Here is a 112445-nt window from a genome sequence, read left to right as displayed (position 1 = left end):
CTGACCGTGCTGATCGGCCTGTACGTCCAGGACATCATGGGTTACAGCGCGCTGCGGGCCGGTATCGGCTTCATCCCATTCGCCATCGCGATGGGCATCGGCATGGGTGCGTCGTCACAGGCGGTGTCGTATTTCCCGCCGCGCGTGGTGGTCATCGCCGGTGGAACGCTGGTGGTGGGGGCCATGCTCTACGGCTCGACGCTCAACGGCGGCATCCCCTATTTCCCGAACCTGGTCGTGCCGATCGTGGTGGGCGGCATCGGCATCGGGATGATCATCGTGCCGCTGGCGCTGTGCGCCATCGCCGGTGTCGGATTCGACCGGATCGGGCCCACGTCGGCGATCACGCTGATGCTGCAGAACTTGGGCGGGCCGGTGGTGCTGGCCGTCATCCAGGCCGTGATCACGTCGCGCACGCTGTACCTGGGCGGCACGAGTGGTCCGGTCAAATACATGAACAAGGCCCAATTGCACGCACTGGACCACGGCTACACCTATGGCCTGCTGTGGGTGGCCGGGGTCGCACTTCTCGTCGGCGCTATTGCGCTGTTCATCGGCTACACCGCCGCGCAGGTGGCCAAGGCCCAGGAAGTCCAGCACGCATTCGAGACCGGCGAACTGTAAATCGGGCCGCTGGCCTCATTTGCGCCGAGATCGACGTCAGCGCGGAAAAGCTCGAGTGGGTAGCACGCTAGCGTCGACCTCGGCGACGTGACCGTTAGGCTTGCGCGCTGTGATCACCCGGATGTCTGAGCTGTTCTTGCGTACCCTGCGCGACGATCCCGCCGACGCCGAGGTCCCCAGCCACAAGCTGCTCATCCGCGCCGGCTACATCCGGCCGGTCGGCCCCGGGCTCTACAGCTGGCTGCCCCTCGGGCTTCGCGTGCTGCGCAAGATCGAGCGCGTGGTCCGCGAAGAGATGAATGCCATTGGCGGACAGGAGATCCTGTTTCCCGCGCTGCTGCCGCGCGGGCCGTATGAGGCGACCAACCGTTGGACCGAGTACGGCGACGCGCTGTTCCGGCTTCAGGACCGTCGTCGAAACGACTACCTGCTCGCCCCCACCCATGAAGAGATGTTCACCCTCACGGTCAAGGGGGAGTACAGCTCCTACAAGGACTTTCCGCTGGTGCTCTACCAGATCCAGAACAAATACCGCGACGAGCCACGGCCCCGTGCCGGCATCCTGCGGGTGCGCGAGTTCTTGATGAAGGACTCCTACTCGTTCGACACCGACGACGCCGGGCTCGAGGCCGCCTACCACAAGCACCGTGAGGCCTACCAGCGCATGTTCGATCGGCTGCAGGTCCGCTATGTCATCGTCTCAGCGGTGTCCGGGGCGATGGGCGGCTCTGCCTCCGAGGAATTCCTGGCCGAAAGCCCCAACGGCGAGGACACCTTCGTCAGGTGCCTAGAGTCCGGATACGCCGCCAACGTCGAAGCGGTCGTCACCGCGCGCCCGGAGAGCCGGCCCATCGACGGGCTGCCCGAGCCAGTCGTCTACGACACCGGCGACACCCCGACGATCGCGACCCTGGTCCAGTGGGCCAACAGCGCCGACCTGGGCCGCACCGTCACCGCCGCCGACACCCTCAAGAACGTCATGCTCAAGGTCCGCGTGCCCGGCGGCGATTGGGAGCTGCTCGGCATCGGGGTGCCGGGTGACCGCGAAATCGACGACAAACGGCTGGGCGCCGCGCTCGAGCCGGCCGCCTACGAGCTGCTCGACGACGACGATTTCGCCAAGTACCCATTTTTGGTAAAGGGGTACATTGGCCCGAAAGCATTACGGGACAACGGTATTCGATATCTCGTCGATCCGCGGGTGGTGGACGGCACCAGTTGGATCACCGGCGCCGACGAAGTCGGTAAACACGTCGTCGGCCTGGTCGCCGGCCGAGACTTCACCGCCGACGGCACCATCGAGGCCGCCGAGGTCCGCGACGGCGACCCCTCACCGGACGGCGCCGGCCCGCTGGTGTCGGCGCGCGGCATCGAGATCGCCCACATCTTTCAGCTCGGGCGCAAATACACCGACGCGTTCAGCGTCGACGTGCTCGGCGAGGACGGCAAACCGGTACGGCTGACCATGGGCTCCTACGGCGTCGGGGTGTCACGGTTGGTCGCGGTGATCGCCGAACAACACCACGACGAGCTGGGCCTGCGCTGGCCCGCCAGCGTGTCGCCGTTCGACGTACACCTGGTGATCGCCAACAAGGACGCCGAAGCGCGCAACGGGGCGACCACCCTGGCGCGCGACCTGGACCGGTTGGGCATCGAGGTGCTGCTCGATGACCGCCAGGCATCGCCGGGGGTGAAGTTCAAGGACGCCGAACTGCTCGGGGTGCCGTGGATTGTCGTGGTGGGACGCGGCTGGGCCGACGGCGTGGTGGAGCTGCGCAACCGGTTCAGCGGTCAGACGCGCGAGCTGGCCGTCGGCGCCGGGCTGGCCACTGAGATCACCACGGCCATACGCTAGTCGCTGCCGGGGAACGCCGTGGTGATCGGCCACGTCCCGATCACCCGGCTCCATCGCGCCGCCAGCACCGAGCTCTCGGTCAGCGCCGTCACGCCGAATTCCCGGTCCTGTGGATCCGGGCCCTGCTCGATCACCGCGCGCCAGGCCACTTGGGTGTCCTTTTCCATCCGGACGGCCAGCCGGCCGGCGTCGGTTTCGTTGTTCACCGCCATGGGCAGCTGGTAACCCGCGGCCGCCACCGGCGCGCTGACCTTGCGTGCGGCCAGCATGTCGATGGTCTGATCGCGCCGGCGGCGGTGCTCGTTGAGCGCCGAGCTCACCAACGGGTTCACCTCCGGCGAGCATCGGGCCGACACGATGCCGTAGCCGTAGATGACGGCGTGCTCGGTGGCGAGCGCCGCACACAACGCGTCGTCGTAGGGATCCTGGTGACCCTCAGAAGGACCCGAAGGCTCGGCGGAGGTCACGGTGCGTTGTCTCCTAACATCAGCCCGACGGTGTAGGCCGCGGTACAGCTGGCGGCGATCGAGCCCAACAGCCCGGCCCGGTATCCCGACAGCGTCGACGCCTGCCGACGTGCGCTGGTAGCAGAGGCGCGCAAGGACTTCACGACATCGGGCAGGGCGGGCGGGGGACCGGGAGCGCGGGTCGCTTGCGGAGTGCCGCCGGGTGTTGCGGTCGCGGAGCTCGACGTGCTGGTGGCCGTCCCGGCGACCCGGTCGATCTCGATGGCCAGTGCCTTCGCGTGTTCCGCGCGTTCGGCGGCGACCTGCTTCAAGGCAGCGGCGACCGCCGGCGGCTCGGCGCTGGCCGCGGCGGCGGCCAGTTCGCTGTCGTGCTGTGCCAGCGTCAGCTCTTCGAGCAGCGGATCGGGTTGGGGCTGCTGTCCGGGCCGGGTACCGCACGCGGCGGCGGTGATCCCCAGCCCGGCCAACGCTGCACCGCCGGCCAGCACGCGGCGTCGGCTGACAACCGGTCCTGTCCCTGGCACAGCAACATCCTGCCATCGCGCGCATCACGGCTGACACCGGATTCTGGCGTATCGTTGATTGCTGATTCGCCGGAACTTCAATGACCGGACAACTCAAGATGAGGAGCTCGCCGTGGCCACCGGGCTACCTTCGCAGACGCAGGTGATCGAGCTACTCGATGGAGAGTTCGCGCGTGCAGGCTACGAGGTCGAGGATGTCATCATCGACACCCGCGCACGGCCCCCGCGGATCACGGTGGTTGCCGACGGCGACACCGCACCCGATCTGGACACCATCGCCACGTTGTCGCGCCGCGCATCGACCCTGCTGGACCGTGTGCGCAGCATCCGCGGTCAATACGTGCTGGAAGTGACGTCGCGCGGCGTCGATCGCCCGCTGACCAGCGAGAAGCACTTCCGTCGCGCGCGTGGCCGCAAAATCGAACTCACGCTGACCGACGGGTCGCGGCTGACCGGCCGCGTCGGTGAGACGTCGCACAACACGCTGAACCTGGTGGTGCGCCACGATCGAGATCGCGATTGGACTCTACGCTCGATCCCGCTCGACGAGATCGCAGAAGCCGTTGTGCAGGTTGAGTTTTCGTCGCCCGCCAAGCGGGAGCTCGAGTTGGCGACGCAGGCGGTCGGGGCCGCGCGAACGGAGGCCGAAACATGAATATCGACATGGCCGCACTGCACGCGATCGAAGCAGACAAAGGCATTTCGGTGGACGTCGTGGTCGAAACCATCAAGTCGGCACTGCTCACCGCATATCGGCACACCGAGGGGCATCAAGAAGACGCCTATATCGACATCGACCGCAAAACCGGCGCGGTCCGGGTGATCGCGCGCGAGGTCGACGAGGACGGCAATGTGCTCTCCGAATGGGACGACACTCCTGAGGGTTTCGGCCGGATCGCGGCCACCACCGCGCGCCAGGTGATCCTGCAGCGGCTTCGTGACGCCGAGAACGAGCGCAACTACGGTGAGTTCTCCACCAGAGAGGGCGAGATCGTCGCCGGCGTCATCCAGCGCGACAGCCGCGCCAATGCTCGCGGCCTGGTGGTTGTGCGGATGGGCAGTGAAACCAAGGGATCCGAAGGGGTGATCCCGGTCGCCGAGCAGGTCCCCGGTGAGACCTACGAGCACGGCAACCGGCTGCGCTGCTATGTGGTGGGGGTGACCCGCGGTGCCCGCGAGCCACTGATCACGTTGTCGCGCACCCATCCCAACCTGGTGCGCAAACTGTTCTCCCTGGAAGTCCCCGAGATCGCCGACGGATCGGTGGAGATCGTCGCCGTCGCCCGGGAGGCCGGCCACCGTTCCAAGATCGCGGTGAAGTCGAATGTCCCCGGTCTGAACGCCAAGGGCGCCTGCATCGGCCCGATGGGCCAGCGGGTGCGCAACGTCATGAGCGAGCTGTCCGGCGAGAAGATCGACATCATCGACTACGACGAGGATCCGGCCCGCTTCGTGGCCAACGCGCTCTCGCCGGCAAAGGTGGTTTCGGTGACCGTGATCGACCAGTCGGCGCGCGCCGCACGGGTCATCGTTCCCGACTTCCAACTGTCGCTGGCGATCGGCAAGGAAGGCCAGAATGCGCGGCTGGCGGCGCGGCTGACCGGTTGGCGTATCGACATCCGCGGTGATTCGCCCGAACACCCGGCTGGCCAGGCAGATCATGGCGCCACCCACGGGATGGCACACGAGCACTGACCCGCCCGCGGGTGTGGGTAGACTAAGCCGTGATCCAGCGCGAGACTTCGGCTGCTGACACGCGAGCGCATCGACGCCCTGATGGACCGGTGCGAACGTGTGTCGGTTGCCGAAAGCGAGAGTTGGCCGTCGAACTGCTTCGAGTGGTGGCTGTATCGACCGGGAATGGCAAATACGCCGTGATCGTTGATACAGCCGGTAATCTGCCGGGGCGGGGTGCCTGGCTGCATCCCCACCCGCAGTGTGCGAAACAGGCGATCCGGCGGCGAGCTTTCACCCGAGCGCTGCGCATCGCCGGTCCACCGGACACATCCGCGGTGGTCGAGCACTTGGAGTCGTCAAGGGCGCACGATCATCCCGGCAACAGAACAGGTAGCAAAGAATATGAGCACACCGTGAAGTCCCGATGACCATGCGTCATAGCTAACCCGAGGCGCGGCCCCACCACCGCCGTCGCCTCATGGACAGGAGATGTAGTGGCAGGCAAGGCCCGCGTACACGAGTTGGCCAAGGAACTCGGTGTTACCAGCAAGGAAGTTCTCGCCCGGCTGAGCGAACAGGGCGAATTCGTCAAATCAGCATCCTCGACGGTCGAGGCCCCCGTCGCACGGCGACTGCGGGAATCGTTCGGCGGCGGCAAACCCGCCCCGGAAAAGACCACCGACAAGGCCGCGAAGGCCGAAAAGGCAACGAAAGCCGCGGCGAAGGCGGCCGGCAACGGTGCCGCGACGAAGGCCGCGGCAAAGACCGACGCCGCCGCCGACAAGGTTGACGGCCGAGCGCCGGCACAGGCCCCCGAGGCACCCGCAGGGGGCCCGCAGGCCGCGCAGCCACCGACGGCCCCGCCGGCAAAGCGTCCGGGACCCACCCCCGGACCGCGGCCCAGCCCAACCCCCAAGCCGGCCGCACGTACCCCCCGTGTCGGCAACAACCCGTTCTCGTCGGCGCAGCCCGTCGATCGACCCATTCCCCGTCCGCCGGCACCCCGACCCGGGGCCGCGCGTCCAGGCGCGCCGCGTCCGGGCATGTCGCCCGGCAGCATGCCGCCCCGTCCCGGCGGCGCCGCCGGCCAGGGTCGTCCGCCGCGTCCCGGCGCGCCGCGCCCCGGCCCGGGCGGGCGGCCGGGCGCCCCTACCGGTGGTCGCTCCGGTGGCGGGGGCGGGGGCCCCTACCGCGGCGGCGGTGGGGTCGGAGCCCCGCCCGGCGGTGGCTACCGCGGCCGTCCCGGCGGCGGGCGTCCCGGGCAGCGCGGTGGCGCGGCCGGTGCGTTCGGCCGGCCCGGCGGTGCGCCCCGACGTGGCCGCAAGTCAAAGCGAGCCAAGCGCGCCGAATACGAAAACATGCAGGCCCCGGTCATTGGCGGTGTGCGGCTACCGCACGGCAACGGCGAAACCATCCGGTTAGCCCGCGGCGCGTCGCTGTCCGACTTCGCCGAAAAGATCGACGCCAACCCGGCCGCGCTGGTGCAGGCGTTGTTCAACCTCGGTGAGATGGTGACCGCGACCCAGTCGGTGGGCGACGAGACGCTCGAGCTGCTGGGCAGCGAGATGAACTACAACGTGCAGGTCGTCAGCCCCGAGGACGAGGACCGCGAGCTGCTGGAGTCGTTCGACCTGTCCTATGGAGAAGACACCGGGGACGATGCCGATTTGCAGACCCGTCCGCCGGTGGTGACCGTGATGGGTCACGTCGACCACGGGAAGACCCGACTGCTCGACACCATCCGTAAGGCCAACGTCCGCGAGGCCGAAGCCGGCGGCATCACCCAGCACATCGGTGCCTACCAGGTCGCGGTTGACCTCGACGGCACGGAGCGGCTGATCACCTTCATCGACACCCCAGGTCACGAGGCGTTCACCGCCATGCGTGCCCGCGGCGCGAAGGCCACCGACATCGCCATTCTGGTGGTCGCCGCCGACGACGGCGTCATGCCGCAGACGGTGGAGGCCATCAACCACGCCCAAGCCGCCGACGTGCCGATCGTAGTGGCCGTCAACAAGATCGACAAAGAAGGTGCCGACCCGCAGAAGATTCGCGGCCAGCTCACCGAATACGGTTTGGTGCCAGAGGAATTCGGCGGTGACACGATGTTCGTCGACATCTCCGCCAAGCAGGGCACCAACATCGACGCGCTGCTCGAGGCGGTGTTGCTGACCGCCGACGCCGCCCTGGATCTACGGGCCAACCCCGACATGGACGCTCAGGGCGTGGCGATCGAGGCGCACTTGGACCGCGGTCGCGGCCCGGTAGCCACCGTGTTGGTGCAGCGCGGCACGCTGCGGGTGGGCGACTCGGTGGTCGCCGGCGACGCCTACGGCCGGGTCCGCCGCATGGTCGACGAAAACGGGGAGGACGTCGAAGAGGCGTTGCCGTCGCGTCCGGTGCAGGTCATCGGCTTCACATCGGTGCCCGGGGCCGGCGACAACTTCCTGGTCGTCGACGAGGACCGGATCGCCCGCCAGATCGCCGACCGGCGCAGCGCGCGCAAACGCAACGCGATGGCCGCCCGCTCGCGCAAGCGGATCAGCCTGGAGGATCTCGACTCGGCGCTGAAGGAAACCAGCCAGCTGAATCTGATCCTCAAGGGCGACAACGCCGGCACCGTCGAGGCGCTGGAAGAGGCGCTGATGGGAATCAAGGTCGACGACGAAGTGGCGCTGCGCGTGATCGACCGCGGTGTCGGCGGTATCACCGAGACCAACGTCAACCTTGCGTCGGCATCGGACGCGGTGATCATCGGGTTCAACGTGCGCGCCGAGGGCAAGGCCACCGAGCTGGCCAACCGCGAAGGCGTCGAAATCCGCTACTACACGGTGATCTACCAGGCTATCGACGACATCGAGAAGGCGTTGCGCGGCATGCTCAAGCCCGTCTACGAGGAGGTGTCGCTGGGCCGGGCCGAAATCCGGGCGATCTTCCGCTCGTCCAAGGTCGGCAACATCGCCGGATGTTTGGTCACCTCAGGTGTGGTGCGCCGCAACGCCAAAGCACGGCTGCTCCGCGACAACATCGTGGTCGCCGAAAACCTGACCGTGCAATCGCTGCGGCGCGAGAAGGACGACGTCAACGAGGTCCGAGACGGCTACGAATGTGGTCTGACCCTGAGCTACAACGACATCAAGGAGGGTGACGTCATCGAGACCTACGAGCTGGTTGAGAAGGCGCGCGCCTGATGGCCGATCCGGCCCGTGCACGCCGGTTGGCCAAGCGGATCTCGGCGATCGTCGCGTCGGCGATCGAATACGAGATCAAAGACCCGCGGCTGGCCGGTGTCACCATCACCGACGCCAAGGTGACCGCGGACCTGCACGACGCGACCCTGTACTACACCGTGCTGGGGCGCACGCTCGATGACGAACCCGATTACGCCGGCGCGGCTGCGGCGCTGGAAAGTGCCAAAGGTGTGTTGCGCAGCAAAGTCGGGGCCGGCACCGGGGTGCGGTTCACACCCACACTGACGTTCTGCAGAGACACGGTGCCAGACGCCGCCCACCGGATGGAGGAGTTGCTGGCCCGCGCCCGCGCCGCCGATGCCGATCTGGCCCGAGTCCGTTCGGGAGCCAAGCCGGCAGGAGAGGCCGATCCGTACCGGACCACTAGCGCGGCGGGAGACGATGGTGACGACGACCAATCCGGCGACTGAGCCCGCCACCAGCGGCCGTCGTGTCGATGCCGTCGGCGCCGCCGAGTTGCTCGCCGACGCCGCCACGATCGGGGTGGTTTGTCACGTCTTTCCCGACGCCGACACCATCGGTGCCGGGTTAGCGCTGGCTCTGGTGCTCGACCAGAGCGGTAAATCCGTTCAGGTCAGCTTCGCGGCGCCGGCCACGCTTCCGGAGTCGTTGCAGTCCCTGCCCGGCGGCCGGTTGCTGGTCAATCCCGAGGCGATGCGCCGGGATGTCGATTTGGCTGTGACGGTGGACATTCCGAGCGTCAACCGACTCGGCGATCTGGGCGACATGGCGCGTCCGGGCCAGGAGCTGCTGGTGATCGATCACCACGCGTCCAATCAGTTGTTCGGCAGCGCCAATCTCGTCGACCCGTCGGCGGACTCCACCACGATGCTGGTCGCCGAGGTGCTCGACGCGTGGGGTAAGCCGATCGACACCGAGGTTGCGCACTGCATTTACGCGGGGCTGACGACCGATACCGGGTCGTTCCGCTGGGCCAGCGCCCGCGCCCACCGGTTGGCGGCTCGGCTCGTCGAGCTCGGTGTGGACAACGCCGCGATCAGCCGCAGGTTGCTGGACACCCATCCGTTCGCATGGCTGACCATGCTGTCGCGGGTGCTCGGTTCGGCGCAGCTGTTGTCGGACGCCGTGGGTGGCCGGGGTTTGGTCTACGCGGTCGTCGACCATCGGGATTGGCTCAGCGCCCGCCCGGAGGACGTCGAGAGCATCGTCGACATCGTGCGCACCACCGACCAGGCGGCGGTCGCAGCGGTGTTCAAAGAGGTTGAGCCGCAGGCGTGGTCGGTGTCGATGCGGGCGAAGGCGGATGTGGATCTGGCGGCGGTCGCGTCGACTTTCGGCGGCGGCGGGCACAAGCTGGCCGCCGGGTATTCGGCCACCGGCTCGATCGACGATGTGGTCACCAGGCTGGTCGCCGCGCTCGGCTGATCCCTGACATGGCCGACATGCCCGCCGCAAGTTCACGGCAGATCGTCGGGTTGGCGTTGCCCGCGCTGGGCGTGCTTGCGGCCGAGCCGCTGTATTTGTTGTTCGACACCGCCGTCGTGGGCCGCCTGGGTGCGCTGAGCCTGGCCGGGCTGGCCATCGGCGCGCTGATCCTCGGGCTGGTCGCTTCCGACCTGACATTCCTCTCCTATGGCACGACGGCGCGCGCGGCGCGCCACTTCGGCGCCGGCGACCGGGCTTCGGCGGTGGCCGAAGGCGTGCAGGCGACCTGGCTGGCGTTGGGCCTCGGCGCGCTGATCGTGCTGGTGGTGCAGGTCGCCGCGCTTCCGGTGGTGTCGGTGATCGCCTCCGGTGAAGCTATCGCCGCGGCGGCATTGCCGTGGTTACGCATCGCCATCTTGGGCGCCCCCGCGATCCTGGTGTCGATGGCGGGCAACGGCTGGCTGCGCGGGGTGCAGGACACCGTGCGGCCGCTGCGCTATGTAGTCGCCGGTTTCGGGCTATCGGCGCTGCTGTGTCCGCTGCTGGTCTACGGCTGGCTCGGACTGCCGCGACTAGAGCTCGCCGGCTCGGCGGTGGCCAATCTGGTCGGCCAGTGGCTGGCCGCGCTGCTGTTCGGACGCGCGTTGCTGGCCGAACGAGTGTCGCTGCGGCTCAACCGCGCAGCGCTGCGTGCTCAGCTGGTGATGGGCCGCGACCTGATGCTGCGGACACTGGCGTTCCAGGCCTGCTTCGTTTCGGCGGCAGCGGTGGCGGCGCGGTTCGGCGCCGCGGCGCTGGGCGCCCACCAGGTGGTGCTGCAGTTGTGGACTTTCCTTGCGCTGGTTCTCGATTCGCTGGCCATTGCCGCGCAGGCACTGGTCGGCGCCGCGCTCGGCGCCGGCCGCGTCGAGCACGCCAAGTCGGTGGCGCGGCAGGTGACGGTGTTCTCGACGATCGCCGCCGGAGCGCTGGCTGCGCTGTTCGCGAGCGGTGCCGCCGTGTTGCCCAAGCTGTTCACCGACGACCGTTCGGTGCTGGCGGTAATCGCCGTGCCGTGGTGGTTTCTGGTTGCCCAATTACCGCTCGCCGGAATTGTTTTCGCTCTCGACGGCGTATTGCTGGGCGCGGGCGACGCCGCTTTCATGCGCACCGCGACCATCGTCAGCGCGCTGGCCGGCTTTTTGCCACTGACTTGGCTGTCACTGGTTTTCGGTTGGGGGTTAGCCGGAATCTGGTCGGGGCTCACCACTTTCATCTTGCTGCGGCTGGCCTTCGTCGGGATACGAACGATCTCAGGCCGCTGGGCGGTGACCGGAACCTGAGGACACATCATGACTAGTCAGCGCGACCGCATGCTCAGCGGGGAGCCGTATCGGGCCAACGACTTTGACCTCGTCGCGAGCCGGCGGGCCTGTCAACGACTACTCGCCGAGTTCAACGCGGCGGGCGCAGATGATGACGACGCCCGCGAGCGGGTGCTGCACGCGCTGCTCGGATCGTTGGGCGAAGGTACGGTGGTGCTGCCGCGCTTCCTGTGCGACTACGGAACCTATATCAGCATCGGCGCGCGTAGCTTCGTCAACTACGACGCGATATTTCTGGACTGCGCACCGATCACGATCGGCGATGACGTCTCGATCGGCCCTCGCGTGCAACTGCTGACGGCTCACCATCCGATTGACGACCACGATGCCCGGCGTCAGGGCTGGGAACTGGCTTCTCCCATAACGATTGGCAACAACGTATGGATGGGCGCCGGAGTCATCGTGTGCCCCGGAGTGAGCATTGGCGACGACACCGTGGTCGGCGCCGGTGCAGTCGTCACCAAAGATGTGCCGACTCACGTGGTTGCAGCCGGTAACCCCTGCAGAGTGATCAGGGCAATACGGTGACGTCGCTAGCGCCGGGACTGGATGGCGCGGGTGATCCGCGCAGAGAGTTCGCGATCGTTCAGCAGTTGGTCGACGAGCGCGGACAGCACCTCTTGTCCGGTCACACGGGCCACCCCGAGCCGATCAGCCGCATCGCGCTGCCAGATGTCCAAACCGCGGTGCTGGGCGGGGGTGAGGTCGACCGTTCGCCGAGTCTTCCGGCCACTCGACTGTCCGACGGCGGAAAGCCGTTCGGTCGGCGCCGCCGCGTCGACGTTGCGATGGGGCGCGTTTGGCCGGCCGCCGATGTTGGGTCGGTCGATAGGGGGACTCACCACGTAGATTCCTCTCACCAGCAGTTGGTCAGCAAGTCAGGACATCAGTATGTCCGTACTGTAGCGGCTTCGCAAGCGTCCGCCTCGAATTGCCGCTCCGAAATTGTTTTCTGCAATTAGCTGACCCATTGATACAGGCAATTTATGCGCCTCGTTGACTGGCAATACGATTGCAACTCGATGCCACCTGGGTCGCAACCTGCTCAGGAGATACGTTATAGCGCGACTACGGAGATCAGGAGATCAGTATTATGGTCTTGAACATGTAATTTACTAGTCACCCTAACACCGACAATCTCCGTAGGTCATTAGCAGATGAGATCCGTATTTTGTGATTTATGTGACGGAATTACGGCCCGTTTAGAGCCAAACTGTGAGAATGCTGCAAGATACCAGAAAAATATTGCTGACGGCTAGCAATCGGATTAGTGTCAGCTTTGTTCGAAAACAAACAATTTCGGTGAAGGAGCAATCATGTGGACTTCGGTGAGTTCAGCTCGCCGGGTCGGGGCTGGTGTCATCGGTGCCGGTCTCGTCACCGGTAGCCTGCTGTTCGGCGCCGCCGGGACGGCGCAAGCGGCGCCCGCACCAGTAGCGGTGTCTGGGCCTATGTCAACGGGGGGCCCGGCCTTTGTGAACAATGAGCCGGCCGTGATCCCGGGTGTCACGACGGGCGTCGGGAGTGCGCCCATGCCGGAGTGGTTTTTCCACCACCACCATCACCACTTCCTGCATCACCATCACCACTTCTTCCGGCATCACCACCACCACTTCTGGCACCCGCGGTTCCACTGGTGGCACCCGCATCTGTTCCACCCGTGGTGGTTCTGGTGAGTTAGTGGCCGCTCGCGCTGATCCTTGGTGGGCGGATCAGCCAGCGGGTCCGCGTTGAGATCGCGGGTGAAGTATCCGCCAGGGCGCCCGGCCGCACGTCAGGCCGGGCGTTCGCGGTGGATCAAGACCGGCCAACCCAACTTTGATCGCAATCAGCATTGTGAAAGGTACTGCGATGAATACGCCACAGCGACAACAGTTCTCAGCTGCCCTGGCTGCAGCCTGTCCACGACGGCCACAACGCACAACCCGGCGAGTCGTTTCGATGCTGGCAGTGGCCGGCCTGGGTAGTGTCGCTCTGGCCGCATGCGTCGAAGCGCCCGAACACACGGCGGCTCACTCGGCGCAGCCTCCTGCCCCGAGCAGTGCGCAGCCAGCACCGCCGCCGCCGAAGTACGACATCTCACGCGTTGACAACCTCAAAGACAGCTTTCCGCCCGGCTTCAAAACAGACCCGCACCCGGCGAAAACCCTTGAGCAGCAAGATATCGACAACTCCGGCATCATGCCGTTCACCCAGGCGCAGTTCGATCCACCGCAATGCCGGGCGCTGGTCATTCCACCCTATGTCGACGCCACTGTCGGCACGCAAGCAGCCGGCGTCCGTGGACAGGCAGATCAAGGCGAAATCTATATCGTCGCAATGCGGTTGACGAAGCCGACGCCGGCCGGCCCGCCCCCCGCGGGCTGTGAACAGGTGTCGATGTCTGGTGCTTCCCAGGCAACTGGAACCGCCGAAGCGATCCCGGCTCCCAACATCGAGGGGGCCACGACAACCGGGGTCAAGCTCAGTCCCGCTGACACAGACGAGGACCCCGATTATGAGTTCACGGTGGCTCTCGACGATCAAACGTCCATCGTGGTCATGGGAAGTACCGCCGAGCAGCTCAACCCGCAGCAGGTGATGTCAGATCTGCTGGTCAAGGCGGCGTCCGCGGTACGCGGCCAGTAAGGATCGGCTAGGTCGACTTTGTTTCTCCCTCTTGCCGTTCCCAAGTTCCTGGAACCATCGGCAGCTTGGGGTCGTCGCCGAATTCGTCACCAGACAGCGTTGTCAATCCCGCGGCGGCAGCGTCTTTGGCCCCGGCGAACCCCAACGGTCCTGCACCGTGAACGGACATCGCCGGGGCCGCGCTGTCGTACCCGGGCTCGTCAGCGGCGTCCAAACCGGCGTCCATGTATTCGTAGCCGCGTCCCAGATCCCGCACCTTCGCGCGACGACACCGGCGGGCCCGGGCCTGGTCGCGTGTCGCGGCCGCGACAGCCGGCGCGGTCTCCGAAGTCGGGCTCTTGGCCCGGGCGCTGGCACTGGTGCTCATCGGCGAGCCGAACCCGACGTCGGGGCCACCGCTGACCAGATAGGGAAACCCGATGGCCCCCACACCCGCGGGTGGCGGGGAAGCCGGGGGAGTTGGGGCCGGCCCCGGGGCGGGTGTAGTCGGTGCCGGGGCAGTCGTCGGCGCTGAGGCCAGCACAGGGGTGACTCCGACGGCCGGCGACGGTTGGAACCCGGTTTCGACGGGGACTGGTGCGGCGGTTGACGGGGCCGGCTGAACCAGACCTGCCAGGCCCGCTAACCCGGAAAAGCCAGCCACCGCAGCAGTATTCGCCGTCACGATCGGCACCACGGCACTGAGTAGCTGGGGAAAGTTGTAAATGAGTTGGACCAGGTCGAAGATGCGGTGGGTGACGAGTTGGACACCGGCGAGCGCGATGACCGCCATCAACTGAACCGGATTGTGGGCAAACGTCAGCGTCTGTGGGCTATAGACGAACAACCCGTCGTAGAAGCTTTGCCAGACATTCGCCAGCGCACCACCGAAGTCTGTCCCGGGCGGGTAAGCCGTGAAGGGGTTCCCGGGCCAGATGAGTTCCAGCAGACTGTTGCCTCCCTCGAACTGTTGCAGTTGGTGTAACAGGGCAGACAGCCCGAATGGATCGCTGGGGTCAGATGTCGGATCCGCTGCCGCGGATTTCACAATGCGTGGTGCCGGTATGGCCGGCGGCGTCGTGGATACCGCCGTCGCGGACACGGCCTGATACACGCTCATCGTGGTGGCCGCCTGAACCCACATCCGCGCGTAGTCGGCCTCATTCAGCGCGATCGGGATGGTGTTGATGCCGAAGAAGTTTGTCGCCACCAACACGGCGTGGATGGCGTGGTTGGCCGCGAGTTCGGCCAACGTCGGCATCGCGGCCAACGCTGCGGTGTAGGCCGCCGCTGCAATCTCCAGTTGCGTTGCCGCCGTTGCGCTGTCGTCGCTGGCTTGCAGCAACCACGTCAGATGGGGGATATGCGCAGCCGCATACTGCTCGGCAGTGGGGCCTTCCCATACTTCGGCCTGCACCGCACCCAACAAGCCGCTGAGTTCGTCGGCGGCAGCGGCGTATTCGGTGCTCAGCGAACTCCACGCCGATGCGGCAGCGACCAGCGCCGCGGGTCCCGGCCCACTGCTCAGCAGCGTCGAATGCACCTCCGGTGGTGCTGCCATCCAGATCGGCGCCGTCATGACCACCCCTGCCCGGCAGGCGGCTCACTGAGTTCGGCCCTCGCCGCCGACACCTGGCCCCCGTCTCGGGGCGGTGGCTCAAGCGTCGGGACGCGCGGCTAACACGACGGTAGCCCCGGCCGGGCCGTCATGCATGAGCTTTGCAAGAACCCTGCGACTATTTCGCAGGTGCTCAGCGCACCTGGGCGCGGCCGCGTTGCAGCACGGCCTCGCGGTTGGCGGCAATATCTTCGGTGCTGGTCCGGTATTGCCTTGCGGCCGTCGCCTCCAGCCATAGCCCCGTGCTGGTCTGCGAGTCGTCGATGCGGTGGTAGGACGCCAGCAGCGCCCGCACCGCGTTCTGGTTGTTGCTGACGATCGAGCCGGCGAGCTCGCGAGCAGCGGGCAACAGCCGCTCGTGGGGCACCACCTCGGTGACCAATCCCGCCCTGAGCGCCTCCTGCGCGGACAGGTAGTCGCCGGTGAGGCTCATGCGCCGGGCCAGGCCCACGCCGACCTTCTGCGGCAGCCGCACACTGAGCCCCCACGTCGGCAACAACCCGACTCGCGCATGGGTATCGGCGAACCGGGCGTGCTCGGAGGCGATGAGGATGTCGCAATACAGCGCCAACTCCAGCCCACCGGTTACGGCCGCGCCATTGATCGCGCCGATCACCGGCTTGCTCATCGCCGGCCAGCGCGGCGAGATGTCCGGCAGCTCGGTCTGCCGACTCAGCTCTTTGAGGTCCAGTCCCGCGCAGAACACCGGGTCGGCGCCGGTGAGGATCACCACGTCTACGGCGTCGTCAGTCTCCGCTTGCGTCAAAGCGGCGAAGAACCGGTCGCGCAGTTCCGCAGACAGCGCATTCCGCGACTCGGGGCGGTTCAGGGTCAGGGTGCGCACGCGCTCATGGGTGTCGATCAGCAGGACGTTATCGGTCATGACTAGCACCGTAGCGAGGCGCCCTTATCGTGGAGTCATGTGCCGGAACATCACCGAGCTGCGCGGACTCGAGCCGCCCGCTACCGCTGCCGAAATCGAGGCAGCCGCCCGCCAGTACGTGCGCAAGGTCAGCGGGATCACCCATCCCTCGGCAAACAATGTCGATGCCTTCGAGGCTGCCGTCGCGCAAGTAACCGAAGCGACGGCGCGGCTGCTCGAGGAGCTGCCCGCGCGGCGGCAACCGCCCAAGCACCTTCCGCCATTGCGCCGGCCCGGATCGCGGCGCGATGAGCGCCACCGCGCTCAAGGAGTGGAGCGCGGTCGTACACGCGTTGTTGGATGGCCGCCAGACCGTGTTGTTGCGCAAAGGCGGGATTCACGAGAAGCGGTTCCATGTCGCAGCCCGCGAGTTTGTGTTGTTCCCGACAGTCGCCCACAGCCACGCCGAGCGGGTGCGGCCCAGCCACCGAGATCTAGTGGCGGCCGCGGCCGCGGACAGTACCGAGGATCAGGTGACCCTCCGGGCAGCCGCGAAAGTCGTTGCGGCGCTGGAAGTCAACCGTCCGGACAACCTCGAGCAGATTGAAGACCTGCACATCTGGACCACCGATTCGGTCCGCAAAGACCGGCTGGACTTTCGGCCGAAGCATCGGCTGGCGGTACTCGTCGTGCAGGCCGCGCCGCTGGTCGAGCCAGTCCAGATTGCCCGCACGCCCGACTATGCGGGCTGCGCCAGCTGGGTGCAGCTGCCGGTGACACCGACGCTGGGCGTGCCCGTGTACGACGAGGCGGCGTTACGTCGAGTCGCCACCCGGGTGCGCAGCGCCGTCGGCTGACGTCTGATCGGCCAGCACCGCGCCGTCGGGCTGGTCACCCAGTGTCTGAAGCCCAATCGCCTCACCGCTGACGGTGAGTCGAATGATCTGCGCCAGTTGCGGCGCGGCATCACATTGCACATAGTGGTCGGCGCTCGGCACAATCCAGTACCGGTTGACTCCGGGCTTGTCCTTGAGCACGGACTGCCACACGTAGTTGGCGACCCGGACAGGGGCCACGTTGTCGTGCAGGCCCCACACCAGACTCGTATCGACGGCGTTGCGGGAAAGCGCTGCCAGCCAATTCATCTCGTCGGCAGCACGCTCGTGGAGGTACTGAATCGTGTCCGGCAGCACCGAGGTTCCGTCGTTGTGCGCGAAACATTTTGCCAGCGCAGCGATCTCGGGATCAGCGAGTATGCGCCGCGGCATGAAGGTCGTCGCGCCCATCCCGGCAGCCAACATGTCCGGTGTGGTTGCCCTCGCCGTGTCGCGTGCGGTGGCGGGATCCAGCAGTGCCTTCTGAAAGGCGGTGAGGTTGGACAGCGGGAGATAGACATTGCCGTTGGTCAAGACCAGCTGAGCCGGCGCGGCCGCTTGCGCGAGCAGGTCCAGTGCGATCATGCCGATGCTGCTGCCCCGGTCATGGGTGAGCATGGTGTACCGCTCGAGACTCCACACGTTCGTGATCGCGTGGATCAGCAGCCGCGCGTCGTCGTACAGCGAATACCTGTACGGCGCCGGTGGCTTGTCGGAGAGCCCATACCCGGGAAAGTCCAACATGAAGATGTCGAACTCGTCGGCGAGTTCGCGGGTCAGCGCGAAATAGTCGATGCTGGATGTCGGGAAGCCGTGCACGCAGACCAGCCCGGGCGCCCCGGGTGTGCCGCATCGCCGGGTGAAAACCGCGACTTCGGCCCCATTGTTGGCTTCAGTCGTTGAGCGCCAACGGATTTCGGTCCCGCCGGCCCGCCACTCGTCGAAGATGTCCACGGGCTAGTCCGCCTGGACCGGAAGCAGCAGCCGCGAGGTTCCGAAGTGCACGGTGTGGGTGGCCGGCTTCAGCTGCGTGCCGCTCACCGGCGGCTCGTCGGTGCCCAGGTTGCGCGCGTAGCGCGGATGCCAGCCGCCGGCGATGAAAACTCGGATGCGCGACCCGGCGCGGAACCGGTGCGCGATGGCGTCGAGTTCGATGCTGATGTTCTGCGGCGCATGCCGCAGCCGCCGGTAGCCTTCGCTGACGTTGACCGAGCGTCCCCGCGCATCAACCTGGCTCACCCGGACGAACACGTCGACGTACGGATTGTCCGACGTGTGCGCCAACTCGATCACCGGGTTGCCGTGCACGCACAGATCCTCGGTGAGCACGTCGCCGGTGAAGGTCAGCACGTCGTCGCGCCGGGCCAGCCGGCTGTCGTTGCGGTAACCGCTGTCCGGCGACAACAGCGGCCCGCCGATCGTCGGTGTCGGGTTTGCGGGATCGAACCGGAAGCTCGCCGGCGCGGCGGCCGATGGCGGGGTGTGGGCCAGCCCGCCGCCGGGCTGCAGGTACAGCACGTGGGCGTGCGTGGGCGGTGGCCAGTCGGGCAGCTCGCGCCAACCGTCGCCGTTGATGAAGATCCGTGCGCCGGGGTCGCGTCGGATTCCCGACGCGCCGCCCAGGTGGGCATCAAGCCAGGCCAGCGATTCCTGGGTGACGGTGCTCAACCCCTTGGTGAGCATTTGGGTGTGCGTCCACGGGCCGATGGTCAGCGCTACGTCGACGGCCCGGTCACGAAGATGGCGGTATTGCTCGAGCGTCTGCCGCAGGAACAGGTCCTGCCAGCCCCCGATGAGCAGCACCGGGACCTGCACCCGGTCCAGCGCGTCGCGGCATCGCAGCCGCTCCCAGAACGGGTCGGCGCGGTCCGGGTGCTCGAGCCAGGACTCATACCACGGCGCGCCGTCGCCCAGCAGCGCGCGGCCCGCGGCGCCCAGGGGCAACTCGCCGGCCGCCCGGATCACGTTTCGTTGGGCGCGCAATTGACGCAGTCCGGCCCGGATCCGCCCGGGTTCCTCCTGGCGGGCGACCAGATAACTCCAGCCCAAAAAGTCGTTGAGGGTGAACGAGCCGGTGCCCCACGACGACGCGCTCAGATCGTGCGGCCCGACGGTGATCACGGCCGCGGCCAACTCCGGCGGTGGGTCCTGCAGGATCGCCCACTGGGTGAACCCGAGGTAGGACAGCCCGATCATGGCGAACCGGCCGGTGAACCAGGGCTGCCGACGCAGCCACGCGACGGTGTCCGCGCCGTCGTCGACCTCATGAACCATCGGCACGAACGTGCCGGCAGACCCGAACGTCCCGCGGACACTTTGGACGACGACGTGGTAGCCGCGCGCGGCGTAGAGCGCGCCGAATATCAGCGAGAACGGAAAGCCGCGGCCGTAGGGGCCGCGAACCAGCAATGTCCCGACAGGTTCGGTGTCCGGGGCGTAGTGGTCGGCCAGCAGCTCGACGCCGTCGCGCATCGGGATGTGGACCCGGCTCACGGTGTAAGTGGCCGTGGGCGCCGGCAGACGCAGCACTCGGTCGAGGACACGGCTGCTCAAATGCCGGGTGAGACTGCGCAACGACGACCGCACAGGCCGGGCAGATGTGGTTGTCACTGTAGAGGACTAAAAGACGTAGTACGGCGAAAGTTCGTTCGCGCGTTGCAGGTTGGTGGCTGGGCAGTCGACATCGGGATTGGAATAGACCGTCGAGTAGAACAGCGCCTGTTGGATCAGCCCGTAGCTTGTCTTGAAGGCCACCATGCAGGAAACCCACCAGTGGCTGTTGTGGTAGGTCGGCTTCAACACCCAGTACTGCGCGGCGCGGTGTCCGTTGATCGTCGTCTCGAGCGCGTCGGCGGGCAACGTCTTTTCGTAGGTACGCCAGACGATGGGTTCGATCGCCAGCTGGTAGTTGCCCGCGTCGTATTGGCAGCGCAGCCCCTCCTGGGGCTGGGGTGGGCTGAACGCCAGGCCCAACCGCTGCACGACGTCGAACGGGATGTCGTTGCACGGGTCGAACGGGCTCGGGTCGGTGGTCGCGATGATCGGGCTCTTCATGGTGCTGGGCGTCTCCAGCGGCACGCCGGTGGACCGCAACTGCACGGCTGTGCCGCCGGTGCCGGTCGGCGGCGCGGTCAGCAGCACCACCACCACCGCCGTCGCCAGCGCGCCCAGCGCGGCGGTCAGTCGCATCTTCGCGACCCACTTTCCGGCCATGGCGGGGAGTCTAACGAGAACCTGTTCCAATTCACACCGGGTTGGCTCGTGGCCCATGCGTGGCGACCCGCGGCGCCCGGCTCCGCCGCGCTGGCGATCGCCACTACGCTGGTGAGTCGTGGCAACTCGGGAAGGTGCAGGACAGCCGACGCTGTGGGCGGTTTCTGACCTGCACACCGGCCATCTCGGCAACAAGCCGGTCACCGAATCACTGCATCCGTCCTCACCGGACGACTGGCTGATCGTCGCCGGCGACATCGCCGAACGCACAGATGAGATCCGCTGGGCGCTGGATCTGCTGCGACGACGGTTCGCCAAGGTGATCTGGGTGCCGGGCAATCACGAGCTGTGGACGACCAACAAGGACCCGATGCAAATCTTCGGCCGTGCCCGCTACGACTACCTGGTCAACATGTGCGACGAGATGGGCATCGTCACCCCTGAGCATCCGTTCCCGGTGTGGACCGAACGGGGCGGCCCGGCCACGATCGTGCCGATGTTTGTGCTCTACGACTACACATTCCTGCCGGAGGGGGCGACCACCAAGGCCGAGGGGCTGGCCATCGCGCGGGAACGCAACGTGGTGGCCACCGACGAGTTCCTGCTGTCGGCCGAGCCGTACGGCACTCGGGACGCATGGTGCCGCGACCGGCTTGCCGCCACCCGCAAACGGCTGGAAGACCTGGACTGGATGACGCCCACCGTGCTGGTCAACCACTTCCCGCTGGTCCGCGATCCGTGCGAATCGCTGTTCTACCCGGAATTCTCACTGTGGTGCGGAACCACCGAGACCGCCGACTGGCACACCCGCTACAACGCTGTCTGCTCGGTGTACGGCCATCTGCACATTCCTCGCACGACGTGGTATGACGGCGTGCGCTTCGAAGAGGTGTCGGTGGGCTACCCGCGGGAATGGCGGCGCCGCAAGCCCTACAGCTGGCTGCGTCAGGTACTGCCCGATCCGGAGTATGCGCCCGGCTACCTCAATGATTTCGGTGGTCATTTCGTGATCACGCCCGAGATGCGCCAGCAGGCAGAGCAATTCCGGGAACGGTTGCGGCAGCTCCGATGACGGGCGGGTTGCTCATCTCGTCGGTGCTGCCCGACAAGCCGGACAATCTGGCATCCGCCGAGGTGTACTCCGACCCACCCGGTCTGAGGGCGCTGCCCGAAGAAGAGCCGTTGATCGCCCGCTCGGTGGCCAAGCGGCGCCAGGAATTCATCACCGTTCGGCACTGTGCTCGCCTGGCGCTCGGCGAACTCGGATTTCCGGCGGTACCGATCCTCAAGGGCGAAAAGGGCGAGCCGTGTTGGCCCGACGGTGTGGTGGGTAGCCTCACGCACTGCGCGGGCTATCGCGGCGCCGTGGTGGGCCGCGGTACCGCGTTGCGATCCGTCGGCGTCGATGCCGAACCGCACGACGTGCTGCCGCACGGTGTGCTCGATGCGGTCAGCCTGCCGGAGGAACGCCGAGAACTCGAGTTGCTCCCGGAGGGTATCCACTGGGATCGAATCTTGTTCTGCGCCAAGGAAGCGACGTACAAGGCGTGGTTTCCGCTGACCCGTCGCTGGCTGGGCTTCGAGGACGCCCACATCGTGTTCGACGTCGGTGGCTTGGGCAACGAGGGCGAGTTTGTCTCCAAGATCCTGGTCGACGGCGCAACGCTGTCCGGACCACCGCTGACTGCGCTGCGGGGACGGTGGTCGGTGCGAAACGACCTGGTGCTCACGGCGATCGTCCTATGACCGCAGGCCTTGTCGTCGCCGACAAGCCGGCCGGGATGACCAGCCACGACGTGGTCGCCCGTTGCCGACGGATCTTCGCCACCCGCAGGGTCGGGCACGCCGGGACATTGGACCCGATGGCGACCGGGGTGCTGGTGGTCGGGATCGACCGCGCCACCAAGATCCTCGGTCTGCTGACGGGTGCCGCGAAGTCATACGCCGCAACAATCCGGCTGGGACAATCCACCTCCACCGATGACGCCGAAGGCGAAGTGCTGCAACATGTTCCCGCAGCCCATCTGACCGATGACGCGATCGCCACCGCCATCGCCGCGTTCCGCGGCGACATCATGCAGGTGCCGCCGCCGGTCAGCTCCGTCAAGGTCGGCGGCCGCCGGGCGTACCGGCTCGCCCGCGAGGGCCACAGCGTCGAGCTGGCCGCCCGGCCGGTGCGAATCGACCGATTCGAGATGCTGGCCGTCCGCCGTCACAGGGACCTGGTCGACGTCGATGCGGAAATCGACTGTTCGTCGGGCACCTATATCCGCGCGTTGGCCCGTGATCTCGGCAATTCGCTCGGCGTCGGCGGGCACCTCATCGCGCTGCGGCGCACGAGGGTAGGGCCGTTCGGGCTCGAGCAGGCGCGCCCGCTCGAGGAAATCGCCGAGAATCCGAAGCTGAGCCTGGATCTCGACCAAGCGTGCCTGTTGCTCTTCCCGCGCCGGGACTTAACGCCCGAGGAGGCCGACGCGGCCGCCAACGGTCGGCCGCTGGCCCCGGCCGGTATCGACGGCGTCTACGCCGCCGCCACATCTGACGACCGGGTGATCGCGCTGCTGCGCGACGACGGCGCGCGGACGAAATCAGTGGTTGTGATCCGGCCGGCCACGTTGTAGCACCGGCTGCCGCATGATTACGTGATGACAACCACCGTCATCGCGAAGATCGAGACCGTACCGCTGCGCATCCCCTTCCGTGCAGGCAGCACGCCGGGCGCGGCTCTTTGGGGCGACAAGCTATCTGCCGCGGACTCACTGCTCGTCAAGGTGACTACCAGCGACGGAGTCGAAGGCTGGGGTGAAGCCTTCGGTTACGGCGCAGTCGATTCGGCCAGGCTCGCCGTCGACGAACTGATCGCGCCGGTGTGCGTCGGCCAGGACGCCACCTGCATCGGCCCGCTGATGCTCAAGGTGCAGAAGAAGCTGCATGTCTTAGGCCGTGGAGGGCCGGTGACCTACGGGCTGTCGGCGGTGGACATCGCGCTGTGGGATATCGCCGGAAAGCTTGCCAACGCGCCGCTGTGTCAGCTTCTTGGCGGCGGAGCGCCCGAGTTGCCTTGCTACGCGAGCTTGGCCTGCTACTCCGAGCCAACCCTGGTCCGCGCTGTGGTCCGACAAACCCTGGATGCCGGCTTTCAAGCGATCAAGTTGCACGAGGCGGACTTGGCGGCGATCCGGGCAGCGCGCGCGGAAGCCGGTCCCGACGTCGAGCTGATCGCCGACGTCGGCTGTCCCTGGACGTTGGCGCAAGCGCTTGCCGCCGCCGACGAGCTCAAGGCCGTCGGGCTGAAATTCCTCGAAGAACCACTCTGGCCGCCCGAGAATTTCAATGGGTTGGCCGAGCTACGAAGAATGACCGGTATTCCGATCGCCTCCGGCGAAAACGTTTCTACCTTAATCGAATTCGAGCGCATGCTCACCGTCCAAGCCGTGGACTACGTACAGCCGAGCCCGGCCAAGATGGGTGGCGTTACCGAATTGAGCAAGGTTTTTCCGCTGGCAGCCACACACAACATTCCGGTCATGACGCACTCCTTCTACGACGGCCCGGGCTTGCTGGCGGCGGTTCATACCACCGCGGCGCTGGGTGGCCCTGACGCCATGATCGAGCGGCGCTGGTTCGATCTGGAAGCGTCCATTTACGGCGCTGCCCTCACCTCGAACAGTGGCTGGATTTCGGTCCCTCGGGGGCCGGGCTTGGGGATCGACCCCGATCCGGACGTCTTGAGTGCGTATCGGAGAGAAATTTAGATACAATCACGGCTGCATTTAAGTCGCGCTTTCCGGGTATCGTTGGCTCGATTCTCGGCACGGGCGAAAGGGGACCACGATGACCACCGGCGTCGACCCACAAAAGGCTCGACGCACCCAGGCCGAGCGCAGCGCCGCGATGCGAGCGCGGTTGCTCGACGCCACGATCGACTGCCTGGTCACCTACGGTTACGCCGGAACCACGACACCGCGGGTTGCGGAGCGGGCCGGCGTCACCCGCGGCGCCCAAATCCACCATTTCCGGTCCAAAGAAGACCTGGTCGTCGCCGCCATCGAGCACCTGGCCCAACAACGCGCCCAGGCCGCCGTCCGTGAGCTCGGCCGCGTCCAAGCCAGCCCGGATCCGGTGGCCACCGTGCTGGAATTTCTGTGGGAGGCCCACCAAGGGCCACTGTTTGTGGCGTCCGTGGAACTGTGGGTCGCGGCTCGCACCGACCCGGTCCTCGCGCGCGAAATCGAACGGGTGGAACCGGTGGTCAACTCGACACTGGTGGCCGCGATCGCGCAGTTGATCCCGGAGCAGGCGGCGCAAAAGGAGATCCGCAACAGCATCTACACCGCGATGGACGCCCTGCGGGGGATCCTGGTGGCGAGCTTCGTCGACCAGGATTCGGCGCGGGCCCGGCGCCGATGGGACCGTGCCTGCGAGCATCTGCGCGACATCATGACCGGCGTGGTGCCGGCCCTGTCGCACGACTGATTCCGCCCACAACGGCGACCCGCCGACGGCCGCTTCAGCGCCATTGCAAAGATACAGTCTGGTGTGTATGTTTTTGCCCAGTGGGAAGGAGTGCGATGTCGAACAAGGTTTACGTCGTCGGTGTCGGAATGACGAAATTCGAGAAACCCGGCCGCCGGGAAGGTTGGGATTACCCCGACATGGCGCGAGAGTCCGGCACCAAAGCCCTCGAGGACGCCGGCATCGACTACACCGAGGTCGAACAAGGCTATGTCGGCTACGTCTACGGCGAGTCGACGTCGGGGCAGCGCGCTCTGTACGAACTGGGTCTGACCGGCATTCCGATTGTCAACGTCAACAACAACTGCGCTACCGGGTCGACCGCGCTTTTCCTCGCCGCCCAAGCGATTCGCGGCGGAATGGCTGACTGCACCATCGCGCTGGGGTTCGAGAAGATGAAGCCCGGCTCGCTGGGGACCATGTATGACGACCGCACCCAGCCGATGGACAAACACGTCATGGCGATGGCCGAGATCTCCGAGGTGCGGTTCCCGGCGGCGCCGTGGATGTTCGGCGCGGCCGGTCGCGAACACATGAAGCAGCACGGCACCACCGCTGAGCACTTCGCCAAGATCGGCTACAAAAACCACAAGCATTCGGTCAACAACCCGTATGCGCAGTTCCAGGAGTCCTACACCCTCGAGGACATCCTCGAGTCGAAGATGATCTACGAGCCACTGACGAAGTTGCAGTGCTCGCCGACCTCCGACGGGTCAGGGGCGGCGATCTTGGCCAGTGAGAAGTTCGTCGACAAACACGGACTGGGCGGCCAGGCGGTCGAGATCGTCGGGCAGGCGATGACGACCGACTTCGCGTCGACGTTCGACGGAACCTGCAAATCGCTGATCGGATACGACATGAACGTGCAAGCGGCACAACGTGTCTACCAGCAATCCGGTCTCGGCCCGTCGGACTTCCAGGTGATCGAGCTGCACGACTGCTTCTCGGCCAACGAACTGCTGCTCTACGAGGCGCTGGGTCTGTGCGGCGAGGGTGAGGCCGCCAAGCTTATCGACAACGGCGACACCACCTACGGTGGGCGCTGGGTGGTGAACCCGTCCGGTGGTCTGATCTCCAAGGGGCATCCGTTGGGTGCGACCGGCCTGGCGCAGTGCGCCGAACTCAATTGGCAGTTGCGGGGTCTCGCGGACAAGCGCCAAGTCGACGGCGTCAGTGCCGCATTGCAGCACAACATCGGTCTGGGCGGCGCCGCCGTGGTGACGGCTTACCAGCGAGCTGAGCGCTGAACATGGGACACATCGAAGCCACTCGGGAACTGAACGCCAGCCCCGAGGCGCTGTGGAAGACCGTCAGCGACCTGGCCAACTGGGACACGTGGTTTACCGTCCACGAGAAGTGGCTGGAGGAACCACCCACCACGCTCACTGCGGGCTCCAAGCTGACCGCCAAGATCGTAATGCTGGGGATGGCCAACAAGATCGAGTGGACGGTCGAATCAGTCGATGCGCCAACCCATCTGGTACTCAGCGGCACCGGAATGGCCGGCGTCAAGGCCCAGTTCACATTCAGCATCGAGCCCGCCGGCGAGGGTTCCAAGTTCACCGTGTCCGGTGATTTCGAAGGTGCGTTGATCAAAGGTGCGCTGGGCAAGGCGGTGGAAAAGGACGGCGCCAAACAGCTCGACAAGACGCTGGACCAGCTCGACACGCTGGCTACCACCTCATGACCGAAACACTCGAGTTCGACGACACCGGCCTGAACCGCTGGACTGACGACGAGCGTTTCGAGGTAACCCGCGAGCGGCTGGCCGAGTATGCGGCGGCCACCAACGATCCGATCGAGGCGCATCGCGACGGGAGCATCGCGCCGCCGGTGTTCGCGATCGTGCCGGTCTTCGAGGCGCTGCTCACTCCGGCCGTCGACGTGATGCCGGTCGAGGCAATCCCACGAATCGTGCACGGTGAGCAGGATTTCCACTTCCGCCGGCCGATCTACCCCGGAGACAAACTGGTCTCGCGCGCCAAGATGATCGGATATCAAGGTCTGGAAAAAGGCACCCGTGCAGCGATTCTGTTGGAATGCCGCACCGAGGACGGCGAACTGGTCAACGAACAGTACGTCACCGCGTTCGTCCGCGGCCTGAACGTCGGCAAGACGGTCGGCGAACTGAGTCCCGACCACAAATTCGACGAGCGGCTACACGATAAGGCATTAGCTGCCAAGGTGGTGCAGCACATCGACACCGACCAGACATTCCGATATGCCCCGGCGGCCGGTGACCCGATGCCGATCCACCTGGACGAGGACGTCGCCAAGGACGCCGGACTGCCCGGGATCATCGCCCACGGCTTGTGCACTATGGCGTTCACCTCGTGGGCGGTGCTCACCGAGCTGGCCGACTCGGATGTAAACCGGCTCAAGCGATTTGCGGTGCGCTTCTCCAAGCCGGTACTGCCGGGCGACGATTTGGAGACCCGGGTCTGGGAGAAGGACGGCCGGAACGGAATCACCAGCTACGCATTCGAGACGATCCGCGGTGACGACTTCGTGATCACCGATGGTCTCGCCGAGATCGCTGACGAATAGGAAAGACGGATGGGTGTTTTGGAGGGGCGGGTCGCCGTAATCACCGGCGCCGGCCGCGGAATCGGGCGCGAGCACGCATTGCTGTTCGCCAAGGAGGGAGCCAAGGTCGTCGTCAATGATCTCGGCGGCGACAACAACGGCGAGGGAGCCGACAGTGCCCCGGCTCATGAAGTGGTTGACGAAATCACCGCTGCCGGTGGCACCGCCGTCGCCAACACCGAGAATATCGCCAGCTGGAGCGCTGCGGAAAGCGTTGTGCAGCAGGCGATCGACGAGTTCGGCAGGCTCGATGTGCTGGTCAACAACGCCGGTATCCTGAGGGATTCGTTCATCGCCGGGATGGACGAATCGCAGTGGGACGCGGTGCTCGCCGTGCACCTCAAGGGCCACTTCGCGATGCTGCGCCACGCCGCCGCCTATTGGAAGGCACAGTCGAAGGCGGGGGATCAGCCCAACGCCGCGGTGATCAACACCGCATCGGGGTCCGGGGTGACGCTGCCGAATCCCGGGCAAGCCAATTACGGATCCGCCAAGGCGGGTATCGCCGCACTGACCCTGATCGCCGCCGAGGAACTTCAGCGGTACGGCGTGCGGGTGAACGCGATCGCACCGATCGCGCGCACCAGGCTCACGCTGGCCACTCCGGGTATGGGGTCGCTGATGAGCGAACCCGAGGAGGGGGAGCTGGACCTGTTCAGCCCGGCCAACATCTCGCCGCTGGTCGCTTATCTGGCGACCGACAAGTGCCCCATCACCGGCAAGGTATTTGCCGTTCAGGGCGGGGCGATCTCCGAGCTCGCCGGCTGGCACGACGTGAAAACCATTGAGACCGATGGCCGGTGGGAGATCGATGACATCGCGGCGAGGTTGTCCTAGCCACCGCCGCGCGGCCCTGTGGGGACGCAGTGACGAGGAGACCGAGTAATGATCGAGTGGTCCGACACCGACCTGATCATGCGGGATACCGTGCGCGACTTCATCGCCAAAGAAATCCGGCCGCATCTGGACGCGCTGGAAAGCGGTGAGATTTCGCCGTACCCGATCGCGCGCAAGCTGTTCAGCCAATTCGGTCTCGACGTGCTGGCGGCCGAAGCCGTCAAGTCGATGTTAGAGCGCGCCAACGAAGGTGGCGACCGAGGCTCGGCCGGCCTGGGATCCATCCCTGCGCAGGCGTCGATGGCGGCGGTACTGGTGTCCGAGCTTGCCGGTGTCAGCATCGGATTGCTCAGCACCATCGGGGTCAGTCTCGGTTTGGGTGCGGCGACGATCATGAGCCGCGGCACACTCGCTCAAAAGGAACGTTGGCTGCCCGATCTGGTGACGCTGGAAAAGATTGCGGCATGGGCCATCACCGAACCCGACTCCGGGTCGGATGCGTTCGGCGGGATGAAGACCAGTGTCAAACGCGACGGTGACAACTACATCCTCAACGGCCAGAAGACATTCATCACCAATGGTCCCTACGCCGACCTCCTGATCGTCTACGCCAAACTCGACGACGGCTCTGTCGACCGACGCAACCGACCGGTGCTGCCTTTTGTGCTTGATTCCGGAATGCCGGGGCTGACGCAGGGTAAGCCGTTCAAGAAGATGGGCATGATGTCCTCACCGACCGGCGAATTGTTTTTCGACAACGTGCGGTTGACTCCCGATCGGCTGCTCGGTGAGACCGAACAGCACAGCTTGGGCGACGGGCGGGAAAGTGCCCGCGCCAATTTCACGGCCGAACGGTTGGGTGTCGCGCTGATGGCACTCGGCATCATCAACGAATGCCACCGGCTGTGCGTCGATTACGCCAAAACCCGCACGCTGTGGGGGCAGAACATCGGGCAGTTCCAGCTCATCCAGCTCAAGCTGGCCAAGATGGAGATAGCCCGAATCAACGTGCAGAACATGGTCTTTTCGATGCTGGAAAAGTTGCAGGCCGGCAAGCTCCCGACGCTCGCTGAGGCCTCGGCGATCAAACTGTACTCGTCGGAGGCGGCCACCGACGTCGCGATGGAGGCTGTGCAGCTCTTCGGCGGTAACGGCTACATGGCCGAATACCGCGTCGAGCAGCTGGCCCGCGACGCGAAATCGCTGATGATCTACGCCGGCAGCAACGAAGTGCAGGTGACCCATATCGCCAAGGGCCTGCTTGCCGGATGATGCGCGATCGGCTGGCCGCCGGAAACTAGCGGTCCACTACCCAGATCGCGCGGGCGGCAGGACTGCCCAAATCCACGGTGGTCGGCTCGCCGTCGCCGGACTCGACCGATACCGAGATCATCCCGGCGAATTCCCGGCGGGTCAGCACCCGCAGCCGGGAATCGAGACTGATACCGATGCTGTCGAAGTAGCGCAGCATCTCCGGATCGGCATCCGAGATCCGCGCCACGGTGCCCGCGTCGCCGTCGCGGCAGGCCCACAGCTGATGCGCCGGTGGGGTGGGCACCTGACCGTCGGACGCCGGAATCGGGTCGCCGTGCGGGTCGCGCTGCGGAAATCCCAGCTTGGCCTCGATACGGGCGATCAGCCGATCAGACACCGCGTGCTCGAGGACCTCGGCCTCGTCGTGCACCTCATCCCAGCTGTAACCGAGCTCGCTGACCAGAAAGGTTTCCAGAAGCCGGTGCCGGCGCACCATTGCCAGCGCCGCGCGGCGCCCCGACTCGGTCAGCGTGACCGCGCCGTACTTCTCGTGGTCGACCAGACCCTGGTCGGCGAGTTTGCGAATGGACTCCGAGGCGGTGCTGGCCGACACCCCGAGCTTCTCGGCCAACATCTTGGTGCTGACTTTGTCCAGCGACCACTCCTGGGCATTCCAGATGACCTTCAAATAGTCCTGGGCCACCGGGGTGAGCACACCGGGCTCGTCGTCAGAGCGCACACGCGAAGTTTAAGCCTCCCCGCCGTAAGCTTGCGCTTGTGCAGCGGTGGCGGGGGCAGGCCGACATACCCACGGACTGGGGTCGATGCGTGCTCACAATCGGGGTGTTCGACGGTGTGCATCGTGGCCATGCGGAGCTGATCTCGCACGCGGTGAAATCGGCCCGGTCACGCGGGGTGCCGGCAGTGCTGATGACCTTCGACCCGCATCCGATGGAGGTGGTCCGTCCCGGCAGCCACCCGGCTCAGCTGACGACCCTGACCCGTCGCGCCGAGCTGGTCGAGGAACTCGGTATCGACGTCTTCCTGGTGATACCGTTCACCACCGATTTCATGAAACTCACCCCGGACCGCTACATCCACGAACTGCTGGTGGAAACCCTGCACGTGGTGGAGGTCGTCGTCGGGGAAAACTTCACCTTCGGCAAGAAGGCGGTCGGCACGGTCGACACCTTGCGCCGGGCCGGTGAGCGGTTCGGGTTCGCGGTCGAATCGATGTCGCTGGTGTCCGAACACCACGACAGCGAGATCGTGACGTTCTCTTCGACATACATCCGGTCCTGTGTGGATGCCGGTGACGTGACGGCCGCCGCCGAGGCGCTGGGCCGTCCACACCGTGTCGAGGGCGTGGTCGTCCGCGGCGACGGGCGCGGCAAGGCGCTGGGCTTTCCCACCGCCAACGTGGCCCCGCCGATGTATTCGGCCATCCCGGCCGACGGCGTGTACGCCGCCTGGTTCACCGTGCTGGGCCATGGACCGGCGACGGGAAATATCGTCCCCGGTCAGCGTTACCAGGCCGCAGTGTCGGTGGGCACCAACCCGACGTTTTCCGGGCGCACCCGCACCGTCGAGGCCTTCGTGCTCGACACCACCGCCGACCTGTACGGACAGCACGTGGCCGTCGACTTCGTCGCCCGCATTCGCGGGCAGCAGAAATTCGACTCGGTGGACGCTCTGATCGCGGAGATGGGCTGCGACACCGATCGGGCACGCGCTCTGCTGTCCTGAGCTGCTGCGCGGGCGGTATCGTCGCCGGGCGCTGCTAGAATTCCCGACGACCGGGCGCGCGCTGCAGTTCGCGGTGGCAGTCCCCGATATAGCCAAGATCGCGGACCAATTGATGGAGATGTCTCGTGGCGCTTACTGCCGAGCAGAAAAAAGAAATCCTGAACTCTTACGGCCTGCATGAAACCGACACCGGCTCGCCGGAGGCCCAGGTCGCCTTACTGACCCGGCGGATCGCTGACCTGACCGAGCACCTCAAGGTGCACAAGCACGACCACCACTCGCGGCGCGGGCTGTTGCTGCTGGTGGGACGTCGTCGCCGGTTGCTCAAATATGTGGCCCAGATCGATGTGGAGCGCTACCGCTCGCTCATCGAGCGGCTGGGTCTGCGCCGCTGACCAGGCGCTGATGCGCGCGTTGCTGGCGACCGCGACCACGGCACTCGTCATCATCGTGTCGGCCGGAGTAGCGGGCTGCTCGCCGTCGGCGGCCAACGCCGCCGACCTGAAGGTGGGCGATTGCCTCAAGCTCGGCGGCACCGCCGACCGGCCGGAGGCGACCAAGGTCGCGTGCGGGAGCCGACTGTCGAACTTCAAGGTCGCGGCCAGGGTCGCCGAGCGGAGCCAATGCCCGCGTGATGTGGACTCGTCCTACTCGATGCGCAACGCGTTCAGCGATTCGAGCAACACCGCCTGCCTGGACATCGACTGGGTGGTCGGCGGGTGCATGAGTGTGGATCCGGCGAACAACAGCGACCCGGTACGCGTCGACTGCAATGACAAATCGGTGCCGCATCGTCAGCGCGCCACGCAGATCCTGCACAATCTCACAGATCCGGTCGGCGTCGATCAATGTGCCAGCGGGGTGGGGTATGCCTATTCCGAGCGCCGATTCGCTGTCTGCGTGGAGGACATGGTCTAAAGCGCCAGGTAGGCGTGTAGAGTGGGAGCGTTCTGGGCCAGATCGGCCCAAGCAGGTGCGGTCCGCGCAAACCGCGCGCACCGTTCCAGCGTGTCATGACAGGAGCGCCAATCTGCATCGGGCGGTCTTCGGTAGTGGCTGCCGGGCTCCCCACCTCGGGGCGGGTCGGCCGCTTCGATCGACGGCCGTAGCCGTATTCAGATCAAGTCCCTCCGGGTTATGCGTGACCACGCGAAACAGCTGAATAAACCGCCCGGCGACGATGCAGAACGCGCAGCGCGATGAGGAGGAGCCGGGCCATAAACCCAGAGAGGCCATACGGGCACCAATGTCTGTAGCTGAAATTGAACCAGGCGTGTTCGAGTCGACCGCCATCATTGACAACGGGAGCTTCGGCACCCGCACCGTCCGCTTCGAAACCGGCCGATTGGCTCTGCAGGCCGCCGGCTCCGTCGTCGCGTATCTCGACGAAGAGAACATGCTGCTGTCGGCCACCACCGCCAGCAAAGCCCCCAAAGAGCACTTCGACTTCTTCCCGCTGACGGTCGACGTCGAGGAGCGCATGTACGCCGCCGGACGCATCCCGGGGTCGTTCTTCCGGCGCGAAGGCCGGCCGTCTACCGACGCCATCTTGACCTGCCGTCTCATCGACCGCCCGCTGCGCCCGTCGTTCGTCGAGGGCCTGCGCAACGAGATTCAGATCGTGGTGACGATCCTGAGCCTGGACCCCAACGAGCTCTACGACGTGCTGGCGATCAACGCCGCTTCGGCGTCTACCCAGCTGGGCGGGCTGCCGTTCTCCGGCCCGGTCGGAGGGGTTCGCGTCGCGCTCATCGACGACACTTGGGTGGCGTTCCCGACGGTCGAGCAGACCGAGCGTGCCGTGTTCGACATGGTGGTCGCCGGTCGGGTGGTCGACGGCGATGTCGCGATCATGATGGTCGAGGCCGAAGCCACCGAGAACGTCGTCGAACTCATCGAGGGCGGTGCTCAGGCTCCGACGGAAACTGTTGTGGCACAAGGCCTGGAAGCCGCCAAACCGTTTATCGCCGCACTGTGTACCGCTCAGCAGGAGCTCGCCGACGCGGCCGCCAAACCCACCGATGAATACCCGCTGTTCCCCGACTACGGCGAGGACGTGTACTACTCGGTGGCCTCGGTGGCCACCGACGAGCTGTCCAAGGCGCTGACCATCGCCAGCAAGACCGAGCGCAACGACCGCACCGACGAAATCAAGGCAGAGGTGCTCGAACGGCTCGCCGACACCTATGCCGGCCGTGAGAAGGAAATCTCGGCCGCGTTTCGTGCGCTGACCAAAAAACTGGTGCGCCAACGCATTTTGACTGACCACTTCCGCATCGACGGGCGCGGCATCACCGACATCCGTGCACTGAGCGCCGAGGTGTCCGTGGTGCCGCGAGCACACGGCAGCGCGTTGTTCGAGCGCGGTGAAACGCAAATCCTCGGTGTGACCACGCTCGACATGATCAAGATGGCCCAGCAGATCGACTCGCTGGGGCCGGAGACCACCAAGCGCTACATGCATCACTACAACTTCCCGCCGTTCTCCACCGGAGAGACCGGCCGGGTCGGCTCGCCCAAGCGACGCGAGATCGGCCACGGCGCTCTGGCCGAGCGGGCGCTTGTGCCGGTGCTGCCCAGCGTCGAGGAGTTCCCCTACGCGATCCGTCAGGTCTCAGAAGCGTTGGGCTCCAACGGTTCCACTTCGATGGGTTCGGTGTGCGCGTCGACGCTGGCGCTGCTCAATGCCGGGGTGCCACTGAAGGCGCCGGTCGCCGGTATCGCGATGGGCCTGGTATCCGACGACGTCGAGGTCGAGGGTGGTGGCACCGAGCGGCGGTTTGTCACACTGACCGACATCCTCGGTGCCGAAGACGCGTTCGGTGACATGGACTTCAAGGTCGCCGGAACCAAAGACTTCGTGACCGCACTGCAGCTGGACACCAAGCTCGACGGGATCCCGTCTCAGGTGCTGGCCGGCGCGCTGTCGCAGGCTCGCGACGCGCGGCTGACCATCTTGGAGGTGATGGCCGAGGCCATCGACCGACCCGACGAGATGAGCCCGTACGCGCCGCGGGTCACCACGATCAAGGTGCCGGTGGACAAGATCGGTGAGGTGATCGGTCCCAAGGGCAAGATCATCAACGCGATCACCGAGGAGACCGGCGCGCAGATCTCCATCGAGGACGACGGCACCGTGTTCGTCGGGGCCACCGACGGCCCGTCGGCGCAGGCCGCGATCGACCGGATCAATGCGATCGCCAACCCGCAACTGCCCAAGGTCGGCGAGCGGTTCCTTGGCACCGTCGTCAAGACCACCGAATTCGGCGCGTTTGTGTCGCTGCTGCCCGGGCGCGACGGGTTGGTGCACATCTCCAAGCTCGGCAAGGGCAAACGCATCGCCAAGGTCGAGGACGTCGTTACGGTTGGGGCCAAGCTGCGGGTCGAGATCACCGACATCGACAAGCGCGGCAAGATCTCCTTGGTGCCGCTCGACGACGAACTTTCCGACACCGCCGACGTGGTTACTGCCGACTCGGGGGCCGCGCCATCCGATGCCGCGACGGCCAGTAGCTAAGGCGGGCGGCCTGCGGCGTGGCCCGCGCAACACCGACACTGACGCGCAGCAAAAGACCGCGTTCCGTCGCACCACCTTGCCCGGTGGCCTGCGCGTCGTCACCGAACACCTGCCGGGGGTCCGCTCCGCGTCGGTCGGTGTCTGGGTAGCCGTCGGCTCGCGCGATGAGGGTGCCACCGTCGCCGGTGCCGCGCACTTTTTGGAGCACCTGCTGTTCAAGTCCACGTCGAGCCGCACGGCGGTGCAGATCGCGCAGGCGGTGGACGCGGTCGGCGGGGAGCTGAACGCCTTCACCGCCAAGGAACACACCTGCTACTACGCGCACGTGCTCGACAGCGATCTGGATCTTGCCGTCGACCTGGTTGCCGACGTGGTGCTCAACGGGCGGTGCGCCGCCGAGGACGTCGAGCTGGAACGCGACGTCGTCCTCGAGGAGATTGCGATGCGCGACGGCGATCCCGAGGATGCGCTGGGGGACCTGTTTATGGCAGCCCTGTTCGGCGACCATCCACTCGGACGCCCGGTGATCGGAAGCGCCGCCTCGGTCTCGGCAATGACCCGTGCGCAGCTGCGTTCCTTCCATGTGCGCCGCTACACGCCCGAGCGGATGGTCGTCGCGGCCGCGGGCAACGTCGACCACGACGAGGTGGTAGCGCTGGTGCGACAGTACTTCGGACCGCGGTTGGTCCGCGGGCGGCGGCCGGTGCCGCCGCGCAAGGGCGCCGGGCGCGCGACCGCCCGACCGCAGCTGAAGGTGATAGGCCGCGACGCCGAACAAACCCATATGTCCTTGGGGGTGCGGACGCCGGGACGGCACTGGGAGCATCGCTGGGCGCTCTCGGTGCTGCAGACCGCGCTCGGCGGCGGCCTGAGTTCCCGTCTGTTCCAACAGGTTCGCGAGTCGCGTGGGTTGGCGTATTCGGTCTACTCGTCGCTGGACATGTTCGCCGACAGCGGCGCGTTGTCGGTGTATGCCGCTTGCCTGCCCGAACGTTTCGCCGATGTGGTGCAAGTGACCACCGACGTGCTCGAATCGGTGGCTCGCGACGGCATCACCGAAGCAGAGTGCCGCATCGCCAAGGGGTCATTGCGCGGCGGGCTGGTGCTCGGGCTGGAGGACCCCGGCGCCCGGATGAACCGGATCGGGCGCAGCGAACTGAATTACGGCGAACACCGCAGCATCGAGCACACCCTGCGACAGCTTGACCAGGTCGGCCTCGATGAGGTCAACGCGGTGGCCCGTCGAGTGCTCCGTAAGCCCTATGCAGTGGCGGTCCTCGGCCCGAACCACTCCAAACGATCACTGCCGCAACGACTTCGCGCGATAGTAGGCTAACGCCATGGTGTTGGGCTTCTGGGATCTCGGGGTTCCGGTAGTGGGCGCACCGATGGCCGGCGGCCCCGGAACGCCGGAGCTGGCGGCCGCGGTCAGCAACGCCGGCGGCATGGGTTTCATCGCGGGCGGCTACGTCAGCCCTGAGCAGTTCGCCGACGACATCGCGGCCGCACGTGCAAAGACCACGGGCCCGATCGGGGCCAACCTGTTCGTACCGCAGCCCAGCGTTGCCGATTACGTGCAGCTGAACCGCTACGCGGAGCAACTCGATGAGCTTGCCGAGGCCTACGACGTCGAAGTGGGTGAGCCCCGATTCGGTGACGACGACAATTGGCAGCGCAAGCTCGAGGTGATCGCCGACGTACGCCCCGAGGTGGTCTCGTTCACGTTCGGTGCCCCGTCTCCAGATGTCCTGCGGTGGTTCGGGGCGCTGGGAATGGTGCTGTTGGTCACCGTGACGTCGCCGTATGAGGCCGGTGTGGCCGTCGCCGCCGGCGCCGACGGGCTGGTGGTGCAGGGTCCAGGCGCCGGTGGGCACCGCGGCACCTTTGCGCCGGACATGGAGCCGAACACGCAGTCGCTGCCCGAACTGTTGGACCAGATCGGCGCCACCCACGAGGTTCCGCTGATCGCCGCCGGCGGACTGGGCACCGCCGAGGACGTCGACGTCGTCCTGCGCAGGGGAGCGGTTGCGGCTCAGGTCGGCACCGCATTGCTTTTGGCCGACGAAGCCGGCACCCTGCCCGCGCACCGCACCGCGCTGCACAATCCCGAGTTCGCGACGACGTTGGTCACTCGCGCGTTCTCCGGGCGCTACGCGCGCGGCTTGGCGAACCAATTCACCCGCCTGCTCGACGGGGTGGCACCGCTGGGATACCCGGAGGTCAACCACATGACCTCGCCGATCCGGAAAGCAGCCGCGGCAGCCGACGATCCGCAGGCATTGAACCTCTGGGCCGGAACCGCATTCGCCGCGACCAAGGCCGGCCCGGCCGCGGATATCATCGCGTCGCTAGCTCCCGGCTAAATCAGCCCACCCCCGGGTGTGTGCTTGAATGGTGAAGAAAGTTCGGATACAGCGGGAACACTGCGAGGATAATTCTGTATCGTCGAGTTATGCCCGTACAGACCACGGATGGCCCGGCCGGCGAGGGCGGTCCGCCGAAGAACGTCCGACAACCCGGCCTCGACGACCTGGATCGCAAAATACTGAGCCTGTTGCACGCCGACGCCCGGATCACCAACAGCGCGTTGGCTGAGAAGATCGGCACCGCGGCGTCTACCTGCCACGGCCGGCTGCGGCGGCTGGTGGACCTCGGTGTCATCCGGGGCTTTTACACCGACGTCGACCCCGCCGCGGTCGGATTGCCCTTGCAGGCAATGATTTCGGTGAGCCTGCAGGCCAGCGCCCGCGGCAAGATCCGCGGCTTCATCCAGAAGATCCGCTGCAAGCCGCAGGTCGTGGATGTTTATTTCCTCGCCGGTCCCGACGATTTCCTGCTGCACGTGGCAGCACGCGACACCGAGGATCTGCGCGCGTTCGTCGTGGAGAACCTCAACGCCGACGCCGACGTGGCGGGCACCCAAACATCGTTGATCTTCGAGCATCTGCGCGGAGCCGCACCGATCTGAGGCGCCGATGAAGTCCTACGACGCCGGCCCGACCGACGTCCCGATCCTGGAAGAGACGATCGGGCACAACCTCGAGCGCATGGTCGCGGTCAATCCGGACGCTGAAGCGCTCGTCGACGTGCCGGGCTCGCGCCGCTGGACCTATCGCGAGTTCGACGACGAAATCAACCTGATCGCAAGAGGACTGATGGGACTCGGTATCGACAAGGGCGATCGGGTCGGGATCTGGGCGCCGAACTGCGCGGAGTGGACCATCGTGCAGTACGCGAGCGCAAAAATCGGTGCCATCCTCGTCAACATCAATCCTGCTTACCGCACCCACGAATTGACATACGCGCTCAATCAATCTGGTGTTCGGACGCTGATCTCGGCCACCGCGTACAAGACGTCCGACTATGCATCGATGATCGATGAAGTGCGCTTTGCGTGCCGCGCGCTGAAGGACGTCGTCTTTCTGGACACCGGCTGGGACGAGTTGCGCGACCGTGCTTCGCAGCTGACGATCGACGAGTTACGCAGCCGCAGCGCGACTTTGGACAACCGAGATCCGATCAATATTCAATACACGTCCGGAACGACGGGGTACCCGAAGGGCGCGACGCTGTCGCACCGAAACATCCTCAACAACGGCTTCTTCACCACCGAGCTGATCGGGTTGGGTCCGCGGGACCGGCTCTGCATACCGGTGCCCTTCTACCACTGCTTCGGCATGGTTATGGCCAATCTGGGATGCACCACGCACGGTGCGACCATGGTTATTCCCGGCCCCGGGTTCGACGCCGGCGCTACCCTCGCCGCGATCGAGGCCGAGCGGTGCACCGCCGTGTACGGCGTGCCGACCATGTTCATCGCGATGCTGGGCCATCCCGACTTCGCCGAGTTTGAGCTGTCCTCGTTGCGCACCGGGATCATGGCCGGATCGGTGTGCCCCGTCGAGGTGATGAAACGTTGTGTGGCCGAGATGAACATGACCGAGGTGGCCATCGCCTACGGCATGACCGAGACCTCGCCGGTTTCGTGCCAAACGCGGATCGACGACGATCTCGAGCGGCGTACCTCGACCATCGGCCGGGCGCACCCGCACGTGGAGATCAGCATTGTCGACCCCGATACCGGCGACGTCGTCGAGCGTGGGCAGCCCGGCGAGTTCTGCACCCGCGGCTATTCGGTGATGGCGGGCTACTGGAACGACGAGGCGCAGACCCGCGAGGTCATCGACGCCGAGGGCTGGATGCACAGCGGCGACCTCGCGGTGATGGCCGACGACGGATACTGCAACATCATTGGGCGGCTGAAAGACATGGTGATCCGCGGCGGTGAGAACGTCTATCCACGCGAGATCGAGGAATTCCTGCTCACCCATCCCGACATCGACGATGTCCAGGTCGTCGGCGTGCCGGACGCCACCTACGGCGAGGAGATCTGCGCGTGTATTCGGATGAAGCCGGGCCGTCGCCGGCTCGACGCCAAGGCGGTGCGCGCGTTCGCCACCGGCAAGCTGGCCCATTACAAGGTCCCGCGCTACGTGCTGGTCGTCGACGAGTTCCCGATGACCGTTACGGGCAAGGTCCGCAAAGTCGACATGCGTGCCGAGAGCATCGAACCGCTGCATCTAGGCGGTTAGCATCTGGTCCATGCTGGAACGGCTGCTGGACTACCGGCTGAGCGTCGTCGAGCTCGCCTGCATCGCTGCGTTTCTGGGCATTCCGTACGCCGCGATCGGCATCGTCTGGGCTAGCAGCCACAGCGCCCCTTTCGAACAGTTGCAAGGGGTGCGCCTGACGGCGTCACTGCTCGGGTCGGTTCTGTTGTGGTCGGTGGTCGCACTATCGGGGTGTGCCTAGATGCTCACCGGCGTGCGCCGGCTGGTGAATTACACGATCAGTATCGGAACGCTGCTCGAGATCGCGTTGGTGTCCGCCATCCCGTATCTGATCATCGGGGCGATCGTCTCCGTCTCGCACGGGCAGGGATTGCAGCAGATGCAAGTCGAGCGGGGAGGTGACGCGTTGGTGGCGTGGGTGGCATCGGTCATCGCGTGGCCGGCGTTGTTGTTCTCGCATTCCTGCGGCTCACCGGTGGGTGGCTAGCACTCATGTTCGATGGCTGTTCGATGGCGAGCGGGCGCAAACTGCCGGCTTCAGCGGCGTGTCGCCGTACAAACACGCCCGCTCGCGGTCGGGGCGGGCCCGACTAGGGTGATGGCCATGCGGGTAGGCGTGTTGGGGGCGAAAGGCAAAGTCGGCGCGACGATGGTGCAAGCGGTACAGGCCGCCGACGATCTGACCTTGTCCGCCGAAGTCGACGTCGATGATCCGCTAAGCCTGCTCACCGACAACCGGACCGAAGTCGTCATCGATTTCACTCACCCTGACGTCGTGATGGACAATCTGAAGTTCCTGATCGACAACGGAATTCACGCGGTCGTCGGGACCACCGGGTTCACCGAGGAGCGGCTTGCACAAGTGCGGTCCTGGTTGGCCGCCAAACCGGGGACGGCCGTGCTCATCGCGCCGAACTTCGCCATCGGTGCCGTGCTGTCCATGCATTTCGCCAAGCAGGCGGCGCCGTTTTACGACTCGGTGGAAGTCATCGAGCTGCATCACCCGCACAAGGCCGATGCGCCGTCGGGCACCGCGACGCGAACCGCCGAACTGATCGCCGAGGCGCGAAAAGACCTGCCCGCCAACCCCGATGCCACCAGCACCAGCATGCCCGGTGCCCGGGGGGCTGATGTCGGCGGGGTGCCCGTGCATTCGGTGCGCCTCGCCGGGTTGGTGGCCCATCAGGAAGTGCTGTTCGGCACCGCCGGCGAAACATTGACGATCCGGCACGACAGCATCGACCGCACTTCGTTCGTGCCGGGCGTGCTGTTGGCGGTCCGCCGCGTCACCGAACGCCCGGGCCTCACCGTAGGTATTGAATCGCTGCTCAACTTGCAATGACCCACACGGTACGTATCCAGCTGCTGATCGCATTCATGTGCGTGGCGCTGCTGGTCTATCTGGGGCTGCTCGCCCGGACCGCGGTGCTGATGATCGGCTCCGGCCAAGGCGCGATTATCGGCCTCGGGGTGGCGCTGCTGGTCCTGCCGGTGATCGGGTTGTGGGCGATGATCGCCACCCTGCGCGCCGGCTTTGCACATCAGAAGTTGGCCCGGTTGATCGCCGAGGACGGGCTGGAACTTGACGTCAGCGCGCTGCCGCGCCGACCTTCCGGCCGCATCGAGCGACAAGCCGCTGACGCGCTGTTCGACACCGTCCGCGACGAACTCGACCGTGATCCGCACAACTGGCGCCGCTGGTACCGGCTGGCCCGCGCCTACGACTATGCCGGGGACCGCGGCCGCGCGCGGGACGCGATGAAGAAAGCCGTCGAACTTCAGGCACGCGAATGACCAAGACACTGTTGGTGGTTCACCACACCCCGTCACCGGCTACCCGCGAGCTGCTGGAGGCCGTACTCGCCGGGGCTAACGACCCCGACATCGACAACGTCGACGTCATCGTGCGACCGGCGCTGGCAGGCACGGTCCCGGACATGCTCGAAGCGGACGGCTATCTGTTCGGGACGCCGGCCAATCTCGGGTATATGTCGGGGGCGCTCAAGCACTTCTTCGACACGGTCTACTACCCGAGCCTGGATCATGTGGCGGGCCGGCCATACGGTTTATGGGTGCACGGCAACAACGACACGGTGGGCGCCGCGAACGCAGTCGACAAAGTGGCCACCGGTCTGTCGTTGGCCAAGGCCGCCGACGTGCTCGAGGTCGTCGGCGGGATTGACGCCGGGGTGCGTGAGCGCGCCTACGAGCTGGGTGGGACGCTGGCTGCGACGCTGATGGAATAAGCAATGCCCCGCGCCGGGCGACGCGCAGAGGGAAGCGATGAGGAGGAGCGGTGACTCCGGTTATCGAAATTCCAAGGGACCACAACCCGTTTCCGCAGACCGGCGTGTCTCGGGACCGCAACGGCGTACCGCATTACGACCGGTTGCCGGCCACGCTGCTGGACATGCTGGCTGAGCATGTGGACAAAAGGCCCGACAGCGAAGCCGTCATCGAACTCGGCGGCAAACGCCTGACCTACCGACAGCTCTGGGATGCGGCCGCGCGGGTGGCCGGCGGACTGCGGGCAAGTGGTCTGCAACCGGGTGAGCGCGTCGCGATCAGATATCCGGCCGGCGTTGACTGGGCGCTGGCATTCTGGGGCACCGTCATGGCCGGCGGCATCGCGGTCCCGGTGAACACCCGGTCGGCCGAACCGGAAGTCGAGTTCATCCGCTCCGACGCCGGCGCAAAATTTGACCTGGTTGGCACACCGCTGCCGGACGGCGAACCGTATGTCGCACAGGGACTGGCAGCCAGCGACGTCGCCGCGTTGTTCTACACCTCCGGCACCACCGGACTCCCCAAGGGCGTTCCCACCACCCACGAGGCGTTTCTCACCAACACCGAAAACATGCTGCGCTGTGTTGGTCTGGATCGCGACAGCGGAGAGCAGTTCCGGACCCTCATCTCGGTGCCGCTGTTTCACGTGACCGGCTGTAATTCACAGCTGCTGGCAGCCTCCTACGTCGGTGGCGCGGCGGTGATCATGCCCGCACTCGACCTCGGCCAACTAATTGCGGCGCTTTCCGACGAACGGATCTCATCCATGGTGACCGTCCCCGCAATCTATTCATTGCTGTTGCGGCACAACGACTTCAAAAATGCCGACCTATCCGCGGTGCAATGGGTCGGGTATGGCGGCGCCCCAATTGCGCCGTCGCTCGTCAAGGCGGTCAAAGACGCGTTTCCTCAGGCCGCGGTGTTCAACGGGTACGGAATGACCGAAACCGCCTCGCTGATGACGGTATTGCCCGACGGCGACGCCGTCGAGCACGCTGACTCTGTCGGGTACGCGGTGCCATCGGTCGATCTCGGCATCGTTCCGTACCCCGACGACGACGGCGTCGGTGAGTTGGTCACCCGTGGAGCCAACGTAACCGCCGGCTACTGGAACCGGCCGGAGGCGACCGCCGGCACCATCGTCGACGGCTGGTTACACACCGGCGACGTGGTGCGTGTCGACGACGCGGGCCGGGTGCACATCGTCGATCGGCTCAAGGACATCATCAATCGCGGTGGCGAAAACATCTCCAGCGTGGAGGTCGAAGCGGTGCTGCTGTCGGCTCCCGGTGTTGCCGACGCCTGCGTGTTGGCGGTTCCCGACGAGGTGATGGGTGAGAAGGTAGGAGCCGTGCTGTTCGGCGAGCAAATAGATGTGCCGACGGTCCTGGACTACTGCCGCGGGCAACTGGCCGACTTCAAGATCCCGCAATACGTCACCGTCGTCAACGAAGCACTGCCCCGCAACGCCGGCGGCAAGCTGCTCAAGGGACAGCTCCGCCAGCAGGTGCAGTGGGGCCCGGCGTTGCGATGACTCTGCTAGTCGCCAACCGCGGCGAGATCGCACTCCGGGTTATCCGAACCGCAACCGAATTGGGAATCCCCACCGTCGCGGTCTATGCGGAGGATGATGCCGACAGTCCGCATGTCCATGCGGCTGACGAAGCGATCGGTCTTTCCGGTACCGGTCCGGTGGCGTACCTGGACCAGGCCGCGCTGCTGGCGGCGGCCAAGCAGTCTGGAGCGGATCTCGTTCATCCGGGTTACGGATTTCTGTCCGAAAATCCGGACTTCGCCCGCGCTTGCACCGATGCCGGGCACACGTTCGTCGGGCCGAGCGCCGACCTGTTGACGCTGTTCGGCGATAAATCCGCGGCGCGTCGTGCGGCCGCCGCGGCGGGGATCCCGGTGCTCGCTGCCACCGACGGGGCGAGCAGCGTCGAGGACATCCGGGAATTCTTCGACACAGCGCCGCACGGGATCGTGATCAAGGCACTGGCCGGTGGCGGCGGACGTGGAATGCGAATCGTCGAAGACGCCGACCAGATCGACGACGCGTACCGGCAGTGTGTCGGCGAGGCGCAATTGGGGTTCGGTGACCCCGCTGTCCTCGCCGAGGAGTTACTCGACGAAGCACGACACATCGAAGTGCAGATCGTGGCCGCGCCGGCCGGTCAGGCGACGCGTGCGCTCGCGCTGGGCGACCGCGATTGCAGCATTCAGCGGCGCTACCAGAAGCTGGTCGAAATCGCGCCCGCACAACGCATTTCCACTGCGATGCGACGGGACTTGCACCGCGCGGCGGCGGTGTTGTGCGCACAGACAGGCTACTTCGGGCTCGCTACGGTCGAATTCCTGGTTACGGGTGAGCAATTCGTATTCCTCGAGGTCAACCCGCGGATCCAGGTGGAACATACGGTGACCGAGGAGGTCACCGGCGTCGACTTGGTTGCACTGCAACTACGCATCGCACAAGGAGCATCGTTCCGCGAGCTCAGATTGCCGGCCGGAATCGTCGCCGACGACTCGGGGGTCGCCGGTGCGCCGGCTGCGACTCGCGGTATTGCCATCCAGACCCGGGTCAACACAGAGACTTTCGCACCCGACGGGTCGGTGTTGCCGGCAACCGGCACCTTGACCGCCTTCTCGCCGCCGGCCGGCCCGGGTGTGCGAGTCGACACCTTCGGGCGCCCTGGGCTGACGCCCAGCCCGCGATACGACTCGCTGCTGGCCAAGGTGATTACGCATGTGCGGGGGCCGTCGTTTCCCGCCGCGGTGCGTAAGGCGCAGACCGCGCTGGCCGAGTTCAGCGTCGAAGGCATCCGCACCAACATCCCCTTCTTGCGAGAATTGCTGTCGGACAGCAAAGTCCAGGAAAGCGTGGTGACCACCAGGTGGCTTGACGGCCGGCTTCCGGAGCTGGCCACCGCCGCGATGTCCACACCGCAGGAGAGCCGGGTCGCGCCGCTGGAGCTGTATCCGGGTGAAGAAGTCCTGCGTGCGCAACTGGCCGGCACCGTGATCGAGGTGGCCGCCGACGGTGTCGAACTTGCCGCAGGCGGCCAGGTGGTTGTCCTCGAGGCGATGAAAATGCAGCACGTGTTGACCGCGCCGGATGCGTTGCGCACAGTGCGCAGTCTGGTAACGCCCGGACAGGTCGTCGGAACCGGCGAGCCGTTGGTGGTCTTCGTCCGCACCGGGACCGCCGCGTCGGGCCAGACGGCCGCCGAACTCGATCTGGACCGGTCGCGCGCCGACCTCGACGAAGTTCGCCGCCGGCACCTGCTGGCTCTGGACGAGGGCCGTCCGACCGCGGTGGCCAAGCGGCACAAGCAGAATCGTCGGACCGCCCGGGAAAACATCGCCGACCTGGTGGATCCCGGAAGCTTCGTCGAATACGGCGCGCTGGCGGTGGCCGCGCAGCGCAGCCGGCGCTCCGAGGAGGATCTGATTGCCAACACGCCGGCCGACGGTCTAATCGCCGGGCTGGCGACCATCAACGGGTCCGAGGCAGTGGTGCTGTCCTACGACTACACGGTGCTGGCCGGCACACAGGGCATGCGCAACCACGCGAAGACAGACCGCGTCTTCGACCTTGCCGCGCGCAAGCGAATTCCGGTGGTGCTTTTCGCCGAAGGCGGTGGCGGTCGGCCCGGTGACACCGATGTCGCCGGGCACGCCGGCTTGGACGTGCCGACATTTCGTACGCTCGGCGCGCTGAGCGGTCGGGTGCCGTTGGTGTCGATCGTGTCCGGCCGCTGCTTCGCCGGAAACGCGGCGCTTGCCGGAACCTGCGACGTGATCATCGCGACGCCGGACGCCAACATCGGCATGGGTGGCCCGGCGATGATCGAGGGCGGCGGTCTGGGCGTTTACCGGCCGGAAGACATCGGGCCGATCGACGTGCAGCGCCGCAACGGAGTGGTCGGGCTGGTTGCCCGCGACGAGGCGCACGCGGTGGCGTTGGCCAAGCAATACCTTTCTTACTTCCAGGGCAGCGTCGACGACTGGGAGGCGCCGGATCCGCGACTGGCCCGGCATGTGGTGCCGGAGAACCGGTTACGGGCATATGACGTGCACCGTGCTATCGAATCGATTGTCGATGTGGGTTCCGTGCTGGAATTGCGGCCGGACTACGGGGTCGGGGTGGTTACCGCATTGGTGCGCGTCGAAGGCGCGCCTTTTGGGTTGCTGGCCAACAGCAGCCATCATCTCGGCGGCGCCATCGACGCGGAGGCGGCCGACAAGATCGCCGACTTCTTGATCCTGTGTGAATCGGCCGGCCTGCCTATGGTCTCGCTTTGTGACACGCCCGGGTTCATGGTCGGGCCCGAAACGGAAACCGAGGCCGCAGTCCGGCGATTCAGCCGGCTATTCATCCACGGCGCACGGTTGACCGTGCCGTTCGGGATGATCATCGTACGCAAGGGTTACGGGCTTGGCGCGATGGCCATGGCCGGGGGATCCTTCCACGCACCGGAATTCACCGTCGCCTGGCCGACCGGCGAAATCGGTGGGATGGGTCTAGAAGGGGCGGTGCGGCTCGGCTACAGCAAGGAGCTGGCCGCGGTCCCGGATCCGGTCGAGCGGGAGAAGCTGTTCGACAAGCTCGTTGAAGCCGCATACCAGCACGGCAAGGCGCTCACGTCGGCCACCACCTTCGAGCTGGACGACGTGATCGACCCTGCGGATTCACGCGCATGGATTACCGGATTGCTGCGCAGCTGATGAAAGGATCTGGCTTGTGAAGGTGGACCAGAAGGTCGCCATCGTGACCGGCGGTGGGGGCGGTATCGGCGGCGCGCTGGCGGTGAAGCTGACCCAACACGGAGCCCGGGTCGTCGTCGCCGACCTGGACGCCGACGCAGCACAGGCAGTCACCGACGAAATCAACAACACCCAGCCGCATGCTGCGGTCAGTGTGGGTGCGGATGCCTCCGACACGACACAGATCCGAGGGCTGATCGAGCTGGCCGAAACTGAATTCGGGCCGGTCGACCTGTATTTCGCGAATGCCGGCATCACTGGGCCTCCGGGCCTGGATGTCAGCGAGGCCGACTGGGACCGGTCCATCGACGTGAATCTGCGAGCGCACATCCGTGCCGCCCAACTGCTGGTGCCCGGCTGGATCGAGCGCGGTGCGGGTTATTTCGTCAGCACCGCATCGGCGGCCGGGCTGCTCACTCTTCTCGGCTCGGCGGCGTACTCGGTCACCAAACATGCGGCGGTCGGGTTCGCCGAATGGCTGAACATCACTTACGGCGATCAGGGAGTTCGGGTCAGCTGCCTGTGTCCGATGGGGGTGAACACCAAGCTGCTGTACGCCGGGGAACAGTTTGGTGGGCCGCTGGGCGACCTTGCGACGCGTGCTGTCACCGCAGGCGGAGACGTGCTGGAGCCGGCCGTGGTCGCCGACGCCGTGCTGGCGGCCATCGACGAAGAGCGCTTCTTGATCCTTCCGCACCCGGAAGTTCTGGAGATGTACCGACACAAGGGAACCGATTACGACCGCTGGCTGCACGGCATGCGCCGCTACCAGCGCGGCCTACTGGGAGAACCGCGATGACTGACCTCAGCGGACGGACCGCGATCATCACCGGGGCATCCCGCGGGATCGGTCTGGCCGTCGCGCAGCGGCTGGCCGCTGCCGGCGCGAACGTTGTGCTCACTTCCCGCAAGCAGGAAAGCGCCGACCAGGCGGCCGCGCAGGTCGAGGGCAATGCCCTAGGGGTTGCGGCCCACGCGGTCGACGAGGACGCCGCGCGTGGCTGTGTCGAGCTCACACTCGAGCGCTTCGGCAGCATCGACATCCTGGTCAACAACGCCGGAACCAATCCCGCCTATGGCCCGCTGATCGACCAGGACCACGGCCGCTTCGCCAAAATCTTCGACGTCAACCTGTGGGCGCCACTGTTGTGGACGTCGCTCGTCGTCAAGGCGTGGATGGGCGAGCACCGAGGCGCGGTGGTGAACACCGCCTCGATCGGCGGTCTGCATCATGCGCCGAACATGGGCATGTACAACACGACCAAGGCCGCGCTGATCCACGTCACCAAGCAACTGGCGCTGGAGCTCTCGCCGCGGATCCGGGTCAATGCGGTCTGCCCCGGCGTGGTCCGCACCCGCCTCGCCGAGCTGCTGTGGAAGGACCAGGAGGAGGCCCTGTCGGCGTCCGTCCCGCTGGGACGCGTTGGCGAACCGGTCGACGTCGCGGGCGCGGTCGCTTTCCTGGTGTCAGACGAGGCGAGCTGGATCACCGGCGAGATCATGGTGATCGACGGCGGCACGCTGCTTGGCGACGCGTCGGCGCTCCGTGGCTGAGGTGTTGGGGATCGACCCGGCGGCGATCGCAAACTGGTTGCCGCAACTGGGGATTGCGTTCAGCCCGCCGCTGAGCTTCGAGAGGGTCGGGCTCGGGCAGTCGAACCTGACCTACCGGGTGAGCGACGCCGAGCACCGCAGCTGGGTGCTGCGGCGCCCGCCGCTGGGAACTCTGCTGGCGTCGGCGCACGACGTCGCCCGTGAGGCCCGCATCCTGTCCGCGCTGCAGGACACCGCGGTACCCACGCCGCGGGTGTACGGGCTCACCCGAGACGCGGATGACGTGCCGCTGTTGTTGATGGAGTTCGTCGACGGCCTGGTGCTCGACCGGATGGCGAAAGCCGAATCGCTGACGCCGCAGCGGCGCAGGGAAATCGGACTGTCAATGCCCAAGACGCTGGCCAAGATCCACGCCGTCGACATCACCGCGGTCGGCCTCGACGACCTGGCCAGCCACAAGCCGTACGCGCAGCGCCAGCTCAAACGCTGGGCAGGCCAGTGGGAGCTCTCCAAGACCCGCGATTTGCCCGCCCTTGACGACTTGACCAAACGGCTGACCGCCGCCGCACCCGAGCAACAGGAACTGACCTTGGTGCACGGCGACTTTCACCTGCGCAATGTCATCACCTCGCACGAGACAGGCGAAGTGATCGCCGTGCTGGATTGGGAGCTGTCCACCTTGGGCGAACCTTTGGCCGACATGGGCAGCCTGCTGGCGTATTGGCCGGAATCGGGGGAGGAGGATCCCACCGGCGCGTTCGCCGCCGCCGCGCTCGACGGGTTTCCGGACCGCGGCGAGATGGCGCGGGTGTACCTGGCTGAAAGCGGGCGTGACGCAACGACACTGAAGTACTGGCACGCGCTGGGTTTGTGGAAGGTTGCCGTCATCGCCGAGGGCGTTATGCGCCGTGCCATGGACGAGCCGCGCAACAGAGCCACCTCGGGCACCCCGACCCCCGATCGCATCGACGCCCTGGTCCGCAGGGCGTGCGAGGTGGCCGACGATGCCGGGATCTGAAAGGAGCGCGAACATCAAAAACCGCACACTCGGCAGCAACCTGGAGGTTTCGGCGCTCGGGCTGGGCTGCATGGGTATCAGCCGCGGCTTCGGCCCTTCGGGGCCCAAGGACGAGATGATCGCGCTGATCCGCGCCGCCGTCGAGCGTGGTGTCAGTTTCTTCGATACCGCAGAGGCATACGGCGACAACGAGGAATTGGTCGGAGAAGCCCTGGCGCCGTTCGCCGGGCAGGTGGTCATCGCGACGAAATTCGGCTTCGCCTTCGACGACACCGGCAACATCGCGGGTCTCAACAGTCGGCCCGACAACATCAGGCGGGTGACCGACACGTCGTCGCGACGATTGCGTGTGCCGGCAATCGACCTGCTCTATCAGCACCGGGTTGACCCGCAGGTACCGATCGAGGATGTCGCCGGAACGGTGCAGGAGCTGATCGATGCCGGCAAGGTCAAGCATTTCGGCATGTCGGAAGCGTCCGCGGAAACCATCCGCCGCGCCCACGCCGTCCAGCCCGTCACCGCCGTGCAGAGCGAGTATTCGATCTGGTGGCGCGCCCCCGAGACCCCAGAAACAGGGGTGCTGTCCACCTGCAGCGACCTCGGTATCGGCTTTGTGCCGTACAGCCCGCTGGGCAAGGGCTTCCTCACCGGAACCATCAGCGCACAAACACAGTTCGACCGCACCGACATCCGCAACGCGATCCCGCGTTTTGCCGCCGATGCCCGTGCGGCCAACCGTGCCGTCGTCGAGGTACTGGAACCGATCGCGGCGCGCAGAAACGCGACACCCGGTCAGGTCGCGCTGGCCTGGTTGCTCGCGCAGCAGCCGTGGATCGTCCCCATACCCGGCACCCGTCGGCTTAGTCGCCTCGAGGAGAACATCGCCGCGGCAGACGTCGAGTTGACCGCCGACGACTTGCGCGAGATCGACAACGCCGCCGGCATCGACGTGCAGGGGGAGCGCTATCCCGCCTTCATGCAGCGGTTGATTGGCGGCTGACGCGGCGGGCGACTTCGCCATACCGCTCGATGCGCTCGGGATCGGTCAAGGCGTTGTACAGCACGAGCCGCGTTGCGATGTCGCCGTATTTGGCCGTCAACGCGTCGGCCAAGCCGTCCCACGTCGACTCGGTGGCGAAGACCGCAACATGCTCGTCGGTGACCTGGGCCGCCATGCCGGCGAAGTCGCCGGCCTTCTGCTTCTCCCGGATCCTGGCGGTCGTGCCCTCGAACCCGGCCTCGTCCCAGATGAAGGCGTAGTTGGGGGTGCTTCCGTAGAACGCCAGACTGGCTCGCACCCGCTCCCGCTCGCGGTCACGCTCGTCGTCGCTGTCGCCGACGATCGTCATCGCCGGCACGATCACCGCGATGTCCGCTGGGTTGCGCCCCGCTTTCGCCGCGCCCTCGGCGACACCGGGCAGCGCATGCCGGTTGATATAACCGGGCTCGGCGATCGGATGGATATGCACCCCGTCGGCCACCTCGCCCGCCATGCGCAGCATCCACGGGTTGACCGCCGCGATGTCCACCTTGGGGTCGGGCGCGTCGATGGGCCCGGCGCTCCACTGCGGTGTGATGAAGTCGAGGTTGTAGAACTCGCCGTGGTAGTCGAGTGTGTTGGTGCGAAACGCCGAGAAGCACGCCTTGACGGCACGCACGTAATCGCGCAGTCGCGGCCCGGGAGGCTCGAAGGCCACCCCGTAGCGCCGCACGATGTGGGTGCGGACCTGCGTGCCCAGCCCGAGACGGAACCTGCCGCCGGTGGCCTCGGCGAGCTCCCAGGCTGCGGCCGCGGTGACGAACGGACTCCGCGGAAAGGCCACTGCGACACCGGTGGACAGCTCGAGCCCCGGTGCGGCCTGCGAGGCCACCGCCGCGTTGAGATACGCGGTGCGCCCGGTCTCGGTGAACAGTAGACCGGAGAACCCGGCCGATTGGGTGCGTCGGGCGAGGTCGCCGATCTGGCCGAGCGGGATCGGGGTCGCCATCGCGTCGACGTGCATTTAGTTGGCCAGCTTCGCGCCGAAGAAGTCCCGCATCGCGGTCCAATGCCGTTCGGCGGCGTCGGCGTCGTACGGCGGATTGTCCGGGACCGCGAAACCATGCTCGGCGGGATAGGTCTCGATGGTGTGCTCGACGCCGGCCGCCGTCAGTGCCTTGTCAAACTGCTCGGCGTGCTCTGCCGTGAACGAGGCGTCGTTCTCGGCGCCGGCAACGTAAATCGCCGCCTGGATCTGATCGGCCAGTAGGTGTGGGCTGTCCGGGCTGTCGGTGACCAGCCCACCACCGTGGAACGAGGCGGCCGCCGCGACCCGGTCCGGCACCCGACCGGCCACCACCATCGAGATGCGCCCACCCATGCAGTACCCGGTGGTGCCGAACTTCTCCCCGCTGACTTCCGTCCGGCCGGCCAAGTAGTCGAAGAACGCTTCCGCGTCGATTGCCATCTTCATCGGGGTGATGGTGCCGATCATCGAGAAGAGCCGTTGACGCTCTTGCGGATCGCTGAACGCGGTGGACATGTCGAACGGCGCCCAGTCGCCGGACCGGTAGTACACGTCGGGCAACAGCACCGCATAACCGAAGCCGGCCAGTTTGGCCGCCATCTCGTAGAAGGTATCCCGTACTCCGCCGGCGTCGGGATACATGACCACACCCGGCCACGGGCCGTCTCCGTCGGGCGTGTACAGGTGCACCTTGCAGGTTCCGTCTTGGGTGGTGACGGTGTCAGTGATGTTCGGCATGGCTACCGTTTTACTCGCCGGGATCGCGGCTAAGCTCAGGGGCGTGCCGATCGCGACCCCGTACGAGGATCTGCTGCGGCTGGTGCTCGAGCGGGGCACACCCAAAGCCGATCGCACCGGCACCGGCACCCGCAGCCTGTTCGGCCACCAGATGCGCTACGACCTGTCGGCCGGCTTCCCGTTGATCACCACCAAAAAGGTGCACGTGAAATCGGTGGTTTACGAGCTGCTGTGGTTTTTGCGCGGCGACTCCAACATCGGCTGGCTGCGCGAGCACGGGGTCACGATTTGGGACGAGTGGGCTTCTCCGAGCGGTGATCTCGGCCCCGTTTACGGTGTCCAGTGGCGGTCCTGGCCGACCACCTCCGGCGAGCATGTCGACCAGATCAGCGCCGCGCTGCAGCTGCTGCGCACCGATCCGGACTCCCGGCGCATCGTCGTGTCTGCCTGGAACGTCGGCGACATCCCGCGGATGGCACTGGCGCCGTGTCATGCGCTGTTCCAGTTCTATGTGGCCGACGGTCGGCTGAGTTGCCAGCTTTACCAGCGCAGCGCGGACATGTTCCTCGGGGTGCCGTTCAACATCGCCAGCTACGCGCTGTTGACCCACATGATGGCCGCCCAGGCGGGCCTGGGCGTCGGTGAATTCGTCTGGACCGGCGGCGACTGCCACATTTACGACAACCACGTCGAGCAGGTGGCCGAGCAATTGCGCCGCGAGCCGCGGCCATATCCTGAACTTGTTCTGGCGCCGCGCAGTTCGATCTTCGACTACACCTACGACGACATCGTCATCAAGAACTACTACCCCCATCCGGCGATCAAGGCGCCCGTCGCCGTATGACCCAAGCGAGTCTGATCTGGGCTCAATCGACCTCGGGGGTCATCGGCCGCGCCGGCGGTATCCCGTGGCGGCTGCCGGAAGACCAGGCCCGGTTCAAACGGCTCACCATGGGCCACACCGTGGTGATGGGCCGGTTGACCTGGGAATCGCTGCCGGAGCGGTTTCGACCACTGCCCGGCCGCAGAAATGTCGTGGTGACCCGGCAAGCCGACTACACCGCCGATGGCGCGGAAGTGGTCACCAGCATCGAGCAGGCCTTGACCGAAGCGGAGACGTGGGTGATCGGCGGCGAGCAGATCTATGCGCTCGCCATGCCATGGGCCACCCGGTGCGAGGTCACCGAGGTCGAGATCGACCTGCCGCGCGACGACGGCGACGTGCTCGCCCCGAAGCTCGACGAGACCTGGGTCGGCAAGTTGGGGGAGTGGCGAACCAGCAGCTCGGGGCTGCGTTACCGGCTGCACAGCTATCATCGCTGAGGGGAAACGGTCAAACCGTGACATACTCGAAGGAACGTTTCTCGACACCGTTGTCACCCGCTTCTGCCACGCGTTTCAGGAGGGGAGCCTCAGTGAATGAACAGTGAATCCGCACAGAGATTCCGCCGCGTCTTCATGGGCTACGATCCGTTCGCGGTTGACGCCTGTCTTGAGGAGTTGACCACCAAACAGCAGTTGCTGCTGGAAGAGATCGAGAGCCTGCAAGCCCGGCTGAACCAATCCACCGATGACGTAGCCGCGCTGCGAAGAGAGGTCGCGGTCCTCAGTGAAACCTCACCCTCGCCACACGCGATGCAGCAGCGGATGGCCAAGATGCTGCGCCATGCGGTCGACGAGGCTGCCCAGATGAAGGCCGAGGCTAAAGCCGAGGCCCAGGCGCTGGTCGCGGCGATCGAGTCCGAGGCCGAGGCTGCGCGCCGCAAGCATGCCGAACAGTGGGAGGAGATGGCCGCCCAGCGAAGCGCCCTGGATGCCGAGTGCGCCGAAATCCGCAAAGAGCTCGACGCCGAGGTGGCCAGGATGCGTGCGGAAACTCAGCAGGCCATCGAGGAGGCGTGGCAGGACGCCCAGCAGGAGCGCGACCAGCTGCTGGCCGACGCCCAGCAGGAGGCCGACCAGCTGCTGGCCGACGCCAAGCAGGAGGCCGAGCAATGCCGTGAGCAGGCCCGCCTCGTGATGGAGGAGGCGAGCGAGCGGCGCATCAAGATCCTCGAGCAACTGATGGGCGTGTTCCGGGCACTCGAAGCGGTTCCCGCCGATCTCGAGTCCGCGCACCGGGAACGAATCCAAGAAGAGTCCGGCGTCGTGGTGCCGTTCGAGCAGAAATTCAGCGCGGGGTGAACCCTGCCTGAGGCGCGCCGCCTGACGGTGGCGCAGGCTCGTCGGATCGCCATTTCGGCGCAAGGGCTTGACCAACCGCGGCCCGCCGGCGCGATCAGCCGCGCCCATCTGCGACGGCTCATCTCCCGCATTCAGGTGCTGCAACTCGATTCGGTGTCGGCGGTGGTATGCGCGCACTACGCGCCGGTGTTCAGTCGGCTCGGGCCCTACGACCGCGACGTGCTGGACCGCGCGGCGTGGAACCACAGCGCGCGTTCGCCGCGCCTGCTCGTCGAGTACTGGGCGCACGAGGCTGCGTTGATGGCCGTCGACGACTGGCCGCTGCTGCGCTGGCGAATGCGGCAATACCGGCACGGCCGGTGGGGTTCGCATGTCGTGCGGGCCAACCCGCGGCTGGTCGACGAGGTGGTCGCTGTCGTCGCGCGGCTCGGGCCCTGTACCGCCGGCCAGATCGAGGCGCAGTTAGCCGCCGAGCCCCGCCGCAGCAAGGGCGCCTGGTGGAATCGCAGCGACACCAAGTGGGTCGCCGAGGCGTTGTTCGCGTCCGGGGTGCTGACCACGGCCACCCGGGTCGGGTTCGCCCGGCACTACGACCTGACCGAGAATGTGCTGCCCGCCGAGGTGCTGGCCCGTCAGGTCGACGACGAGGAGGCGGTTCGCGAGCTCACATTCCGCGCAGCAACCGCACTGGGTGTGGGCACCGAGGCCGACATCCGCGACTACTTCCGGCTGGCCCCGGCCCAGGTCAAGCCGGCGCTGGCCAAGCTTGTCGCCGACGGCGAGCTGGAATGCGTCGACGTCGGCGGCTGGTCCGCCCCGGCGTATCTATATGCGGGACAGACGATTCCGCGGCGCGACCGCGGCACGGCGCTGTTGTGCCCGTTCGACCCGTTGATCTTCTTTCGGCCACGGGTGCAGCGGTTGTTCGATTTTCACTACCGCATCGAGATCTACACCCCCGCGGCCAAGCGGCAGTACGGCTACTACGTGTGGCCGTTTCTGCTTGACGGCCGCCTGGTCGGGCGGGTCGACCTGAAGGCCCACCGTCGTCGCGATGCGCTGCACGTGGTGGGCGCGTTCGCCGAACCGGGTCAGTCGGCGTCGAGGGTCGCCCAAGCACTGGCCGGCGAGTTGACGACGATGGCGTCCTGGCTGGGGCTGGGTGAGGTGACGGTTGGTGACCGCGGCGATCTGGTCGCGGCACTGCGAGCCGCGCTCAGGTAAGTCAGCTCAGGGCAGGTAGAAACCGCGGATGCGGTGGTAGCGGCTGCGCCCCAGCAGTGCGTTCGCCGCTTCCAGACCCGACATCACCGCGGCTTCGATGCAGCCGGCGTTCATGCCGCAGTCAGTCCAATCGCCGGCCAGAACCAAGTTGTCATATCCGCTTTCGTCCGGCCGCAGCCGGTATCGGTCGCTTCCGGGCACCGATTGCACGTAGCGATCCGACGGGTCGATGTTCACGCTCAAGTGCTGTGTCGCCAGCGCCTCGCGCGCGCGTTCACCGTTCACGCCGCTGAGCAGATGCCACGCGAAGCCCGCTTCGGTCACGGCGTTCGGGAAGTAAAGCCCGACATGGTGATCGAGGAACCGCACAGCAGCGGCCTGCACCTGCTTGGTGTATCGATCTACGTAGTCCTGATGGTCATCGGTTGTGGGCCAGGGCGCGTCGAGGCTGCCACAGAAATATGCGACGGCGCCGGGCCGCTGGGCGTGCGGCCAGTCCTCGGCCCACAGCGTCTGGGGCATCGAGGCCCACGTGTCGAACGGCGGCACATAGGCACTGACCGTCGCTCCGGGCGTGGGCCAGCCGAGCGACGCCTCGTCCGGCCTCAACCAGATCTGGAACGCCTGGGTTGCCACGGTGCGCACATGTGCCGTCATGCCACGCCATTCCGGGCGGTCCTCGATGAGCTCTTGGGCCACGATCGGGACCATCCCGACCGACACGGCTAGCACCACGTGATCGAAATCGACGCCGCGCCGCAATGTCCGGACCTCGGCATCGGTACGTGCACCGAAATGCGATTCCAGCCCGTCTACTCCAGCGGCTGTTTGGAGCTGTTCGGCCAGCGGGTATTTCGGGAACACCGGCAGCCTGCGAACCCTGACGAGCGGCTCGTAGTGCCGACGACCGTCGGCGAGGCGGACCTGGCGGGCCATGGTTATCGCGCCGACCGATTGACGCGAAGCATCCAAGTGCAGCGCGTCGAGGCGATGGAAGAACTCGAATTGCACACCGCGGTTTCGCAATACCTGATACAGGGGCGCGATCACGACGTCGCCCATCCCTGCCGTCATCTTCCAGAAGAACGCGCCCCGGTACCCGAAGAGGGCTTGGCCCAGAAGAAATGTCATCACCCCGGCGGCGACCGCCGGCCGCTGCGGGTCGCCGTCGCGGTACCCGAACACCAAGTCGTACACACCGCGCACCATTGCCGAATCGAGAACGTCACGGTGCGCGCCGTGCCGAACGATCCAGTCGCAGAAGTCCTCGTCGTTGATGGCCGCGAAGCCGCCGGCATCGGTGATCAGCTTGTCGGCGACGATGCCGCGCACCGCGGCGACAACAAGGGAAATCAACACCCAACTGCGCCCGCGATCCGCTCGACTGTCGGAGTCGATCGCATCACGGATCGCGTCGAGCGCGTGGTCGAGGACCTCAGCGGCGGGCGCCTCGCGCAAGCGCGGATCCACTACGGCCAGCAGCGCCGCCAGCGTCGCCCGAACCGTCGCGTCAAACGGCGGTGACGGCGCAGACGACGGCGGTTGAGGCGACGTGCTGAGCATCAGGCGCCCAGGTGCCGCGTCGCGCAGCGAGTCGGTGAAGGCGAGCACCAACCGTAGGGCGCGCTCGACGAACATGACCGCCGTAAGTTCGCGACCCGTGTTGTTCGGGTCGCCGGGCAGCGCCTCGTCGCGCGGGTGCGTCCCACGCCACGTCATCGGTTCGCCGTCCCACCAGTCGGCCAGTGCGGGGTTGTCAGCCGGTCCGATCGCCTCCTCCCACGTCCGTATCGGCGCGGTGGGATCGGTTGTAGCCCGGTCTAATTCGGCATAGCACTCGCGCAGCAGCGCGAACGCGTTCTCGTACGAGCCCAGCCAGATGTGTAGCCCGTGTTCTTCGATGCGTCCGCATGCGCCGCGGCTGGACGCGGCTTTGCCGCCGAGCCGCCAGCCGCGTTGGTACACCGTTATGGACTCGAAGCGATCTCTCCAGCCGGGCTCACTGAGCCGCCAGGCCGCACTCAACGCCGCCATGCCGCCACCCAGGATAGCGACCTTACCCCCGGGCCGTCTCACCCCAGCATTGCCCGTGCGAGAGCGACTTCTGGCCACGTGCTGTCGTCGGGAAACCGGTTCAGTGCGTCCGACAGGGTTGGTGCGGCCGATGCACCGTCGAGCCTGAAATGGTCGGCGGCGGCGCGCAACGCAAAAATCGGCGCATCCTGGTGCCGAGCCAGCTCCCGGGCCGCCTTAAGCTGGGCGCGCTTTGCCTCGACGTCGTCTGTGGTGTGTGCTCGCAGCCGCAACAGCTCCGCGTCATAGAAGTGCATCTTGGTGTGCTCGGCCAATTCCAGTGCCGTCTCGAGCCGTTCGCGGGCTTTCGGCACTTCGCCGGCGGCGGTCAACAGCCGAGCCAGGATGGCGTCGTAAAAGGTGATGAGCGAGATCGCGTTCATGGACCGACATGTCTCGACGAAAGCGGTCAGCGCGGCTATATGCGGCTGCAACACCGCCGGATCGGCGTTGTCCGCCAAGGCCGTCAGGGCGGCCACTGTAGCCTGCTGCGCGGTTCCGGTGAGCGTCCAGGCATCGAAACCATGCTGCTCGCCCAGGGTGATCAGTTCGGCGGCGATCTGTGCGGCGCGCTGCAGCTGTCCGGATTCCACCCGAATCAAAATCTCCATCTGCCACACGTACCCCAGGCTGAAAGCGCCTTTGGGAAACGGTGTTTGCGCGCACCGTCGTTCGGCCCGATCCAGCTCGGTGGCCACGCCGGCGAGATCGCCGTCGATGTAGCGGGACAGCGCCACATGCGTATACAGGCCGGCGGTGGCGTCGTTGGGCATGAACAGCATCGCTTCGAGGTCGCGGGTGCATTCCTCGGTCAACGTGTTTGCGGCCAGCTCGAGCTTTTCGCGGGCGTAGCCGAACTCGCCGCGATACCACGCCAGCATGCCGAGCCCGAATTCGTTGATGGGCAGGAAGCACTCGCGCGGACCGGTGAGTTGCGCGCGCACCGATCGGACCAATCGTTCGGCGCGGTCGAGGTCGGCTCGCATCGTGTAGTACGGGTAGAGCGACATCACCGTCGAAAACAGGTCGTCGTCGGCTAAGTCGCTGCCGCACAGGGCGAGGCAGCGTTCGAAGTCGGCGGCGACCTTGGGGCTTGACAAGCCTTCGGCAGCCTGTGTCAAAAACGCGCGTCCGAGCCGAAGCGCGACCTCGAGGCGGTCGCGTTCTGGTCCGGGCACACAGCGGTCGACCTGCGACACGGCATACGTCAGATAAGTCAGCGCCTCGCCGAGGGCACCGCGCTGCCGGGCGTTGGCCGACGCCGCACCGTAGGCCGAGGCCGCCTCGAGGTAGCGCTCGGCGCGCTCGTAGTGGCGCGCGATCAACGGCCAGTCCGGATTGCCTTGCGCGGACGCCAAGGCGTCCGCGATACGGCTGTGCAAGCTGCGGCGAAGCGTGGGGGGCGCGAGTTCCTCGGCCACTTCCCGCAGCAGCTCATGGCGGAAGCGGAAGCTGTCGCGGCCAAGCGAATCGAGCACCCGTCCGCTCACCAATTCGGCGAGCACCGCGTCGACGTCATCCTCGGCCAAATCGAGGACCGACAGCACCAGCCCCCGCTCGATGCGGCCGCCCATGAGAGCGGCCGCCTCGACCACCCGCACCGCGCTCGGACTGGACCGAAGCCGCGCGAACAACGCCTCATACAGCGTGTCGGGCACGCCGGTCGAACTGGCCGCATCAGAGGGCTGCTCCTTGATTTTCGCGACCACTTCTTCGATATAGAGCGGAATTCCGACGCAGCGTCGACGTATCGCATGTTGTTCATCGGCTCGCACCTCCGGGTGCAAGGCCGTGATCAGTTGGTTGGCTTCGTCGTCGCTGAGCGGCTCGAGTTCAAACCCCTGCGCTCGTGCGGTATCGGGCAACGACATCGGGACGCGGTTGGTCATGACGACCATGACGTGCCCGCCGAGGTCGGCGCTCAGCAGCGAGCGGACCACGTCGACCGTGTCCTCGTCGAACCAGTGCATGTCCTCGACGAGGATGAGCGACGGCGTGTCTCGGCTGCACGCCATCAGGTACTCGTGGACTGCGCCGGTGATCTGTTGATACAGCTTGCGGCCCTCTGCGGGTATCTGCTGGTATCCGGTTTCGGGTCCGATGCCGAGCACCGGAGCCAACAGCGGGACCATGGCGCCCGGGTCCAGTGCGAGTTCCTCGATTTCGTGGCGCAAAAGCTGAAGTCGTTCCGCGGGCTGGGATGTGCGGCCGATGCCACAGCGGCGTTCCAACAGCCGTCGGACTGGACGAAGGCCGACGTCGGTGTAAAACGGCGACCCGATCAGTTGCAGGACGACGCCGTGCGAGCTTTCCGCCATCGCCACGGCCGACCAGGCCAGCCGGCTTTTGCCGATTCCCGCCTCACCGACGAACACGACACCGGGGGTGTCCAACTGTCCGACACTCACCTGCGCCCACGCCTGTCGCAGGTATGCGAGCTCACGTTCCCGGCCGACCATCGGGCCTGCCGGAGTGGGGGTGAGGTCGCGTTCGGCGACAACGAGGAAATAGCGAACCGGTTGATCGACTCCCTTGACGGCCTTGGGAAGCTGCGCCTTGAGTTCGAATCGGGTCCGGACGAGTTGCTCGACAGACTCCGAGACCGCGAGGGTGCCCGGCTCGGCGAGGCTGCACACCCGAGCGGCGAGATTGGCGGCGAAACCGTAGACGTCATCTTGCGCGGTGTCCAAGTACGCGATTCCGCGGTGCACCCCGACCCGCACCGCGATGTCGAAACCGAAACGGCGCCGGACTTGTTCACTGAGCCTGCCCACCTCACGGGTAATGTCCAACCCGGCCTGCACGGCGCGCCGCACGTCGTCCTCGTGGGGTTCGGGGTGGCCGAAGAATGCCAGCAGCCCGTCGCCCTTGCTGGTACCGATATGGCCGCCATAACGTTCGACGGTGCGTTGCACCTCATCGCGGTAGCGGCCGACAACCGTGCGATACGTTTCCGGCTCGATCTGCGTCGACAACACCGTCGAGTCGACGAGATCAGCGAAAAGGATTGTTATCCTGCGGATCTCGCCCGAATCGGCGGGCGCGGCGAGCAGGTCTTCGGCGTCGGCGTTGTGGTGGTCGACGGCCAGAACCTGCTCAGCCAGCCGGTTGGCGGTTGCCCGATGTCCCTCGGCGAGCGCTTGCAGCGCCCGATCGAGCAGTTCGTCAACGCCAGGCGGCTGGTCGGGTCTGTTCACAGGTTGAGAGTGACCGGCAGGGATAGGCCCGGCTGGGGGACACCATTCTTGAGAACAGCCACTTCCCCTTGGAAGATGCCGCTGGGAATTCCCGCGGAGTTGATCGCCAACCAGAACTTGCGGTTGCCGCCCGCCTTCAACACGCCGCCCGCAGGTATGAAGCGGACAAGTCCGGCGATGTCCTCGTCGACACTCGGGCGGGCCAGCTTGCCAATCTTGAGCACCAATTCGTCGGCGGGGTCGGCTCCGTTGATCGTGTATGGGCCGAAGAACATTCGTGGATCACCCAGCACACCCGGTCCGGCACCGATCGCTTCGGCGATCTCGGCAACCCGAAGGACCCCCATGCCGGTCAAGGCGACCGCCGAGTCCACCCACTCGTCTTTGAATGTGCCGGCGTTGAGCTTTTCGGCCGCGTCGCCGGCTACCGCTGTCGCATCGGTCAAAGCACGTTCGATGACCGCGGCGACCTCGTCGGCGACCAGCATTGGGCCGTTGTTCGGCTGGATCTGCAACGGAATGCGTGCGAGTCCTGCGGCACCGCGCAGGGCGATACGGGCGAGTTGGGTGATCGATTCGATCGCGTCCGTTGCGGTGTAGGTGGACCCGCTGCCCTTGGTGTCGTTGATCTTGTCGAAGGCATCGATCGCGACCTGCGCCGCGTCGTTGACCATCTTGCGGGTGATTGTCGCGTAACGGGTGGCGATCGCCATCGGGTCATCCATTGGCGCCGTCCTTATCATTCGGAATGACTTGGGGTTTCACGTTGTTTTCCGCGGTCTGGTAGACCTTCAGCGCGAACTCTTGCAGCTGCGTGCCGACGGTGCTGGTGATCGCCTTGACGTCATCGCGCGTCATGCCATCCAGCCAACGGCTGACGGCGTCGGCAGTGACGTCGCGGGTGCGATTGATCAAATCGTTGACCAAGGTGCGGACATCGTCGACGGTATCGCCGAAATTCGGTGGCAGCGTGGCATGCGCGCCGGCCGGTGGCGGCGATGCAACGCCTGAGTCCATCTGTGCCTCAAAGCCGGCCGGCGGCGTGGTCTGGAACGGCTTGAGGTTGGTACCTGGGATTTTTCCCGCCAGCAACTTGCGGGCCGTACCGGCGAGCAGCTCGTGAGCGGCATCGCCCCAACCCAACAGGGAGCCGAGCGCAGCCGTTGCCGTCGGGCTCAGGCCCTGCACGCGCTCCTGCTTGCTGCTGCGGATCCGTACACCCTTCTCGGAGGGATCGCTGCCCTGGCGTGGCGTGATCCAGATGTAGCCGTTGTCGACTTCGACGATGCCCGAGTCGTCTTGGCGGTTCGGGTCGAGGTCGTAGTTGACGAAGATGCCACCATTGTCATCACGCCCGTAATAGAACAGCAGGGCCGTCTTGAGGCACCACTCGTCGCATTCGGGACCGATTTTCTCCAAAATCCGGGACCATCCGCGTTTGGCGTACGGCGGCTGCTGCGCGACGACCGAGCAGAAGAACTTGCAGCAAAGGCTCCAGTTTCTCGGGTCAATGATTCTTTCGATGTCGTTGACGCTCAGGTCGTCATCGGTCGCGTCGGTGTAGAGGGTGCTGCAGTACTGGCCGTTGTCGTCTTCGAGGGTGGCGAAACACGGCAGCGATTGGTCGGCGAATTTCGGATCGACTACTTGCGCAGCCAGGGTATGCCAGCTTCGCCGCGAGTCGACGCGCTCGGCTTGGTCGAGCAGAATCTGGACGGTCTGATCCGACAACGGGCTGTCGGCGTCGAATCGGTCGGGGGTTTCGCGCCAGAAGTTGACGGACGCGGTCATGATCTGCGCGGACAGATTCTCGATCTCTCTGATCTCGGGGGGAGTGCCACCAAGGTTGTCGATCTTCGCCAGCACCATCGCCGCGTAGGCGGATCGGGCCAGCACCGGATCATGAGCCGGGTCGTAGGCGTCGGCAACACGCTCTGGCAACTGCGCCGGCGCCAGGCCGGTATCGCGGCCCGGCCATTCAATAGAGCGGCCCATCCGCTCTTCGGCCGTCGATGCCTGCAGATAGCCGAGCGACTCGCTAACGGTGGGAAACCTTACGGGCGAACGGAAAACGCGCACCGATGGCCGGTTGGCGAAGTCTTCGAGTTCGCGGTACCAGCCGGCCTGGCCGAAACCGGTGGTGCCCGGCAGCAGGGTTTCCACGGTGCGCAGCACGGCGTCCGGGTTCTCGCCGTTGCCCTGTTTGGCGTATCGGACAGCCTCATCGATGGCGCCGAAAAACGACAATTGGGTTTGTAGCAGATTCAGCAACGCCCGACCTCCCACCACTTGTGGCATTAGCATAGGCGATGAGCAGGCAAAATGTAGGGCGAACTGCGGGAACCGCAAGGGGGCCGATGTGACCGAACGGCGGGGCGACAACGGCAGCATCGCCGGTGTGCCGTGGGCATCGGTGTTCGATCCGGCACTGAACATCCGGGCCCTGGGGGAGATTCAGGCCCGTGGATTTCGGGCCGCGACTGAGGTCGTCAATCGGTTCGTCCGAATGGCCGACACCAAATCCGTTGCCGGAGAGGCCGATAACAAACCGGAGTCTGCGCCGCCGCCGGATGTGGACAAACTGTTGCAGCTATGGCAACGGATGGCCGCCCAGGCGGTCGAGTCGCTGCGCGGGGCGACGCGACCACCCGGCGAAGTTGCGACCTTCGATGTCCAACACGGCACCTCGAACGGAGCTGTTTGTCTGGTGGCCGCCGAGCCCGGCGCGGTGTCGACCGAAGTCTGGCTGCACAACGCCGGCCCCGAAGACCTGGGCAAGGTGCGGTTGCGGTGCAGCGACTTGCTGGCCCACGACGGCGCGATGATCGGTTCGGACATGGTGCGCTTCGAGCCCGACACCGTGCCGATGGTGGCGCGCTGCAGCCGGGGCGTCACCGTGCAGGTGGACGTGCCCGACGGCATCGCCGCCGCCCACTACCGCGGCACGTTGCTTGCCGATGGTTATCCCGATATCTGGTTGCCGGTCGTGGTGAGCGTGCTGCCACGGGACTCATGACTAGTACGGCCGACCGGTCGGAACTTATTTCCACCGTCGAGGACCGGCTGCGACAAATCGGGAAAACAGTGCGTCGTTCGATGCTGGACGCGCTGCCCGATGGTGAACCGAGCCAATGGCTTTACGCGCCGATGCGCGAATACCCGTCGCGGCCGGGTAAGGCGCTGCGGCCGGCGCTGTGCTTGTCGGCGGGCCGCGCCTTCGGGGCGAATCGGGACGACCTGCTCGGCATCGCCGTGGCAATCGAGCTGATGCACAACGCTTTTCTGGTGCACGACGATGTCGCCGACGGCAGCGAGATGCGCCGCGGCCGGCCCACCTTGGCGTCCAGGTACGGCGTCGCCGCCGCGCTCAACGCCGGCGACGGTTTGGCGATCGTGGCCGGGCAGGTTCTGCGTGCAGCAACCCGCTGCCTCGACCGCGATCTGGCCGACCTGGTATGGAGCGAGTTCGACACCATGGCGATGCGCACGCTCGAGGGTCAGGCGACCGAAGTCGGTTGGCAACTCGACGAAGTGGTGGATCTGGGCCCCGAGGACTACCTCAACCTCATCATGCACAAGACATGCTGGTACACCACCATCCACCCGCTGCGGGTCGGCGCGCTGGTCGGATCACGGGGCACGGTGGAGCTAGGCCCGTTGGTACGCTTCGGGTTTCATTTCGGCGCGGCATTTCAGATCCGCGACGATCTGCTCAACCTCCTCGGTGACGAGCGCATGTATGGCAAGGAAATTCTGGGCGACCTGTATGAGGGCAAACGCACACTGCCGCTCATGCACCTGCTCAGCGTCGCGCAGGGCTCCGACCACGCGCTGGTGCGTCATTACCTGCGGCTGAAGCGATCGGAGCGCTCGGCCGAACTGGTGCACACGATCCGCCGGCTGATGGACTCTTACGGCAGCATCAGGTTCACCAGCGAGTACGCCGAAGGGATTCTGCTGGTCGCCGAGGAGTATTTCGAGCAGGCATTCGCCGCCGCGCAGCCGGGCCCCGACCTCGAGTTCTTGCGGGCGCTGGTGCCCTATGTATGGGCGCGGTGGCGGTGAGCCAACGGGCTAAGGTGAGCGCCGTGGCCGAGACCGCGCCGTTGCGCGTGCGACTGATCGCCAAGACCGAGTTCCTGGCGCCGCCGGACGTGCCATGGAGCACCGACGCCGACGGCGGCCAGGCGTTGCTGGAGTTCGCCGGCCGGGCCTGCTACCAGAGCTGGAGTAAGCCCAACCCCCGCACCGCCACGAACGCGTCTTATCTGCGGCACATCATCGACGTCGGGCATTTGTCGGTGCTCGAACACGCCAGCGTGTCGTTCTACATCACCGGTATCTCCCGATCGTGCACGCACGAGATGATCCGGCACCGGCATTTTTCCTACTCGCAGCTGTCGCAGCGTTACGTGCCGGAGAAGAATTCGCAGGTCGTGGTGCCTCCGGGAATGCAGGACGACCCGGAATTGCAGCAAATCCTGTCCGAGGCCGCCGACGCCAGCCGCGCTACCTATATCGACCTGCTGAGCAGGCTGGAAGCCAAGTTCGCTGATCAGCCCAATGCGGTGTTACGGCGAAAGCAGGCCCGTCAGGCCGCCCGCGCCGTGCTGCCCAACGCCACCGAAACCCGCATCGTGGTCACCGGCAACTACCGATCGTGGCGGCACTTCATCGCCATGCGCGGCAGCGAGCACGCCGACCTGGAGATTCGGCGGCTGGCGATCGCATGCCTGCGCCAGCTCGTCGACGTCGCCCCCGCGGTCTTCGGTGATTTCCAGATCTCCACGCTGGCCGACGGCACCGAGGTCGCGACCAGTCCGCTCGCCACGGAGTCTTGAGGCCGGCAGGTAATCTGGTCAGCTGTGAGCACCGGCGGATTCGACGTCCAAGCACGCCTCGGCACGCTGCTGACCGCCATGGTGACGCCGTTCGGCCCGGATGGCTCTGTGGACCTTGCCTGCGCCGCTCGCCTGGCGAACCATCTCGTCGACGCCGGATGCGACGGTTTGGTGGTGTCGGGCACCACCGGCGAGTCGCCGACCACGACCGACGCCGAGAAGCTGGCCTTGCTGCGCGCCGTGCTGAACGCGGTGGGCGACCGTGCCCGGATCATCGCCGGCGCCGGCAGCTACGACACCGCGCACAGCGTCCAGCTGGCCAAGGCATGCGCAGCCGAGGGCGCGCACGGCCTGCTGGTGGTCACCCCGTACTACTCCAGGCCGCCGCAGAGTGGGCTGATTGCGCACTTCACCGCGGTCGCCGACGCTACCGACCTGCCGGTGCTGCTCTACGACATCCCCGGACGCTCGGTGGTCCCGATCGAACCCGCCACCCTGGTTGCGCTGGCGTCGCACCCGAACATCGTTGGGGTCAAAGATGCCAAGGGTGACCTGCACAGCGGCGGTCAGGTGATGGCCGACACCGGTCTGGCCTACTACTCCGGCGACGACACGCTCAACCTGCCCTGGCTGGCGATGGGCGCGGTCGGCTTCATCAGCGTGATCTCTCATTTGGCAGCAGGCCAGCTGCGAGAGCTATTGTCTGCCTTCAATTCTGGAGATGTCGTTACCGCGCGCAAGATCAACGTCGCGGTGGCTCCGTTGTGCAACGCGATGGGCCGTCTCGGTGGCGTGACGATGTCTAAAACCGGTCTGCGCCTGCAGGGCATCGACGTGGGAGACCCGCGGCTGCCACAGATGCCCGCGACTCCCGAGCAGGTCGAAGCATTGGCCGCCGACATGCGTGCGGCCTCGGTGCTGCGGTGAGCTACAGGTGAACGAAGAACTCGCCCCGCCAAAACCATTGACCCCGGGCGGGTTGCGGGTCACCGCGTTGGGCGGTATCAGCGAAATCGGCCGCAACATGACCGTCTTCGAGCACCTGGGCCGGTTGCTGATTATCGACTGCGGCGTGATGTTCCCCACCCACGACGAACCCGCCGTCGACTTGATCCTGCCGGACCTGCGGCATATCGAGCACCGGCTCGACGACATCGAGGCCCTGGTGCTGACCCATGCACACGAGGACCACATCGGCGCCATCCCGTTTTTGCTCAAGATGCGCCCCGACATCCCGATCGTCGGATCGAAATTCACGTTGGCGCTGGTCGCCGCCAAATGCCGCGAGCATCAGCTCAAGCCGGTGTTGCTCGAGGTCGCCGAGGGGCAGCGCAGCACCCACGGGGTATTCGAGTGCGAGTACTTCGCCGTCAACCACTCCATCCCCGACGCCCTGGCGATCGCGGTGCGCACCGGCGCGGGAACCGTCTTACACACCGGCGACATCAAACTCGACCAACTCCCGCTCGACGGCCGTCCCACCGACCTGCCCGGGATGTCCCGGCTCGGTGACGACGGTGTGGACCTGTTCCTGTGCGACTCGACCAATGCCGAGATCCCCGGCGTTGGGCCGAGCGAAAGCGAGGTCGGCCCGACTCTGCACCGGTTGATCCGTGGTGCCGAGGGGCGGGTGCTCGTGGCATGCTTCGCCTCCAACGTCGATCGCGTGCAGCAAATCGTCGACGCCGCTGTGGCGTTGGGCCGACGGGTGTCGTTCGTCGGCCGATCCATGGTGCGCAACATGGGAATTGCGCGCGAGCTCGGTTTCTTACGGGTAGACGACTCCGACCTGCTCGACATCGGTGCGGCAGAGATGATGCCACCAGAACGGGTGGTGCTGATCACGACCGGCACTCAGGGCGAGCCGATGTCGGCGCTGTCGCGGATGTCGCGCGGCGAGCATCGCAGCATCACGCTGACGTCAGACGACCTGATCATCCTCTCGTCATCGCTGATTCCGGGCAACGAGGAAGCCGTCTTCGGCGTCATCGATTCGCTGTCCAGGATCGGTGCCCGCGTGGTCACTAATCAGCAAGTGCGCGTGCATGTTTCAGGCCATGCCTACGCTGGTGAACTGCTGTTCTTGTACAACGGGGTGCGGCCGCGCAACGTCATGCCGGTGCACGGCACCTGGCGGATGCTGCGCGCCAACGCCCAGCTGGCCGCCCGCACCGGGGTGCCCGAGGAGTCGATCTTGCTGGCGGAGAACGGCGTCAGCGTCGACTTGGTGGGCGGTAGGGCCACCATCGCCGGTGCGGTGCCCGTCGGCAAGATGTTCGTCGACGGTTTGATCGTCGGCGACGTCGGCGATACCACGCTTGGCGAGCGGCTCATTCTGTCGTCGGGTTTCGTCGCGGTAACCGTGGTGGTACGACGCGGGACCGGAAAGCCCGCCGCCCCACCGCATCTGCACTCGCGCGGCTTCTCCGAAGATCCCAAGGCGCTGGAACCGGCCGTGTGTAAAGTCGAGGCCGAGCTGGAATTGCTTGCCGCCGAGAACGTAACTGATCCGGTTCGCATTGCCCAGGCGGTGCGCCGCACGGTCGGCAAGTGGGTGGGTGAAACTTATCGCCGGCAGCCTATGATCGTGCCAACCGTACTGGAGATCTAGGTCTTGGGCGTTGAGATTGCGCCCAGGGCTGTGATTTTCGCTCGATCACGACCCTGGACGCAATCTCAACGTCAGCGCGGAGCCCTACGCCTTTTCGGCGTACGCAGACCATTCCAGCTGTGATGCCGGCAGATTGCGGCCGGCCGGCTTGACATAGTTGTGGACAAAATAATCGGGCCCGGCCTGCTCCACCAGGCGCCAATCGAATTCGTCGAGGAAGGCTGCGACGTCCTGAGTCTGGATACCGAAGTGCCAGAGTTGCCGACGCTGCCGTACCTTGCGATACAACGTGCGGGTGCCATACAGGTTGGTGCCATCGATGAAATCACGACGGACATATGTGAATACCAAGCGGCTGCCTGTGGGCACCGGCCGCAACCCTTCCAGGGTTGCTCGGACGGCGTCCTCGGTCAGGTATTGGGTCACACCTTCCCAGATGAAAAAGGTGCGGTAGTTAGCTTGGTAGCCGTGCTCGGCCAGCGTGGTGAGCAAGTCGTCGCGTTCGAAATCCATCGGCACCAACCGGACTGACCGCGGCTGTGCGCCCAGGACGCGGCGCACGATCGCCGCCTTGCGGGCGATATTGATGGTTTGGTCCACTTCGAAGATCGGGATATGGGTGTGCTGCGCGAGATGATAAGCACGAGTGTCCAATCCGGCGCCGAGGATCACCACTGCATCGATGTCGCCGAGCGCTTCGTTGAGCTTGTCGGCGATGTAGCGTTTGCGGCAGGCCATATTGACCCACAACCCCGGGCCCATCGACTCCGACGCACGAACGAACAGCGACCGCAGCGGCGCCGGCCGTGTGGCGGCAACCAGCCACCGCGCCGGCATTGGCAGAAATCGACCGGCCAGGTCGTCGTCCACCAGCCGTCGCCCGGGCGGCTGATGGTGCTCGATGGCCGCCAAGATCATGGGTCCAAAAGCCGTCTGCGCAGCCGGATTTGCCACCGTTATCAGCGCTTGTTCAGAAAGCCCGCATCGACCGGCAAGGTGATGCCGGTGATGTAGCGCGCCTGGTCGGACACCAGCCACGCCACCGCGTTGGCGATGTCGTCGGGTTGCAACACCTGGACCGGTAGCGCATTGCCCATGTCGGGTGGGGAATCGGATTGGGCGAGTAAGTCCGCCAACCACTGTCGGGTGAACTCGTTGTTGATCATCGGCGTGTCGACGCCGGCGGGATGCACCGAGTTGACCCGGATACTGTACGGGGCAAGGTGATTGGCGTAGACCCGCATCAATCCGACCAGCCCGTGTTTGGCAGCGGCATACCCGATGGAGCCGGCATCGGGGCTGCCGATACCGGCCAGCCCCGCGGCCGAACTGATCAGCACGATCGACCCCCCGTCGCCCTGCGAAATCATCGTCGGTATCGCGACCTCGACGGTGTGGTGCGCACCGGTGAGGTTGACGTCGATCACGTCGCGCCACCCGTCGGCGCCGGCCTGCATCGGTGCGATCCCGGCGTTGGCCACGACGATGTCCAGCCGACCCAGCTCGTCGAGACCGGCCTGCAAGGCGGCGTTCAGCGAGTCGCGATCGCGCACGTCGCCTTGGCTGGCCACGATGCGCGCGCCGGCGTCTTCGACGAGCTTTACGGTGGCGGCCAGATCGTCGGGGGTGGCCATTGGGTAGGGCACGCTGGCGATCTGCGCGCACAGGTCGACGGCGATGATGTCGGCGCCGTCGGAGGCCAGCCGTACCGCGTGGGCGCGGCCCTGACCGCGGGCGGCGCCGGTGATCAGCGCGACTTTTCCGGCTAGCGGGCCCGCCATCAGCGGCGAAGCTGGCCCTTGTCCGGATCGCCGGCCACGACGGGAGTCAGCATCTTGATGTCGGGCGCCCCGACCAGATGCTCGCCGGCGTCTTTGAACATGGTGGTCACCGCGGGCGCGGAGCTGTGCGCCTTGAGCGCGTCGGCGTCGGCCCACTGCTCGATGAACACGAAGGTCTCCCCGGATTCGTGCAGCGCGTAGAGCTGACAGCCCGCTTCGTTGTGCACTTCTTGGACCGCGCGGGTCAGGATGTCGCGGACGGTGTCGACCGATTCGGGTTTGACGGTCATGGTGGCAACGACGACGGGCATGCGACGAACTCCTCACTGAGTCGCGGCGATCGCAAGCGCGGGGCGGGCGCAGCGGGTCGCCGCCGTATGACGTACCGGACGGCCATCACCCTACTCAGGTGCGCCCGACGGGCCGCGTGGTGAGCAGTGCTTTCACCCCGTGCGGCGCCGGAATGGCCCGATTGTCCGAGACGATGACCAAATTGACACCCTTCTGTGACCCGTGTGGCTGATGGTGAATATGGGGCGCTTGCGACTAGGCTGGAGCCCATGGCTAGTAAGACCGTTGCGCGATCTGGCGCCCGAACAAGCAGGTCAAAAGCCACTTCCCGGGGGAGCGGCCGGCCCGCGCGCCCGGCGTCGCCGCGCCGCAGGCCCGCTCGGCGGCGTAACTCCTCCCTGGTTGCCTCGGCGGGGCTGACCTGCGGGCGGGCCATGCGCGCGACGTGGCTGATGCTCGCCAAAGGCGCCGGGACCACCGCGCGTTCGGTCGGGCGGGCCCGCGAAATCGACCCGGGCCATCGCCGCGACGGGATTGCGCTGACGCTGCTGGGCCTGGCGGTGGTGATTGCCGCCAGCTGCTGGTTCGACGCCGCCCGCCCGGTTGGCGCCTGGGTCGACTCGGTGCTGCGCACGTTCATCGGTTCGGGCGTCGTAATCCTGCCGGTGGTCACCGCCGCGGTGGCGGTGGTGTTGATGCGCACCGAGCCGAACCCCGATGCGCGGCCACGGCTGGTGCTGGGCGCGGCGATGGTGGCCGTACCGGTGCTGGGGCTGTGGCATCTGTGGGCCGGGTCTCCGGACAACCCGGTCGGGCGGCAGCACGCGGCGGGCTTTGTCGGGTTCGCTATTGCAGGGCCGCTCTCCGAGGGGTTGAGCGTGTGGATTGCCGCGCCACTGCTGTTCATCGGGTCGCTGTTTGGTCTGCTGCTGTTGACCGGCACCACGATTCGCGAGGTGCCCGAGACGGTGCGCGCCATGTTCGCCACCCGGATGTTCGACCGTGGGTACTTCGACGAGCCCGAGTATGACGAGGCCGAAGATAGTGTCGCCGAAGACTTTTCCGACGGTTACTACGACGACGCCAGCTATGGCGACGAGTCCCAGCCGTGGCCTTCCGGTAAGGATCCCGTCGCGCCGGACGACACGCCCACGGTGCCCGAGCCGACCGTTTCGCGCGGCCGCCGGAAGGCTAAGCGAGAGCCGTTGGTGGTGGACCGGGTGGTGGAAGGACCGTACACGCTGCCGCCGTTGAGCTTGCTGGTGGCGGGCGATCCACCCAAGAAGCGCAGCGCAGCCAATGACTACATGGTCGACGCCATCACCTCGGTGCTCGAGCAGTTCAAGGTCGACGCGGCCGTCACCGGCTGCACCCGGGGGCCCACGGTGACGCGCTACGAGGTCGAGCTGGGGCCAGGGGTCAAGGTCGAGAAAATCACTGCGCTGCAACGCAATATCGCCTACGCGGTGGCCACCGAGAGTGTCCGGATGCTGGCGCCGATCCCCGGCAAGTCCGCTGTCGGCATCGAGGTGCCCAACACCGACCGGGAGGTGGTGCGGCTGGCCGACGTGCTCACCGCCCCGGTGACCCGCCGCGACCACCATCCGCTGGTGATCGCATTGGGCAAAGACATTGAGGGCGATTTCATTTCGGCCAACCTGGCCAAGATGCCGCACCTGCTGGTAGCGGGCTCCACCGGATCCGGCAAGTCCAGCTTCGTCAACTCGATGCTGGTGTCGCTGTTGGCGCGCGCCACCCCCGAGGAGGTCAGGATGATCCTGATCGACCCGAAGATGGTGGAACTGACGCCGTACGAAGGCATTCCACATCTGATCACCCCGATCATCACCCAGCCGAAGAAAGCCGCCGCGGCGCTGGCCTGGCTGGTCGAGGAGATGGAGCAGCGCTACCAGGACATGCAGGCGTCGCGGGTGCGGCACATCGACGACTTCAACGCCAAGGTGCGCTCCGGTGAGATCACCACGCCGCTGGGCAGTCAACGCGAATACCGGCCATACCCATATGTGGTGGCGATCGTCGACGAGCTGGCCGACCTGATGATGACCGCTCCTCGCGACGTCGAGGACGCCATCGTGCGGATCACCCAGAAGGCCCGTGCGGCCGGCATTCACCTGGTGTTGGCCACCCAGCGGCCGTCGGTCGATGTGGTCACCGGACTGATCAAGACGAACGTGCCGTCCCGGTTGGCTTTCGCGACGTCGTCGCTCACCGACAGCCGGGTGATCCTGGACCAGGCAGGCGCCGAGAAACTGATCGGCATGGGCGACGGCCTGTACCTGCCGATGGGGGCGAGCAAGCCGCTACGGCTACAGGGCGCGTTCATCACCGACGAGGAGATTCAGGCGGTCGTCGCAGCCTGCAAGGAGCAGGCCGAGCCGGAGTACACCGAGGGCGTCACCACCGCCAAGTCCACGTTGGAGCGCAAAGACGTTGACCCCGACATCGGCGACGACATGGACGTTTTTCTGCAAGCCGTCGAGTTGGTGGTCTCGAGCCAATTCGGGTCCACCTCGATGCTGCAGCGCAAGCTGCGAGTCGGGTTCGCCAAAGCCGGACGGCTGATGGACCTCATGGAGACCCGGGGCATTGTCGGGCCGTCGGAGGGGTCCAAGGCCCGCGACGTGCTGGTCAAGCCCGACGAGCTGGCCGCGACGCTGGCGTCGATCCGCGGCGGCGGGGACGGCGACGACGAGCCCGCCGAATAGCGCCGAATAGCCCCGAAGAGCGCCGCGTCGCGCGCGTAGCGCCGAGTGTGCGGCCAGCTTCACGTTCGGCACCGAGTGTGCAGCCAGCTGCACACTCGCGAGCCAGAGCACGTTAGAGCACCAGCAGCATCCGCGAATTGCCCAGGATGTTCGGCTTGACGTAGCTCAGGTCCAAGAACTCGGCGACACCGATGTCGTACGAACGGCACATCTCCTCGAACACCTCGGCCGTCACCGGGGTGCCCTCGATCTCGGTGAACCCATGCCGGCTGAAGAACTCGGTTTCGAAGGTCAGCACGAACAGCCGCTGGAGCTGCAACTCGCGCGCCACCTCGATGAGCCGGTCCACGATCGCATGGCCGATGCCGCGGCCGGTCATGCTGGGGTCGACGGCCACCGTGCGCACCTCGCCGAGATCCGACCACAGCACGTGCAGCGCCCCGCAGCCGACGACCTCGCCGTCGTACTCGGCGACCCAGAATTCCTGCACCGCCTCGTACAACGTCACCAGGTTCTTTTCCAGCAGGATCTTGCCGGCGTAGGTGTCCACCAGGCGCTTGATCGCCGGCACATCCGAGGTTCGCGCGCGCCGGACCGCTGCGTTCACGGGTGCAGAGTATCGGTTTCAGCTCGGGTCGCCGCTATTCGGTGAGCAGAGGGCCAACCGATATTCTGATGCCGTGTCAGGTCAGCCTCAAAGCGGTCCATTGGTCAGCCGTGCCAGGGTGACCAACATCGCCAACATGCTGACCCTGCTGCGGTTGGTGTTGGTGCCGATCTTTCTGCTGACGCTGTTTGCCGGCGATGGACACCAAACCCCAAGCCGCATTGCGGCTTTCGTGATCTTCGCGGTGGCCGTGATCACCGACCGGTTCGACGGCGCGCTTGCTCGCAACTACGGCATGGTGACCGAGTTCGGCGCTCTGGCCGATCCGATTGCGGACAAAACCCTCATCGGGGCGGCGCTGATCGGGCTGTCGATGCTCGGCGACCTGCCGTGGTGGATCACCGTATTGATCCTGGTCCGGGAAGTGGGGATCACCGTGCTGCGGTTCGCTGTGTTGCGCCGTGGCGTCATTCCGGCCAGCCGTGGCGGCAAGCTCAAGACGCTCGTGCAGGCGGTGGCGATTGGATTGTTCGTGCTGCCGCTGAACGGGTCCTGGCATCTGACGGCGTCGGCCGTCATGGCGGTTGCGATCGTGCTGACGGTCATCACCGGGGTGGACTACGTCGCGTCTGCCGCCAAGGATGTTCGTCGGCGCCCGACGGCGTCCTAACCGGCTACTAAATCGCCGGGAACGATTCAGCGTGCCGGCTGCGTTGTTCGGAATGATTGCTGTTGATCAGCATCGATAGCTACACAGACCCGAGGGGAGCACCATGTCGTCATTGTTGCGTGAGGTCATCGGCGACGTGCTGCGCCGGGTTCGGACTTCGCAAGGCCGCACACTGCGTGAAGTGTCCGACACAGCGCGCGTCAGCCTGGGCTACCTCTCCGAGGTCGAGCGTGGCCGCAAAGAGGCGTCCAGCGAGCTGCTGAGCGCGATCTGCGATGCGCTGGAGGTCCCGCTGTCGGAAGTGCTCGTCGACGCCGGTGAGCAGTTGGCCGGCCAGGAGCCCGCTGAACCGAGTGCCACCAACATCGATCCGGACACCAAAGTGGTCATTCCGCCGGCGGTGTCGTTGGCTCTTGCCTGACATATGCGTACTTTTGGCTGACGTACGTTCAACAGAAGGTGCGGCGATGCGCGCCGAACCGATAAATTGAGCGGCAGGAGTCGATCGACAACGAAGGCGGAGTCAACTCATGGCCAATCCGTTCGTCAAAGGGTGGAAGTACCTGATGGCGCTGTTCAGTGCGAAGATCGATGAGCGCGCCGACCCCAAGGTCCAGATCCAGCAGGCCATCGAGGAAGCCCAGCGCACCCACCAAGCGCTGACCCAGCAGGCCGCACAAGTGATCGGCAACCAGCGTCAACTCGAAATGCGGCTCAATCGGCAGCTGGCCGACATCGAAAAACTCCAGGTCAACGTGCGTCAAGCGGTCACGCTGGCCGACCAGGCCACCGCGGCAGGGGACACGGCGAAGGCCGCGGAATACAACAACGCCGCCGAGGCGTTCGCCGCGCAGTTGGTTACCGCCGAGCAGAGTGTCGAAGACCTCAAGGGATTGCACGACCAGGCGCTGCAAGCAGCGGCGCAGGCCAAAAAGGCCGTCGAGCAGAACGCGATGGTGCTGCAGCAGAAGATCGCCGAGCGCACCAAGCTGCTCAGCCAGCTGGAGCAGGCCAAGATGCAGGAGCAGGTCAGCGCGTCGCTGCGGTCGATGAGCGAGCTTGCCGCGCCGGGCAACACCCCAAGCCTCGACGAGGTGCGCGAGAAGATCGAACGCCGCTACGCCAACGCGCTGGGCGCCGCCGAACTCGCGCAGAATTCGGTTCAGGGCCGCATGCTCGAGGTCGAGCAGGCCAGTGTGCAGATGGCCGGGCACTCGCGGCTGGAACAAATCCGAGCGTCGATGCGTGGCGAGGCGTTGCCCGCCGGCGGGACAACTGGCGCCAACACCGCCACCCCGGCCGCGCCGGCGAAGCCCGCCGAAGCCGCCCAAAAGCCCATCGGGCAGCAGTAGACGGGGAAGGCGATGGCGGTGAAGTCGAGTCACGGCGTTTTCCAGCGCGGTTGGGAGATCGCCGGAGAGCTCAGCGACTTTGTCGCGCACAAGATCAGCGTTGTCACCGATCCGCGGGCGCGGCTGCTGCGCCGTCGTCGTCGCGCCCTGCGGTGGGGCTTGATCTGTGCCGCCGGATGTGTGTTCTGGGGGCTGGTGACCGCGGTGCTGGCGGCATGGGGCTGGTTCGCGTTGCTGCTGCAGATCACCGGCGCGGTCGCCGTTGCCCTGGCGATTCCGGCGACGCTGCTGCTGCTTCGCTATCGCTGGTTGCGCGCAGAACCGTTGCCGCCGCAACGGCCCGCCAGCACGCGTCGGCTGCCGCCACCGGGTTCGGCCGCGCGATCAGCGATGTTCGCGCTGGGCGCGTCCGAGCGTGGCTTCTTCTCGCTGTTGGGGGTCATGGAGCGGGGCGAGATGCTGCCCGCCGCCGAGATCCGCGACCTGACCGCCGCGGCCAACCAGACCGCCGCCGCGATGGCGGCAACCGCGGCGCAGGTGGTGTCGATGGAGCGGGCAGTGGCAGCCACCCCGCAGTCGCGGTCTTATCTGGTGCCCACTATCAACGCGTTCACCGCGCAGTTGGGTACTGGCGTGCGTCAGTACAACGAAATGGTCACCGCTGCAGCGCAATTGGTGTCGTCAGCCAACGGGACGCCGCTGCCCAACCAGCGCTATCGCGACGAACTGACCGCCGCGACGGATCGCCTGGTCGGTTGGGCGCAGGCGTTCGAGGAACTCCGCGGGCTGCCAGGCTTTAGAACCGCGCTTTGAGCGAGGGCAACACCAACGCGGCCAGGCCGCGCACCGTCGCCTTCAAGATGTCGTAGAAGTCGAAATAGTCGCGCCACAGCGTGATTCGCCCGTCGTGCACTTCGAATACGCCGCAGATCCAGAACTGCAGCCGTAGCGGTCCGAAGATCAGCGCGTCGGTGCGCTCGGTGAGAACTGCGGCGCCGTCGCCGGCGATGCGGTGGATCTTGACCTCGAATCCGGCGCGGCCCTCCATCCGCCGAAACAGCTTCATCGCCCGGTTCCGGCCGTAGATAGTCGGCAGACCGACGTTCTGGTACACCAGGTCATCGGCCAGTGCAGCCTCGACCGTGTCGAAGTCCTGGTCCTGCAGCGCGTTCAGAAAAACCTCAACGGTACGGGTGTTTTGGGCGGTCTGCTCAGTCATGGTCGCCAGCTTAGAGGTTTGTGACAAGGTAGGGCAGTGCGCGTCGCAGTGGTCGCCGGGCCGGATCCGGGGCACTCGTTCCCCGCGATCGCGCTGTGCCAGCGTTTTATTGACGCGGGCGACGCACCGACGCTGCTCACCGGAACTGAGTGGCTGGAAACCGCCCGCGCTGCGGGTGTGGAAGCCGTCGAACTGTTGGGCCTCGATCCCACCGCCGCCGACGACGACCGCGACGCCGGCGCCAAGATTCATCAGCGTGCCGCGCGGATGGCGGTGCTCAATCTTCCCCAAATGCGAGATTTGGCACCGGATCTGGTGGTGTCCGACGTGATCACCGCCTGCGGCGGAATGTCGGCGGAGCTGATGGGCACACCGTGGGTCGAGCTCAGTCCGCATCCGCTGTATTTGCCCTCGAAGGGGTTGCCGCCGCTGGGGAGTGGACTGGCGCCGGGGACGGGCTTGCGCGGTCGGTTTCGCGACTCGGTGATGCGGGCGTTGACGGCGCGGTCGTGGCGTGCAGGCCTACGGCAACGAGCGGCGGTCCGTGTCGAGATCGGCCTGCCCGCCCGCGACCCCGGGCCGTTGCGGCGCCTGATCGCCACGCTGCCCGCGCTGGAGGTGCCGCGACCGGATTGGCCGGCCGAAGCGATCGTGGTGGGTCCGCTGCACTTCGAGCCGACCGAACAGGTGCTGGCCATTCCGCCGGGCTCCGGGCCGGTGGTCATCGTGGCGCCGTCGACGGCGCTGACCGGCGCTCGCGGGATGGCGCAACTCGCGTTGGAATGTCTGGTGCCCGGCGACGGTTTGCCGGTTGGCTCGCGGGTGGTGGTGTCGCGGCTCAACGGCCCCGATCTGACGGTGCCGCCCTGGGCGGTGGTCGGGCTGGGACGCCAAGACGCGTTGCTGGCAGATGCCGACCTGGTGGTCTGCGGTGGTGGGCACGGGATGGTGGCCAAGACGTTGCTGGCCGGCGTGCCGCTGGTGGTGGTTCCAGGCGGCGGGGATCAGTGGGAGATCGCCAACCGGGTGGCACGGCAGGGCAGTGGGCTGCTGGTTCGGCCGCTGACCGCCCAAGCGCTGGTGGCAGCGGTCGGTGAGGTGTTATCTGCGCCGAGCTACCGCGATGCGGCGCGACGGGCCGCGGCGAGCATCGCCGAAGTCGTCGATCCGGTGCAGGTGTGCCGCCAGGCGCTGAGCCACGCTGTATAACTTGTATCTGTGCGCTTAACAGATTTCCACGAACGTGTAACCCTGCGATTTGGCGCTACCTATGGTGCGTCGGTGCTGGCCGATCACGTGCTGACCGGTTTCGGGCGTACCGCCGCCCAAGCGATCGAAGACGGCGTCGAGCCGCGTGAGGTGTGGCAGGCGCTGTGCGTGGACTTCGACGTCCCCCGCGACCAGTGGTGAGTTTCTGCCCATCTCGCGTTTCAGCGCGGGTTCATTGCGACTTTTTGTCTTAACCGGTTGCCTCGGTTGCCTTAACGGGCCGATGAATTACCTACCCGTGATAGTCGTACGTCACGGGTAGGACCGTTAAGAAACTTCGCAAATCTCTCTGCTCCATTTCGTCAGCAGAACGACCCATGCGGGTGTACCCAGATCACAAGGCTCGTTTAGGGCGCACTTTATTAAACGTGAGGAGAATTGCATGTCTTTCGTGACCACACAACCTCAGGCGTTAACCGCCGCGGGCGCCAAGCTTCAAAATATCGGTTCGGCGATGTTCGCCGCGAATGCGGCGGCTGCAGCGCTGACCACGAACATAAGTCCCGCCGCTGCCGATGAGGTATCAGTGCTGCAGGCGACACAATTTTCTGCCTATGGCGCCCTCTATCAGCAGATTAGTACCCAAGCCACGGCGATTCACGAAATGTTTGTGCACGCGCTGGGCACCAGCGCCAATTCCTATGACGCCACCGAGGCCGCGAATTCCGCCGTCGCCGAGTCGTCCCCATTGGGGACGTTGGCCAGCCTCGCCGGAAATATTTTCAACGTCGGCCCGGGGAACATTGGCAGCGCCGCATCGGATCTGTTGGAGCTGGGCGCGCTGAACTGGTCGACCGCTCCAGGCACCGCTGCCCTGAGCGGTACCGATGCTCTCGGCGCGGGCTTAGGTGGGGCAGTCCTGACGGGCGCGGCAGGGCCAGCGGGCCGTGCCGGCCTGGGTGGGGTATTGGCGGGCGTGGGCGAGGCGCCCTCAGTTGGCGGGTTGTCGGTGCCTCCCAGCTGGACCGGGATGGGCGCACCGGGATCCAGCCCTGTCCCCGCCACGCTGGCCGGCGGGGGTTGGACCAGCGCCGCGCCGGAAAGCACGCGGGTCGCGACGATGCCGGCCGGTATGCCCGCGGTCGCCTCGGCCGGGCGCGGAAACTTCGGGTTCGGAGCCCCGCGCTACGGCTGCAAGCCCACGGTGATGCCCAAATCAGCGGTCGTTTAGCAACCAGCGGTCAATAGATCGAATCGCTTTGGCAGAGACAGGATTTGAAAATGGATTTCGGAGCATTACCCCCGGAGGTCAATTCCGGACTGATGTACGCGGGTCCGGGGGCGGGGCCGATGATGGCCGCCGCATCGACGTGGAACAGTCTGGGCGTCGAGTTGCGCACTACCGCCTCCTCCTATGAGTCGGTGATCTCGATGCTGACCGGCGACGAATGGCTGGGGCCGACGTCGGCGGCGATGGCGGCGGCAGTTGCGCCTTATGTGGCGTGGATGAACACCACCGCCGCGGCCGCCGAGCATGCGGGCGTCCAGGCCATGGCCTCTGCGGCTGCCTTCGAGGCGGCTTTTGCGATGACGGTGCCTCCGCCGGTCATCGCGGCCAACAGGGCCGCACTGGCGGTGCTGGTCGCGACGAACGTGCTGGGGCAGAACATGCCGGCGATCGCGGCCAACGAGGTTCTCTACGCCGAGATGTGGGCCCAGGACGCCACCGCGATGTACGGCTACGCTGCCTCGTCGGCGGCCGCCGGAATGTTGAGTCCGTTGACGTCGCCGACGCCGACCACCAACCCGGCCGGGCTGGCCGGCCAAGCCGCCGCGGTCGCCCAGGCCGGCGCCTCTGGCACGCAAACGGGGTTGTCACAGCTGATCTCGACCCTGCCCACCGCGGTTCAAGGCCTCGCCGCCCCGCTGGCAGGGTCTGCGGCGTCACCATCGGGTCTCGCCGGACTCAATGCCTTCTTCGGCAATGCGTTTCTGGAGGGGGCAACGAACCTTGGGGCCTGGAACATGTTCGCCGGCATATACGCCGGGGTCGCGGCTGCACGTGTCGGTTCTGGTCTGCTCGGCGGCGCAGCAACGGTCGCAACCGGCGGATTGGGCGAAACGGTCCTGGCGAGTGCGGTGGGCTCGACGGGTGCCGCGGACTTCGCTGGAGCGCCGGTGCTGGCGGGCTTGGGTCAGGCGTCCTCGGCGGGTGCGTTATCAGTGCCGGCCAGTTGGTCGGTGGCCACCCCGGCGAGCGCTGGCCCCACGACGTTAGCGGGCGCCGGTTGGACGGCCGGCGTCGAAGAAAGCACACCGGTAGCAATGCCGGCCGGGATGCCGGCGGTGGCCTCGGCCGGGCGCGGTGGCGTGGGTTTCGGCGCCCCGCGTTATGGCTTCAAGCCCACCGTGATGCCGAAATCCGTGGTCGTCTAGCACCAGAAGGGACTGGGGACTTCCTAGCGTCTGGTGCGGCGTGTCAACTTGAGTCGAACAGGTGTTCGGCTACTGTGGTGAGCGTTCACGACAGCGGCTTGTCGGTGGGCTGTTCTAGCGTCGCGGCCAACTGACCAAGACCGGTCAACTTCAACACCGACCACATCGAGAGGTAGCACCATGACGCAAGCCCCTGATCGCGAGAAAGCTATCGAACTGGCGATAGCGCAGATTGAGAAGAATCACGGCAAAGGTTCGGTGATGCGCCTGGGCGACGAGGTGCGTCAGCCGATATCGGTCATCCCGACCGGCTCGATCGCCCTGGACGTTGCCCTGGGGATCGGCGGCCTGCCGCGTGGCCGTGTCGTCGAGATCTACGGCCCGGAATCCTCGGGTAAAACCACCGTCGCTCTGCACGCGGTGGCCAACGCCCAAGCGGCCGGAGGTATCGCGGCGTTCATCGACGCCGAGCACGCGCTGGACCCCGAGTACGCCAAGAAGCTGGGCGTGGACACCGATTCGCTGCTGGTTTCCCAGCCCGACACCGGTGAGCAGGCGCTGGAGATCGCCGACATGCTGATTCGCTCCGGCGCTCTTGACATCCTGGTCATCGACTCGGTGGCCGCGTTGGTGCCGCGCGCGGAGATCGAAGGCGAGATGGGCGACAGCCACGTCGGGCTGCAGGCCCGGCTGATGAGTCAGGCGTTACGGAAAATGACTGGGGCACTGAATAATTCGGGCACCACGGCGATCTTCATCAACCAGTTGCGAGAGAAAATCGGAGTGATGTTCGGGTGCATGAATTACTCCACTCGTGTAACCCTGGCCGACGGCTCCACTGAAAAGATCGGCAAGATCGTCAACAACAAGATGGACGTCAAGGTGCTGTCCTACGATCCGGACTCCGACCGGATTGTGCCTCGAAAGATTGTGAACTGGTTCAACAACGGACCGGCCGAACAGTTCCTGCAGTTCACGGTTGAGAAGTCCGGCGGCAACGGTAAGTCGCAGTTCGCGGCAACGCCCAATCACCTCATCCGCACGCCTGCTGGCTGGACCGAGGCGGGTGACCTCAATACCGGAGACCGTGTATTGGCCGCCGAACCCCATCTTCTCAGTGACCAGCAGTTCCAGGTTGTGCTCGGTTCGCTGATGGGTGACGGGAACCTCTCACCCAATCGGCGGGATCGCAATGGCGTCCGCTTCCGGTTGGGACACGGCGCCAAACAGGCGGAGTACTTACAGTGGAAGACCGCGTTGATGGGCAACATCGGGCATACGGTGCGAGAGAACGCCAAGGGTGCAAGCTTTGTCGACTTCACCCCGCTGCCAGAGCTTGCCGAGTTGCAGCGCGCGGTTTACCTAGGAGACGGTAAAAAGTTCTTCTCCGAGGAATATCTCAAAGCGCTGACGCCACTAGCGCTGGCGATCTGGTACATGGATGACGGTTCATTCTCTTTGCGTTCCAACGGGTTGCAGGAACGTACAGTCGGCGGTAGCGGGCGCATCGAGATTTGCGTCGAGGCTATGACTGAAGGTACGCGGGTACGGTTGCGCGACTATCTCCGTGATACCCATGGGTTGGATGTACGTCTGCGCTCCGCCGGCTCGGCCGGCAAGGCGGTGCTGGTGTTTTCCACGGCGGCGACAGCGAAGTTCCAAGAGCTGGTCGCTCCCCACATGGCGCCGTCCATGGAGTACAAGCTACTGCCGCGGTTCCGTGGTCGAAGCACCGTGAAGCCGCAGTTTGTCGAGCCGACGCAGCGGCTGGTGCCGGCACGGATTCTCGATGTGCACGTCAAGCCGCGCACCCGATCGATGAATCGCTTCGACATCGAGGTCGAGGGCAACCATAACTACTTCGTCGATGGCGTAATGGTGCACAACTCCCCTGAAACGACAACGGGCGGAAAGGCTTTGAAGTTCTACGCCTCAGTTCGTATGGATGTCAGACGGATCGAGACGCTCAAGGACGGCACTGACGCAGTGGGCAACCGCACCAGGGTCAAGGTTGTCAAGAACAAGGTGTCGCCACCCTTCAAACAGGCCGAGTTCGACATCCTCTATGGCAAAGGCATCAGCAGAGAAGGTTCGCTGATCGACATGGGGGTGGATCAGGGCTTCATCCGCAAGTCCGGCTCCTGGTTCACCTATGAGGGCGAGCAGCTCGGTCAGGGCAAGGAGAATGCCCGTAATTTCCTGCTGGAGAACGCCGACGTGGCCAACGAGATCGAGAAGAAGATCAAGGAAAAGCTCGGCATCGGTGCGGTGGTGACCGATGGCTTGGCCGATGACAGCGTCCTGCCCGCCCCCGTCGACTTCTGACGGGGAGCCGGCTCGCGAGGAGCAGGCGCGGGCGTTGTGCCTGCGCCTGCTCACCGCGCGGTCGCGCACTCGCGCCGAGCTGGCCGGCCAGCTGGCAAAGCGGGGATACCCGGACGACGTGAGCGCTCGCGTCCTGGACCGCCTGGCCGCCGTCGGTTTGGTCGACGACGCCGATTTCGCCGAACAGTGGGTGCATTCCCGTCGGGTCAACGCCGGAAAAGGCAAGCGGGCGTTGGCCGCTGAATTGCGGACCAAGGGTGTCGACGACGACGTGATCACTGCGGTCCTGAGCGACATCGACGCCGGCGCGGAGCGGGAGAAAGCCGAACAACTGGTGCGGGCCAGGCTGCGGCGAGAGACGCTCAACGACGCGAGCGACGAGGCCCGGGTGTGCCGACGATTGGTTGCGATGCTGGCGCGCCGCGGCTACGGCCAGACCCTGGCCTACGACGTGGTCAGCGTCGAGGTCGCCGCCGAACGGGAGCGCCGCCGCGTCTAGCCGCTTGCCTCGGTTGCGATTTCGATCTGCGGCACAACCTCGACCTCGGTGCGCAGCGAGTTGGCGATGTAGCAGTCGCGATGCGCCGCCTCCACCAGGCGACGGATCTGGTCGACGGTCGAGCCGGCCGCCACGATGATCCGCGGCCGCAGCGTAATCCGACTGAGGCGCACCGGATTGTCGCGGGGCATCACACCCTCGGCATCATCGGCATAGGCCAGTACGTCGACTCGTGCGCGCGCTGCCACCGCCAAGAACGACAGCAGCTGGCAGGACGAGGCGGCCATTACCAGCAACTGTTCGGGGTTGAGGTGGTCGGGCTGACCCAGGAACGCCGGGTCGGCGGAAAGCACCAGCGAGTCTTGTGCGGGATCGGCGGTTGCCGCATGCTCGCGCGAGTAGTTCCGGTACCCACCCCCGGTGGAACCACTCCACTGGCAGCGGGTGCGGTAGGTGTGCGCCGTTTCCATCGGCTCAGCCTGGCATAGGGCGCAATGACGCCACCGTCCGATTCTCGCTGCCGCACCACACCGCCGTACCATGGCCTTCGTGACTTCGACGCTGGCGCCAAACGTGGGCAGGACCTATGAGGTCCGCACCTACGGCTGCCAGATGAACGTCCACGATTCGGAGCGGTTGGCCGGGCTGTTGGAGGCCGCCGGCTATCGGCGCGCACCGGACGGCACCGACGCCGACGTCGTGGTGTTCAACACCTGCGCGGTGCGGGAGAACGCCGACAACAAGCTCTACGGCAACCTGAGCCACTTGGCGCCAAGGAAGCGGACCAACCCCGACATGCAGATCGCGGTGGGTGGCTGCCTGGCCCAGAAGGACCGGGACACGGTGCTGCGCAAGGCGCCGTGGGTTGATGTCGTTTTCGGCACGCACAACATCGGGTCGTTGCCCACGCTGCTCAACCGGGCCCGCCACAATCGGGCCGCGCAAATCGAAATCGCCGAAGCGTTGCAGGAGTTTCCGTCGAACCTGCCGACTGCCCGCGAATCCGCTTATGCCGCATGGGTTTCTATTTCGGTCGGGTGCAACAACAAGTGCACGTTTTGCATCGTGCCGTCGCTGCGCGGCAAAGAGGTCGACCGCAGTCCGCACGACATCCTGGCCGAAATACGGTCGCTGGTCGCCGACGGTGTGCTCGAAATTACGCTGTTGGGCCAGAACGTCAACGCCTACGGCGTGTCGTTCGCCGACCCGGCCTTGCCACGCAACCGCGGCGCCTTCGCCGAGCTGCTGCGAGCGTGCGGGCGCATCGAGGGCCTCGAGCGGGTGCGCTTCACCTCGCCGCATCCGGCCGAGTTCACCGACGATGTGATCGAGGCGATGGCGCAGACCCCCAACGTCTGCCCGGCTCTGCACATGCCGCTGCAATCCGGTTCGGACCGGATATTGCGGGCGATGCGGCGGTCCTACCGCGCCGAGCGTTACCTGGGCATCATCGACCGGGTCCGGCGGGCGATGCCGCACGCGGCGATCACCACCGATCTCATCGTCGGGTTCCCCGGTGAAACCGAGGAGGACTTCGCGGCCACCCTCGATGTCGTGCGGCAGGTCCGGTTTTCCAGCGCCTTCACCTTCCAGTACTCCAAGCGTCCCGGCACGCCTGCCGCCGAATTCGACGGCCAGCTGCCCAAAGCCGTCGTGCAGGAACGCTACGAACGCTTGGTGGCGCTGCAGGAGCAGATCTCGCTGGAGGAGAACCGCGCCCAGATCGGGCGCACCGTCGAGTTACTCGTCGCCACCGGCGAAGGACGCAAAGACACCCGCACGGCGCGGATGAGTGGGCGGGCCCGTGACGGGCGGCTGGTGCATTTCACGCCGGGAGGAGAACACGTGCGTCCCGGCGATGTCGTCACCACGGTGATCACCGACGCGGCACCACACCACCTCATTGCCGACGGCGCGATGGTCTCCCACCGCCGGACCCGCGCCGGCGATGCACATGACGCACCGCGGGGTGTCAGTCTGGGTATGCCGGCGGCGCGGCGATGAATTCCGGCGAGTTCGACGCCTACCGTGCCGACATGGAAGCCGCCGAACAGCGGGTAGCCCGCGAAATCGATCCCGGGGCAAGGGCTGTGGTGGTTTCGATCCTGGTGTTCGTGCTCCTGGCGTCGTTCATCCTGCCGCATACCGGCGGTGTGCGCGGCTGGGATGTGCTGTTCGGCGGTCCGGTCTCGGCCGACGCTGCGGTGGCCCTGCCGTCGCGGGTATTCACCTGGCTGGTGTTGGTGTTCAGTGTCGGGTTTTCAATGCTGGCGCTGCTGACCCGGCGCTGGGCGCTGGCCTGGGTGGCGCTGGCCGGCTCGGCGCTGGCCAGCGCGGTCGGTCTGCTGGCAGTGTGGTCGCGGCAGACCGTGAGCGTGGGACATCCCGGTCCCGGTGTCGGCTTGATCGTCGCCTGGATCACCGTGATGCTGCTGACATTTCACTGGGGCCGGGTGGTGTGGTCACGCACGATCGTGCAGCTCGCCGCCGAGGAGCAGCGCCGCCGCGCCGCCGCCGAGCAGCAGTCCCGCAGCTTGCTGGAAACCCTGGACGACAAGGCCGACAAGGACATTCGACGCGAGGACGGCTAAGACTTCAGCGCGTCCGCGGCCGCGTCGGCCCACTGCCGCCACTGTTCGGCGTTCGCCCTGGCTTCCTCGGCTTCTTCCTCGCGGCCGGCCGCCTGTGCCTTTTGAGCCTGCCGCTCGAACTGCTCGGCCCGTGCCCGGAACTGTTCAGCGCGCGCCCGTGCCTGCGGATCCGTCCAGTCTGATTCACTCGCCTCGCGCACCTTCTTTTCCACCGCACGCAGTCGGCGCTCCAATTCGGCCGAGCGCTCCCGCGGCACCTTCCCGATCGCGTCCCACTTCTCGGCGATCGACCGCAAGGCCGCCCGGGCGGCGTCGAGATTGGAAATGTCGATCTTTTCTGCCTCGGCCAGCAGCGCCTCCTTGGCGGTCGCGTTGGCCTGCAGCTCCGCCTCGCGTTCGGCCGTCGCGGCATTGCGCGCTTGGAAGAAGGTGTCCTGGGCGGCCTTGAAGCGACGCCACAGCGCGTCATCGACGTCGCGGGCGGCCCGCCCTGCGGCCTTCCAGTCGGCGAGCAGCTTGCGGAACTTCGCGCTGGTGGCAGCCCAGTCGGTGGAGTCGGCCAATTCTTCGGCCTGCACACACAATCGTTGCTTGGCTTCGCGGGCACCGGCCCGTTCCCGGTCCAGCTCCGCGAAATGCGAGCCACGCCGCCGGTTGAACGTTTCGCGGGCCGCCGAATAGCGCTTCCACAACGCGTCGTCGGTCTTGCGGTCCAGACCGGTGATCGTCTTCCATTCGTCGAGAATCGCCCGCAGCCGGTCGCCGGCCGCTTTCCACTGCGTCGAGTTCGCCGCCAGTTCCTCGGCCTCCGCGGCCAGCGCCTCTTTGCGGGCGGTCTGCGCGGCGCGGTGTTCCTCGCGTCGGGCGCGATCGGCGGCCGCGACGGCCTCGGCGCGTTCGCGGATACTCGCCAGCCGAGCGGCCAGCGCATCGACGTCGCCGAGCACGCTTGCCGTGGGCAAGGTCTCGGCCAGCGCCGCGGCGGTGGCTTTGATCTTGCGGGCGTCGCCGGTGCCGGCGTCGAGCCGCTCCTCCATCACCGCGACCTCGGTGGACAGATCGTCGAAGCGCCGACCGAAGTGGGCGAAGGCGGCTTCGGTGTCGCCGGCCTGCCAGGAGCCGATCACCCGCTCGCCGGAGCTGGTGATCAGCCACACCGTGCCGTCGGGGTCGACCCGGCCGAACCGGTGCGGATCGGTCGTCAGCGGCGCTGGGATCGGGTGCGGAGCCGGTCGGGGTGTCGGCCGGGGCCCGGGACGCGGTCCGGGCCGGGGAACCGGTCTGGACTGGTCGCTGTTCGGTTCGTCAGCCATGCCCCGTCACCTACCCTTCGCGTGGGTTGATCCCACGCACCTGCCGCGCGTTGCGACGCCGTCTACAGCGCACCCATCAGTTGCGCACCCATCAGTATTGAAGCAGCTTGCCGAGCGGCGCGCCGCCAGCTTGCTCTTCCGGTATCCGCGACCAAGACATGGAACACTGGACCGGCAGTGGGAACAAACCCGCCTGGGACGCTGGTCGCGCTGCCGGGCCGGTAAGAGGCATCGGTCGCTTGGTCGCCGGATTCGCCCAGCGCAAGAGCAGAGGTAGCGGCTTCCGGGCCGAACACGGCAAGGAGGTCATTTATGTGGAGGGTAGAGGTCGCGGCGCTGATCGCGCTGTGCGCCGCGTTGGCGTCGGCGTTCGGCGACGTGATCCGTCAACGCTCCGCCCAGGAGATCACCGACCAGCAGGTCGGGCATCTCAAGCTGTTCGGGCTGTCACTGCGTGACCCCCGGTGGTGGCTGGGCGGGGCGGGAGCAGTCGCCAATTACGCGCTGCAAGCCGGTGCTTTGGCCCTGGCCTCGGTGATGTTGGTGACATCGCTGCAGGTGACGTCGCTGCTTTTCGCGCTGCCGATCTATGCGCGATTGACCGGTTACCGGGTGACCCGCCTTGAGTGGATGTGGGCGGCGCTGCTTGCCGCCGCGCTGGCAGTGGTCGTCATCGTCGGTGACCCGGTGGCCGGGCGCCATCGTGCGCCGGTGGAAACCTGGATGACGGTGATCGTGGTCGTGGGTCCGGTGTTGGTGCTGTGTGTGGTCGGCGCGCGCATCTGGTCGGGCAGGGCCGCGTCGGCGGTGCTGCTGGCCGTGGTGGCGGGCTCGTCACTGGCGTTGTTCGCGGTCCTGACCAAGGGCGTCGTCGAATTGCTCGAGGGCGGCTTCGGGGCGGTGGTGCGGGCGCCCGAGTTCTACGCGTGGATCGCGGCCTCGCTGGCCGGGATGATCTTCCAGCAGTCCGCGTTTCGCGCCGGCGCGCTGACCGCCTCGTTGCCGACGATCACGGTGGCCAAGCCGGTGATGGCGTCGGCGCTCGGCGTGATCCTCCTCGAGGAAAGCTTGCGGGTGGAAGGTCCAGAAGTTCCTGTGCTGATAGCGGCGGTCGCGGTGGTCATCGCCGCTACGGTGGCATTGGCCCGCGGCGAGGCCGCCGGCCTTGCGGCGGGCACGGGGCGCGACGTGCAAATGACCCACCAAACCGCGGCATTCGCCGAAGGATAGTTTTGGTGGCGTGTTGGGCGCCATCGCGATCGTGCCGTCCGCGCCGGTACTGGTCCCCGAGCTGGCCGGAGCTGCGGCTGAGGAGTTGACCGATCTGCGGACCGCGACGATCGCGGCCGCCGCCTCGTTGCCGCAGCGCTGGATCGCGGTTGGTGTGGCCGACGACGCTGGGGTGTACGGGCCGCGCAGCGTCGGCACCTTCGCAGGCTTCGGCGCCGATGTGACGGTCGGACTATCGCCTGGGCTCACCGGTCAACCCGCCGACTTGCCGCTGTGCGCGCTGTTCACCGCCTGGCTTCGCGAGCAGGCCCAACCCGACGCGAGCGCCGAGGTACGTGTCTTTCCCGCTGACCTGGCCGTGGATGCCGCACAGGCCAGCGGGCGACAGTTGCGGGCGGAAATCGAGCCGGCCGCCGAGCCGATCGGGGTGCTGATCGTCGCCGACGGTGCCACCACGCTGAGCGCGACCGCTCCCGGCGGGTATAGGCCCGACGACATCGAGGTCCAGCTGGGTCTCGACGAGGCGCTGGCCTGCGGTGATGTCGTTGCTCTGACCAAACTGCCCTACCAGATAGTCGGCCGGGTGGCCTTTCAGGTGCTGGCCGGGCTGACCGAACCCACGCCGCGATCGGCCAAAGAGCTCTACCGCGGATCGCCCTACGGGGTGGGCTACTTCGCCGGCATCTGGCAGCCATGAGACCGCTGGCGATCGTCGGACCGACAGGCACCGGCAAATCGCAGTTGGCGCTCGAGATCGCCGAACGGCTCGGCAGAAACGTGGAGATCGTTAACGCCGACGCCATGCAGCTTTATCGCGGGATGGACATCGGCACCGCCAAGCTGCCGGTAGCGCAACGCCGGGGCATTCCACACCACCAGCTCGACGTCCTCGACGTCACCGAAACCGCATCGGTTGCCCGCTACCAGCAGGCCGCCGCCGCTGACATCGAGGCGATCATGACCAGGGGAGCGGTGCCGATCGTGGTCGGCGGGTCGATGCTCTACATTCAGTCGCTGCTCGACGACTGGTCGTTCCCGGCCACCGATCCGGCGGTGCGGGCCAAATGGGAACGACGGCTGGCCGTGGAGGGGGCCGCAGCGCTGCATGCCGAACTGGCCCGCCAGGATCCGGCCGCGGCGGCGTCGATCCTGGCCTCGGACGGTCGCCGCATCGTGCGTGCGCTGGAGGTGGTGGAGCTGACCGGCCAGCCGTTCGCCGCGTCGGCGCCCAGCATCGGCGCACCGCGCTGGGACACCGTCATTATTGGATTAGATTGTGCCACAGAGCTTCTCGATGATCGGCTGGCGCGGCGCACCGACACAATGTTCGACTCCGGGCTGGTGCAGGAGGTGATCACGCTGCTTGGGCAGGGCCTGCGCGACGGCGTCACCGCGTCGCGGGCCCTGGGCTACGCGCAAGTGATCGCGGACCTCGACGCCGGCGGCACCGGTGAGGGCGCGCGTGAGCCGACGTTCACCGGCACCCGGCGCTATGTTCGGCGCCAGCGGTCCTGGTTTCGCCGCGACCACCGGATTCAGTGGTTCGACGCGACCGCGGCCGGCCTTGCGCAAGACGTGGTGCGGGCGTGGCGGCACGTATCCTGAGCAGGTGATCTTCACAAAAGGTCACGGCACGCAGAACGACTTCGTGCTGCTGCCTGACCTCGACGCCGAACTGGCGCTGCACCCCGGAGCGGTAGCCGCGTTGTGCGACCGCCGCCGCGGGCTGGGTGCCGACGGTGTGTTGCGGGTGAGCACCGCGGGCGCGCTGCTGGCGGCCGGCGCGCTCGACCGGCTGCCCGACGGTGTTGGCGCGGATGACTGGTACATGGACTACCGCAACGCCGACGGATCCGTTGCGCAGATGTGCGGCAACGGAATTCGGGTGTTCGCCCATTACCTTCGGGCCGGCGGGTTGGAGTCGCGAGACGAGTTCGTGATCGGGTCGCTGGCCGGTCCGCGGCCCGTCGTGCTGCACAGCGCCGACGCCACCCGCGCCGACGTCACCGTCGACATGGGTAAGGCCAACGAGCTTGGGGTGGGGGAGGCGATCGTCGGCGGCCGGCCGTTCGCGGGTTTGGCGATCGACATCGGCAACCCGCACCTGGCGTGCCTGGACGCCGATATGACGGCCGAGGACCTGGCCGCCCTTGATGTGGGCGCGCCGGTCTCGTTCGACCGCGACCAGTTCCCCGAAGGGGTCAACGTGGAGATCCTCACCGCGCCGCACGACGGTGCGGTGTCGATGCGGGTCCACGAGCGCGGCGTCGGCGAAACCCGGTCCTGCGGGACCGGGACCGTCGCCGCCGCCGTTGCCGCGCTGGCCTGGGGCGGCGCGGTCACCGGCACAGTCAGCGTGCGGGTGCCCGGCGGCGAGGTCGTCGTCACCGTCACCGAATCCACCAGCTACCTGCGCGGGCCGTCGGTTTTGGTGGCGCAAGGCGAGATCAGCGAGGAATGGTGGCAGGCGGCGCAGCGTTAATCCGGATGCATGTCACAGATTTGGCGTGCACCATGAGTTATTGCCTATGACGTATCCACATTTTCCCGAACAGAACACCCCCAGCACGGGCGAGCTTGCGCTCGATGATCGCTCGGCGCTGCGCCGAGTTGCCGGGCTTTCCACCGAACTCGCCGACGTCTCGGAGGTCGAGTACCGCCAGCTGCGCCTCGAGCGCGTCGTACTGGTGGGCGTGTGGACCGAGGGCAGCGCGGCCGACGCTGAAGCCAGCCTGGCCGAATTGGCCGCGCTCGCCAAAACCGCGGGATCGCAGGTGTTGGAAGGGCTCATCCAGCGCCGAGACAAACCGGACCCTTCGACCTACATCGGCTCGGGTAAAGCCCAGGAGCTGCGCGAGGTAGTCCTGGCTACCGGCGCCGACACCGTGATCTGCGACGGTGAGCTGTCGCCGGCGCAGCTCACCGCGCTGGAGAAGGCGGTCAAGGTCAAGGTCATCGACCGCACCGCGCTGATCCTCGACATCTTCGCCCAGCACGCCACCAGCCGGGAAGGCAAAGCGCAAGTCTCGCTCGCGCAGATGGAATACATGCTGCCGCGGCTGCGCGGTTGGGGTGAGTCGATGTCCCGGCAGGCCGGCGGCCGTGCCGGTGGCAGCACCGGCGGCGTCGGCCTGCGTGGTCCTGGTGAGACCAAGATCGAGACCGATCGCCGCCGCATCCGGGAACGGATGGCCAAGCTGCGCCGCGACATCAAAGCAATGAAGCGGATCCGCGACACTCAGCGCAGCCGTCGGCTACACAGCGACGTGCCATCTATTGCGATCGTCGGCTACACCAACGCCGGCAAGTCGAGCCTGCTCAACGCGCTCACCGGCGCGGGGGTGTTGGTGGAGGACGCGCTGTTCGCCACCCTCGAACCCACCACGCGCCGTGGGCAATTCGATGACGGACGACCGTTCGTCGTGACCGACACGGTCGGTTTCGTCCGGCATCTGCCCACCCAGCTCATCGAGGCGTTCCGCTCGACGCTGGAAGAGGTGGTGGACGCCCATCTGCTGGTGCATGTCGTCGACGGCTCCGACGTCAATCCGCTCGCCCAGATCAGTGCGGTGCGCCAGGTGATCTCGGAAGTGGTCGCCGACCACCACGGTGACACTGCGCCGGAGCTCATTGTCGTCAACAAGGTCGATGCTGCAACCGATTTGGCGTTGGCCAAGCTGCGCCGCGCGCTGCCCGGGGCGGTGTTCGTCTCGGCACGGACCGGCGAGGGCATCGACGCGCTGCGACAGCGGATGGCCGAATTGGTCGCCCCGACCGACACCGGGGTCGACGTGGTAATCCCTTACCACCGTGGTGATCTGGTCGCCCGGCTGCATGACGAAGGCCGCGTGCAACAGGCCGAGCACAACAGCGAGGGCACCCGGATCAAGGCGCGGGTTCCGGTGGCGCTGGCCGCGAGCCTGCGCGAGTTTTCGACAACCTGAGTCATCCCGCACATAACAGAAGCACCGGAACCAGTCGGTTCCGGTGCTTCTGCCCTGGCTTTAGAAGAGCGCGAACATGTCCGGCATGTCACCGAACATGTCCTCGAGGACCACGCCTGGATAGGCCAGCAAGTCCACGAACCCGTTGAAGAGGTCCGCGCCCCAGTACTGGAAGAGGTCGACTGTCGGGAAGACGGGGTCGACGGTGAAGTCTTCCGGCAAGCCAATGGGTAGCGGCAGGGGCAGGTCGTTCACGGCAGCGGCGAAGTCCGCCGCCCCATTGTCGGGTCCGCCCTGGCCAGTGATCACGTTTGACAGGTAGAAGAATATCGTGTTCCCCAGGTATTGCGCCTCGGCGTAGCGGCTTACCGCGCCGTTGAAGATGCCGCTGTACGGCGGTTCGGCGCCGTCCACCCCGAGCCAAACCTGGAGGTCTTGATCCGCGAACAGGTTGTACAGCGTCTCTTCGAATTCCCCGGGGCCGATGATGCTGTTCAGAAAGTTGTCGTTAGTGGCAATCTGGTCGTCGACGATGTCCACCAACGCAACGTCTCGGCTTACGGCCGGCGCCGGGGTCGCGTGTTCGGGCAACGCGACGACAAGCCCCGCCGCTGCAAGAGCGGCCGCACCGATCGTCGTTCGGGTAATCGCAGCGTGCATGATCTTCCTTTCACGGTTCGCATTCGGTTGACGGCGGCGGTTGCGTAGAACGGGTAGCAACGTCGATCCCCGAATCGGCGCGCGCGGACGGCGAGTTGCTCTGCCGGCCGACGATGGCCCTACCCCTCCTTGTAGACCCGATCTTCTCAGGTGTATCTAAGCTACCGCTTACGCAAGCACCTGTGAACCCCCAAGTGGGACTCAGGTCCAAATTTTTATCACACCGCCCGCCGACCATGTATTAGACGCTGATACAACAACTTCCGGGTTTGGTCAGTGGCGTTGGTGACGAGAGCCGGTTGCGTCGTCGTTGTGAAGGGACGTCAGAGCTTCTCAGGATGCGTTCAGCAGCTTCGGGCCGGATGAGTATCCGGATCGTCTCGGGCGCGTCCGACTCCGCGACCGACTCATCCAACCAACCACCCGGTTGGTATGTTGGGCGGCAGAGTCGCCGAGCCGGAGGTAATCATGGGTAGCGCCGTCAAATATGAGCGCACGCTGTTCGAGCCCGAGCATGAACTATTCCGGGAGTCTTACCGGGCCTTCCTGGATCGCCACGTCGCCCCGTACCACGACGAGTGGGAGAAGGCCAAGATCGTCGACCGCGGGGTGTGGCTGGAAGCAGGCAAGCAGGGTTTTTTGGGCATGGCGGTGCCCGAGGAGTACGGCGGCGGGGGAAATCCAGACTTTCGCTACAACACGATCGTCACCGAGGAGACCACCAAGGGCCGCTACAGCGGCATCGGCTTCGGCTTGCACAACGACGTGGTAGCGCCCTACCTGCTGCGGCTGACCACCGACGAGCAAAAGCAGCGCTGGCTGCCCAAGTTCTGCACCGGCGAGCTGATCACCGCTATCGCGATGACCGAGCCGGGCACCGGCAGCGACTTGCAGGGCATCAAGACCCGCGCGGTCAAACAGGGCGACCACTACGTGCTCAACGGGTCCAAGACCTTCATCACCAACGGCATCAACTCCGACTTGGTGATTGTGGTGGCCCAGACCGATCCGGACAAAGGCGCCCAAGGCTTTTCGCTGCTGGTCGTCGAACGCGGCATGGAAGGGTTCGAGCGAGGTCGGCATCTGGACAAGATCGGGCTGGACGCCCAGGACACCGCGGAGTTGTCGTTCACCGACGTCAAAGTTCCCGCCGAGAACCTGCTCGGTGAGGAAGGCATGGGCTTCATTTACCTGATGCAGAACCTGCCGCAGGAACGGATTTCCATCGCCATCATGGCGGCCGCGGCGATGGAGACCGTGCTGGAGCAGACGCTGCAATACACCAAGGAACGCAAGGCTTTCGGCAAGCCGATCGGCAGTTTCCAGAACAGCCGGTTCGTGCTGGCCGAGCTGGCGACCGAGGCGACCGTGGTGCGCATGATGGTCGACGAGTTCATCCGCCTGCACCTCGACGGGAAGCTGTCCGCCGAACAGGCCGCGATGGCCAAATGGTATTCCACCGAAAAGCAGGTGAACTTGATCGACCGCTGCCTGCAGTTGCACGGCGGGTATGGATATATGCGCGAATATTCGGTCGCGCGTGCGTATCTCGACGCGCGGGTGCAGACCATCTACGGCGGCACCACCGAGATCATGAAGGAGATCATCGGCCGCAGCCTGGGCGTGTAACGCTCAGTTCTGGGTGTGCGCGTCGTGGGCGTCATGGGCTCGGCGGAGTAACTCCATCAGCTCATCTTCCTGATGGATCTGCGATCGGTATTTCATTGGGAGCGCTTGGATTTGGCTCTCCTCTTTAAGTAGCCGGGCATAGATCCTCTCGCGCTCAGCGGGATCGACCTCGTAGTGCAAGTCCAGGTATTCCGTCGCGTGCCGGCGGGCCCCGGCGACAGCGTTTTGCATCCGTCCCCGCTCCGAAAGCAGCGATGCCACCGTGGTGATGGCCAGGATGACAACGATGACGGTCAACGAGGCTGTCGTGCTCACATCGCCCACCCCGACAGGTTTTCCGCCGTTGACAAACGGCACATTGTTCGTATTGAGCGCCTGCAGCAACAGCTTGACACCGATGAAGCCCAGGATGGCGGCAAGGCCGAAGTGCAGGTAAAGCAGCCGGTCCAGCAGGCCGTCGATCAGGAAGTACAACTGGCGAAGACCCAAGAGCGAGAACCCCGTTGCCGCGAAGATGATGTAGATGTCTTGGGTCAGACCGAAGAGCGCGGGGATCGAGTCGAAGGCGAATAACAGGTCGCTGCCCCCGATGGCGACCATCACCAACAGCATCGGCGTCATCACCTTTTTGCCGTTCTCGACGGTGAAAAGCCGGTCGCCGTCATAGTCCTCGGACGTACGCAACAGCCGCTTGGCAACCCGGATCAACGCGTTGTCCGCGGTGGGCTCGTCGGACGCCGCCGGTTTGATGACGTTGCTCGCGGTGACGAACAGCAGAACCGCTAACAGGTAGAACGCCCAGCTGAAGATCGAGATGAATGCCGCGCCGAGAAATACGAATGCGATGCGAGCCAGCATCGCGATCACGGTGCCGAACAACAGCACTTTCTGCTGGGCGACCCGCGGCACGCGGAAACTGCCGATGATCACCAAAAAGACAAACAGATTGTCGACGGACAGCGCTTCGTTGCTCAGGTAGCAGGCGAAGAATTCCACGCCCATCGCGGCGTTGCCGAAGACCATCAGACCAGCCCCGAATACCATCGCAACCAGCAAATAAGAGGCCGACCAGACGGCTGCTTCGCGCACCGTCGGCCTGTGCGACTTGCGCACATGGAAGAAATAGTCGAACACCGTCAGGCCGACGAGCGCTGCGATGGTCAGCGACCAAACGAGTCCGGAAACACCCATGTGAGATGCGATTTCCTTTCGTGGTGTCCCGTGCTGGACCCTGGGCACCGTAACGCACCCCTGGCGGCGGTTGCACCTCAGGCGCGCGCAATCGACGAAAGATTAGGGCACCATTTCGACATCAGGTGGGTATCTGTTTCCATAATGGCAGCGCTAGGAGTTCGCAATTCCTCGTTGCGCGGCGCAAGGTGGTGAAGCCCGGGCGACGGTCCGGGGCCCGGGAGGTGTTGTGAAACGGCAGCAGGGGCGATTGAGGGCGGCAGTGCGACGTAGCGCGCTCGCTGTGGTGGCCGTGGCGGCGAGTGCCGTGGCGTGGGTGCCGACCGCCGTGGCATCCCCGGAAAGCGACGCCGCCGATGCGATCACCGCGGCGTGGGAGGCCGCCGGCGGAGACAACTCAGAGGTCGGCGCCAGACAAGGCGACGTTTACGCCATCGGCACAGGGTTCGCCGCGAACTTCGCCAACGGGAAGATCTTCTTCACCCCGGATACCGGCGCCAGGGCGCTGTACGGGGCGGTGCTGGACAAATACGAAGCCCTGGGTGGACCTGCGAACAGCGATCTGGGCTTCCCGACGACCGACGAAGCGCCGGGTCTGGCCGGACCGGACAGCAGATCCAGCGTCTTCTCCGCCAGCGACACGCCGGTCATTTTCTGGACTCCCGAGCACGGTGCCTATGTCGTGCGCGGGGCGATGAATGCCGCCTGGGACAAGCTGGGCAGCTCGGGCGGCGCACTCGGAGTGCCGGTTGGCGATGAAACCTACGACGGCGAAGTCGCCACCCAGCCGTTCAGCGGGGGCCGGGTGTCGTGGAACCGGGTGACCAAGACGTTCACCACCACCCCACCCGAGCTGGCCGAACAACTGACCGGCCTGCAGGTGCCGATCGATGCGACCGCCGCCATCAATCTGGCCTGGCGTTCGGCCGGCGGAGAAACCGGTCCGCTGGGCGCCAAGCAAGGCGGGCAGTATCCCATTGGCGACGACGGACAGGCGCAGAACTTCGCCGAGGGCAAGGTGTTTTTCAGCCCCGCCACCGGTGCTAACGCCGTCGAGACCGACATCTTGGCGAAGTACGAATCACTAGGCGGGCCCACCGGCGACCTGGGGTTCCCCACCACCAACGAGGCCGACGGCCCGATCAAGCCCAGCCGGGTCAGCACGTTTTCCGCCACCGACGAGCCGGTGATCTTTTGGACACCCGACCACGGGGCGTTCGTTGTGCGCGGTGCCATAAAGGCCGCGTGGGACAAACTGCGGGGTGCGGCAGGTCAATTGGGCCCGCCGGTGGGGGATCAGACGGTGGACCACGACGTGGTCACGCAGAAGTTCACCGGCGGCCAAATCTCCTGGGACCGCGCCAACAACACGTTCAGCACCGAGCCGGCCAACCTCGCGACGGCGCTGTCCGGTCTGCAGATACCGGGACAGCAGTCTCCGTCCGGCGTCGCACGGCCCGCCGACACCGGCTCTGAACGCCCATGGCAATGGTGGTGGCTGTCTGGCATCATCCCGGTGCTGCTGTTGCTCGGGCTCATCGCACTGGGTGTGCGACGGCGCCGCCGCCGCGTTACCGCTGCTCGCATGCCGACACCGGCGCTCGAACCCGAACGCGACATCCAGCGCGGTTACGACATGGTCCCGGAGACGGACCAGCAGTGGGAGGCCGACACTGGCAGCGACCTCGGCCCGGTCCCGTTCCCCGATGCGTATGCCGAGTCGGCGGCGGACGTGCCCGACCGGCCCGGGGTCGAATGGAGGCCGCGTGCCGGCGTCGGCGCCCGCCTCGACGAGGGCCGGATGGACGACGACAGCAACACCGCCGCGATTCGTTCCGGATTCGATCAGGAACTCGCCGATGAAGATCCCGACGCGGTGGACACCGCACCGACGGGGATTCCCACGGCCAGCGATGTGAATGTGAGTTCCGGTGGGCGACACGCAGCCGCCGACAACGACTATGACGACGATAATGACTATGACGACGATGCCGGACTTGAGCCGGCCGCATCCGGCGGGCCTGCTTACCCGACGATCCACCTTCCGCTGGACGACCCGCACGAGGCACCTGACGGCTATCCGGTCAAGGGCAACGCCAGCTTTGGTCTGTACTACACGCCCGACAGCTCGCTCTACGACGACGCGTTTGCCGAAATATGGTTCAGCAGCGAAGAAGTCGCGCAAGCGAACGGTTTCACCAAAGCTGATTAACGGCGGACTGAAGGCTGACTAGATCTTGCGGATCACGGTCACAACCTTGCCGAGCACGGCGGCGTCGTTCCCCGGGATGGGGTCGAAAGCCGGGTTGTGCGGCATCAGCCAGACCTGACCGCCGGTGCGCTTGAACGTCTTGACGGTGGCTTCGCCGTCGATCATCGCCGCGACGATGTCGCCGTTGTCGGCGACGTTCTGCTGACGTACGACCACCCAGTCTCCGTCGCAGATCGCGGCGTCGACCATCGAGTCGCCAACCACCTTGAGCAAGAACAGCGCTCCCTCGCCGACCAGCTCCCGGGGCAGCGGGAAGACGTCTTCGACCGCTTCTTCGGCGAGGATGGGGCCGCCTGCGGCAATCCGGCCCAGGACGGGGACGAATGTCGGTTCGGGTAGCGCGTCCGAGCCCGACACGTCGGTGAGCACGGTGGGCCCGGCGGCCTCGTCGGCGCCGCGGACGTCGACCGCGCGCGGCCGGTTCGGATCCCGGCGCAGGTAGCCCTTGCGTTCCAGCGTGCGCAACTGATGGGCCACCGAAGAGGTCGAGGTCAAGCCGACGGCGTCACCGATCTCTCGGATGCTCGGCGGATACCCGCGGCTGGTGACCGAAGCGCGGATGACCTCCAGGATGGTTCGTTGCCGCTCGGTCAGGGCTGAATCCGCCGCCCGTTCGCGGCGCTGCACGCCGGGGCCCTCGCTGCTGTCGCTCATAGGGACGAATGTAGCCGCAATTGTCCCAAAGCTCAAACATTTGTTCGAGGCGTGTCGAATCGCGCCCCCTCGTCGGGGTCCGTGCTTGTCGGTGCGGTGTCGTACGCTGCCCGACACAATGCAACAGTTCGATCACACGTTCGGAATTCGAACGCACTATCGATTATATTTCGAACAAGTGATCGACACTCTCTTCGGGAAAGGGGCACAGATGACAGTCATCGAGACGACGCGGCCGGGCCGGCGAAGCGTGGTCAGGCCGGTCCGGATCCAGCCGATCAGCCCCGCCGGCCGGCCGAGGTCGCGGGGTCCGCGGCCGTCGCGGCCGGCCGTCGCGCCGCCGCGCTACCGGGGCACGGGCGTGATGCTGTCCACGGCGCCGCATCGGCCGCGCCCGATCACGCCGGCGACGACGGTCGCGCTGGCCATGCTCGCCGCGTTGATCACCATCTGGCTGGGGGTGGTGGCGCACTTCGGCGACGCGGTGCAGGGCAGTTCGGCCGGAGTACCGGAGCGGCTCGCCGTGGTGCGGGTCGAGCCGGGGGAGTCGCTGCAGCACCTCGCCGGGCGCGTGGCGCCGGACGCGCCGCGCGGTCAGGTCGTCGAGCGCATCCGCCAGCTCAACAACCTGGACACGCCCGCGCTGGCCGCGGGCCAGACCTTGATCGCCCCGGTCGGCTGACGGGTTGAGCCGTGCACGGCGAATGGCGCCGGCCGATCTCGACGACGCTGAGTCCGCACAGCGCGGCGCGGGTAGGCTCAGGCTGTCCTGAACTACCCGGCTACCAGCGCGGTGAAGGAGCGGCCATGCACTGTCCGTTCTGTCGTCACCCGGATTCCAGGGTGGTGGACTCGCGGGAAACCGACGAAGGTCAAGCGATCCGGCGTCGCAGGTCGTGCCCTGAATGCGGGCGGCGATTCACCACCGTGGAAACCGCAGTGCTGGCCGTGGTCAAGCGCAGCGGCGTCACCGAACCGTTCAGTCGGGAAAAAGTCATCAGCGGCGTGCGTCGGGCATGCCAGGGCCGCCAGGTCGACGACGACGCGCTGAACCTGCTGGCGCAGCAAGTAGAAGACACCGTACGCGCGAAGGGCTCACCCGAAGTTCCCAGCCACGAGGTCGGTTTGGCGATCCTCGGACCGCTGCGCGAGCTCGATGAGGTCGCGTATCTACGGTTCGCGTCGGTGTACCGATCCTTTTCCTCCGCAGACGATTTCGAGCGTGAGATCGAGGCGCTACGCGCGCATCGCAAGGTGTCGAGTCCGGGCTGAGGGCGACGACGTAGGCTGGCTACATGCCCGCCGACCTGCATCCTGACCTCGAAGCACTGGCGCCGCTGTTGGGTACCTGGACCGGCCGGGGTTCGGGGAAGTTTCCGACCATCGAGCCGTTCGAGTACCTCGAGGAAGTCGTCTTCACGCATGTCGGTAAGCCGTTTCTGGCCTACGGCCAAAAGACTAAGGCCGCAACCGATGGCAAGCCGCTGCACGCCGAGACCGGATATTTACGAGTGCCGCAGCCCGGCCACATCGAGCTGGTGCTGGCCCACCCCAGCGGCATCACCGAAATCGAGGTCGGTACCTACGAGAAGAGCGACGGCGTCATCGAAATCGACTTGACCGCTTCGACAATCGGCCTCACACCTACCGCCAAAGAGGTGACCGCCCTCGGTCGTCGCATTCGCATCGACGGTGACGAACTGTCATATTCGGTGCAGATGGGTGCCGTCGGTCAGCAGCTGCAAAACCACCTCACCGCGGTGCTGAGACGTCAGGGCTAAACAAAGTACGTCACTCCGTCGTTGACGACGCGGCCGGCGACTCGAACCCAACCCTCGGGATTCCACGTCGTTTCGATCACCGAGCCTTTGCCCTGAACGATGGTCAAATCGCGGCTGAGATAGTCGGTGATGCGCACCGCGGCGGAGCCGGTGGCTTCATCTTCGGGCACACCCAGGCCCGCCGCGAACATCCGGGAACGTATGCGTCCTGCCGACTGGTCGGTCCAGGTCCACAGGTAGTGCTGGGCGTCGTCGGGAAAGTCGGCGGGGTCGGCTGCGGCGAGATCGTCGAGCGACTCCAGTTCATGGATGGCGAATTCGGGCGCCCACTGGCAGCGGGCGCTGATCGCGGTGACGTCGTTGTCGTAATCCACCTGCACGATTCCGGCCGGCACTTGCAGCGTGCGGATCGGTGTGCCCCGCTCCCGCAGCCACCACGCCACCCCCACGGTCGGATGGCCGGCGAACGCGAGTTCGGTGGCCGGGGTGTAGATGCGCGCATGCGCGGTGGTCGATCCGGCAACCGGCAAGTCGACGAAAATCGTTTCGCTGTAACCGAGTTGGCTCGCCAGGCGCTGTCTGTTGAGGCCTTGCACGCTATTGGCGTCGACGACGGCGAGCGGATTCCCGAAATTGCCTGAGGCATCGGCAAACACCCGCAACACCGTCACGTCGATGCTCATGGGTGCCTACCGCTCCGGGGGTCAGGCCGGATTGTCGTCGTCGAACTTCTTCTCGGCCTGTTGGGCGAGGAACCGCTCAAACTCCGCGCCGAGCTCGTCGCCGCTGGGCAGATCCTCGTCGCGGGTGAGAAGCGACCTGCTCTCTTGAGCGGCGACAAACGCGTCGTATTGGCGCTCGAGGGCGGCGACCACTTGGGCGACCTCCGAACTGGCTTCGACCTGCTCGTCGATTCTGGTTCGGATCTCGGCTGCCGCCTCAGCCAGCGCCTGGACCGGCAGCTGCAGCGATGCCGTCTTGGCCACCTGCTCCAGCAGCGCCTGCGCGGCGGCCGGATAGTCGGTTTGGGCCAGGTAATGCGGTACGTGCACGGTGAAGCCGACGACCTCATGTCCGTGCTGAGCCATCCGGTACTCCAGCAGATTCGACGCGCTGCCGGGCACCTGCACTTCGGCGATCCACGGCGTGAAGTCGGCGATCAGCTCGCGGTTGTTGGAGTGCGCCGTCATCGTGATCGGCCTGGTGTGCGGGACGGCCATCGGGATGGTGCCCAGCCCGATCGTCTGCCGGACCCCGAGCCGCTCGGCGAGTAGTCGCACTGCGCTGATGAACCGCTCCCACTTCAGATCCGGCTCCATGCCCGCCAGCAGCAAGAACGGGGTGCCCACGCTGTCATGCAGCGCGTACAGGCTGAGCTCGGGGTCGTCGTAGTGGGTGAAGTGGTCGGTCTTGAACGTCATCAACGGACGCCGGGAGCGGTAGTCGAGCAGCTCGTCGATCGCGAAAGAGGCCACCAGCTCGGTGTCCAGCTCTTCGCGCAGATGACGGGTGGCCAGCCGGATCGCATGGCCGGCGTCGGAAAAGCCTTCCAGGGCGTGCACCAATACCGGACCCCGGCCATCTGACGACGACAGCTGCGGAGCCGGGAACTCGAGCTCATACATCCCGTTCTGTTCGGGCTGGTAATGCTGTTCCCGTTCCGGGGGCTGGTTGTGGCTCATAACTATTGTCTCCTCGTCACGGCCCAATGTCGCACCGCGCTAATAGTTTCGCTCACATCGGCGGACAACACCTAGCACGGCGAACCCGCCTGTGTGTTCGAAACGCGGTCGCACCGGATCGCATTCCTTGTCGAGTACCCCGTTTCTCCGAAGCACATGAGCGGGCATGATCATCAGCGATGCGGATTGTGACGACGGCCACCGGCCTGCTGGCCGGGCTGACCTTGGCCCTGACCGGTTGCGAGCATCCCCCGAACACTCTGGATGCTTCGCCGACGATCAGCCCGTCTCAACGGCATGTTACCGATATCGCAGTCCAGGGTCCGGCCGCTCCGGTTCCCCCGGATCCGCGGGTCGGGGCCATCTTCCTGGGAGCCGGAGACCTGCACACCTGTACCGGTTCGGTGTTGCATTCGGCCGGCGGCGACCTGGTGCTCACCGCCGCGCACTGCCTGGCGGCCGGTATCAACACCACCTTCGTGCCTGGATTCTCCGGGGCCGCCGCGGCGCCCGACGTCTGGACCGTCGACGCGGCGTACTTCGATCCGCGCTGGCTGGCCAACCGGGACCCGCACGCCGACTACGCGATCGCACGGGTCAGCAGGCCCGAAGGCGGAACGATCGAAGCTGCCGCCGGTGCGGGATTGGCGCTGGGCACCGCACCCAAGGCGGGAACCCAGATCCGCGTCGTCGGCTATCCGGCCCGCGTCGGCGGCGGTCCGGTCGGATGCCAGGCCGGCACCAACGTCACCGAAGACGGGTATCCCGCGCTGCCGTGTTCGGGGCTCGTCGACGGCACCAGCGGAGCGCCGTGGCTGATCGGGTCGACAGTGTCGGGTGTGATCGGTGGCCTCGACGGCGGTGGCTGCGACGACAATGTGTCCTATTCGGCCCCGTTCGACGAGCACATCGCGGCGTTGCTGGCTCGCGCGGAAGCGGGCGGACCCGGGGATAGGGCCCCGAACGCGCTCAGCGGCCAGTGCTGATTGCGGCGTCGCGGGGAACCTGCTCAACAGTCGCGACTTCATCCACAGCTGACCGGCCCGCCCGCGGTTGGCGGTCACTCGCTGACGGCCTCGATTGTCAGCGTCGGGTCATGACAAAACACCGAGCAGACTTTGAACTGAATCGTCCCGGAGCGCTGATCGCCTCGCTGCCCGCAGTCCTGGGGTTTGTTCCGGAGCGCTCGCTGGTCCTGGTGTCGATCGACGACGGCGAACTGGGTTCGGTGATGCGGGTTGACTTATCCGACGCGCTGACCAGTCGGCTCGAACAACTCGCCCAAGTCGCCGCCGCGGCCGAGCCGGAGGCTGCGATCGCGGTGATTGTCGATGCCGACGGCGCCGGCTGCCCGGTCTGCAACGAGCAGTACCGCGAGCTGTGCACCGCGCTCGCCGAAGAGTTGTCGCAGTACGACATCGTGCTGTGGGCTGCGCATGTGGTGGATCGGGTGGCCGCTGGTGGGCGCTGGCACTGCGTCGACGGCTGCGGTTCCGGCGGTGCCGTCGATGACCCGTCGGCGTCGCCGCTGGCGGCGGCGGCGGTGCTCGACGGGCGGCGACTATATGCGCGGCGAGCGGATTTGCAGGCCGTCATCACCGTCGGCGATCCTGACCGAACCGCAGCGCTCGCGGTGCTGATGGATCAACACGCCACGTCGCGTGAAGCGGCATGCCGGGCGGATCCGCGCGGCCGCGCCCGCCAGGACGTGGAGATGGCGATGGCCGCGACCGAGCGTGTCGGCGGCGGCCAACCGCTCGACAATGAGGAGCTCGCCACGCTGGGCTGCGCGCTGGCCGACATCGAGGTGCGTGACACGCTTTATGGACTGGCGGTCGGCGAGAGCGCCAGTGCGGCCGAATCGCTGTGGGCGCTGTTGGCGCGCACGTTGCCCGAGCCCTGGCGGGTTGAGGCGTTGGTGTTGCTGGCGTTCAGCGCCTACGTCCGTGGTGATGGTCCGCTGGCGGGGGTGTCGCTGGAGGCCGCGCTGCGCTGCGCGCCGGACCATCGCATGGCCGGCATGCTCGACACCGCCTTGCAGTCGGGTCTGCCGCCCGAGCGCATCCGGGACCTGGCGCTGACCGGTTATCGGTTGGCCCGCCGGCTCGGCGTGCGGCTGCCGCCGCGACGGACGTTCCGTCGCGCGGTATAGGGAGGGGGCTAGACCTTCTCGACCTTGACGGCGTGCGCCATCTCGTGCGGCAGAGTCACGTTCTCGTGGCCCGGGATCACGATTGTCACCCCGCCGGCGGGGTTGGTCTCGACGGTCACCCGCGCGTTGGGCACGACCCCGGCATCCTTGAGACGGCTGATCAGCTCGATGTCGCCTTGGACATGCTCGGCGAGCTGGCGCACGACGACGGCGACCGGTGAGCCGCTTGGCAGTTCGGTCAACCGCACCAGGTTGGCGCCCTCGGTACCGGTCTCCACGCCGAGGTCAAGCAGGCCGGGAATCGGGTTGCCGAACGGTGAGGTGGTCGGGTTGTTCAGCACCTGCACCAAGCGACGCTCGACGTCTTCGCTCATCACGTGCTCCCACCGACAAGCTTCGGCGTGCACGTCTTCCCACGGCAGTCCGATGACGTCGACAAGCAGCCGCTCAGCGAGCCGGTGCTTTCGCATAACGGAGACGGCCAGCGCCCGGCCCTTGTCGGTCAGCTCGAGATGACGGTCGCCGGCGACGTGCAGCAACCCGTCTCGCTCCATGCGGGACACGGTCTGGCTGACGGTGGGCCCGCTTTGTTCGAGGCGCTCGGCGATCCGGGCACGCAGCGGCGTTACGCCCTCTTCCTCGAGGTCGTAAATGGTCCGCAGGTACATCTCGGTGGTGTCAACCAGGTCGTTCATTCCGCACCTTCCATCGCAGCTGAGTCTACTTGCCCAGCTGCATCAATGGCTCGCTAACACACTCGGGCGCCGCGTGCGATCCCCATCGACAGCAGTGTGCCCGCCGCGTCGCGGCGGGCACACTCTGTTCAGGCATCAGCTGGCGTACGACCGCAGCCTATCGGCACGCTCTCCATTGCGCAGCTTGGCCATTACTTCGCGCTCGATTTGGCGAACTCGTTCGCGCGACAGACCGAAGAGCTTACCGATCTGGTCGAGCGTGCGTGGCTGACCATCGTCGAGGCCGAAGCGCAGCCGGATCACCTGATGCTCACGCTCGTCGAGGGTGGCGAGCACGCTGCGGATGTCGGTGTGCAGCAGTTCGGCGATCACCGCGTTCTCGGCGGACATGGCTTCGGCGTCTTCGATGAAGTCGCCCAGCGGCGCCTCTTCCTCGGACCCGACGGGCATGTCGAGGCTGACCGGGTCACGGCTGTGCTCGAGCAGATCGTTGATCTTGTCGACCGGAATGCCCGACTCGGCGGCCAGTTCTTCGTCCGTAGCTTCGCGGCCGAGATTCTGGTGCAATTCCCGCTTGATCCGCGCCAGTTTGTTGACCTGCTCGACCAGGTGAACCGGCAGCCGGATGGTGCGGCTCTGGTCGGCCATTCCACGAGTGATCGCCTGCCGGATCCACCACGTCGCGTACGTCGAGAACTTGAATCCCTTTGTGTAGTCGAACTTTTCCATCGCCCGGATCAGGCCGAGGTTGCCTTCCTGGATGAGGTCGAGCAATGGCATGCCGCGGCCGGTGTAGCGCTTGGCCAGCGAAACCACCAGGCGCAAGTTGGCTTCCAACAGGTGGCGACGTGCCGCTTCGCCGTCGCGAACCACCGCAGCCAGATCCCGTTTGCGGTTCTCGCCGAGACGCTTGCGGGTCTCCAGCAGATGCTGGGCGTAAAGTCCGGCCTCGATGCGCTTGGCGAGTTCGACCTCATCGGCAGCGTTGAGCAGCGCCGTCTTTCCGATGCCGTTCAGATACACCCGGACCAAGTCCGCGGCAGGGCTTTGAGCGTCCAGATCGCTGTCAACCCAGCTTGTGGTGGCATTTGCCATGGCGGCCCTCCTGATCGGCTTGAACTGTCATGTGGTCCAACGACCAACCCGCAGCCTGAGTTCCCGCAACGCGGCGATCCCACACGCTGTGACGTGCAGGAATGTGGCGACCAGCTGTGAATGTGCTGAGAGTGGCCGCGGCGACGGGCTATCAGGAACCGGCTCAGGAACCGGCGGAGCCGCCCGAACCCGGCCCTCCGGTGCTGCGGCGCGACTCAAGCGCCGGGCGCTCGGCCGTGGGAAACAGCGGAATACGCCGGTGGACCTGGTGGAATCGCCGAGGTTCGTCGGAACGGCGCGGTGGTCGGTCGTTGGCGATAAGAACTGCCATCCACGGCAGCGGGATCGATGCGACGAGGATCAGAAGCGAGATCAAACCGTTGTGCCAGGCGCCGTAGGCCACCGCTGCCAAGATCAGTGCGGGAATCCGAAACGCCATCAAGGTCAAATATTTGCGCACCCGCTCGCGATGCTGGTCCTCATAGGAGGGTGCTGCCGCCGTGATCAGCACCGGCCGGCCGTCGTCGTCGAAACCCAGCTCGGAGCCGTGCTTCATTTCTCCACTGTCCCACACTCAACGGGTCCGCAGCCATCCGGTTTCCGGCACAATAATTGCCATGGAGACCCAGACGATCGAACGCACCGATGTTGACGAACGCGTCGACGACGGGACCGGCAGCGATACCCCCAGATACTTCCACTACGTCAAAAAGGACAAGATCGCCGAAAGCGCCGTGATGGGCACCCACGTTGTGGCCCTGTGCGGCGAGGTGTTTCCGGTCACCCGCTCGGCCAAACCGGGATCACCGGTTTGCCCTGACTGCAAAAGGATTTACGACCACCTCAAGAAGGGCTGACCCGTTCGGCGTCGGCACCATCGGCGGCCGGGTCGACGTCGATGTCCTCGTCGCCGCGAATGGCCTGGGCGCGTGATTTCAGCCACCGCCGCAACCGATGCGTGTGGGTGGCCGGCGCCGGCCATTCTTCTTGGATGGCGGCATTGAGCTCGGCACCCAGCATGATCGCGAACCCCCCGAAAAATGCGAACAGCAAGAACGCGATCGGTGTGGCCAGTGCCCCATACGTATAGCCGGTGTTGGTGATCCAGGTCAGATACACCCGCAGCCCCAGCGTGGCGACCAGGAATACGCCGGCCGCCAACACCGCGCCGAGGATCAGCCGATGGGTTGGCAGCGCTTCCGGTAGCGCCACTCGATACAGGAATGTCACCGCGACCACCAGCCCAATGATCAGCGCCGGGTAGTAGCCGACAGTCAGCCAACTGTCTGGGATGAATTGCTCGGCCTTTCGCGGTCCTTTCACCATCAACGGGGCTATCGCGATGAGGAACAGCAGCATCACCACGTACAGCAGCAGCGCGAACAGCCGTTGCCGCACCGGATGACGCAGCGGCGTCTGGTCATGGGCTTCGACCACCGAATCAACAAAAGCCGAGATCGCCGACGACCCCGCCCACAACGAGATCACGAAGCCGAGCGACACCACCTCACCGCGCGCGCCCTTGTCGATGTCGCTGATCGTCGGCTTGATGATCTCGTTGACGACGTTGTCGGAGAAGAAGCTGTGTGCCATGGACACCAGCCGGTACTCGATGGCCGGCAAGGTATCCGGCCCGAACAAGGGGGCGATGTAGGCAAGGCTGCCGAGCATCCCCAGCAGCAACGGCGGCAACGAGAGCGCCGACCAGAATGCCGCCTGCGCCGATTCTGAGAAGATGGAATCATCCCAGCTTTTCGACAGTGTCCGGCGGGTGATACGCCACACATGGTGGCGCGAGGGCTTCTTGGTTTCCACGCTCATGCTCAATCCAGGATTCCTGACGTAGCGCTCCGTCGTCCGGATTGCCTGCGCGCGAGTTATGCCTAGGACTCGACCGGCGCGCTGACTTCCAGCACCGCATCCTGCTCGATCAGCTTCGCCTCGTGCTTGTTCGCGTGGTGCTGGCAGAAGAGAAGTTCGGCACCAGAGGGCAGCGTTGCGCGGACACGAGCGGCGGCTCCGCACCGATCGCAGCGGTCAGCCCTGGTCAGCTCCGGGCCGGTCAGGGTCGTGTTCATAGCACCTCTTTCTCGACCTATCCCTTGACTCTGTCAGACGTTCGGGCTTGGTGCGTTGTTCCCCGCCCCGGTGTGTCTTGCCTCACCCCAGCCGCTGCAGGTCCGGCAGGATGTACCGGTGATTACCCGCAATGACGTCCTGGTGCACCTGTGCGATGCCGAGTCCTGGTCGCGCATCCAGCAGCGCGGGGAGCTGCGCCCTGAGCCGGGCGTCGCGTTCGTTCACCTGTCGACGCCTGAGCAGGTGCACTTGCCCGCCAACCGACTGTACCGGGGGCGTCACGATCTGCTGTTGCTGCACATCGAGCCCGGCCGGCTGCGGTCACCGCTGCGCTGGGAGCGTTCAAACCGACCCGGAGGCGATGCTGTTCCCGCACCTGTACGGATCGTTGCCGGTCGACGCCGTGATCGACGCCGTTCCCTATCGGCCCGGACCCGACGGTGTTTTCCCGCCGTTCGGCGGTTCAGAACAAGGTTCAGGACACGGTTCAGAACACTGAAGCGATACCTACCGTATCCGGCAGCAACGCGTCGGCGATGTCGGTGAAAACCGCTTGGGGGAACTGAATTATCGCCGCGCCAACGTCTTGCACGCCGGTCTGAATCGCATCCTGGATCGTTGTCGGGTCGCCGGCAAGAATCGCCTCGAAAATGTCATACGACGCCTTTTGCGGCGCGAGGATCAGGTCGCGGAAGTCGACGAACAGCGAGGTCGCCAAATCCGGATCCTGCGGGATGGGTTCCCCGGCCCAGCTCACCAGCGTCCAGCCGTCTTCGGGGTTTCCCTTGATTTCTACGATTCCGGCGTTGGGCAGGAAGGCATGCTCGTTCGGTTCCGGACTCGTGATCATGTCGATGCCGCGCCGCACAATAAATGACAGATCCGGGTTTTTGACGTGCGTGAGCGCCCAGACGATGATCGATGATTCGTTGTTGAACCCGACGGCGGTGATTTCACCGTTGTCGCTGACCACCGGGTTATCGATGGCGTAGTCGTACATCGTATTGATGGCGTCGGTGAACTTTTCGTTGAAAGCGACCCCGTTCGGGTTCACGTCGCCGGGCAATGGCACGAACTCGAAACCAAACGCCCAGGCGCCCATGGTCGCCGAGTAGAGGAGACCACCGAGGCTCGTCAGTGGGTCGTGTGAGTAAATGCCGCCGCCGATCTCGTCGAGGCCGGGCAATATCTGCACCTGGTCGCTCATGTGCTCCAGCTCGGCGAACGGTGCTGCGGTGTCTATGTCGCGGATGCCCTGCCCGGAGAAGATCCCGGCAACGTGCGGGCCGAGGTCATCGAAGAGTTGTTGTGCGACCTCGTCGGCTTGTTGCTGCCCGAGCTCACTGAGCGGAGCTGCCGGATACGGCGGCGAGCCGACGAGGAGCTCGTTGAATGGCGCCTGTCGTTCTCCGTGCCGCACGATGTCGATGACGATGTCTTGTGCAGCTTCTTGTGCGATGTCTTCCCCGGCCGTGAGCCCGACGTTGGGCACCGCAACGCCCGGTGCGGTCGCTGTTGCGGGGATGACCGCGACGATGCCGGCGCCGAGAGCGGCGACACCGGCGGTGACATATGAGCGATTACCGAGCCACATGCTGTATGCCTCCTGGACGGTTTGGAATATCTCGAAATATCTCGGAATCTCAGAACCACGACGCGAGAGCGTCGCTGAGCATTGCGGCCGGCTCGCTGGCAGAGTTCGGAAGAAATTCGTCGGTGATGTCGGTGAGCACGGTAGCGGGGAATTGAGCTATCGCTTCGCCGACGGTGATTAGGCCGGTCTGAATCGCATCCTGGATCGTTTCCGGATCGCCGCCGAGAACGGCCAGGTAAATGTTCCACGCCGCCGTTTGCGGCGTGACGATCAAGTCGCGGAAGTCGACGAACAGCTCGGTCAGCAACCCCGGATCCTGCGGAAAAGGAATCCCGTTCCAGCTGACCAGGGTCCAGCCGTCCTGCGGGTTTCCCTTGATCTCGACCACGCCCGTCTCGGGCAGGACGCTCTCCAGGTCGCCTCGGCGTGCCGCGTCAAGAAAGAGGGGCACCAGCACAGTGAAGTCGGGGTTTTTGACATTCATCACCGCCCAGGTCGTGATCGCCTGGTCGGCGGAGATGGCCACGTCAGTGCGCGGGCCGGTCCCGTCGACGGTGTTGTCGTAGATCGTTTGCAGGGCGTCGTCGAACCTTTCGTCGAACGCCACCCCGTTGAGGTCGTGTGAGCCCGGGATCGGCACGAACTCGAATCCCAATATCCATGCGGCCGAGGTCAGCGAAAACAAGGCGCCACCGGGGCTGGCAATCGGAAGGTCTTGGTAAATGCCGGCGTCGATCTCGTTGAGCCCGGGCAATAGCTGCACGTCGGTCCCGAGCGCATGGGCCAACGGGTCTGCGGTTTCGGCCATTCTGATCTGTTGGCCCGCATAGATCCCGGCGTACGGGCCTTCCTGGGCCAGCATGTCGGCGAGGTCTTGGGCCTGCTTTTGGCCGGTCTCGCTCAGCGGAGGGCCGGGGATCGTCGCGGTGATGATGGGCCCGCTGCGTGCGTCCTGCGCGCTGCGCACGATGTCCAGCGTGATCTGCTCGTCGCCGGAGGTGAGCTGGACACCGGGCATGGGAACGCCCGATCGGGGGGCTATGACCGGAGTGATCGCGGCGAGGCTGGCACCGAGGAGCGCGGCACCGGCGGCGCCGCACCAACGATGCTTAGCGTACACTCGCATTCCTCTAAGGCATTGCTAAGTGTTTTCTGAGGTTAGGCGATTGTCCGAGGCGCGTCAACGACGGGTTCACGCCTCGGCCTGCCGCCACAACTCAGGCACTGTGCCAATCGGCGTGCGAGCGGCGCGACTGTTTTCGGCCCGGCCAGCAGTCAGTGGTGCAGCAACGACTCGATGTTGGTGTGAAAGAAACCGGGCATTTCCGGTGCCACGCAGCCCATCCCGCGATAGTCGTCGAGCGGGTGAGCAGTGCCTTCGGAATGTGGGTAGTCGCTACAGCACATGAACAGATCGCCGCTGCTCGCCGTCAGCTGTTTGGGGTCTTCGTAGGAGAACGCCGCCACCCGGACATGGTCATGGAAATACTCGCTGGGCCTGCGGGCGAGCTTCGCCACCGGTTTGCCGTTGAGTTGTGCGGTGAAAGCGTTCGCACCGTCCAACAGCAGCAGAAACGGCGGTACCCAGGAGGAGCTGAGCTCGATGACCCCGAAGCGCAACCGGGGGTGGCGGTCGAAGACACCGTGCAAGATCAAATCGCTCAGCGCCAGTGCCGGCGGCACCCACAAAAACACCGCCTCGGTGGCCGGCACCAGGACCTGCTCGGATGCGTCTTGATACCAGCAGTCGTCGAAGACCCGCACCTGGTCGGCGACGTGGAACACCGGGGTGATGGCGTGGTCGACGAACGCGGACCAGATCCGCTCGTGTTCGGGGTGCGACAGCGCTCGGCCGTCCACTGACCCGGCGGCGATCATCGCCAGCGAAATACCGACCGAAGCAAGTGAATCGAGCTCGGCCTCAAGCCACGCCGCGTCGCGCAGGGTCAAATGCGCGACCGGATGCAGTCGCCCGTGACCCTCGGCCTGCACCGCCGCGCACCACCTATTCCATGCCGTCATGTTGGCGGTGACCGCGGGAAGCGACGAGGAGAGGTGGCGTTCCCAGAGCAGCCCGTAATTGGGAAACATCACCGCCTCGTCGAGGCCGGCCTCGTCAAGCCAGCGAATCCGGGACGCCGGCTCCCAGTAGGCGGCGGGAAGCGCCTCGTCGTAGTTATAGGAGGGCGGCTCACCGGCCTGTTGCCGCTTGCGGTGGTCCCCGCAGGACGCGGTGTTGCCGGGAAGGTGGACGTCGGCCAGGGCCAGCTTGGCGCCGCGCCAGGTCAGCCAGGTGTAGCCGAGCTCGTCATCGTCGAGGCTCAATGCATCTGCACGCGCGGCGGGGTCGATGTAGTCGGCCCATAGCGTACGGGTTTCGTACAGATGCTGGTCGCAGTCGACGATTCGGGTCACGCCGCAAATTGTCCGACTGTGCCGTCGCCAGGGTCAAGATCCAGCCGAGAGCCGTATTTCCAGTGCGAATCGCCAACCGCACGGAACTTGTTGCAGCTCAGAACAATTCGAGGGTGAATTGGCGACTCAGTCCAGATAGTCGCGCAGCACTTGCGAACGGCTGGGGTGGCGCAACTTCGACATCGTCTTCGACTCGATCTGGCGGATGCGTTCGCGGGTCACGCCGTAGACTTGGCCGATCTCGTCCAGGGTGCGCGGCTGGCCGTCGGTGAGCCCGAAGCGCAGCCGTACCACACCGGCCTCGCGTTCCGAGAGCGTCTCCAGCACCGACTGCAGCTGGTCTTGCAGCAGAGTGAACGACACCGCGTCGACGGCCACCACCGCTTCGGAGTCCTCGATGAAGTCACCGAGCTGGCTATCGCCTTCGTCGCCGATGGTCTGGTCCAGCGAGATCGGCTCGCGGGCGTACTGCTGGATCTCCAGCACCTTTTCCGGGGTGATGTCC

At 66.0% G+C, this 112445-nt stretch carries 113 protein-coding genes and 3 pseudogenes (2 of these 116 running past the window's edge); 78 read left to right on the top strand and 38 right to left on the bottom strand.

Annotated features, from left to right (window positions below; translation table 11 throughout):
- Together MSP7336_RS20610 and MSP7336_RS20605 are read left to right on the top strand one after the other, a co-directional pair.
- Positions 1 to 624, top strand: partial view of an MFS transporter gene (locus MSP7336_RS20610; protein WP_372507697.1) — the 3' portion only. Its footprint begins 870 nt before the window's first position; 624 of the gene's 1494 nt are visible here — the last part of the coding sequence; its start codon lies beyond the left edge, outside the window; the stop codon is at positions 622 to 624.
- A 109-nt stretch (positions 625 to 733) separates the two neighbouring features.
- Positions 734 to 2479, top strand: coding sequence for a proline--tRNA ligase (locus MSP7336_RS20605; protein ID WP_113964465.1), 1746 nt, complete (start codon positions 734 to 736; stop codon positions 2477 to 2479).
- Here MSP7336_RS20605 and MSP7336_RS20600 read toward each other — a convergent pair.
- Both MSP7336_RS20600 and MSP7336_RS20595 read right to left on the bottom strand, forming a co-directional pair.
- Positions 2476 to 2946: a ferritin-like domain-containing protein gene (locus MSP7336_RS20600; protein ID WP_069398136.1), complete on the bottom strand. Its 471-nt coding sequence runs from the start codon at positions 2944 to 2946 to the stop codon at positions 2476 to 2478. The genes MSP7336_RS20605 and MSP7336_RS20600 overlap by 4 nt on opposite strands.
- Positions 2943 to 3470, bottom strand: coding sequence for a hypothetical protein (locus tag MSP7336_RS20595; protein ID WP_113964464.1), 528 nt, complete (start codon positions 3468 to 3470; stop codon positions 2943 to 2945). Before MSP7336_RS20595 ends, MSP7336_RS20600 begins: the two co-directional genes overlap by 4 nt.
- A 112-nt stretch (positions 3471 to 3582) precedes the next feature.
- Here MSP7336_RS20595 and rimP point away from each other — a divergent pair, with 112 nt between their 5' ends.
- From rimP to MSP7336_RS20555, 8 genes are all read left to right on the top strand, one after another.
- Positions 3583 to 4125, top strand: coding sequence for a ribosome maturation factor RimP (gene rimP / locus MSP7336_RS20590; RefSeq protein WP_069398148.1), 543 nt, complete (start codon positions 3583 to 3585; stop codon positions 4123 to 4125).
- Positions 4122 to 5165: a transcription termination factor NusA gene (nusA, locus tag MSP7336_RS20585; protein ID WP_069398134.1), complete on the top strand. Its 1044-nt coding sequence runs from the start codon at positions 4122 to 4124 to the stop codon at positions 5163 to 5165. The genes rimP and nusA overlap by 4 nt, the downstream gene beginning before the upstream one ends.
- Positions 5166 to 5194: 29 nt before the next feature.
- A complete protein-coding gene (locus MSP7336_RS20580) occupies positions 5195 to 5575 on the top strand; it encodes a YlxR family protein (RefSeq protein ID WP_181786872.1) in 381 nt (126 codons plus the stop codon).
- Positions 5576 to 5641: 66 nt separating this feature from the next.
- Positions 5642 to 8338 (top strand): translation initiation factor IF-2, encoded by a 2697-nt coding sequence (gene infB / locus MSP7336_RS20575; protein WP_113964463.1) that lies wholly within the window; start codon positions 5642 to 5644, stop codon positions 8336 to 8338.
- Entirely contained in the window at positions 8338 to 8808 is a 471-nt protein-coding gene (gene rbfA / locus MSP7336_RS20570; protein WP_113964462.1) for a 30S ribosome-binding factor RbfA, read from the top strand. The genes infB and rbfA overlap by 1 nt, the downstream gene beginning before the upstream one ends.
- On the top strand, positions 8780 to 9784 hold the full coding sequence (locus tag MSP7336_RS20565; RefSeq protein ID WP_113964461.1) for a DHH family phosphoesterase: 1005 nt from the start codon (positions 8780 to 8782) through the stop codon (positions 9782 to 9784). Before rbfA ends, MSP7336_RS20565 begins: the two co-directional genes overlap by 29 nt.
- Positions 9785 to 9792: 8 nt before the next feature.
- Positions 9793 to 11106 carry an MATE family efflux transporter gene (locus MSP7336_RS20560; protein ID WP_069398033.1) on the top strand — a complete coding sequence of 438 codons (1314 nt, stop codon included), beginning with the start codon at positions 9793 to 9795 and terminating at the stop codon, positions 11104 to 11106.
- A 9-nt stretch (positions 11107 to 11115) separates the two neighbouring features.
- On the top strand, positions 11116 to 11676 hold the full coding sequence (locus MSP7336_RS20555) for a sugar O-acetyltransferase (protein WP_113964460.1): 561 nt from the start codon (positions 11116 to 11118) through the stop codon (positions 11674 to 11676).
- Between the two features lie 5 nt (positions 11677 to 11681).
- On the opposite strand, the gene MSP7336_RS20550 is transcribed toward MSP7336_RS20555, so the two are convergent.
- Together MSP7336_RS20550 and MSP7336_RS20545 are read right to left on the bottom strand one after the other, a co-directional pair.
- Positions 11682 to 11990 carry a hypothetical protein gene (locus MSP7336_RS20550; RefSeq protein ID WP_232321130.1) on the bottom strand — a complete coding sequence of 103 codons (309 nt, stop codon included), beginning with the start codon at positions 11988 to 11990 and terminating at the stop codon, positions 11682 to 11684.
- Between the two features lie 612 nt (positions 11991 to 12602).
- Positions 12603 to 12797, bottom strand: a complete 195-nt coding sequence (locus MSP7336_RS20545; protein WP_139819641.1) for a hypothetical protein — start codon at positions 12795 to 12797, stop codon at positions 12603 to 12605.
- A gap of 292 nt (positions 12798 to 13089) precedes the next feature.
- Here MSP7336_RS20545 and MSP7336_RS20540 point away from each other — a divergent pair, with 292 nt between their 5' ends.
- A complete protein-coding gene (locus MSP7336_RS20540; protein ID WP_181786870.1) occupies positions 13090 to 13776 on the top strand; it encodes a DUF5642 family protein in 687 nt (228 codons plus the stop codon).
- A 7-nt stretch (positions 13777 to 13783) separates the two neighbouring features.
- On the opposite strand, the gene MSP7336_RS20535 is transcribed toward MSP7336_RS20540, so the two are convergent.
- Both MSP7336_RS20535 and MSP7336_RS20530 read right to left on the bottom strand, forming a co-directional pair.
- Positions 13784 to 15334, bottom strand: a complete 1551-nt coding sequence (locus tag MSP7336_RS20535) for a PPE family protein (protein ID WP_113964459.1) — start codon at positions 15332 to 15334, stop codon at positions 13784 to 13786.
- A 172-nt stretch (positions 15335 to 15506) separates the two neighbouring features.
- Complete coding sequence (locus tag MSP7336_RS20530; RefSeq protein WP_069398037.1) at positions 15507 to 16256, bottom strand: enoyl-CoA hydratase; 750 nt, start codon at positions 16254 to 16256, stop codon at positions 15507 to 15509.
- Positions 16257 to 16293: 37 nt separating this feature from the next.
- Here MSP7336_RS20530 and MSP7336_RS20525 point away from each other — a divergent pair.
- Positions 16294 to 16530, top strand: a pseudogene (locus MSP7336_RS20525) (DUF2277 domain-containing protein); the annotation flags it as partial.
- A gap of 13 nt (positions 16531 to 16543) precedes the next feature.
- Positions 16544 to 17092: a DUF1802 family protein gene (locus tag MSP7336_RS20520; protein WP_113964458.1), complete on the top strand. Its 549-nt coding sequence runs from the start codon at positions 16544 to 16546 to the stop codon at positions 17090 to 17092.
- Here the strand turns inward: MSP7336_RS20520 and MSP7336_RS20515 are convergent.
- The 3 genes from MSP7336_RS20515 to MSP7336_RS20505 are packed head-to-tail and all read right to left on the bottom strand — an operon-like array spanning position 17051 to position 20323.
- The gene (locus MSP7336_RS20515; protein ID WP_113964457.1) at positions 17051 to 18064 is read right to left on the bottom strand and encodes an alpha/beta fold hydrolase; all 1014 of its coding nucleotides are present in this window, start codon (positions 18062 to 18064) and stop codon (positions 17051 to 17053) included. The two genes, MSP7336_RS20520 and MSP7336_RS20515, sit on opposite strands and share 42 nt — an antisense overlap.
- Before the next feature lie 3 nt (positions 18065 to 18067).
- Positions 18068 to 19720: a CocE/NonD family hydrolase gene (locus MSP7336_RS20510; RefSeq protein ID WP_113964456.1), complete on the bottom strand. Its 1653-nt coding sequence runs from the start codon at positions 19718 to 19720 to the stop codon at positions 18068 to 18070.
- 9 nt (positions 19721 to 19729) lie between these two features.
- Complete coding sequence (locus MSP7336_RS20505) at positions 19730 to 20323, bottom strand: DUF3558 domain-containing protein (protein ID WP_069398042.1); 594 nt, start codon at positions 20321 to 20323, stop codon at positions 19730 to 19732.
- 118 nt (positions 20324 to 20441) lie between these two features.
- On the opposite strand from MSP7336_RS20505, the gene MSP7336_RS20500 reads away from it, so the two are divergent.
- The 10 genes from MSP7336_RS20500 to MSP7336_RS20455 all read left to right on the top strand — a co-directional run bounded on the left by MSP7336_RS20500 (position 20442) and on the right by MSP7336_RS20455 (position 29533).
- Positions 20442 to 21395: a metallophosphoesterase family protein gene (locus tag MSP7336_RS20500; protein WP_113964455.1), complete on the top strand. Its 954-nt coding sequence runs from the start codon at positions 20442 to 20444 to the stop codon at positions 21393 to 21395.
- On the top strand, positions 21392 to 22069 hold the full coding sequence (gene pptT / locus MSP7336_RS20495) for a 4'-phosphopantetheinyl transferase PptT (protein ID WP_113964454.1): 678 nt from the start codon (positions 21392 to 21394) through the stop codon (positions 22067 to 22069). Before MSP7336_RS20500 ends, pptT begins: the two co-directional genes overlap by 4 nt.
- Positions 22066 to 22944, top strand: a complete 879-nt coding sequence (truB, locus tag MSP7336_RS20490) for a tRNA pseudouridine(55) synthase TruB (protein WP_113964453.1) — start codon at positions 22066 to 22068, stop codon at positions 22942 to 22944. The genes pptT and truB overlap by 4 nt, the downstream gene beginning before the upstream one ends.
- A gap of 24 nt (positions 22945 to 22968) precedes the next feature.
- A complete protein-coding gene (locus MSP7336_RS20485; protein ID WP_069398046.1) occupies positions 22969 to 24078 on the top strand; it encodes a mandelate racemase/muconate lactonizing enzyme family protein in 1110 nt (369 codons plus the stop codon).
- Between the two features lie 79 nt (positions 24079 to 24157).
- Positions 24158 to 24799, top strand: a complete 642-nt coding sequence (locus tag MSP7336_RS20480) for a TetR/AcrR family transcriptional regulator (protein WP_069398047.1) — start codon at positions 24158 to 24160, stop codon at positions 24797 to 24799.
- Between the two features lie 95 nt (positions 24800 to 24894).
- Entirely contained in the window at positions 24895 to 26085 is a 1191-nt protein-coding gene (locus MSP7336_RS20475) for a lipid-transfer protein (protein WP_113964452.1), read from the top strand.
- Between the two features lie 2 nt (positions 26086 to 26087).
- A complete protein-coding gene (locus MSP7336_RS20470) occupies positions 26088 to 26525 on the top strand; it encodes a type II toxin-antitoxin system Rv0910 family toxin (RefSeq protein WP_069398049.1) in 438 nt (145 codons plus the stop codon).
- A complete protein-coding gene (locus MSP7336_RS20465) occupies positions 26522 to 27385 on the top strand; it encodes a MaoC/PaaZ C-terminal domain-containing protein (protein ID WP_113964451.1) in 864 nt (287 codons plus the stop codon). Before MSP7336_RS20470 ends, MSP7336_RS20465 begins: the two co-directional genes overlap by 4 nt.
- Before the next feature lie 9 nt (positions 27386 to 27394).
- Entirely contained in the window at positions 27395 to 28261 is an 867-nt protein-coding gene (locus tag MSP7336_RS20460; protein WP_181786868.1) for an SDR family oxidoreductase, read from the top strand.
- A 48-nt stretch (positions 28262 to 28309) separates the two neighbouring features.
- On the top strand, positions 28310 to 29533 hold the full coding sequence (locus tag MSP7336_RS20455; RefSeq protein ID WP_113964450.1) for an acyl-CoA dehydrogenase family protein: 1224 nt from the start codon (positions 28310 to 28312) through the stop codon (positions 29531 to 29533).
- Positions 29534 to 29558: 25 nt separating this feature from the next.
- Here the strand turns inward: MSP7336_RS20455 and mntR are convergent, their stop codons facing one another.
- Positions 29559 to 30254, bottom strand: a complete 696-nt coding sequence (gene mntR, locus MSP7336_RS20450; RefSeq protein WP_069398053.1) for a manganese-binding transcriptional regulator MntR — start codon at positions 30252 to 30254, stop codon at positions 29559 to 29561.
- 38 nt (positions 30255 to 30292) lie between these two features.
- Between mntR and MSP7336_RS20445 the strand changes: the two genes are divergently transcribed.
- The 19 genes from MSP7336_RS20445 to MSP7336_RS20355 all read left to right on the top strand — a co-directional run bounded on the left by MSP7336_RS20445 (position 30293) and on the right by MSP7336_RS20355 (position 49974).
- Positions 30293 to 31261 (top strand): bifunctional riboflavin kinase/FAD synthetase, encoded by a 969-nt coding sequence (locus MSP7336_RS20445; protein WP_069398054.1) that lies wholly within the window; start codon positions 30293 to 30295, stop codon positions 31259 to 31261.
- A 125-nt stretch (positions 31262 to 31386) separates the two neighbouring features.
- Positions 31387 to 31656: a 30S ribosomal protein S15 gene (gene rpsO / locus MSP7336_RS20440; protein WP_069398055.1), complete on the top strand. Its 270-nt coding sequence runs from the start codon at positions 31387 to 31389 to the stop codon at positions 31654 to 31656.
- 10 nt (positions 31657 to 31666) lie between these two features.
- Complete coding sequence (gene lppU, locus MSP7336_RS20435) at positions 31667 to 32179, top strand: LppU family putative lipoprotein (protein WP_069398056.1); 513 nt, start codon at positions 31667 to 31669, stop codon at positions 32177 to 32179.
- A 328-nt stretch (positions 32180 to 32507) separates the two neighbouring features.
- Positions 32508 to 34778, top strand: a complete 2271-nt coding sequence (locus MSP7336_RS20430) for a polyribonucleotide nucleotidyltransferase (protein WP_181786866.1) — start codon at positions 32508 to 32510, stop codon at positions 34776 to 34778.
- Positions 34756 to 36114 (top strand): M16 family metallopeptidase, encoded by a 1359-nt coding sequence (locus MSP7336_RS20425; protein ID WP_113964449.1) that lies wholly within the window; start codon positions 34756 to 34758, stop codon positions 36112 to 36114. Before MSP7336_RS20430 ends, MSP7336_RS20425 begins: the two co-directional genes overlap by 23 nt.
- 4 nt (positions 36115 to 36118) lie before the next feature.
- Positions 36119 to 37141 carry a nitronate monooxygenase gene (locus tag MSP7336_RS20420; RefSeq protein WP_069398058.1) on the top strand — a complete coding sequence of 341 codons (1023 nt, stop codon included), beginning with the start codon at positions 36119 to 36121 and terminating at the stop codon, positions 37139 to 37141.
- 89 nt (positions 37142 to 37230) lie between these two features.
- Positions 37231 to 37746 (top strand): HTH-type transcriptional regulator AldR, encoded by a 516-nt coding sequence (aldR, locus tag MSP7336_RS20415; RefSeq protein ID WP_113964448.1) that lies wholly within the window; start codon positions 37231 to 37233, stop codon positions 37744 to 37746.
- Positions 37747 to 37753: 7 nt separating this feature from the next.
- Positions 37754 to 39370 carry an AMP-binding protein gene (locus MSP7336_RS20410; RefSeq protein WP_113964447.1) on the top strand — a complete coding sequence of 539 codons (1617 nt, stop codon included), beginning with the start codon at positions 37754 to 37756 and terminating at the stop codon, positions 39368 to 39370.
- A 10-nt stretch (positions 39371 to 39380) separates the two neighbouring features.
- A complete protein-coding gene (locus MSP7336_RS20405) occupies positions 39381 to 39590 on the top strand; it encodes a hypothetical protein (RefSeq protein ID WP_113964446.1) in 210 nt (69 codons plus the stop codon).
- Entirely contained in the window at positions 39591 to 39836 is a 246-nt protein-coding gene (locus tag MSP7336_RS20400) for a hypothetical protein (protein WP_113964445.1), read from the top strand.
- Between the two features lie 117 nt (positions 39837 to 39953).
- Positions 39954 to 40691, top strand: a complete 738-nt coding sequence (gene dapB / locus MSP7336_RS20395) for a 4-hydroxy-tetrahydrodipicolinate reductase (protein WP_113965139.1) — start codon at positions 39954 to 39956, stop codon at positions 40689 to 40691.
- Positions 40688 to 41143 (top strand): hypothetical protein, encoded by a 456-nt coding sequence (locus MSP7336_RS20390; protein WP_069397988.1) that lies wholly within the window; start codon positions 40688 to 40690, stop codon positions 41141 to 41143. The genes dapB and MSP7336_RS20390 overlap by 4 nt, the downstream gene beginning before the upstream one ends.
- Complete coding sequence (locus MSP7336_RS20385) at positions 41140 to 41595, top strand: flavodoxin family protein (protein ID WP_069397987.1); 456 nt, start codon at positions 41140 to 41142, stop codon at positions 41593 to 41595. The genes MSP7336_RS20390 and MSP7336_RS20385 overlap by 4 nt, the downstream gene beginning before the upstream one ends.
- A gap of 50 nt (positions 41596 to 41645) precedes the next feature.
- Positions 41646 to 43169, top strand: coding sequence for a class I adenylate-forming enzyme family protein (locus tag MSP7336_RS20380; protein WP_113964444.1), 1524 nt, complete (start codon positions 41646 to 41648; stop codon positions 43167 to 43169).
- Positions 43166 to 46363 carry an acetyl-CoA carboxylase family protein gene (locus MSP7336_RS20375; RefSeq protein ID WP_113965137.1) on the top strand — a complete coding sequence of 1066 codons (3198 nt, stop codon included), beginning with the start codon at positions 43166 to 43168 and terminating at the stop codon, positions 46361 to 46363. The genes MSP7336_RS20380 and MSP7336_RS20375 overlap by 4 nt, the downstream gene beginning before the upstream one ends.
- Before the next feature lie 16 nt (positions 46364 to 46379).
- On the top strand, positions 46380 to 47201 hold the full coding sequence (locus MSP7336_RS20370; RefSeq protein ID WP_113964443.1) for an SDR family oxidoreductase: 822 nt from the start codon (positions 46380 to 46382) through the stop codon (positions 47199 to 47201).
- Positions 47198 to 47956 (top strand): SDR family oxidoreductase, encoded by a 759-nt coding sequence (locus MSP7336_RS20365; RefSeq protein ID WP_069397984.1) that lies wholly within the window; start codon positions 47198 to 47200, stop codon positions 47954 to 47956. The genes MSP7336_RS20370 and MSP7336_RS20365 overlap by 4 nt, the downstream gene beginning before the upstream one ends.
- Positions 47949 to 48974 (top strand): phosphotransferase family protein, encoded by a 1026-nt coding sequence (locus MSP7336_RS20360; RefSeq protein ID WP_069397983.1) that lies wholly within the window; start codon positions 47949 to 47951, stop codon positions 48972 to 48974. The genes MSP7336_RS20365 and MSP7336_RS20360 overlap by 8 nt, the downstream gene beginning before the upstream one ends.
- Positions 48961 to 49974: an aldo/keto reductase gene (locus MSP7336_RS20355; RefSeq protein WP_198167780.1), complete on the top strand. Its 1014-nt coding sequence runs from the start codon at positions 48961 to 48963 to the stop codon at positions 49972 to 49974. Before MSP7336_RS20360 ends, MSP7336_RS20355 begins: the two co-directional genes overlap by 14 nt.
- Here the strand turns inward: MSP7336_RS20355 and MSP7336_RS20350 are convergent.
- On the bottom strand, positions 49949 to 50977 hold the full coding sequence (locus MSP7336_RS20350) for a TIGR03617 family F420-dependent LLM class oxidoreductase (RefSeq protein WP_069397982.1): 1029 nt from the start codon (positions 50975 to 50977) through the stop codon (positions 49949 to 49951). The genes MSP7336_RS20355 and MSP7336_RS20350 overlap by 26 nt on opposite strands.
- Positions 50978 to 51718, bottom strand: a complete 741-nt coding sequence (locus MSP7336_RS20345; RefSeq protein WP_069397981.1) for an alpha/beta fold hydrolase — start codon at positions 51716 to 51718, stop codon at positions 50978 to 50980.
- A 43-nt stretch (positions 51719 to 51761) separates the two neighbouring features.
- Between MSP7336_RS20345 and MSP7336_RS20340 the strand changes: the two genes are divergently transcribed.
- From MSP7336_RS20340 to MSP7336_RS20325, 4 genes are all read left to right on the top strand, one after another.
- Positions 51762 to 52562 carry a thymidylate synthase gene (locus MSP7336_RS20340; protein WP_069397993.1) on the top strand — a complete coding sequence of 267 codons (801 nt, stop codon included), beginning with the start codon at positions 51762 to 51764 and terminating at the stop codon, positions 52560 to 52562.
- Complete coding sequence (locus tag MSP7336_RS20335) at positions 52559 to 53041, top strand: dihydrofolate reductase (protein WP_069397980.1); 483 nt, start codon at positions 52559 to 52561, stop codon at positions 53039 to 53041. The genes MSP7336_RS20340 and MSP7336_RS20335 overlap by 4 nt, the downstream gene beginning before the upstream one ends.
- Positions 53042 to 53137: 96 nt before the next feature.
- A complete protein-coding gene (locus tag MSP7336_RS20330) occupies positions 53138 to 53902 on the top strand; it encodes a DivIVA domain-containing protein (protein ID WP_069397979.1) in 765 nt (254 codons plus the stop codon).
- A gap of 3 nt (positions 53903 to 53905) precedes the next feature.
- Positions 53906 to 55126 (top strand): winged helix-turn-helix domain-containing protein, encoded by a 1221-nt coding sequence (locus tag MSP7336_RS20325; protein WP_113964442.1) that lies wholly within the window; start codon positions 53906 to 53908, stop codon positions 55124 to 55126.
- A 6-nt stretch (positions 55127 to 55132) separates the two neighbouring features.
- Here the strand turns inward: MSP7336_RS20325 and MSP7336_RS20320 are convergent, their stop codons facing one another.
- From MSP7336_RS20320 to MSP7336_RS20305, 4 genes are read right to left on the bottom strand one after another with little or no spacing between them, the layout of a single operon-like run.
- A complete protein-coding gene (locus MSP7336_RS20320; protein ID WP_069397977.1) occupies positions 55133 to 57202 on the bottom strand; it encodes an FAD-dependent oxidoreductase in 2070 nt (689 codons plus the stop codon).
- On the bottom strand, positions 57199 to 60396 hold the full coding sequence (locus MSP7336_RS20315) for an ATP-binding protein (RefSeq protein ID WP_069397976.1): 3198 nt from the start codon (positions 60394 to 60396) through the stop codon (positions 57199 to 57201). The genes MSP7336_RS20320 and MSP7336_RS20315 overlap by 4 nt, the downstream gene beginning before the upstream one ends.
- Positions 60393 to 61121, bottom strand: coding sequence for a hypothetical protein (locus tag MSP7336_RS20310; RefSeq protein ID WP_113964441.1), 729 nt, complete (start codon positions 61119 to 61121; stop codon positions 60393 to 60395). The genes MSP7336_RS20315 and MSP7336_RS20310 overlap by 4 nt, the downstream gene beginning before the upstream one ends.
- On the bottom strand, positions 61114 to 62694 hold the full coding sequence (locus MSP7336_RS20305) for a hypothetical protein (RefSeq protein WP_113964440.1): 1581 nt from the start codon (positions 62692 to 62694) through the stop codon (positions 61114 to 61116). The genes MSP7336_RS20310 and MSP7336_RS20305 overlap by 8 nt, the downstream gene beginning before the upstream one ends.
- A 61-nt stretch (positions 62695 to 62755) precedes the next feature.
- Between MSP7336_RS20305 and MSP7336_RS20300 the strand changes: the two genes are divergently transcribed.
- Genes MSP7336_RS20300 through MSP7336_RS20280 form a run of 5 tightly spaced genes read left to right on the top strand, consistent with a single transcriptional unit; the run spans position 62756 to position 67848 of the window.
- The gene (locus MSP7336_RS20300; RefSeq protein WP_244917498.1) at positions 62756 to 63412 is read left to right on the top strand and encodes a hypothetical protein; all 657 of its coding nucleotides are present in this window, start codon (positions 62756 to 62758) and stop codon (positions 63410 to 63412) included.
- The gene (locus MSP7336_RS20295; RefSeq protein ID WP_069397972.1) at positions 63409 to 64461 is read left to right on the top strand and encodes a polyprenyl synthetase family protein; all 1053 of its coding nucleotides are present in this window, start codon (positions 63409 to 63411) and stop codon (positions 64459 to 64461) included. Before MSP7336_RS20300 ends, MSP7336_RS20295 begins: the two co-directional genes overlap by 4 nt.
- Before the next feature lie 23 nt (positions 64462 to 64484).
- Positions 64485 to 65237 (top strand): FAD-dependent thymidylate synthase, encoded by a 753-nt coding sequence (gene thyX / locus MSP7336_RS20290; RefSeq protein ID WP_113965132.1) that lies wholly within the window; start codon positions 64485 to 64487, stop codon positions 65235 to 65237.
- A gap of 24 nt (positions 65238 to 65261) precedes the next feature.
- Positions 65262 to 66164: a 4-hydroxy-tetrahydrodipicolinate synthase gene (gene dapA / locus MSP7336_RS20285; RefSeq protein WP_069397971.1), complete on the top strand. Its 903-nt coding sequence runs from the start codon at positions 65262 to 65264 to the stop codon at positions 66162 to 66164.
- 7 nt (positions 66165 to 66171) lie between these two features.
- Complete coding sequence (locus MSP7336_RS20280) at positions 66172 to 67848, top strand: ribonuclease J (protein ID WP_069397991.1); 1677 nt, start codon at positions 66172 to 66174, stop codon at positions 67846 to 67848.
- A gap of 84 nt (positions 67849 to 67932) precedes the next feature.
- On the opposite strand, the gene MSP7336_RS20275 is transcribed toward MSP7336_RS20280, so the two are convergent.
- From MSP7336_RS20275 to MSP7336_RS20265, 3 genes are read right to left on the bottom strand one after another with little or no spacing between them, the layout of a single operon-like run.
- Entirely contained in the window at positions 67933 to 68802 is an 870-nt protein-coding gene (locus MSP7336_RS20275) for an SAM-dependent methyltransferase (RefSeq protein WP_181786864.1), read from the bottom strand.
- Positions 68803 to 68807: 5 nt separating this feature from the next.
- The gene (locus tag MSP7336_RS20270; protein WP_069397969.1) at positions 68808 to 69629 is read right to left on the bottom strand and encodes a mycofactocin-coupled SDR family oxidoreductase; all 822 of its coding nucleotides are present in this window, start codon (positions 69627 to 69629) and stop codon (positions 68808 to 68810) included.
- On the bottom strand, positions 69629 to 69940 hold the full coding sequence (locus tag MSP7336_RS20265) for a putative quinol monooxygenase (protein ID WP_113964439.1): 312 nt from the start codon (positions 69938 to 69940) through the stop codon (positions 69629 to 69631). Before MSP7336_RS20265 ends, MSP7336_RS20270 begins: the two co-directional genes overlap by 1 nt.
- A gap of 192 nt (positions 69941 to 70132) precedes the next feature.
- Here MSP7336_RS20265 and MSP7336_RS20260 point away from each other — a divergent pair.
- Positions 70133 to 72646: pseudogene (locus tag MSP7336_RS20260) on the top strand (DNA translocase FtsK); the annotation flags it as partial.
- A 112-nt stretch (positions 72647 to 72758) separates the two neighbouring features.
- Here MSP7336_RS20260 and MSP7336_RS20255 read toward each other — a convergent pair.
- Positions 72759 to 73253, bottom strand: coding sequence for an amino-acid N-acetyltransferase (locus MSP7336_RS20255; RefSeq protein WP_069397967.1), 495 nt, complete (start codon positions 73251 to 73253; stop codon positions 72759 to 72761).
- 73 nt (positions 73254 to 73326) lie between these two features.
- On the opposite strand from MSP7336_RS20255, the gene pgsA reads away from it, so the two are divergent.
- The 4 genes from pgsA to pspM all read left to right on the top strand — a co-directional run bounded on the left by pgsA (position 73327) and on the right by pspM (position 76088).
- The gene (gene pgsA, locus MSP7336_RS20250; RefSeq protein ID WP_084226623.1) at positions 73327 to 73923 is read left to right on the top strand and encodes a CDP-diacylglycerol--glycerol-3-phosphate 3-phosphatidyltransferase; all 597 of its coding nucleotides are present in this window, start codon (positions 73327 to 73329) and stop codon (positions 73921 to 73923) included.
- A 103-nt stretch (positions 73924 to 74026) separates the two neighbouring features.
- Positions 74027 to 74344 (top strand): transcriptional regulator ClgR, encoded by a 318-nt coding sequence (gene clgR, locus MSP7336_RS20245; RefSeq protein ID WP_069397965.1) that lies wholly within the window; start codon positions 74027 to 74029, stop codon positions 74342 to 74344.
- Positions 74345 to 74453: 109 nt separating this feature from the next.
- Positions 74454 to 75275: a phage shock protein PspA gene (pspA, locus tag MSP7336_RS20240; RefSeq protein ID WP_113964437.1), complete on the top strand. Its 822-nt coding sequence runs from the start codon at positions 74454 to 74456 to the stop codon at positions 75273 to 75275.
- A 12-nt stretch (positions 75276 to 75287) separates the two neighbouring features.
- Complete coding sequence (gene pspM, locus MSP7336_RS20235; RefSeq protein WP_069397963.1) at positions 75288 to 76088, top strand: phage shock envelope stress response protein PspM; 801 nt, start codon at positions 75288 to 75290, stop codon at positions 76086 to 76088.
- Here the strand turns inward: pspM and MSP7336_RS20230 are convergent.
- Positions 76072 to 76494, bottom strand: a complete 423-nt coding sequence (locus MSP7336_RS20230; protein WP_069397962.1) for a limonene-1,2-epoxide hydrolase — start codon at positions 76492 to 76494, stop codon at positions 76072 to 76074. The genes pspM and MSP7336_RS20230 overlap by 17 nt on opposite strands.
- Positions 76495 to 76530: 36 nt before the next feature.
- Here MSP7336_RS20230 and MSP7336_RS20225 point away from each other — a divergent pair, with 36 nt between their 5' ends.
- From MSP7336_RS20225 to recX, 6 genes are all read left to right on the top strand, one after another.
- Positions 76531 to 77703: a glycosyltransferase gene (locus MSP7336_RS20225; RefSeq protein WP_113964436.1), complete on the top strand. Its 1173-nt coding sequence runs from the start codon at positions 76531 to 76533 to the stop codon at positions 77701 to 77703.
- Between the two features lie 9 nt (positions 77704 to 77712).
- On the top strand, positions 77713 to 77904 hold the full coding sequence (locus MSP7336_RS20220) for a DUF3046 domain-containing protein (protein ID WP_069397960.1): 192 nt from the start codon (positions 77713 to 77715) through the stop codon (positions 77902 to 77904).
- A gap of 241 nt (positions 77905 to 78145) precedes the next feature.
- Entirely contained in the window at positions 78146 to 78934 is a 789-nt protein-coding gene (locus tag MSP7336_RS20215) for a PPE family protein, SVP subgroup (protein ID WP_113964435.1), read from the top strand.
- A 50-nt stretch (positions 78935 to 78984) separates the two neighbouring features.
- Complete coding sequence (locus MSP7336_RS20210) at positions 78985 to 80139, top strand: PPE family protein (protein WP_069398067.1); 1155 nt, start codon at positions 78985 to 78987, stop codon at positions 80137 to 80139.
- Positions 80140 to 80319: 180 nt separating this feature from the next.
- Positions 80320 to 82464, top strand: a complete 2145-nt coding sequence (gene recA, locus MSP7336_RS20205) for an intein-containing recombinase RecA (RefSeq protein ID WP_113964434.1) — start codon at positions 80320 to 80322, stop codon at positions 82462 to 82464.
- Positions 82430 to 82963 carry a recombination regulator RecX gene (gene recX, locus MSP7336_RS20200; protein WP_069398069.1) on the top strand — a complete coding sequence of 178 codons (534 nt, stop codon included), beginning with the start codon at positions 82430 to 82432 and terminating at the stop codon, positions 82961 to 82963. Before recA ends, recX begins: the two co-directional genes overlap by 35 nt.
- Here recX and MSP7336_RS20195 read toward each other — a convergent pair.
- Positions 82960 to 83433 (bottom strand): OsmC family protein, encoded by a 474-nt coding sequence (locus MSP7336_RS20195; protein ID WP_113964433.1) that lies wholly within the window; start codon positions 83431 to 83433, stop codon positions 82960 to 82962. The two genes, recX and MSP7336_RS20195, sit on opposite strands and share 4 nt — an antisense overlap.
- Positions 83434 to 83512: 79 nt before the next feature.
- On the opposite strand from MSP7336_RS20195, the gene miaB reads away from it, so the two are divergent.
- Together miaB and MSP7336_RS20185 are read left to right on the top strand one after the other, a co-directional pair.
- On the top strand, positions 83513 to 84967 hold the full coding sequence (gene miaB / locus MSP7336_RS20190) for a tRNA (N6-isopentenyl adenosine(37)-C2)-methylthiotransferase MiaB (RefSeq protein WP_280524370.1): 1455 nt from the start codon (positions 83513 to 83515) through the stop codon (positions 84965 to 84967).
- Positions 84964 to 85554 (top strand): Rv2732c family membrane protein, encoded by a 591-nt coding sequence (locus MSP7336_RS20185; protein ID WP_113964431.1) that lies wholly within the window; start codon positions 84964 to 84966, stop codon positions 85552 to 85554. The genes miaB and MSP7336_RS20185 overlap by 4 nt, the downstream gene beginning before the upstream one ends.
- Here MSP7336_RS20185 and MSP7336_RS20180 read toward each other — a convergent pair.
- Positions 85551 to 86867 carry a DUF349 domain-containing protein gene (locus MSP7336_RS20180; RefSeq protein ID WP_069398073.1) on the bottom strand — a complete coding sequence of 439 codons (1317 nt, stop codon included), beginning with the start codon at positions 86865 to 86867 and terminating at the stop codon, positions 85551 to 85553. The genes MSP7336_RS20185 and MSP7336_RS20180 overlap by 4 nt on opposite strands.
- Positions 86868 to 87179: 312 nt before the next feature.
- On the opposite strand from MSP7336_RS20180, the gene MSP7336_RS20175 reads away from it, so the two are divergent.
- From MSP7336_RS20175 to hflX, 5 genes are read left to right on the top strand one after another with little or no spacing between them, the layout of a single operon-like run.
- Positions 87180 to 88097 carry a DMT family transporter gene (locus tag MSP7336_RS20175; protein ID WP_069398074.1) on the top strand — a complete coding sequence of 306 codons (918 nt, stop codon included), beginning with the start codon at positions 87180 to 87182 and terminating at the stop codon, positions 88095 to 88097.
- Positions 88098 to 88107: 10 nt separating this feature from the next.
- Positions 88108 to 88794, top strand: a complete 687-nt coding sequence (locus MSP7336_RS20170; RefSeq protein WP_113964430.1) for a class III extradiol ring-cleavage dioxygenase family protein — start codon at positions 88108 to 88110, stop codon at positions 88792 to 88794.
- Complete coding sequence (miaA, locus tag MSP7336_RS20165) at positions 88791 to 89702, top strand: tRNA (adenosine(37)-N6)-dimethylallyltransferase MiaA (protein ID WP_069398076.1); 912 nt, start codon at positions 88791 to 88793, stop codon at positions 89700 to 89702. The genes MSP7336_RS20170 and miaA overlap by 4 nt, the downstream gene beginning before the upstream one ends.
- 4 nt (positions 89703 to 89706) lie before the next feature.
- Positions 89707 to 90579, top strand: a complete 873-nt coding sequence (gene dapF, locus MSP7336_RS20160) for a diaminopimelate epimerase (RefSeq protein WP_113965130.1) — start codon at positions 89707 to 89709, stop codon at positions 90577 to 90579.
- 46 nt (positions 90580 to 90625) lie between these two features.
- Positions 90626 to 92041, top strand: a complete 1416-nt coding sequence (gene hflX / locus MSP7336_RS20155) for a GTPase HflX (RefSeq protein WP_113964429.1) — start codon at positions 90626 to 90628, stop codon at positions 92039 to 92041.
- 60 nt (positions 92042 to 92101) lie between these two features.
- Here the strand turns inward: hflX and MSP7336_RS20150 are convergent, their stop codons facing one another.
- The gene (locus tag MSP7336_RS20150; RefSeq protein WP_069398078.1) at positions 92102 to 92701 is read right to left on the bottom strand and encodes a hypothetical protein; all 600 of its coding nucleotides are present in this window, start codon (positions 92699 to 92701) and stop codon (positions 92102 to 92104) included.
- A 468-nt stretch (positions 92702 to 93169) separates the two neighbouring features.
- On the opposite strand from MSP7336_RS20150, the gene MSP7336_RS20145 reads away from it, so the two are divergent.
- The gene (locus MSP7336_RS20145) at positions 93170 to 94330 is read left to right on the top strand and encodes an acyl-CoA dehydrogenase family protein (RefSeq protein ID WP_113965127.1); all 1161 of its coding nucleotides are present in this window, start codon (positions 93170 to 93172) and stop codon (positions 94328 to 94330) included.
- Positions 94331 to 94333: 3 nt separating this feature from the next.
- Here MSP7336_RS20145 and MSP7336_RS20140 read toward each other — a convergent pair whose 3' ends face one another.
- Positions 94334 to 95521 (bottom strand): TerC/Alx family metal homeostasis membrane protein, encoded by a 1188-nt coding sequence (locus tag MSP7336_RS20140; RefSeq protein WP_113964428.1) that lies wholly within the window; start codon positions 95519 to 95521, stop codon positions 94334 to 94336.
- A gap of 229 nt (positions 95522 to 95750) precedes the next feature.
- Here MSP7336_RS20140 and MSP7336_RS20135 point away from each other — a divergent pair, with 229 nt between their 5' ends.
- Positions 95751 to 97733, top strand: a complete 1983-nt coding sequence (locus tag MSP7336_RS20135) for a sunset domain-containing protein (RefSeq protein WP_113964427.1) — start codon at positions 95751 to 95753, stop codon at positions 97731 to 97733.
- A gap of 18 nt (positions 97734 to 97751) precedes the next feature.
- Here MSP7336_RS20135 and lexA read toward each other — a convergent pair whose 3' ends face one another.
- Entirely contained in the window at positions 97752 to 98447 is a 696-nt protein-coding gene (gene lexA, locus MSP7336_RS20130) for a transcriptional repressor LexA (RefSeq protein ID WP_069398081.1), read from the bottom strand.
- A gap of 211 nt (positions 98448 to 98658) precedes the next feature.
- On the opposite strand from lexA, the gene MSP7336_RS20125 reads away from it, so the two are divergent.
- The 3 genes from MSP7336_RS20125 (at position 98659) to MSP7336_RS20115 (ending at position 100228) form a co-directional block, all read left to right on the top strand.
- Positions 98659 to 99129, top strand: a complete 471-nt coding sequence (locus MSP7336_RS20125; protein ID WP_069398096.1) for a LysM peptidoglycan-binding domain-containing protein — start codon at positions 98659 to 98661, stop codon at positions 99127 to 99129.
- 125 nt (positions 99130 to 99254) lie between these two features.
- The gene (gene nrdR, locus MSP7336_RS20120; RefSeq protein ID WP_069398097.1) at positions 99255 to 99719 is read left to right on the top strand and encodes a transcriptional regulator NrdR; all 465 of its coding nucleotides are present in this window, start codon (positions 99255 to 99257) and stop codon (positions 99717 to 99719) included.
- A 23-nt stretch (positions 99720 to 99742) separates the two neighbouring features.
- The gene (locus tag MSP7336_RS20115; RefSeq protein WP_113964426.1) at positions 99743 to 100228 is read left to right on the top strand and encodes a peroxynitrite isomerase; all 486 of its coding nucleotides are present in this window, start codon (positions 99743 to 99745) and stop codon (positions 100226 to 100228) included.
- On the opposite strand, the gene MSP7336_RS20110 is transcribed toward MSP7336_RS20115, so the two are convergent.
- Both MSP7336_RS20110 and MSP7336_RS20105 read right to left on the bottom strand, forming a co-directional pair.
- Positions 100225 to 100911, bottom strand: coding sequence for a PhzF family phenazine biosynthesis protein (locus tag MSP7336_RS20110; protein ID WP_113964425.1), 687 nt, complete (start codon positions 100909 to 100911; stop codon positions 100225 to 100227). The two genes, MSP7336_RS20115 and MSP7336_RS20110, sit on opposite strands and share 4 nt — an antisense overlap.
- Positions 100912 to 100932: 21 nt before the next feature.
- Complete coding sequence (locus tag MSP7336_RS20105) at positions 100933 to 101910, bottom strand: proteasome assembly chaperone family protein (protein WP_113964424.1); 978 nt, start codon at positions 101908 to 101910, stop codon at positions 100933 to 100935.
- 179 nt (positions 101911 to 102089) lie between these two features.
- Here MSP7336_RS20105 and MSP7336_RS20100 point away from each other — a divergent pair, with 179 nt between their 5' ends.
- Together MSP7336_RS20100 and MSP7336_RS20095 are read left to right on the top strand one after the other, a co-directional pair.
- The gene (locus MSP7336_RS20100) at positions 102090 to 102896 is read left to right on the top strand and encodes a trypsin-like serine peptidase (RefSeq protein ID WP_113964423.1); all 807 of its coding nucleotides are present in this window, start codon (positions 102090 to 102092) and stop codon (positions 102894 to 102896) included.
- A 110-nt stretch (positions 102897 to 103006) separates the two neighbouring features.
- Positions 103007 to 104062, top strand: a complete 1056-nt coding sequence (locus tag MSP7336_RS20095) for a DUF4192 domain-containing protein (protein WP_069398086.1) — start codon at positions 103007 to 103009, stop codon at positions 104060 to 104062.
- 8 nt (positions 104063 to 104070) lie between these two features.
- Here MSP7336_RS20095 and MSP7336_RS20090 read toward each other — a convergent pair whose 3' ends face one another.
- The 3 genes from MSP7336_RS20090 to MSP7336_RS20080 all read right to left on the bottom strand — a co-directional run bounded on the left by MSP7336_RS20090 (position 104071) and on the right by MSP7336_RS20080 (position 106426).
- Positions 104071 to 104757 (bottom strand): iron-dependent transcriptional repressor DtxR, encoded by a 687-nt coding sequence (locus MSP7336_RS20090; RefSeq protein WP_069398087.1) that lies wholly within the window; start codon positions 104755 to 104757, stop codon positions 104071 to 104073.
- A 135-nt stretch (positions 104758 to 104892) separates the two neighbouring features.
- Positions 104893 to 105852, bottom strand: a complete 960-nt coding sequence (gene sigB / locus MSP7336_RS20085; RefSeq protein ID WP_069398088.1) for a sigma-70 family RNA polymerase sigma factor SigB — start codon at positions 105850 to 105852, stop codon at positions 104893 to 104895.
- Positions 105853 to 106015: 163 nt separating this feature from the next.
- Complete coding sequence (locus MSP7336_RS20080) at positions 106016 to 106426, bottom strand: DUF3099 domain-containing protein (RefSeq protein ID WP_084226635.1); 411 nt, start codon at positions 106424 to 106426, stop codon at positions 106016 to 106018.
- A 43-nt stretch (positions 106427 to 106469) separates the two neighbouring features.
- Between MSP7336_RS20080 and MSP7336_RS20075 the strand changes: the two genes are divergently transcribed.
- On the top strand, positions 106470 to 106709 hold the full coding sequence (locus MSP7336_RS20075) for a DUF3039 domain-containing protein (protein WP_069398090.1): 240 nt from the start codon (positions 106470 to 106472) through the stop codon (positions 106707 to 106709).
- Here MSP7336_RS20075 and MSP7336_RS20070 read toward each other — a convergent pair.
- The 3 genes from MSP7336_RS20070 to MSP7336_RS24350 form a co-directional block, all read right to left on the bottom strand.
- On the bottom strand, positions 106696 to 107673 hold the full coding sequence (locus MSP7336_RS20070) for a YihY/virulence factor BrkB family protein (RefSeq protein WP_069398091.1): 978 nt from the start codon (positions 107671 to 107673) through the stop codon (positions 106696 to 106698). The two genes, MSP7336_RS20075 and MSP7336_RS20070, sit on opposite strands and share 14 nt — an antisense overlap.
- A gap of 62 nt (positions 107674 to 107735) precedes the next feature.
- Positions 107736 to 107930 carry a DUF7455 domain-containing protein gene (locus MSP7336_RS20065; RefSeq protein ID WP_069398092.1) on the bottom strand — a complete coding sequence of 65 codons (195 nt, stop codon included), beginning with the start codon at positions 107928 to 107930 and terminating at the stop codon, positions 107736 to 107738.
- A gap of 82 nt (positions 107931 to 108012) precedes the next feature.
- The gene (locus MSP7336_RS24350; protein ID WP_232321132.1) at positions 108013 to 108156 is read right to left on the bottom strand and encodes a hypothetical protein; all 144 of its coding nucleotides are present in this window, start codon (positions 108154 to 108156) and stop codon (positions 108013 to 108015) included.
- On the opposite strand from MSP7336_RS24350, the pseudogene MSP7336_RS20060 reads away from it, so the two are divergent.
- Positions 108106 to 108430: pseudogene (locus MSP7336_RS20060) on the top strand (DUF952 domain-containing protein). The gene MSP7336_RS24350 and the pseudogene MSP7336_RS20060 overlap by 51 nt on opposite strands.
- Here the strand turns inward: MSP7336_RS20060 and MSP7336_RS20055 are convergent.
- The 4 genes from MSP7336_RS20055 to MSP7336_RS20040 all read right to left on the bottom strand — a co-directional run.
- Positions 108419 to 109525: a histidine phosphatase family protein gene (locus tag MSP7336_RS20055; RefSeq protein ID WP_113964422.1), complete on the bottom strand. Its 1107-nt coding sequence runs from the start codon at positions 109523 to 109525 to the stop codon at positions 108419 to 108421. The pseudogene MSP7336_RS20060 and the gene MSP7336_RS20055 overlap by 12 nt on opposite strands.
- Positions 109526 to 109574: 49 nt before the next feature.
- The gene (locus MSP7336_RS20050; protein ID WP_232321050.1) at positions 109575 to 110645 is read right to left on the bottom strand and encodes a histidine phosphatase family protein; all 1071 of its coding nucleotides are present in this window, start codon (positions 110643 to 110645) and stop codon (positions 109575 to 109577) included.
- A gap of 155 nt (positions 110646 to 110800) precedes the next feature.
- Positions 110801 to 111940, bottom strand: coding sequence for an amidohydrolase family protein (locus MSP7336_RS20045; RefSeq protein ID WP_069396604.1), 1140 nt, complete (start codon positions 111938 to 111940; stop codon positions 110801 to 110803).
- Between the two features lie 126 nt (positions 111941 to 112066).
- Positions 112067 to 112445, bottom strand: partial view of an RNA polymerase sigma factor gene (locus MSP7336_RS20040; protein WP_113964421.1) — the 3' portion only. Its footprint extends 1316 nt past the window's final position; only the last 379 of its 1695 coding nucleotides appear in the window; the start codon falls outside the window, past its right edge; its stop codon occupies positions 112067 to 112069.

The organism is Mycobacterium shimoidei (genome assembly GCF_900417275.1).
Classification (GTDB): domain Bacteria; phylum Actinomycetota; class Actinomycetes; order Mycobacteriales; family Mycobacteriaceae; genus Mycobacterium; species Mycobacterium shimoidei.
The sequence above is the reverse complement of the archived record's forward strand: the minus strand, read 5'-3'. Positions and strand labels throughout refer to the sequence as shown.

Excerpts from the sequence above, each read along its gene's own strand:
- nusA (WP_069398134.1), top strand. The coding sequence starts at position 4,122 with ATGAATATCGACATGGCCGCACTGCACGCGATCGAAGCAGACAAAGGC.
- rbfA (WP_113964462.1), top strand. The coding sequence starts at position 8,338 with ATGGCCGATCCGGCCCGTGCACGCCGGTTGGCCAAGCGGATCTCGGCG.
- MSP7336_RS20565 (WP_113964461.1), top strand. The coding sequence starts at position 8,780 with ATGGTGACGACGACCAATCCGGCGACTGAGCCCGCCACCAGCGGCCGT.
- MSP7336_RS20560 (WP_069398033.1), top strand. The coding sequence starts at position 9,793 with ATGGCCGACATGCCCGCCGCAAGTTCACGGCAGATCGTCGGGTTGGCG.
- MSP7336_RS20555 (WP_113964460.1), top strand. The coding sequence starts at position 11,116 with ATGACTAGTCAGCGCGACCGCATGCTCAGCGGGGAGCCGTATCGGGCC.
- MSP7336_RS20545 (WP_139819641.1), bottom strand. The coding sequence starts at position 12,797 with ATGCGGGTGCCACCAGTGGAACCGCGGGTGCCAGAAGTGGTGGTGGTG.
- MSP7336_RS20540 (WP_181786870.1), top strand. The coding sequence starts at position 13,090 with ATGCTGGCAGTGGCCGGCCTGGGTAGTGTCGCTCTGGCCGCATGCGTC.
- MSP7336_RS20535 (WP_113964459.1), bottom strand. The coding sequence starts at position 15,334 with ATGACGGCGCCGATCTGGATGGCAGCACCACCGGAGGTGCATTCGACG.
- MSP7336_RS20530 (WP_069398037.1), bottom strand. The coding sequence starts at position 16,256 with ATGACCGATAACGTCCTGCTGATCGACACCCATGAGCGCGTGCGCACC.
- MSP7336_RS20520 (WP_113964458.1), top strand. The coding sequence starts at position 16,544 with ATGAGCGCCACCGCGCTCAAGGAGTGGAGCGCGGTCGTACACGCGTTG.
- MSP7336_RS20505 (WP_069398042.1), bottom strand. The coding sequence starts at position 20,323 with ATGGCCGGAAAGTGGGTCGCGAAGATGCGACTGACCGCCGCGCTGGGC.
- pptT (WP_113964454.1), top strand. The coding sequence starts at position 21,392 with ATGACGGGCGGGTTGCTCATCTCGTCGGTGCTGCCCGACAAGCCGGAC.
- truB (WP_113964453.1), top strand. The coding sequence starts at position 22,066 with ATGACCGCAGGCCTTGTCGTCGCCGACAAGCCGGCCGGGATGACCAGC.
- MSP7336_RS20485 (WP_069398046.1), top strand. The coding sequence starts at position 22,969 with ATGACAACCACCGTCATCGCGAAGATCGAGACCGTACCGCTGCGCATC.
- MSP7336_RS20480 (WP_069398047.1), top strand. The coding sequence starts at position 24,158 with ATGACCACCGGCGTCGACCCACAAAAGGCTCGACGCACCCAGGCCGAG.
- MSP7336_RS20475 (WP_113964452.1), top strand. The coding sequence starts at position 24,895 with ATGTCGAACAAGGTTTACGTCGTCGGTGTCGGAATGACGAAATTCGAG.
- MSP7336_RS20470 (WP_069398049.1), top strand. The coding sequence starts at position 26,088 with ATGGGACACATCGAAGCCACTCGGGAACTGAACGCCAGCCCCGAGGCG.
- MSP7336_RS20465 (WP_113964451.1), top strand. The coding sequence starts at position 26,522 with ATGACCGAAACACTCGAGTTCGACGACACCGGCCTGAACCGCTGGACT.
- MSP7336_RS20460 (WP_181786868.1), top strand. The coding sequence starts at position 27,395 with ATGGGTGTTTTGGAGGGGCGGGTCGCCGTAATCACCGGCGCCGGCCGC.
- MSP7336_RS20455 (WP_113964450.1), top strand. The coding sequence starts at position 28,310 with ATGATCGAGTGGTCCGACACCGACCTGATCATGCGGGATACCGTGCGC.
- lppU (WP_069398056.1), top strand. The coding sequence starts at position 31,667 with ATGCGCGCGTTGCTGGCGACCGCGACCACGGCACTCGTCATCATCGTG.
- MSP7336_RS20430 (WP_181786866.1), top strand. The coding sequence starts at position 32,508 with ATGTCTGTAGCTGAAATTGAACCAGGCGTGTTCGAGTCGACCGCCATC.
- MSP7336_RS20425 (WP_113964449.1), top strand. The coding sequence starts at position 34,756 with ATGCCGCGACGGCCAGTAGCTAAGGCGGGCGGCCTGCGGCGTGGCCCG.
- MSP7336_RS20420 (WP_069398058.1), top strand. The coding sequence starts at position 36,119 with ATGGTGTTGGGCTTCTGGGATCTCGGGGTTCCGGTAGTGGGCGCACCG.
- aldR (WP_113964448.1), top strand. The coding sequence starts at position 37,231 with ATGCCCGTACAGACCACGGATGGCCCGGCCGGCGAGGGCGGTCCGCCG.
- MSP7336_RS20410 (WP_113964447.1), top strand. The coding sequence starts at position 37,754 with ATGAAGTCCTACGACGCCGGCCCGACCGACGTCCCGATCCTGGAAGAG.
- MSP7336_RS20405 (WP_113964446.1), top strand. The coding sequence starts at position 39,381 with ATGCTGGAACGGCTGCTGGACTACCGGCTGAGCGTCGTCGAGCTCGCC.
- MSP7336_RS20400 (WP_113964445.1), top strand. The coding sequence starts at position 39,591 with ATGCTCACCGGCGTGCGCCGGCTGGTGAATTACACGATCAGTATCGGA.
- dapB (WP_113965139.1), top strand. The coding sequence starts at position 39,954 with ATGCGGGTAGGCGTGTTGGGGGCGAAAGGCAAAGTCGGCGCGACGATG.
- MSP7336_RS20390 (WP_069397988.1), top strand. The coding sequence starts at position 40,688 with ATGACCCACACGGTACGTATCCAGCTGCTGATCGCATTCATGTGCGTG.
- MSP7336_RS20385 (WP_069397987.1), top strand. The coding sequence starts at position 41,140 with ATGACCAAGACACTGTTGGTGGTTCACCACACCCCGTCACCGGCTACC.
- MSP7336_RS20375 (WP_113965137.1), top strand. The coding sequence starts at position 43,166 with ATGACTCTGCTAGTCGCCAACCGCGGCGAGATCGCACTCCGGGTTATC.
- MSP7336_RS20365 (WP_069397984.1), top strand. The coding sequence starts at position 47,198 with ATGACTGACCTCAGCGGACGGACCGCGATCATCACCGGGGCATCCCGC.
- MSP7336_RS20355 (WP_198167780.1), top strand. The coding sequence starts at position 48,961 with ATGCCGGGATCTGAAAGGAGCGCGAACATCAAAAACCGCACACTCGGC.
- MSP7336_RS20350 (WP_069397982.1), bottom strand. The coding sequence starts at position 50,977 with ATGCACGTCGACGCGATGGCGACCCCGATCCCGCTCGGCCAGATCGGC.
- MSP7336_RS20345 (WP_069397981.1), bottom strand. The coding sequence starts at position 51,718 with ATGCCGAACATCACTGACACCGTCACCACCCAAGACGGAACCTGCAAG.
- MSP7336_RS20335 (WP_069397980.1), top strand. The coding sequence starts at position 52,559 with ATGACCCAAGCGAGTCTGATCTGGGCTCAATCGACCTCGGGGGTCATC.
- MSP7336_RS20330 (WP_069397979.1), top strand. The coding sequence starts at position 53,138 with ATGAACAGTGAATCCGCACAGAGATTCCGCCGCGTCTTCATGGGCTAC.
- MSP7336_RS20310 (WP_113964441.1), bottom strand. The coding sequence starts at position 61,121 with ATGGATGACCCGATGGCGATCGCCACCCGTTACGCGACAATCACCCGC.
- MSP7336_RS20305 (WP_113964440.1), bottom strand. The coding sequence starts at position 62,694 with ATGCCACAAGTGGTGGGAGGTCGGGCGTTGCTGAATCTGCTACAAACC.
- MSP7336_RS20295 (WP_069397972.1), top strand. The coding sequence starts at position 63,409 with ATGACTAGTACGGCCGACCGGTCGGAACTTATTTCCACCGTCGAGGAC.
- MSP7336_RS20270 (WP_069397969.1), bottom strand. The coding sequence starts at position 69,629 with ATGGCGGGCCCGCTAGCCGGAAAAGTCGCGCTGATCACCGGCGCCGCC.
- MSP7336_RS20265 (WP_113964439.1), bottom strand. The coding sequence starts at position 69,940 with ATGCCCGTCGTCGTTGCCACCATGACCGTCAAACCCGAATCGGTCGAC.
- clgR (WP_069397965.1), top strand. The coding sequence starts at position 74,027 with ATGTCGTCATTGTTGCGTGAGGTCATCGGCGACGTGCTGCGCCGGGTT.
- pspA (WP_113964437.1), top strand. The coding sequence starts at position 74,454 with ATGGCCAATCCGTTCGTCAAAGGGTGGAAGTACCTGATGGCGCTGTTC.
- pspM (WP_069397963.1), top strand. The coding sequence starts at position 75,288 with ATGGCGGTGAAGTCGAGTCACGGCGTTTTCCAGCGCGGTTGGGAGATC.
- MSP7336_RS20230 (WP_069397962.1), bottom strand. The coding sequence starts at position 76,494 with ATGACTGAGCAGACCGCCCAAAACACCCGTACCGTTGAGGTTTTTCTG.
- MSP7336_RS20215 (WP_113964435.1), top strand. The coding sequence starts at position 78,146 with ATGTCTTTCGTGACCACACAACCTCAGGCGTTAACCGCCGCGGGCGCC.
- MSP7336_RS20210 (WP_069398067.1), top strand. The coding sequence starts at position 78,985 with ATGGATTTCGGAGCATTACCCCCGGAGGTCAATTCCGGACTGATGTAC.
- recA (WP_113964434.1), top strand. The coding sequence starts at position 80,320 with ATGACGCAAGCCCCTGATCGCGAGAAAGCTATCGAACTGGCGATAGCG.
- recX (WP_069398069.1), top strand. The coding sequence starts at position 82,430 with ATGACAGCGTCCTGCCCGCCCCCGTCGACTTCTGACGGGGAGCCGGCT.
- MSP7336_RS20195 (WP_113964433.1), bottom strand. The coding sequence starts at position 83,433 with ATGGAAACGGCGCACACCTACCGCACCCGCTGCCAGTGGAGTGGTTCC.
- MSP7336_RS20185 (WP_113964431.1), top strand. The coding sequence starts at position 84,964 with ATGAATTCCGGCGAGTTCGACGCCTACCGTGCCGACATGGAAGCCGCC.
- MSP7336_RS20180 (WP_069398073.1), bottom strand. The coding sequence starts at position 86,867 with ATGGCTGACGAACCGAACAGCGACCAGTCCAGACCGGTTCCCCGGCCC.
- MSP7336_RS20175 (WP_069398074.1), top strand. The coding sequence starts at position 87,180 with ATGTGGAGGGTAGAGGTCGCGGCGCTGATCGCGCTGTGCGCCGCGTTG.
- miaA (WP_069398076.1), top strand. The coding sequence starts at position 88,791 with ATGAGACCGCTGGCGATCGTCGGACCGACAGGCACCGGCAAATCGCAG.
- hflX (WP_113964429.1), top strand. The coding sequence starts at position 90,626 with ATGACGTATCCACATTTTCCCGAACAGAACACCCCCAGCACGGGCGAG.
- MSP7336_RS20150 (WP_069398078.1), bottom strand. The coding sequence starts at position 92,701 with ATGCACGCTGCGATTACCCGAACGACGATCGGTGCGGCCGCTCTTGCA.
- MSP7336_RS20145 (WP_113965127.1), top strand. The coding sequence starts at position 93,170 with ATGGGTAGCGCCGTCAAATATGAGCGCACGCTGTTCGAGCCCGAGCAT.
- MSP7336_RS20140 (WP_113964428.1), bottom strand. The coding sequence starts at position 95,521 with ATGGGTGTTTCCGGACTCGTTTGGTCGCTGACCATCGCAGCGCTCGTC.
- lexA (WP_069398081.1), bottom strand. The coding sequence starts at position 98,447 with ATGAGCGACAGCAGCGAGGGCCCCGGCGTGCAGCGCCGCGAACGGGCG.
- MSP7336_RS20125 (WP_069398096.1), top strand. The coding sequence starts at position 98,659 with ATGACAGTCATCGAGACGACGCGGCCGGGCCGGCGAAGCGTGGTCAGG.
- nrdR (WP_069398097.1), top strand. The coding sequence starts at position 99,255 with ATGCACTGTCCGTTCTGTCGTCACCCGGATTCCAGGGTGGTGGACTCG.
- MSP7336_RS20115 (WP_113964426.1), top strand. The coding sequence starts at position 99,743 with ATGCCCGCCGACCTGCATCCTGACCTCGAAGCACTGGCGCCGCTGTTG.
- MSP7336_RS20110 (WP_113964425.1), bottom strand. The coding sequence starts at position 100,911 with ATGAGCATCGACGTGACGGTGTTGCGGGTGTTTGCCGATGCCTCAGGC.
- MSP7336_RS20105 (WP_113964424.1), bottom strand. The coding sequence starts at position 101,910 with ATGAGCCACAACCAGCCCCCGGAACGGGAACAGCATTACCAGCCCGAA.
- MSP7336_RS20100 (WP_113964423.1), top strand. The coding sequence starts at position 102,090 with ATGCGGATTGTGACGACGGCCACCGGCCTGCTGGCCGGGCTGACCTTG.
- MSP7336_RS20095 (WP_069398086.1), top strand. The coding sequence starts at position 103,007 with ATGACAAAACACCGAGCAGACTTTGAACTGAATCGTCCCGGAGCGCTG.
- MSP7336_RS20090 (WP_069398087.1), bottom strand. The coding sequence starts at position 104,757 with ATGAACGACCTGGTTGACACCACCGAGATGTACCTGCGGACCATTTAC.
- sigB (WP_069398088.1), bottom strand. The coding sequence starts at position 105,852 with ATGGCAAATGCCACCACAAGCTGGGTTGACAGCGATCTGGACGCTCAA.
- MSP7336_RS20075 (WP_069398090.1), top strand. The coding sequence starts at position 106,470 with ATGGAGACCCAGACGATCGAACGCACCGATGTTGACGAACGCGTCGAC.
- MSP7336_RS20070 (WP_069398091.1), bottom strand. The coding sequence starts at position 107,673 with ATGAGCGTGGAAACCAAGAAGCCCTCGCGCCACCATGTGTGGCGTATC.
- MSP7336_RS20065 (WP_069398092.1), bottom strand. The coding sequence starts at position 107,930 with ATGAACACGACCCTGACCGGCCCGGAGCTGACCAGGGCTGACCGCTGC.
- MSP7336_RS20055 (WP_113964422.1), bottom strand. The coding sequence starts at position 109,525 with ATGTGGCTCGGTAATCGCTCATATGTCACCGCCGGTGTCGCCGCTCTC.